General features: G+C 75.0%; 108 protein-coding genes. 47 read left to right on the forward strand and 61 right to left on the reverse strand.

Annotation, left to right across the window (positions count from 1 at the left end; translation table 11 throughout):
• Positions 1 to 360 precede the first annotated feature (360 nt).
• Complete coding sequence (locus ACH436_RS18390) at positions 361 to 1,023, reverse strand: MOSC domain-containing protein (RefSeq protein ID WP_430561647.1); 663 nt, start codon at positions 1,021 to 1,023, stop codon at positions 361 to 363.
• 87 nt (positions 1,024 to 1,110) lie between these two features.
• On the opposite strand from ACH436_RS18390, the gene ACH436_RS18395 reads away from it, so the two are divergent.
• A complete protein-coding gene (locus tag ACH436_RS18395) occupies positions 1,111 to 2,409 on the forward strand; it encodes an NAD(P)/FAD-dependent oxidoreductase (protein ID WP_430561648.1) in 1,299 nt (432 codons plus the stop codon).
• Between the two features lie 16 nt (positions 2,410 to 2,425).
• Here ACH436_RS18395 and ACH436_RS18400 read toward each other — a convergent pair whose 3' ends face one another.
• From ACH436_RS18400 to ACH436_RS18415, 4 genes are all read right to left on the reverse strand, one after another.
• Positions 2,426 to 3,841 carry an amino acid permease gene (locus ACH436_RS18400; RefSeq protein WP_430561649.1) on the reverse strand — a complete coding sequence of 472 codons (1,416 nt, stop codon included), beginning with the start codon at positions 3,839 to 3,841 and terminating at the stop codon, positions 2,426 to 2,428.
• 86 nt (positions 3,842 to 3,927) lie between these two features.
• Positions 3,928 to 5,580, reverse strand: a complete 1,653-nt coding sequence (locus tag ACH436_RS18405) for an ABC transporter permease (protein WP_430561650.1) — start codon at positions 5,578 to 5,580, stop codon at positions 3,928 to 3,930.
• Positions 5,577 to 6,584 carry an ATP-binding cassette domain-containing protein gene (locus ACH436_RS18410; protein ID WP_430561651.1) on the reverse strand — a complete coding sequence of 336 codons (1,008 nt, stop codon included), beginning with the start codon at positions 6,582 to 6,584 and terminating at the stop codon, positions 5,577 to 5,579. The genes ACH436_RS18405 and ACH436_RS18410 overlap by 4 nt, the downstream gene beginning before the upstream one ends.
• Entirely contained in the window at positions 6,581 to 7,333 is a 753-nt protein-coding gene (locus ACH436_RS18415; RefSeq protein ID WP_430561652.1) for a TetR family transcriptional regulator, read from the reverse strand. The genes ACH436_RS18410 and ACH436_RS18415 overlap by 4 nt, the downstream gene beginning before the upstream one ends.
• Before the next feature lie 71 nt (positions 7,334 to 7,404).
• Here ACH436_RS18415 and ACH436_RS18420 point away from each other — a divergent pair, with 71 nt between their 5' ends.
• Positions 7,405 to 8,670, forward strand: coding sequence for an APC family permease (locus ACH436_RS18420; protein WP_430561653.1), 1,266 nt, complete (start codon positions 7,405 to 7,407; stop codon positions 8,668 to 8,670).
• 37 nt (positions 8,671 to 8,707) lie between these two features.
• On the opposite strand, the gene ACH436_RS18425 is transcribed toward ACH436_RS18420, so the two are convergent.
• From ACH436_RS18425 to ACH436_RS18450, 6 genes are read right to left on the reverse strand one after another with little or no spacing between them, the layout of a single operon-like run.
• Positions 8,708 to 9,622, reverse strand: a complete 915-nt coding sequence (locus ACH436_RS18425) for a prenyltransferase (protein ID WP_430561654.1) — start codon at positions 9,620 to 9,622, stop codon at positions 8,708 to 8,710.
• Positions 9,619 to 9,948 (reverse strand): lycopene cyclase domain-containing protein, encoded by a 330-nt coding sequence (locus ACH436_RS18430; RefSeq protein ID WP_430561655.1) that lies wholly within the window; start codon positions 9,946 to 9,948, stop codon positions 9,619 to 9,621. Before ACH436_RS18430 ends, ACH436_RS18425 begins: the two co-directional genes overlap by 4 nt.
• On the reverse strand, positions 9,945 to 10,349 hold the full coding sequence (locus ACH436_RS18435; protein WP_430561656.1) for a lycopene cyclase domain-containing protein: 405 nt from the start codon (positions 10,347 to 10,349) through the stop codon (positions 9,945 to 9,947). Before ACH436_RS18435 ends, ACH436_RS18430 begins: the two co-directional genes overlap by 4 nt.
• Complete coding sequence (gene crtI / locus ACH436_RS18440) at positions 10,346 to 11,983, reverse strand: phytoene desaturase family protein (protein ID WP_430561657.1); 1,638 nt, start codon at positions 11,981 to 11,983, stop codon at positions 10,346 to 10,348. The genes ACH436_RS18435 and crtI overlap by 4 nt, the downstream gene beginning before the upstream one ends.
• Positions 11,980 to 12,957: a squalene/phytoene synthase family protein gene (locus ACH436_RS18445; RefSeq protein WP_430561658.1), complete on the reverse strand. Its 978-nt coding sequence runs from the start codon at positions 12,955 to 12,957 to the stop codon at positions 11,980 to 11,982. Before ACH436_RS18445 ends, crtI begins: the two co-directional genes overlap by 4 nt.
• On the reverse strand, positions 12,954 to 14,003 hold the full coding sequence (locus ACH436_RS18450) for a polyprenyl synthetase family protein (RefSeq protein WP_430561659.1): 1,050 nt from the start codon (positions 14,001 to 14,003) through the stop codon (positions 12,954 to 12,956). Before ACH436_RS18450 ends, ACH436_RS18445 begins: the two co-directional genes overlap by 4 nt.
• A gap of 76 nt (positions 14,004 to 14,079) precedes the next feature.
• Here ACH436_RS18450 and ACH436_RS18455 point away from each other — a divergent pair, with 76 nt between their 5' ends.
• Positions 14,080 to 14,613 carry a MarR family winged helix-turn-helix transcriptional regulator gene (locus ACH436_RS18455; RefSeq protein WP_430561660.1) on the forward strand — a complete coding sequence of 178 codons (534 nt, stop codon included), beginning with the start codon at positions 14,080 to 14,082 and terminating at the stop codon, positions 14,611 to 14,613.
• An 8-nt stretch (positions 14,614 to 14,621) separates the two neighbouring features.
• Here the strand turns inward: ACH436_RS18455 and idi are convergent, their stop codons facing one another.
• Positions 14,622 to 15,191 carry an isopentenyl-diphosphate Delta-isomerase gene (idi, locus tag ACH436_RS18460; protein WP_430561661.1) on the reverse strand — a complete coding sequence of 190 codons (570 nt, stop codon included), beginning with the start codon at positions 15,189 to 15,191 and terminating at the stop codon, positions 14,622 to 14,624.
• The gene (locus tag ACH436_RS18465) at positions 15,188 to 15,997 is read right to left on the reverse strand and encodes a tryptophan-rich sensory protein (protein ID WP_430561662.1); all 810 of its coding nucleotides are present in this window, start codon (positions 15,995 to 15,997) and stop codon (positions 15,188 to 15,190) included. The genes idi and ACH436_RS18465 overlap by 4 nt, the downstream gene beginning before the upstream one ends.
• A gap of 146 nt (positions 15,998 to 16,143) precedes the next feature.
• Here ACH436_RS18465 and ACH436_RS18470 point away from each other — a divergent pair, with 146 nt between their 5' ends.
• On the forward strand, positions 16,144 to 17,631 hold the full coding sequence (locus tag ACH436_RS18470) for an SDR family oxidoreductase (protein ID WP_430561663.1): 1,488 nt from the start codon (positions 16,144 to 16,146) through the stop codon (positions 17,629 to 17,631).
• Positions 17,632 to 17,686: 55 nt separating this feature from the next.
• Here ACH436_RS18470 and ACH436_RS18475 read toward each other — a convergent pair whose 3' ends face one another.
• Both ACH436_RS18475 and ACH436_RS18480 read right to left on the reverse strand, forming a co-directional pair.
• Positions 17,687 to 18,040, reverse strand: a complete 354-nt coding sequence (locus tag ACH436_RS18475) for a hypothetical protein (RefSeq protein WP_430561664.1) — start codon at positions 18,038 to 18,040, stop codon at positions 17,687 to 17,689.
• A gap of 62 nt (positions 18,041 to 18,102) precedes the next feature.
• Complete coding sequence (locus ACH436_RS18480) at positions 18,103 to 19,521, reverse strand: adenylosuccinate lyase family protein (protein WP_430561665.1); 1,419 nt, start codon at positions 19,519 to 19,521, stop codon at positions 18,103 to 18,105.
• 117 nt (positions 19,522 to 19,638) lie between these two features.
• Here ACH436_RS18480 and ACH436_RS18485 point away from each other — a divergent pair, with 117 nt between their 5' ends.
• Positions 19,639 to 20,376, forward strand: a complete 738-nt coding sequence (locus ACH436_RS18485) for a VOC family protein (protein WP_430561666.1) — start codon at positions 19,639 to 19,641, stop codon at positions 20,374 to 20,376.
• A gap of 13 nt (positions 20,377 to 20,389) precedes the next feature.
• On the opposite strand, the gene ACH436_RS18490 is transcribed toward ACH436_RS18485, so the two are convergent.
• Positions 20,390 to 21,037 carry a uridine kinase gene (locus tag ACH436_RS18490; RefSeq protein WP_430561667.1) on the reverse strand — a complete coding sequence of 216 codons (648 nt, stop codon included), beginning with the start codon at positions 21,035 to 21,037 and terminating at the stop codon, positions 20,390 to 20,392.
• Positions 21,038 to 21,230: 193 nt separating this feature from the next.
• Here ACH436_RS18490 and phnD point away from each other — a divergent pair, with 193 nt between their 5' ends.
• From phnD to ACH436_RS18515, 5 genes are read left to right on the forward strand one after another with little or no spacing between them, the layout of a single operon-like run.
• Positions 21,231 to 22,172, forward strand: coding sequence for a phosphate/phosphite/phosphonate ABC transporter substrate-binding protein (gene phnD, locus ACH436_RS18495; RefSeq protein WP_430561668.1), 942 nt, complete (start codon positions 21,231 to 21,233; stop codon positions 22,170 to 22,172).
• 5 nt (positions 22,173 to 22,177) lie between these two features.
• The gene (locus ACH436_RS18500) at positions 22,178 to 23,026 is read left to right on the forward strand and encodes a phosphonate ABC transporter ATP-binding protein (RefSeq protein WP_430561669.1); all 849 of its coding nucleotides are present in this window, start codon (positions 22,178 to 22,180) and stop codon (positions 23,024 to 23,026) included.
• Positions 23,023 to 23,895, forward strand: coding sequence for a phosphonate ABC transporter, permease protein PhnE (phnE, locus tag ACH436_RS18505; RefSeq protein WP_430561670.1), 873 nt, complete (start codon positions 23,023 to 23,025; stop codon positions 23,893 to 23,895). The genes ACH436_RS18500 and phnE overlap by 4 nt, the downstream gene beginning before the upstream one ends.
• The gene (locus tag ACH436_RS18510; RefSeq protein ID WP_430561671.1) at positions 23,892 to 24,710 is read left to right on the forward strand and encodes a tyrosine-protein phosphatase; all 819 of its coding nucleotides are present in this window, start codon (positions 23,892 to 23,894) and stop codon (positions 24,708 to 24,710) included. Before phnE ends, ACH436_RS18510 begins: the two co-directional genes overlap by 4 nt.
• A complete protein-coding gene (locus ACH436_RS18515) occupies positions 24,707 to 25,348 on the forward strand; it encodes a TetR/AcrR family transcriptional regulator (RefSeq protein WP_430561672.1) in 642 nt (213 codons plus the stop codon). Before ACH436_RS18510 ends, ACH436_RS18515 begins: the two co-directional genes overlap by 4 nt.
• A gap of 92 nt (positions 25,349 to 25,440) precedes the next feature.
• Here the strand turns inward: ACH436_RS18515 and ACH436_RS18520 are convergent, their stop codons facing one another.
• Positions 25,441 to 25,785 carry a TraR/DksA family transcriptional regulator gene (locus ACH436_RS18520; RefSeq protein ID WP_430561673.1) on the reverse strand — a complete coding sequence of 115 codons (345 nt, stop codon included), beginning with the start codon at positions 25,783 to 25,785 and terminating at the stop codon, positions 25,441 to 25,443.
• Positions 25,786 to 25,916: 131 nt separating this feature from the next.
• Here ACH436_RS18520 and ACH436_RS18525 point away from each other — a divergent pair, with 131 nt between their 5' ends.
• Positions 25,917 to 27,596, forward strand: coding sequence for a glycerophosphodiester phosphodiesterase family protein (locus ACH436_RS18525; RefSeq protein WP_430561674.1), 1,680 nt, complete (start codon positions 25,917 to 25,919; stop codon positions 27,594 to 27,596).
• Positions 27,597 to 27,698: 102 nt separating this feature from the next.
• Here ACH436_RS18525 and ACH436_RS18530 read toward each other — a convergent pair whose 3' ends face one another.
• A complete protein-coding gene (locus tag ACH436_RS18530; RefSeq protein WP_430561675.1) occupies positions 27,699 to 29,261 on the reverse strand; it encodes an amidohydrolase in 1,563 nt (520 codons plus the stop codon).
• A 55-nt stretch (positions 29,262 to 29,316) separates the two neighbouring features.
• A complete protein-coding gene (locus tag ACH436_RS18535; protein WP_430561676.1) occupies positions 29,317 to 29,802 on the reverse strand; it encodes a heme-degrading domain-containing protein in 486 nt (161 codons plus the stop codon).
• Between the two features lie 49 nt (positions 29,803 to 29,851).
• Here ACH436_RS18535 and ACH436_RS18540 point away from each other — a divergent pair, with 49 nt between their 5' ends.
• Positions 29,852 to 30,802 carry a hypothetical protein gene (locus ACH436_RS18540; protein ID WP_430561677.1) on the forward strand — a complete coding sequence of 317 codons (951 nt, stop codon included), beginning with the start codon at positions 29,852 to 29,854 and terminating at the stop codon, positions 30,800 to 30,802.
• Positions 30,803 to 30,841: 39 nt separating this feature from the next.
• Here ACH436_RS18540 and ACH436_RS18545 read toward each other — a convergent pair whose 3' ends face one another.
• Both ACH436_RS18545 and ACH436_RS18550 read right to left on the reverse strand, forming a co-directional pair.
• Positions 30,842 to 31,267 (reverse strand): hypothetical protein, encoded by a 426-nt coding sequence (locus ACH436_RS18545; RefSeq protein WP_430561678.1) that lies wholly within the window; start codon positions 31,265 to 31,267, stop codon positions 30,842 to 30,844.
• A gap of 81 nt (positions 31,268 to 31,348) precedes the next feature.
• On the reverse strand, positions 31,349 to 32,107 hold the full coding sequence (locus ACH436_RS18550; RefSeq protein ID WP_430561679.1) for a TipAS antibiotic-recognition domain-containing protein: 759 nt from the start codon (positions 32,105 to 32,107) through the stop codon (positions 31,349 to 31,351).
• A gap of 141 nt (positions 32,108 to 32,248) precedes the next feature.
• On the opposite strand from ACH436_RS18550, the gene ACH436_RS18555 reads away from it, so the two are divergent.
• Both ACH436_RS18555 and ACH436_RS18560 read left to right on the forward strand, forming a co-directional pair.
• Positions 32,249 to 32,887: a PepSY domain-containing protein gene (locus ACH436_RS18555; RefSeq protein ID WP_430561680.1), complete on the forward strand. Its 639-nt coding sequence runs from the start codon at positions 32,249 to 32,251 to the stop codon at positions 32,885 to 32,887.
• Positions 32,888 to 32,986: 99 nt separating this feature from the next.
• On the forward strand, positions 32,987 to 34,378 hold the full coding sequence (locus ACH436_RS18560) for a pyridine nucleotide-disulfide oxidoreductase (RefSeq protein ID WP_430561681.1): 1,392 nt from the start codon (positions 32,987 to 32,989) through the stop codon (positions 34,376 to 34,378).
• Positions 34,379 to 34,386: 8 nt separating this feature from the next.
• Here the strand turns inward: ACH436_RS18560 and ACH436_RS18565 are convergent, their stop codons facing one another.
• Entirely contained in the window at positions 34,387 to 35,265 is an 879-nt protein-coding gene (locus ACH436_RS18565; protein WP_430561682.1) for an alpha/beta fold hydrolase, read from the reverse strand.
• Positions 35,266 to 35,525: 260 nt separating this feature from the next.
• Between ACH436_RS18565 and ACH436_RS18570 the strand changes: the two genes are divergently transcribed.
• From ACH436_RS18570 to ACH436_RS18585, 4 genes are all read left to right on the forward strand, one after another.
• On the forward strand, positions 35,526 to 36,194 hold the full coding sequence (locus ACH436_RS18570; RefSeq protein ID WP_430561683.1) for a hypothetical protein: 669 nt from the start codon (positions 35,526 to 35,528) through the stop codon (positions 36,192 to 36,194).
• Between the two features lie 147 nt (positions 36,195 to 36,341).
• Positions 36,342 to 36,665, forward strand: a complete 324-nt coding sequence (locus ACH436_RS18575) for a hypothetical protein (RefSeq protein ID WP_430561684.1) — start codon at positions 36,342 to 36,344, stop codon at positions 36,663 to 36,665.
• On the forward strand, positions 36,662 to 39,010 hold the full coding sequence (locus ACH436_RS18580) for a hypothetical protein (RefSeq protein ID WP_430561685.1): 2,349 nt from the start codon (positions 36,662 to 36,664) through the stop codon (positions 39,008 to 39,010). The genes ACH436_RS18575 and ACH436_RS18580 overlap by 4 nt, the downstream gene beginning before the upstream one ends.
• On the forward strand, positions 39,011 to 39,940 hold the full coding sequence (locus ACH436_RS18585; protein ID WP_430561686.1) for a hypothetical protein: 930 nt from the start codon (positions 39,011 to 39,013) through the stop codon (positions 39,938 to 39,940).
• A 52-nt stretch (positions 39,941 to 39,992) separates the two neighbouring features.
• Here ACH436_RS18585 and ACH436_RS18590 read toward each other — a convergent pair whose 3' ends face one another.
• On the reverse strand, positions 39,993 to 41,315 hold the full coding sequence (locus tag ACH436_RS18590; RefSeq protein WP_430561687.1) for a serine hydrolase domain-containing protein: 1,323 nt from the start codon (positions 41,313 to 41,315) through the stop codon (positions 39,993 to 39,995).
• Between the two features lie 133 nt (positions 41,316 to 41,448).
• The gene (locus ACH436_RS18595) at positions 41,449 to 42,426 is read right to left on the reverse strand and encodes a hypothetical protein (RefSeq protein ID WP_430561688.1); all 978 of its coding nucleotides are present in this window, start codon (positions 42,424 to 42,426) and stop codon (positions 41,449 to 41,451) included.
• Positions 42,427 to 42,585: 159 nt separating this feature from the next.
• On the opposite strand from ACH436_RS18595, the gene ACH436_RS18600 reads away from it, so the two are divergent.
• On the forward strand, positions 42,586 to 43,797 hold the full coding sequence (locus tag ACH436_RS18600) for an MFS transporter (protein WP_430561689.1): 1,212 nt from the start codon (positions 42,586 to 42,588) through the stop codon (positions 43,795 to 43,797).
• A 12-nt stretch (positions 43,798 to 43,809) separates the two neighbouring features.
• The gene (locus ACH436_RS18605; RefSeq protein WP_430561690.1) at positions 43,810 to 44,205 is read left to right on the forward strand and encodes a YchJ family protein; all 396 of its coding nucleotides are present in this window, start codon (positions 43,810 to 43,812) and stop codon (positions 44,203 to 44,205) included.
• Here ACH436_RS18605 and ACH436_RS18610 read toward each other — a convergent pair.
• The gene (locus ACH436_RS18610) at positions 44,178 to 44,705 is read right to left on the reverse strand and encodes a hypothetical protein (protein ID WP_430561691.1); all 528 of its coding nucleotides are present in this window, start codon (positions 44,703 to 44,705) and stop codon (positions 44,178 to 44,180) included. The genes ACH436_RS18605 and ACH436_RS18610 overlap by 28 nt on opposite strands.
• The gene (locus tag ACH436_RS18615; RefSeq protein WP_430561692.1) at positions 44,696 to 45,274 is read right to left on the reverse strand and encodes an RNA polymerase sigma factor; all 579 of its coding nucleotides are present in this window, start codon (positions 45,272 to 45,274) and stop codon (positions 44,696 to 44,698) included. The genes ACH436_RS18610 and ACH436_RS18615 overlap by 10 nt, the downstream gene beginning before the upstream one ends.
• A 134-nt stretch (positions 45,275 to 45,408) precedes the next feature.
• Between ACH436_RS18615 and ACH436_RS18620 the strand changes: the two genes are divergently transcribed.
• The 7 genes from ACH436_RS18620 (at position 45,409) to ACH436_RS18650 (ending at position 48,338) form a co-directional block, all read left to right on the forward strand.
• Entirely contained in the window at positions 45,409 to 45,930 is a 522-nt protein-coding gene (locus ACH436_RS18620) for an Asp23/Gls24 family envelope stress response protein (protein ID WP_430561693.1), read from the forward strand.
• Positions 45,927 to 46,337, forward strand: a complete 411-nt coding sequence (locus ACH436_RS18625; RefSeq protein ID WP_430561694.1) for a hypothetical protein — start codon at positions 45,927 to 45,929, stop codon at positions 46,335 to 46,337. Before ACH436_RS18620 ends, ACH436_RS18625 begins: the two co-directional genes overlap by 4 nt.
• Positions 46,334 to 46,516, forward strand: a complete 183-nt coding sequence (locus ACH436_RS18630; protein ID WP_430561695.1) for a DUF2273 domain-containing protein — start codon at positions 46,334 to 46,336, stop codon at positions 46,514 to 46,516. The genes ACH436_RS18625 and ACH436_RS18630 overlap by 4 nt, the downstream gene beginning before the upstream one ends.
• The gene (locus ACH436_RS18635) at positions 46,509 to 46,892 is read left to right on the forward strand and encodes a hypothetical protein (protein ID WP_430561696.1); all 384 of its coding nucleotides are present in this window, start codon (positions 46,509 to 46,511) and stop codon (positions 46,890 to 46,892) included. Before ACH436_RS18630 ends, ACH436_RS18635 begins: the two co-directional genes overlap by 8 nt.
• Positions 46,889 to 47,473, forward strand: coding sequence for a DUF6286 domain-containing protein (locus ACH436_RS18640; RefSeq protein ID WP_430561697.1), 585 nt, complete (start codon positions 46,889 to 46,891; stop codon positions 47,471 to 47,473). The genes ACH436_RS18635 and ACH436_RS18640 overlap by 4 nt, the downstream gene beginning before the upstream one ends.
• Positions 47,470 to 48,060 (forward strand): hypothetical protein, encoded by a 591-nt coding sequence (locus ACH436_RS18645; RefSeq protein WP_430561698.1) that lies wholly within the window; start codon positions 47,470 to 47,472, stop codon positions 48,058 to 48,060. Before ACH436_RS18640 ends, ACH436_RS18645 begins: the two co-directional genes overlap by 4 nt.
• 104 nt (positions 48,061 to 48,164) lie before the next feature.
• Entirely contained in the window at positions 48,165 to 48,338 is a 174-nt protein-coding gene (locus ACH436_RS18650; RefSeq protein WP_430561699.1) for a CsbD family protein, read from the forward strand.
• Between the two features lie 74 nt (positions 48,339 to 48,412).
• On the opposite strand, the gene ACH436_RS18655 is transcribed toward ACH436_RS18650, so the two are convergent.
• From ACH436_RS18655 to ACH436_RS18715, 13 genes are all read right to left on the reverse strand, one after another.
• Entirely contained in the window at positions 48,413 to 49,786 is a 1,374-nt protein-coding gene (locus ACH436_RS18655) for a nucleobase:cation symporter-2 family protein (RefSeq protein ID WP_430561700.1), read from the reverse strand.
• 127 nt (positions 49,787 to 49,913) lie between these two features.
• Entirely contained in the window at positions 49,914 to 50,783 is an 870-nt protein-coding gene (locus tag ACH436_RS18660; protein ID WP_430561701.1) for a carbohydrate ABC transporter permease, read from the reverse strand.
• Complete coding sequence (locus ACH436_RS18665) at positions 50,780 to 51,754, reverse strand: carbohydrate ABC transporter permease (protein WP_430561702.1); 975 nt, start codon at positions 51,752 to 51,754, stop codon at positions 50,780 to 50,782. The genes ACH436_RS18660 and ACH436_RS18665 overlap by 4 nt, the downstream gene beginning before the upstream one ends.
• 46 nt (positions 51,755 to 51,800) lie before the next feature.
• A complete protein-coding gene (locus tag ACH436_RS18670; RefSeq protein WP_430561703.1) occupies positions 51,801 to 53,132 on the reverse strand; it encodes an ABC transporter substrate-binding protein in 1,332 nt (443 codons plus the stop codon).
• Between the two features lie 13 nt (positions 53,133 to 53,145).
• A complete protein-coding gene (locus tag ACH436_RS18675; RefSeq protein ID WP_430561704.1) occupies positions 53,146 to 54,954 on the reverse strand; it encodes a glycoside hydrolase family 3 protein in 1,809 nt (602 codons plus the stop codon).
• Positions 54,951 to 57,047, reverse strand: a complete 2,097-nt coding sequence (locus tag ACH436_RS18680) for a beta-galactosidase (protein ID WP_430561705.1) — start codon at positions 57,045 to 57,047, stop codon at positions 54,951 to 54,953. The genes ACH436_RS18675 and ACH436_RS18680 overlap by 4 nt, the downstream gene beginning before the upstream one ends.
• Positions 57,048 to 57,259: 212 nt before the next feature.
• Positions 57,260 to 58,063, reverse strand: coding sequence for a glycerophosphodiester phosphodiesterase (locus tag ACH436_RS18685; RefSeq protein WP_430561706.1), 804 nt, complete (start codon positions 58,061 to 58,063; stop codon positions 57,260 to 57,262).
• 11 nt (positions 58,064 to 58,074) lie between these two features.
• Positions 58,075 to 59,427 (reverse strand): ABC transporter substrate-binding protein, encoded by a 1,353-nt coding sequence (locus ACH436_RS18690; RefSeq protein WP_430561707.1) that lies wholly within the window; start codon positions 59,425 to 59,427, stop codon positions 58,075 to 58,077.
• 65 nt (positions 59,428 to 59,492) lie between these two features.
• Positions 59,493 to 60,383, reverse strand: coding sequence for a carbohydrate ABC transporter permease (locus tag ACH436_RS18695; protein WP_430561708.1), 891 nt, complete (start codon positions 60,381 to 60,383; stop codon positions 59,493 to 59,495).
• Entirely contained in the window at positions 60,380 to 61,372 is a 993-nt protein-coding gene (locus ACH436_RS18700; RefSeq protein WP_430561709.1) for a carbohydrate ABC transporter permease, read from the reverse strand. Before ACH436_RS18700 ends, ACH436_RS18695 begins: the two co-directional genes overlap by 4 nt.
• A gap of 161 nt (positions 61,373 to 61,533) precedes the next feature.
• Positions 61,534 to 62,436, reverse strand: a complete 903-nt coding sequence (locus ACH436_RS18705; RefSeq protein ID WP_430561710.1) for an oxygenase MpaB family protein — start codon at positions 62,434 to 62,436, stop codon at positions 61,534 to 61,536.
• A gap of 15 nt (positions 62,437 to 62,451) precedes the next feature.
• On the reverse strand, positions 62,452 to 62,835 hold the full coding sequence (locus ACH436_RS18710) for a nuclear transport factor 2 family protein (RefSeq protein WP_430561711.1): 384 nt from the start codon (positions 62,833 to 62,835) through the stop codon (positions 62,452 to 62,454).
• A 129-nt stretch (positions 62,836 to 62,964) separates the two neighbouring features.
• Positions 62,965 to 63,798 (reverse strand): DUF4352 domain-containing protein, encoded by an 834-nt coding sequence (locus ACH436_RS18715; RefSeq protein ID WP_430561712.1) that lies wholly within the window; start codon positions 63,796 to 63,798, stop codon positions 62,965 to 62,967.
• Positions 63,799 to 64,305: 507 nt separating this feature from the next.
• Between ACH436_RS18715 and ACH436_RS18720 the strand changes: the two genes are divergently transcribed.
• The 3 genes from ACH436_RS18720 (at position 64,306) to ACH436_RS18730 (ending at position 67,226) form a co-directional block, all read left to right on the forward strand.
• Positions 64,306 to 65,550, forward strand: a complete 1,245-nt coding sequence (locus ACH436_RS18720; RefSeq protein WP_430561713.1) for a sensor histidine kinase — start codon at positions 64,306 to 64,308, stop codon at positions 65,548 to 65,550.
• Positions 65,551 to 65,606: 56 nt separating this feature from the next.
• Positions 65,607 to 66,245, forward strand: a complete 639-nt coding sequence (locus ACH436_RS18725; RefSeq protein WP_430561714.1) for a response regulator — start codon at positions 65,607 to 65,609, stop codon at positions 66,243 to 66,245.
• Between the two features lie 72 nt (positions 66,246 to 66,317).
• Entirely contained in the window at positions 66,318 to 67,226 is a 909-nt protein-coding gene (locus tag ACH436_RS18730) for an HNH endonuclease (RefSeq protein WP_430561715.1), read from the forward strand.
• On the opposite strand, the gene ACH436_RS18735 is transcribed toward ACH436_RS18730, so the two are convergent.
• Complete coding sequence (locus ACH436_RS18735) at positions 67,181 to 68,293, reverse strand: FAD-dependent oxidoreductase (protein ID WP_430561843.1); 1,113 nt, start codon at positions 68,291 to 68,293, stop codon at positions 67,181 to 67,183. The two genes, ACH436_RS18730 and ACH436_RS18735, sit on opposite strands and share 46 nt — an antisense overlap.
• Positions 68,294 to 68,432: 139 nt before the next feature.
• Here ACH436_RS18735 and ACH436_RS18740 point away from each other — a divergent pair, with 139 nt between their 5' ends.
• Both ACH436_RS18740 and ACH436_RS18745 read left to right on the forward strand, forming a co-directional pair.
• Entirely contained in the window at positions 68,433 to 69,248 is an 816-nt protein-coding gene (locus ACH436_RS18740) for a hypothetical protein (protein ID WP_430561716.1), read from the forward strand.
• 55 nt (positions 69,249 to 69,303) lie between these two features.
• Positions 69,304 to 70,488 carry an FAD-dependent monooxygenase gene (locus tag ACH436_RS18745; RefSeq protein WP_430561717.1) on the forward strand — a complete coding sequence of 395 codons (1,185 nt, stop codon included), beginning with the start codon at positions 69,304 to 69,306 and terminating at the stop codon, positions 70,486 to 70,488.
• A gap of 44 nt (positions 70,489 to 70,532) precedes the next feature.
• Here the strand turns inward: ACH436_RS18745 and ACH436_RS18750 are convergent, their stop codons facing one another.
• The 5 genes from ACH436_RS18750 to ACH436_RS18770 form a co-directional block, all read right to left on the reverse strand.
• Positions 70,533 to 71,663 carry an IS30 family transposase gene (locus tag ACH436_RS18750; protein WP_430561718.1) on the reverse strand — a complete coding sequence of 377 codons (1,131 nt, stop codon included), beginning with the start codon at positions 71,661 to 71,663 and terminating at the stop codon, positions 70,533 to 70,535.
• Positions 71,664 to 71,932: 269 nt separating this feature from the next.
• Positions 71,933 to 72,523, reverse strand: coding sequence for a hypothetical protein (locus tag ACH436_RS18755; RefSeq protein WP_430561719.1), 591 nt, complete (start codon positions 72,521 to 72,523; stop codon positions 71,933 to 71,935).
• Positions 72,520 to 73,956 carry a signal peptidase I gene (locus tag ACH436_RS18760; protein WP_430561720.1) on the reverse strand — a complete coding sequence of 479 codons (1,437 nt, stop codon included), beginning with the start codon at positions 73,954 to 73,956 and terminating at the stop codon, positions 72,520 to 72,522. Before ACH436_RS18760 ends, ACH436_RS18755 begins: the two co-directional genes overlap by 4 nt.
• Before the next feature lie 19 nt (positions 73,957 to 73,975).
• A complete protein-coding gene (locus ACH436_RS18765; protein ID WP_430561721.1) occupies positions 73,976 to 74,677 on the reverse strand; it encodes a SipW-dependent-type signal peptide-containing protein in 702 nt (233 codons plus the stop codon).
• Between the two features lie 4 nt (positions 74,678 to 74,681).
• Positions 74,682 to 75,296, reverse strand: coding sequence for a SipW-dependent-type signal peptide-containing protein (locus ACH436_RS18770; protein ID WP_430561722.1), 615 nt, complete (start codon positions 75,294 to 75,296; stop codon positions 74,682 to 74,684).
• A 175-nt stretch (positions 75,297 to 75,471) separates the two neighbouring features.
• Between ACH436_RS18770 and ACH436_RS18775 the strand changes: the two genes are divergently transcribed.
• Genes ACH436_RS18775 through ACH436_RS18785 form a run of 3 tightly spaced genes read left to right on the forward strand, consistent with a single transcriptional unit; the run spans position 75,472 to position 78,792 of the window.
• A complete protein-coding gene (locus tag ACH436_RS18775; RefSeq protein WP_430561723.1) occupies positions 75,472 to 76,140 on the forward strand; it encodes a response regulator transcription factor in 669 nt (222 codons plus the stop codon).
• A complete protein-coding gene (locus tag ACH436_RS18780; protein ID WP_430561724.1) occupies positions 76,128 to 77,324 on the forward strand; it encodes a sensor histidine kinase in 1,197 nt (398 codons plus the stop codon). Before ACH436_RS18775 ends, ACH436_RS18780 begins: the two co-directional genes overlap by 13 nt.
• Positions 77,325 to 77,352: 28 nt before the next feature.
• Entirely contained in the window at positions 77,353 to 78,792 is a 1,440-nt protein-coding gene (locus ACH436_RS18785) for an APC family permease (RefSeq protein WP_430561725.1), read from the forward strand.
• A gap of 39 nt (positions 78,793 to 78,831) precedes the next feature.
• On the opposite strand, the gene ACH436_RS18790 is transcribed toward ACH436_RS18785, so the two are convergent.
• Positions 78,832 to 80,499, reverse strand: a complete 1,668-nt coding sequence (locus ACH436_RS18790) for an amidase (protein ID WP_430561726.1) — start codon at positions 80,497 to 80,499, stop codon at positions 78,832 to 78,834.
• Between the two features lie 230 nt (positions 80,500 to 80,729).
• Between ACH436_RS18790 and ACH436_RS18795 the strand changes: the two genes are divergently transcribed.
• A complete protein-coding gene (locus ACH436_RS18795; protein ID WP_430561727.1) occupies positions 80,730 to 81,152 on the forward strand; it encodes an Hsp20/alpha crystallin family protein in 423 nt (140 codons plus the stop codon).
• Positions 81,153 to 81,293: 141 nt separating this feature from the next.
• Entirely contained in the window at positions 81,294 to 82,514 is a 1,221-nt protein-coding gene (locus ACH436_RS18800) for an NAD(P)/FAD-dependent oxidoreductase (RefSeq protein ID WP_430561728.1), read from the forward strand.
• A gap of 73 nt (positions 82,515 to 82,587) precedes the next feature.
• Here the strand turns inward: ACH436_RS18800 and ACH436_RS18805 are convergent, their stop codons facing one another.
• The 4 genes from ACH436_RS18805 to ACH436_RS18820 all read right to left on the reverse strand — a co-directional run bounded on the left by ACH436_RS18805 (position 82,588) and on the right by ACH436_RS18820 (position 85,623).
• Positions 82,588 to 83,352, reverse strand: a complete 765-nt coding sequence (locus ACH436_RS18805; RefSeq protein WP_430561729.1) for an ABC transporter permease — start codon at positions 83,350 to 83,352, stop codon at positions 82,588 to 82,590.
• Positions 83,352 to 84,149 (reverse strand): ABC transporter ATP-binding protein, encoded by a 798-nt coding sequence (locus ACH436_RS18810; protein WP_430561730.1) that lies wholly within the window; start codon positions 84,147 to 84,149, stop codon positions 83,352 to 83,354. The genes ACH436_RS18805 and ACH436_RS18810 overlap by 1 nt, the downstream gene beginning before the upstream one ends.
• Positions 84,150 to 84,179: 30 nt before the next feature.
• Positions 84,180 to 85,019 (reverse strand): DUF4097 family beta strand repeat-containing protein, encoded by an 840-nt coding sequence (locus tag ACH436_RS18815; protein ID WP_430561731.1) that lies wholly within the window; start codon positions 85,017 to 85,019, stop codon positions 84,180 to 84,182.
• A gap of 76 nt (positions 85,020 to 85,095) precedes the next feature.
• Entirely contained in the window at positions 85,096 to 85,623 is a 528-nt protein-coding gene (locus ACH436_RS18820; protein WP_430561732.1) for a histidine kinase, read from the reverse strand.
• Between the two features lie 122 nt (positions 85,624 to 85,745).
• On the opposite strand from ACH436_RS18820, the gene ACH436_RS18825 reads away from it, so the two are divergent.
• On the forward strand, positions 85,746 to 86,552 hold the full coding sequence (locus tag ACH436_RS18825; protein ID WP_430561733.1) for a class I SAM-dependent methyltransferase: 807 nt from the start codon (positions 85,746 to 85,748) through the stop codon (positions 86,550 to 86,552).
• 19 nt (positions 86,553 to 86,571) lie between these two features.
• Here ACH436_RS18825 and ACH436_RS18830 read toward each other — a convergent pair whose 3' ends face one another.
• Complete coding sequence (locus ACH436_RS18830; RefSeq protein ID WP_430561734.1) at positions 86,572 to 87,450, reverse strand: VOC family protein; 879 nt, start codon at positions 87,448 to 87,450, stop codon at positions 86,572 to 86,574.
• Between the two features lie 111 nt (positions 87,451 to 87,561).
• Between ACH436_RS18830 and ACH436_RS18835 the strand changes: the two genes are divergently transcribed.
• Entirely contained in the window at positions 87,562 to 88,848 is a 1,287-nt protein-coding gene (locus tag ACH436_RS18835; protein WP_430561735.1) for an endonuclease/exonuclease/phosphatase family protein, read from the forward strand.
• Positions 88,849 to 89,082: 234 nt separating this feature from the next.
• A complete protein-coding gene (locus ACH436_RS18840) occupies positions 89,083 to 90,246 on the forward strand; it encodes a ScyD/ScyE family protein (RefSeq protein WP_430561736.1) in 1,164 nt (387 codons plus the stop codon).
• A gap of 91 nt (positions 90,247 to 90,337) precedes the next feature.
• Here ACH436_RS18840 and ACH436_RS18845 read toward each other — a convergent pair whose 3' ends face one another.
• Both ACH436_RS18845 and ACH436_RS18850 read right to left on the reverse strand, forming a co-directional pair.
• Positions 90,338 to 91,420, reverse strand: a complete 1,083-nt coding sequence (locus ACH436_RS18845) for a Gfo/Idh/MocA family protein (protein ID WP_430561737.1) — start codon at positions 91,418 to 91,420, stop codon at positions 90,338 to 90,340.
• Positions 91,417 to 92,583: a Gfo/Idh/MocA family protein gene (locus ACH436_RS18850; RefSeq protein ID WP_430561738.1), complete on the reverse strand. Its 1,167-nt coding sequence runs from the start codon at positions 92,581 to 92,583 to the stop codon at positions 91,417 to 91,419. The genes ACH436_RS18845 and ACH436_RS18850 overlap by 4 nt, the downstream gene beginning before the upstream one ends.
• 59 nt (positions 92,584 to 92,642) lie before the next feature.
• Here ACH436_RS18850 and ACH436_RS18855 point away from each other — a divergent pair, with 59 nt between their 5' ends.
• Both ACH436_RS18855 and ACH436_RS18860 read left to right on the forward strand, forming a co-directional pair.
• The gene (locus ACH436_RS18855) at positions 92,643 to 93,695 is read left to right on the forward strand and encodes a LacI family DNA-binding transcriptional regulator (protein WP_430561739.1); all 1,053 of its coding nucleotides are present in this window, start codon (positions 92,643 to 92,645) and stop codon (positions 93,693 to 93,695) included.
• A gap of 77 nt (positions 93,696 to 93,772) precedes the next feature.
• Positions 93,773 to 94,903 (forward strand): threonine aldolase family protein, encoded by a 1,131-nt coding sequence (locus ACH436_RS18860; protein ID WP_430561740.1) that lies wholly within the window; start codon positions 93,773 to 93,775, stop codon positions 94,901 to 94,903.
• A 78-nt stretch (positions 94,904 to 94,981) separates the two neighbouring features.
• Here ACH436_RS18860 and ACH436_RS18865 read toward each other — a convergent pair whose 3' ends face one another.
• Positions 94,982 to 96,253, reverse strand: coding sequence for an MFS transporter (locus tag ACH436_RS18865; RefSeq protein WP_430561741.1), 1,272 nt, complete (start codon positions 96,251 to 96,253; stop codon positions 94,982 to 94,984).
• A 128-nt stretch (positions 96,254 to 96,381) separates the two neighbouring features.
• Between ACH436_RS18865 and ACH436_RS18870 the strand changes: the two genes are divergently transcribed.
• From ACH436_RS18870 to ACH436_RS18880, 3 genes are read left to right on the forward strand one after another with little or no spacing between them, the layout of a single operon-like run.
• Positions 96,382 to 97,293, forward strand: coding sequence for a winged helix-turn-helix transcriptional regulator (locus tag ACH436_RS18870; protein ID WP_430561742.1), 912 nt, complete (start codon positions 96,382 to 96,384; stop codon positions 97,291 to 97,293).
• A gap of 39 nt (positions 97,294 to 97,332) precedes the next feature.
• Positions 97,333 to 97,797 (forward strand): SRPBCC family protein, encoded by a 465-nt coding sequence (locus ACH436_RS18875; protein WP_430561743.1) that lies wholly within the window; start codon positions 97,333 to 97,335, stop codon positions 97,795 to 97,797.
• On the forward strand, positions 97,794 to 99,056 hold the full coding sequence (locus ACH436_RS18880; protein ID WP_430561744.1) for a glycoside hydrolase family 3 N-terminal domain-containing protein: 1,263 nt from the start codon (positions 97,794 to 97,796) through the stop codon (positions 99,054 to 99,056). The genes ACH436_RS18875 and ACH436_RS18880 overlap by 4 nt, the downstream gene beginning before the upstream one ends.
• 51 nt (positions 99,057 to 99,107) lie before the next feature.
• Here ACH436_RS18880 and ACH436_RS18885 read toward each other — a convergent pair whose 3' ends face one another.
• From ACH436_RS18885 to ACH436_RS18895, 3 genes are all read right to left on the reverse strand, one after another.
• Positions 99,108 to 99,410 carry a hypothetical protein gene (locus ACH436_RS18885; RefSeq protein ID WP_430561745.1) on the reverse strand — a complete coding sequence of 101 codons (303 nt, stop codon included), beginning with the start codon at positions 99,408 to 99,410 and terminating at the stop codon, positions 99,108 to 99,110.
• Positions 99,407 to 100,678 carry an anion permease gene (locus ACH436_RS18890; RefSeq protein ID WP_430561746.1) on the reverse strand — a complete coding sequence of 424 codons (1,272 nt, stop codon included), beginning with the start codon at positions 100,676 to 100,678 and terminating at the stop codon, positions 99,407 to 99,409. The genes ACH436_RS18885 and ACH436_RS18890 overlap by 4 nt, the downstream gene beginning before the upstream one ends.
• A 138-nt stretch (positions 100,679 to 100,816) precedes the next feature.
• A complete protein-coding gene (locus ACH436_RS18895) occupies positions 100,817 to 101,713 on the reverse strand; it encodes an NUDIX hydrolase (protein ID WP_430561747.1) in 897 nt (298 codons plus the stop codon).
• A 49-nt stretch (positions 101,714 to 101,762) separates the two neighbouring features.
• Here ACH436_RS18895 and ACH436_RS18900 point away from each other — a divergent pair, with 49 nt between their 5' ends.
• Both ACH436_RS18900 and ACH436_RS18905 read left to right on the forward strand, forming a co-directional pair.
• Positions 101,763 to 102,854: an SPFH domain-containing protein gene (locus tag ACH436_RS18900; protein WP_430561748.1), complete on the forward strand. Its 1,092-nt coding sequence runs from the start codon at positions 101,763 to 101,765 to the stop codon at positions 102,852 to 102,854.
• Position 102,855: 1 nt separating this feature from the next.
• Positions 102,856 to 103,773, forward strand: coding sequence for a hypothetical protein (locus ACH436_RS18905; RefSeq protein ID WP_430561749.1), 918 nt, complete (start codon positions 102,856 to 102,858; stop codon positions 103,771 to 103,773).
• Here ACH436_RS18905 and ACH436_RS18910 read toward each other — a convergent pair.
• From ACH436_RS18910 to ACH436_RS18925, 4 genes are all read right to left on the reverse strand, one after another.
• On the reverse strand, positions 103,753 to 104,835 hold the full coding sequence (locus tag ACH436_RS18910) for an NAD-dependent epimerase/dehydratase family protein (RefSeq protein WP_430561750.1): 1,083 nt from the start codon (positions 104,833 to 104,835) through the stop codon (positions 103,753 to 103,755). The genes ACH436_RS18905 and ACH436_RS18910 overlap by 21 nt on opposite strands.
• Positions 104,832 to 107,594, reverse strand: coding sequence for an alpha/beta fold hydrolase (locus ACH436_RS18915; RefSeq protein WP_430561844.1), 2,763 nt, complete (start codon positions 107,592 to 107,594; stop codon positions 104,832 to 104,834). The genes ACH436_RS18910 and ACH436_RS18915 overlap by 4 nt, the downstream gene beginning before the upstream one ends.
• Positions 107,595 to 107,635: 41 nt before the next feature.
• Complete coding sequence (locus ACH436_RS18920) at positions 107,636 to 108,658, reverse strand: 3-oxoacyl-ACP synthase III (RefSeq protein WP_430561751.1); 1,023 nt, start codon at positions 108,656 to 108,658, stop codon at positions 107,636 to 107,638.
• Between the two features lie 185 nt (positions 108,659 to 108,843).
• On the reverse strand, positions 108,844 to 111,033 hold the full coding sequence (locus ACH436_RS18925) for a S9 family peptidase (RefSeq protein WP_430561845.1): 2,190 nt from the start codon (positions 111,031 to 111,033) through the stop codon (positions 108,844 to 108,846).
• Positions 111,034 to 111,176: the final 143 nt, after the last annotated feature.

The following is a 111,176-nucleotide window of genomic DNA, read 5'->3' on the forward strand; positions in this document are numbered from 1 at the left end:
GGGCGGCGCCCGGGGGGGGGGGGGCGGGGCCCCCCCCCGGGGGGGGGCCGGGGGGGGGGGGGGGCGCCCGCGACGTGTGTCGCTCCGGTGCGGCCTGGGCACAGGCCGCACCGGAGCCAGGCGTCCGAGAACCACGGGGGCCGGCCGCGGGCGGGGCGGCGTGAGCTCCGTCGTCTTCGAACATGTGTTCGAGCGTAGCGACCCTCGGCGCGGTCCACAAGAGGAGCGGGCGCACCCGTCGTCGAGGTGCCGCGGCGCCCGTCCACGACCCGGCCGCCGACACCACGCGCCCGGGCGTCGCGCGTCGAGACTCCACCCGCGGATACCCGCGGGCACCGCGGGTCAGCAGAGTCAGCAGAGTCAGCCGGCCAGGGCCTTCTCGGCCCGCTCCCGCATCTCGTCGCTGAGCCGCAGGTCGCCGTCGTCGTGGGCGACCATCAGCGCCTTCGCCACGTCCGCGAGCTCGGGCGCGCCGTCGAGCCGGTTGTACGCGCCGAACCAGTCGGCGGCGGTGACGCCGTGCGCCGGCCGGTGCACCACCTCGACGGCGTCACCCGCGCCCAGGTCGCCGTTCTCGACGACGCGCAGGTAGGCACCGGTCCGGTTCGCCTGCGTGAACCGGCGCACCCAGCGCGGGGGCGAGTCGAGGCGGCGCGCGAACGTCTGGCACGGCACCCGGGGCTGCGTCACCTCCAGGAGGGTCGTGCCGATCCGCCACTGCTCCCCGACGACGGCACGGCTCACCTCGAGGCCGCGCGTGCGCAGGTTCTCGCCGAACAGCCCGGGCGTGACCTCGTAACCCAGCTCGGCGCCCCACACCTCCGCGTCCTCCTGGGAGTACGCGTACACCGCCTGGTCGAGGCCGCCGTGGTTGGCGCGGTCCGCCTGCACGTCCGCGTACAACCCGTACGGGCGGGCCTTGACGCGCCCCTCGACGGGGCGCTTGTCGATGGCCGTGACGCCCACCGTCCCGGCGTCGGGCAGGAGGGCGAACACGCGGCAGACGGCGAGGAGCTCGGGCACGGCAGCATTCAACCAGGCCGAGATCGGTCCGTACCTCACACCGCCGGCGACGGGCCGCCGTGCCACCGGTCACCTACCGTGGTCCTCGTGAGCGAACGCACCGAGAACCTCCCCCATGTCGTGGTCGTCGGCGGAGGGTTCGGCGGCCTCGCGGTCGTGAAGGCGCTCGCGAAGGCGCCCGTCCGCGTCACGCTCGTCGAGCGCCGCGTGTACAACACGTTCCAGCCGCTGCTCTACCAGGTGGCCACCGGCGGGCTGAACCCCGGCGACGTCACCTACTGGCTGCGAGGGCTGCGCCTCAAGCAGAAGAACCTGCGGGTGCAGCACGAGCACCTGGTCGGCGTGGACCACGACGCCCGGACGATCCGCCTCGCCAACGACGAGACGATCTCGTTCGACTACCTCGTGCTGGCCAACGGCGTCACCGTGAACTTCTTCGACACGCCCGGCGCCAAGGAGAACGCGTTCGGGATGTACTCGCGGTCGCAGGCGCTGCGGATCCGCGACCAGCTGTTCATCAGGCTGGAGCGGTCGGCGTTCACCCCCGGGTCCGACGACGGCCTGCGCGTCGTCGTCGTGGGCGGCGGTGCCACCGGGGTCGAGGTGGCGGGGGCGCTCGCGGAGCTGCGCACCGCCGGGCTCGCGCCCGCCTACCCCGAGATCCACGGCGACGCCTTCGAGATCACCGTGGTGCAGCGCGGCGCCGAGCTGCTCAAGGCGTTCCACCCGAGCCTGCGCGAGTACGCCGCGAAGGAGCTGGAGCACCGCGGGGTGAGGCTGCACCTGGGCGCGGGCGTCGCGGAGGTGCAGCCCGACGCGGTCGTGCTCACCGACGGCACCCGCCTCCGGACCGACCTCACCGTGTGGTCCGCGGGCGTGGGGCCGCACCCCGAGGTGGACGACTGGGACCTGCCGCGCCGCAAGGGCGGGCGCATCGCCGTCGGCCCGGACCTGCAGGTCGAGGACCGGCCGGGAGTCTTCGCGATCGGCGACATCGCCGAGACGCCCGACTGGCTCCCGCAGCTCGCCCAGCCGGCCATCCAGGGCGGGCAGCTGGCGGCGCGCAACATCCTCGCCCTGCTCGAGGGCCGCGCCACCGAGCCGCTGCGCTACCGCGACAAGGGCACGATGGCGGTCATCGGACGCCGCGCCGCGATCGCCGAGATCACGCTGCCCGTGACCGCCAAGAAGCTGCGCCTCACGGCCGGCCTCGCCTGGCTGGTGTGGCTGTTCGTGCACATCATGTCGCTCGTCGGGCCGCGCAACCGCGTCACGACGCTCGCCGGGCTGGTCACCCGGTACGGCTTCCCCTTCCACCGCCGCCCGATCCCGATCGTCGGCGACGTGCCCACCATCCGGCCGGCCAAGCCGGACCGGCCGGCCTGAGGGCCCGGGGCACCGGTCAGTCGCGCACCCTCCGTGCGCGGCGGGTGAGGGCGTAGACGGCGAGGATCACGACGACCAGTCCGCCCGTGGCGGCGAGCTGGGCGCGCGCCGCGGGGTCGGACAGCATGAGCCCGGCCAGCGCGACCAGCGCCGCCAGGGTGATCCAGGTGAGGTACGGGTAGCCCCACATCCGCAGCCGCAGCGGCTCGCCGGAGCGCGCGGCCTCGGCCTCCAGGCGGGGACGCAGGCGCAGCTGCGAGATCGTGATGAGCAGCCAGACGACGAACAGCGCGGAGCCGACGGCGTTGAGCAGGATCGTGAGGATCTGCGCGGGCAGCAGCCAGTTGAGCAGCACGGCGACGACCCCGAAGAACACCGACACCAGGACGGCCACCCACGGCACGTCGCGACGCGACACCCGGGTCGTGGCGGCGGGCGCGTCGTGGCGCTGCCCCAGGGAGAAGAGCATGCGCGACGTGCCGTAGACGTTCGCGTTGAAGGCGCTGAGCAGCGCCAGCACCACGACGACCTCCATGAGCCGCGCCCCGCCGTCGAACCCGGCGAGCTGGAGCACGGAGACGAACGGCGACTCCAGGGCGGCGGCGTCGTCCCAGGGGATCAGCGCGACGATGATCGCGACCGAGCCGACGTAGAACAGCAGGATCCGCCACACGATGGTGCGGGTGGCGCGGGCGACGGCGGTGCGCGGGTCGCGCGCCTCGGCGGCGGCGATCGCGACGATCTCGATGCCACCGAACGCGAACACGACCGTGAGCAGGCCGGCCGCGACGCCCGCCCAGCCCGCGGGGGCGAAGCCGCCGTGCGCGGCCCAGTCGCCCAGCACGCTGCCGGACACCGGGATCACGCCCACCACGATGAGGGCGCCGACCACGAGGAAGGCGAGGATGGCGGCCACCTTGATCGCCGCGAACCAGAACTCCGACTCGCCGAACTGCCGCACGCCCACGAGGTTGATACCCCCGAGCACCAGCACGACGGCCGCCGCGACCACCCACTGCGGCACGTCCGGCCACCAGCCGCTCACGATGCCGGCGACACCCGTCACCTCGACGCCCAGCACCATGATCAGCGTGAACCAGTACAGCCAGCCCAGCAGGAACCCGGCCCAGCGGCCCAGCGCTGCCTCCGCGTAGACGGAGAACGAGCCGGACGCGGGGAGCGCGGACGCCATCTCGGCGAGCATGCGCATGACCAGGACGACGAGCGCGCCCGCGATGGCGTAGCTGACCAGGACGGCGGGGCCGGCCGTCGCGACGCCGACGCCCGCGCCCAGGAACAGGCCCGCCCCGATCGCGGAGCCGAGGCCCATCATCGTCAGGTGGCGGGTGCGAAGTCCGTGCGCGAGCTGACCGTCGTGGCCCGTGCCGGGTCGCTCGCTCGCCGTCGTGCCGGGATCCGTGGGGGTGCTCACGGCCGACCACGCTAACCCGCCCCGCGAGTTGTCAGGGCCGGCGCCCGGTATACGGCGCGCTGGTCCTGACAGCTCGCGGGTGGGCGCTACCTCGTCGCGACGTCGCGCCGGCGGAAGCCGACGAACGCCAGCACGACCAGCACCAGCGCGACGGCGCACAGCCCGGCGACGGGGCCCAGGTCGACGGCGCCGGTGAGCGGGTCGGGCACCCACCAGAACGGCGAGATCCTCCGCGCCCAGTCCGGCAGGTGGAAGAGGTCGGCGAACAGCGAGACGAGGATCGTGTACTCGAGCAGGAGCCACACGAGCGAGGTCGCCCGGGGCGCCCACGCGAACAGCGCCGCCGCGAGTCCGACGAAGACGGCGAGCGCCGGCAGGTAGAGCAGCCCGGCCTCCGTGACCTGGCCGAAGGTCACCTCGTCGGTGCCCGCCGCCACCGCGCCGGCGGCCAGCCCGAGCACCCCGGTCACCAGCACCACGAGGGTGCCCGCGGACGTCACGCCGAGGTGCGCCCCGAGCCAGCGGCCGCGGGAGACGGGCGTCGCGAGGGCGTACTCCACGCGCCCGGCATCCTCCTCCGACTTGGCCCGCAGGGCGGCGACGATGCCGTAGGCGGCCGCCCCGAGCGCCGCGTATAGCACGATGATGCCGACGAACGCCTGGGTCACCTCGCCGCTGCCCAGCAGGCTCGCGTACACGGGGTTGTCGGCGAGCGACTCGGTCATCGACCCGACCTGGTCGACGATCGTGCCGGTGGCGAACCACATCAGCGCCAGCCCGAGCGCCGTCCACAGCAGGGCCATCCGCTGCTGCACCCACACGAGGGCCGACGGCCCGCGCAGGCTCGGCAGGGCGTCGGCCCGGCCGGGGCGGTCGGGCACCAGCCCGGCGCCGAAGTCACGGCGCGAGGCCAGCGCCGACGCGAGGACCAGCAGTACCGCGATGGCCACGACGGCGAGGGCTGCGGGCCACCAGCGCAGGTCGACGTAGGCGCGCATCTGCTGCGCCCACGCGATCGGGGACAGCCACGAGACCCAGCTGCCGTGCTGCTCCTGCATGTCCCCGATCGTGCGCAGCGTGAACGCCGCGCCGAGCGCCGCCATCGACAGCCCGGTGGCGCCGCGGGAGTGCTCGGTCACCTGGGCCGCGACGAGCGCGATCGCGCCGAAGGTCATCGCGCTCAGGGCGACGCCCAGGGACATCGCCACGGAGTCGACCGGCTTGAGCCCGTTCCCGACGAGGACCGCCGTGGACAGGGCCGCGACCACGAGGTTCACCAGGAGCACGACGACCAGCGCGGACACCACCGGGGCGTGCCGGCCGACCGCGGCCGCGCGCACCAGCTCCGCCCGGCTCGACTCCTCCTCGGCGCGGGTGTGCCGCACCACCTGGAGGATGCTCATGACGGCGAGCGTGAGCACCATCCACAGCACCAGCTCGTTGGAGACGGCGGCACCCACGGTGTAGTGGTCGGTGCCGTAGCCGGGGCCGGTCATGGACACCATGGCAGGCGTCTGCACCAGGGCGGCGCGGGCCTGCATGCCCTCCGGGTCGTCCGCCATCGTCGTGTACTCGGCCAGGGAGGCGAGGTAGAGCAGGGGGACGGCCAGCGACCACACGAGGAGGCGCACCCGGTCGCGGCGCAGGATGAACCGCACCAGGCTCCACGTGCCGCTGAGGGTGGTGCCGCCGCGGGCGCGGGGGGCCGCCAGCGGCGGCGCCGCGGTGACGGCGCTCATCGTGCGCCCGCCTTGCTGCGCCCACCGCTCTTGCCGGGGTCGCCGACCGGCACGCCGTCGGCCGCGAGCTCGTCGCCGTAGTGCCGCATGAAAAGCTCCTCCAGCGACGGCGGCTGCGCGGCGAAGGAGTGCACGCCGAGCGCGCTGACGGCGGGCAGCACCCGGCCCATCTCGGCGTCGTCGACGTCGAACGTCACGCGGGTGCCGGTGCCGTCCGGCGTCGCCGTCAGGTCGTGGACGCCGGGCATCGCGGCGATCGCCGACGGGTCGCCGTCGACGACGGCGGTGACGGCCGAGCGCGTGAGGTGCCGCAGGTCGTCGAGGGTGCCCGACTCCACGGCGCGGCCGTTGCGGATGATCGTCACGGTGTCGCAGACCTTCTCGACCTCGGACAGGATGTGGCTCGACAGCAGCACGGAGGTGCCCGCCGCCTTGGCCTCGCGCACGTGCTCGGTGAACACGGCCTCCATGAGGGGGTCGAGGCCCGACGTCGGCTCGTCGAGCACGAGCAGGTCGACCTGGGAGACCAGGGCCGCGACGAGCGCGACCTTCTGGCGGTTGCCCTTGGAGTAGGTGCGTGCCTTCTTCGTGGGGTCGAGCTCGAACCGCTCCAGCAGCTCGGCCTTGCGCCTCTTGTCGGGCCTGCCGCGCAGGCGGGCGAGGTAGTCGATCGCCTCGCCGCCGGTGAGGTTCGGCCACAGGGACACGTCGCCGGGCACGTACGCCAGCCGGCGGTGCAGCGCGACGGCGTCGCGCCAGGGGTCGCCCCCGAGCAGCCGGGCGCTGCCCGAGTCGGCGCGCAGCAGGCCGAGCAGCACGCGGATGGCGGTGGACTTCCCGGCGCCGTTGGGGCCGAGGAAGCCGGCGACCTGGCCGGCCTCGACGGTCAGGTCCAGCCCGTCCAGCGCCTGGACGGAGCCGAAGGACTTGTGCAGGTCGTGGATCTCGACCGCGGGTGCGGACGCGGCCCGGGGCCCGGGGGTGGGTGCAGCCGTGGTGGTCATGGTTCCTCTTCGTCGTGGTGGGGGGTTCCGTCGGTGGGGGCGGGCGCCCCGGCCGGCGGGTCCGGCACGTACAGGAGGTAGTCGTCGAGCATGCGACGGGTGGTGAGGAAGCCCTCGGTGTAGAGCTCGAGCATCGGGAGGTAGAGGTCGTCCATGAAGGTGCGGACGGCGGCGTTGACGTCCTCCGGGTCCTCAGGCGGGTTCATGGTGAGCGACAGCAACATCGCGCCGAGCGACGAGTACACGAGGTAGCGCACGCGGGCCCGCTCGTCCCGGCTCGGCTTCACGATGCCGTCGGCGACCGCCTCCGCCGTGTACGTCTCCGCGTCCTCGATCATGTGCTCGAGGAACGCCCTGCCCACCGCGCCGCCCGACTGCAGGGACCGCAGCACGTAGCCCACGAGGGGGGCGAAGCCCTCGGCGTTCGCGAGCACCTCGAAGAGGCGGCCCGACGTCGCCTTGGTCATGTTCTGCCGCTTGGCCTCCACGATCCAGGCGAGCACGTGCGCGTCGCACGCCTCGCGGAGCCGGTCCTTGGAGCCGAAGTGGTGGATGACGAGCGCGGGGCTCACCGCCGAGTCCGCCGCGATGCTGCGGACGGACGCGTCGAAGCCGGACCGGGCGAACCGCAGCACGGCCGCGTCGAGGATCCGGCCGCGCGTGCTGCCGTCGGGAGCCGGCGCGACGGCCCCGCGAGCCTCGGTGGGGCCGGCAGGCGTCCCCTGGGGTGCGGCATCGACTGAACGCATGTTCAACACTAAACACGTGTTCAGTCGCTCGGCAAGACCTCCCCCGGAACGGGGTGCGGCAGGATCGGTCCGTGACCCAGCTCGCCCGCCGCCTCGGCACGTCCGACGCCGTCGTCATCGGCCTCTCGTCGATGATCGGCGCCGGCGTCTTCGCCGCCTTCTCCCCTGCCGCCGCGGCCGTGCTGCCCACCGGCACGGGGGCCGCGCTGCTGGTCGCCCTCGGCGTGGCGGCCGTCGTCGCGTACGGCAACGCGACGTCGTCCGCGCAGCTCGCGGCGCAGTACCCGGCCTCGGGCGGCACGTACGTGTACGGCCGCGAGCGCCTGGGCCCCTGGTGGGGGTTCCTGGCCGGGTGGGGGTTCGTCATCGGCAAGACGGCGAGCTGTGCGGCGATGGCGCTCACCTTCGCCGCCTACGCCGCCCCGCCCGGGTGGGAACGGCCCGTGGCGGCGCTCGCCGTCGTCGCGCTGACGGCCGTCAACTACCGCGGCGTGACCCGCACCGCGCGGCTCGCCCGGTGGATCGTCGTCGTGGTGCTGCTCTCGCTGGCGGTGACCGTCGCCGTGGCCCTCGCCGGCGGGCCGGCGGACGCCCTCGGCCCGACGGCGACCCTGGTCGCGACGACCCCGGCGGGCACCGGGGCGGGGCTCTACGGCGTGCTCCAGGCCGCCGGGCTGCTGTTCTTCGCGTTCGCCGGGTACGCGCGCGTCGCGACGCTCGGCGAGGAGGTGCGCGACCCGGCCCGCACCATCCCCCGCGCGATCGTCGGCGCGCTGGGCGGCGCCGTCGTGGTCTACGCGGTCGTGGCCGTCACGCTGCTCGCCGCGCTGGGCCTCGCCGGGACGGCCGCGGCCCCCGCGCCGCTGGCCGCCGCGGTCGCCGGCACCCCGTGGGCGGGCGTCGTCGTGCGGGTCGGGGCCGCGGCCGCGTCCCTCGGAGCGCTGCTCGCCCTGGTCGCGGGCGTGGGCCGGACGACGCTCGCCATGGCGCGCGAGGGAGACCTGCCGCGACCCCTCGCCGCCGTCCACCCGCGGTATCGGGTGCCGCACCGCGCCGAGGTGGCGGTCGCCGCCGTCGTCGTCGCCCTGGTGCTCACGGTGGACCTGCGGGGCGCGATCGGGTTCTCCTCGTTCGGCGTGCTCGCCTACTACGCGGTGGCGAACGCCGCCGCGTGGACGCAGGACGGCGAGCACCGCCGCTACCCGCGGGCGCTCCAGGCCGTGGGGCTGGTCGGCTGCGTGGCGCTGTGCGCCACGCTGCCGCCGGCCGCGGTGCTCACGGGCGCCGGGGTGCTCGCCGTCGGGCTGCTCGTGCGGTGGGTGCGCGTGTCGCGGTGATCCGGCGCGCCGCCGGCCCGCCGCCCTCGGCCGCCGCTCAGAGCCACCCCAGGCTCACGGCGATGAGCAGCTGGGTCACCAGGAAGCCGGTGACGAGGTTGAGCCACAGGAAGCGCCGCCAGCCGGCGTGCGCCTCCTCGCAGCGGTCGTCGGTCAGGTTCCGGAACCCCGCGATGCTCGCGACGTACGGGACGACGAGGACGGCCGCGAGCGCGGCGGGCCAGCCCGCCAGGAGCAGGACGGCGCCGGCCGCGACGTAGGCCGCCATCGCCCCGCGCACGGTGCGGGCCGCGCCCAGCCAGGTGGCCACGGAGCCGATCCCGGCCGCGCGGTCCGCCTCGACGTCCTGCACCGCGCCGAACGCCTGCGACGCCATGCCCCACAGGAAGAACGCCGCGAGCACCGCGACCACGGGGCCGGTGAGGGCGCCGCCCGCCAGCGCGAGGCCGAACGCCGCCGGGCTGACGAAGTGGGTGGCCGACGTGGCCGAGTCGAGCACCGGGCGCTCCTTGAACCGCAACCCCGGCGCGGAGTAGGCGACGACGGCGAACACGCTCACCGCGAGCACCGCGGTCGAGGCCGCGGACCCCACCACGACGAGGTACACGAGGAACGGGACGTTCGTGAGCACGGCGGCGCGCACGGTGAGGCGGTGCCACCGCCGCGACAGCACCACGCCCTCGATGCCGCCCTTGCGCGGGTTGCGCAGGTCGGACTCGTAGTCCCAGACGTCGTTGAGCCCGTACATCAGGAGGTTGTACGGGACAAGGAAGTAGAGCGTGCCGACCACCAGCTCCGCGACGCCCATGCGCCCGGCGCCGCCCGCCAGCAGGTAGGCCGCCGCGAACGGGTACGCCGTGTTGATCCAGCTCACCGGCCGCGACGACCCCACCACCTGCCGCAGCGCGGCCGCCGGCCCCGCCGTCTGCCCGCCGGCCACCGGCGCCGTCACGCGTCGGCCCCCTGCCGGGCGTCGTGCTCGTCGTCGCCGGCCAGCGCCCACAGCGCGGGCAGCAGGAGCGCCGCCACGACCGGCCAGGCGAGGTCCTCGACCGGCGCGAGCCACAGCCGCACGCCCAGGAGGGCCGCGTCGTCGTACCGGAACAGGTCGGCGGAGATCATGAGGCTGTCGAACACGACGGTCAGCCCCGCGAGCACGACGGCGGCGACCGCCGTCGCCGTCCACCAGCGGGTGCCGAGCCCCCGCACCCGCGTGGCGACCAGCGCGACGACGAGCGCCACGGCGACCGCGACCACGGCAAGCCCCGCGTACGTCATCGGCCCTCCCCGGGCAGGTCGGGCACGGCGTGGAGCGCCGCGCGGTCGGCCGACGGGCCGCGACCCACGGCACGGCGCGCCAGCAGCCGTCGCAGGAGCCCGTGCAGCACGAGGGTGAGGTAGCAGAGGAACAGGATGAAGAAGAGCTCCTCGAGCGGCAGGTGGGGGGCCAGCTCGACACCGGTCATGGCCGCACCGCCGCGGGAGTAGAAGCCCGCCGCGATCGCGGCGAGGTCCCACCCGAGGAACGCGAGGGCGCCGACGGCGAGGACGACGGCCCCGCGGGCCGGGCGCCCGGACCACAGGACGAGGCGCGCGCGCCGGTCCACGAGGGCCATGCACGCGAGCGCGCCGAGCAGCAGCGCGAGGTAGAGGAACGAGGTCCAGTGCAGGGCGATCACTTCCGGGGGGTGAGGGCCGGGCGGGTCTCGGGGAGCGGGTCGGCGGTCGTGTCGCCGCGCACCCGCTTCACCGCGAGCTCGGCGCTGATGAGGCACATGGGCAGGCCGACGCCGGGGATGGTCGACCCTCCGGCGTGGAGCAGCCCGGCGACCCTCCGCGACCGGTTGCCGGCGCGGAACATCGCGCTCTGGCGCAGCGTGTGCGCCGGACCGAGCATCCCACCCGACCACGACGACAGGTCGGCGGCGAAGTCGCCCGGGCCGACGGTGCGCCGCACCACGACCCGCTCGCGCAGGTCGGGCACGCCCGCCCACGCGGCGACGCGGTCGATCGCGTCGTCGGCGATGCGCTCGACGGCGGGGTCCCCCGCGCCGTCCTCGCCGCCCCGGCCCAGGCCGGGGTCGGCCGGCACGGGCACCAGCAGGAACAGGTTCTCGTGCCCCGGCGGCGCCACGGTCGGGTCGGTGCGGGACGGCGCGCACACGTACACGGACGCCGGGTCGGGCACGCGCCCCTCGGCGATGGCGCCGAAGTTCGCGTCCCAGTCGTCGGTGAAGAACAGCGAGTGGTGGGCGAGCTGCGGCACGCGGCCGCGCACGCCCAGCATCACCAGCACGCCCCCCGGGCCCGGGTCGCGCCGCGCCCACCACCCCGGCGACCGGTCCCGCAGGCCGGGCGGCAGCAGATCCTGCTCGACGTGGTGCAGGTCGGCCGCGGTGACGACGACGTCGGCGGGCGCGTGACGATCGTGCCCGGCCTCGTCCACCCAGCTCACCCCGGTGACCACGGCCCGAGGACGGCGGGGCCCGGGGATGGGGAGCCCGGTCCGTACCGCCCCCGGGCCGGTCCCGACGGCCGTGGTCGTGATCGCGGTCGCCCGGGCGCGGGTGCGCAGGGTGACGCCTGCGCCGACCGCGAGCCCGGCGACCGCGTCGACCACGCGTGCGAACCCCCCCTGCGGGTATCGCACGCCGCCGTCGAGATCGAGGGCGCTCATCAGGTGGTAGAGGCTCGGCGCCCGGTCGGGGGACGAGCCCAGGAACACCGCCGGGTAGCCGAGCACCTGGCGCAGCCGCACGTCCTGGAAGTCCGCGGCGACGCGCGAGCCGAGCGACCGGCCCAGCAGCGGCCCCAACCGGTGCAGCCGCGACACGACGTCCCGGTGCGCGAACGGCCGCCACGACGCGAACGTCGTGTACAGGAAGCGCCGCAGGGCCAGCGCGTAGGTGTCGTGCGCCGAGTCGAGGTACCGGTCCAGCCGCGCGCCCGCGCCCGGCTCGACCGCCTCGAAGGCCGCGACGTTCGCCGCCCGGTCGGGCGAGACGTCCAGCGGCTCCGGGCGCTCCGCGCCACCGTGCCCCTCGAAGAAGACCCGGTAGGCGGGGTCGAGGCCGACGAGGTCGAGCTCGCGGTCCGCGCTGGACCCCATGAGGCGGAACCAGTGGTCGAAGACCTCGGGCATGAGGTACCAGGACGGGCCGGTGTCGAAGCGGAAGCCGGACCGCTCCCACGAGCCCGCGCGCCCGCCGGGGGCGTCGTGCCGCTCGAGCAGCTCGACGTCGTGCCCCTCGCGCGCGAGCAGCCCGGCCGTCGCGAGCCCCGCGATCCCCGCGCCCACGACGACGACCCTCATCGGACCGCGTCCCAGGCGAGGGCCCTGGCCACCAGCCGCGCCTTGACCGGGCCGGGGACCCGGACGCGCTCGCGCCGGATCGTGGCGGCGGGAGTCGCCGCCAGCCGGCGGGAGAGCTCCGCGAACAGGTCGTGCGCCACGCGCACGGCCCGCCGCGAGCTGCGCGGCAGCTCGTCGATCGCGACGCGCGCGACGGCCAGGTCGGCGTCGATGTCGGCGAGCAGCCGGTCCCGGTCGGCGTCGCCGAACGCGTCGACGTCGACCCCCGGGAAGTAGGACCGGCCCCGCAGGTCCGCGTCCTCGGCGAGGTCGCGCAGGAAGTTGACCTTCTGGAACGCCGCGCCGAGGCGGGCCGCGCCCGGCGCCAGTCGGTCGTACGCGGCGTCGTCGCCCGCGACGAACACCCGCAGGCACATCAGCCCGACCACCTCCGCCGAGCCGTGCACGTACGCCGCGAAGCTGGCCTCGTCGTGCGCGGACACCGTGAGGTCGGCCCGCATGGACGCGAAGAACGGCGCCACGAGGTCGTCGCCGATCCCGAACCGCCGCGCGGTGCCGGCGAACGCGTGCACCACGAGGTTGCTGCTGCGTCCCCGCTCCCGCGCCCGCCCGACCTCGTGCTCGAGCTCGGTCAGCAGGGCCCCGCGCTCGGTGGCGGACAGCCCGGGTCGCGGGTCGTCGACGATCTCGTCGGCCACCCGGACCAGCGCGTAGACGCCGCGCACGTGGTCGCGCACGTCGTCGCCGAGCAGCCGGCAGGCCCAGCCGAACGAGGTCGAGTAGGCGCGCACCACCACCGCGGCGCTGCGCACGGCGACCGCGTCGTAGGTCGGGTCGACCAGCCCCGTGGCCGGGGCGGCGGGGGCGGCGGACCTGGTCAGTGCGGTCCCGGCGGGCGCGGACCCGGCGGGCGCGGACCCGGCAGGTGCGGTCCCGGCGGGCGCGGACCCGGTGGGGGCCGTCGCGGCGCTCATGCGGCTCTCGTCACGTGCGAGGCGGTGCCGGCGAGGCGCTCCACCAGGACGCCCAGGCCGAGGTCGCGCCCGAGGGCGAGCGCCTCGGCCTCGAGGTCCGCCGCGAGGGTCTCGACGGCGGCGCGGGCCCCGCACGCCGCGAGCAGCTCGCGGGCGCGCCGCAGCTCCGGCTCGCGGGCGTCGCGGTCGCCGAGGACGGCGTCGAGCTCGCCCCACGCCCACGTGCCGCGGGCGAGCGCGACGAGCGCGGTGCACTTGCCCTCGCGCAGGTCCGAGGCGTTGCTCTTGCCCGTCACCTCGGGGTCGCCGAAGACGCCGTCGAGGTCGTCGCGGAGCTGGAAGGCGAGGCCCAGGGCGCGGCCCAGGCGCAGGACGCCGGGCTCCAGGTCGTCACGGCCGGCGAGCACCACGGCGGCCCGCAGCGGGAGCTGGAACGAGTACGCCGCCGTCTTGCGCTCGGCCGTGCGCAGCACCTCGTCGAGGTCGGCGCACGGCCCGAGGCTGAGCCGGACGTCGGCGAGCTCGCCGTCGGCGGTGAGGTGCAGGGTCTCGTCGACGGCGTCGAGCAGCCGCTCGGCGGTCGCCGGGGCCGCCCCGCACAGCGCGACGGCCCGCACGGCGGCGACGAGAGCGAGGTCGCCGGCCAGGATGCCGGCCGCGGCGCCGTAGCCCCGCGCCCGGTCCGCGCCGGCGCCGCGTTCGCGGGCTCGCGCGGCGTGCAGGCCGACGACGTTGGGGCGCCCGCGCCGGGTCTCGTCGCCGTCGATCACGTCGTCGTGCGCGAGGAACGCCTGGTGGAGCAGCTCGAGGGCGGCCGCGACGCGCACGGCGACGTCCCGCGGCTCGGGCGGCGCCGCGCCGGCCAGCGCGTCGTAGGCGTCGATCAGGATCCGCGGCCGCAGCAGCTTGCCGCCGCCGCTCGTCGCGCGCACGGACTCCCACAGCCGGGTGTCGTCCGGACGGTCGCCGGCGGCGAGCAGCCGACCGACGGCATCCTCGACGACCCGGCCCACCGGGTCACCGGTGTCGTGCGACGGGTGCTGCACGGCCCCACCTCCTTGCTCGGCGTTTAGTTAGCCTAGCAAGATACTAGCCGGACGTCTTGTCGCTAGGATGGGGCGCGTGACCCAGGAACCCACGGAGGGCTCCTCCTACTGGTTCGGGGAGTCGGACACGGAGGCGCGCAGCATCCTCGAGGCGCTGCGGACGTTCCGCCGCGCGGACGAGGCCATGCGCCGGCGCGCCGGCCGCGACATGAAGATGAACCTCACCGACCTGCGCGCCCTCCAGCTCGTCATCGCCCGCGAGCAGCACGGAGACGCGGTGACGCCGCGCGAGCTCGCGGAGTACCTGTCGATCTCGACCGCCTCCACCACGAAGCTGCTCGACCGCCTCGTGGACTCGGGCCACCTGGAGCGCCGCCCGCACCCGTCGGACCGCCGCTCGGTGGTCGTCGTCGCCTCCGACGCCGCCCACGCCGAGGTGCGCGAGCGCCTCGCCCCCGTCCACGCCCGCATGCTCGAGATCGCACGGGCGGTCCCGGCGCGCTCCCGCCCGGCGTTGCGCACCTTCCTCCTCGCCATGGCGGCCGAGGCCGAGCGGGAGCCCGACGACGTCGCGGGCACCGTGGTGGGCGACACGCCCGCGTCCGCCTGACCCCCCGGCTATCGCCCGGGCGGCGCGGCCCAGCCCGCCGCGGTCAGCTCGGGCACCTGCGCCACCATCCACGGGCTCACCGCCCAGGGCGCGACGCCGACCAGCGCCTCGACCTCGTCCGGGCGCACCCACCGCCAGTCCGCCACCTCGTCGGGGTTCGGCTCGGGGTCGCGGTCGACCGTCGCGACCAGCACGGGGCAGATCTCGTTCTCGACGACGCCGCCCGCGTCCACGGCGCGGTAGCGGAACGTCGGCAGCACAGGCACGCCGTCGGTCACGACGTCCAGGCCGAGCTCGTGCCGGCCGTGCCGCAGGACGGCCTGCCCCAGCGACTCGCCCCGCCGGGGGTGCCCGCAGAACGAGTTCGTCCAGACGCCCGGCCACGTCCGCTTCGACAACGCGCGGCGCGTGACCAGGAGCCGCCCGTCCGGGCGGAACAGGTAGCAGGAGAAGCCCAGGTGCAGCGGGGTGTCCCGGGTGTGCACGGTCGCGCGCGGAGCGACCCCGCGCGGCGACCCGTCGTCGTCGAGCAGGATCACGTGGTCGGCGACCTCGGCCGCCGTGTCGGGCCCGGTCATGCCGCCGACCCCGCGGCGTCCCGCCCGCGGAGGGCCCGCAGCCGCAGCACCACCGCCGCGCCGAGCACGACGACGGCCGCGGCCACGGCGCTGGCGGCGGCCGGCGCCGAGGCGGGGTCGCCCTGTGCACGGGCGACGGCCACCCAGGCCAGCCCCCACGCGATCGCCGCCGCGACGGCGAGCCGGCCCCGGCCGCGCACGGCGAGGGCGACACCGATCCCGGCGACCACCGCGAGGACCCCCACGGCCCACCAGTCCGCCACCGCGCCGCCGTCGAACCCGGAGGCCGCGAGCGCCGCCGCCACGTTCGCGACGGTGGCCACGCAGACCCAGCCGAGGTAGAGGCCGAGGGTGCCGTCCACGAGCACGCGTTCCGCGAGCCCGCTCGGCGGCGTCCGGACCAGGAGCAGGAACGTGCGGGCCAGCAGGGCGAGGAGCACCGCGATGACCAGCACGCTCCCCCACAGCACCCCCGCCTGGACGACGAGGATCCAGGCCGCGTTGAGCAGCATGGTCGCCGCGACCGGGAGGCGCAGCCGACGCTGCCGCTCGTCGGCGGCGTGGGCGGGCAGCCACTGGAACACCGTGTACCCCGCCAGCCCCAGGTAGATGACGGTCCAGATCGAGAAGGCCGGGGACGCCGGGGCGACGAGCGTCGCGTCGGCGGCGAGGGCACCGCCCGCGGCTTCCTCGACCCGGGTACCGCCGAAGACGCCGACGCCGATCATCGACCCCACCACGCACACCACCAGGCTCACCGTCACCACGACCTGCTGCAGCCGCGGGGCGGCCGTCGCGTCACCCATCCGGTCCTCCTCCCGCGTCCGGCACGTCCACGGACGATCGACCGCGGCACCCTTCCACCCTGCCATCGCCCGGCAGATATTGCTAGCCTGGCTAGTGATCTTACCGCGAGGGGACGACGCGCGACCGACGACGCGAGGGGCTGCTCATGACGACCGAAGGTCCGCTCGTGCTGGTCACCGGGGCCACCGGCTACATCGGCGGACGGCTCGTGCCCGAGCTGCTCGCCGCGGGCTACCGGGTGCGCGTGCTCGCCCGCCACCCCGAGCGCCTCGCCGCACGCTCCTGGGCCGACGACGTCGACGTGGTGGCCGGCGACGCCGGGGAGCGCGACGACCTCCGGCGCGCCCTCGACGGCGTCACGGTGGCGTACTACCTCATCCACGCCCTCGGCGCCGGGGCGGGCTTCGCCGACACCGACCGCCGCACGGCCCGAGGCTTCGCGGACGCGGCCGCCGAGGCCGGCCTGCACCGCGTCGTCTACCTGGGCGGCCTCTACCCCGACACGCCCGACCTGTCGCCGCACCTGCGCTCCCGCCGCGAGGTGGAGGAGATCCTGCTCGACGGCGACGTCCCGACCGTCGTGCTGCGCGCCGCGGTGATCCTCGGCTCCGGGAGCGCGTCGTTCGAGATGATGCGCTACCTCACCGAGCGGCTGCCCGTGATGGTGGCCCCGCGCTGGATCGACAACCGCATCCAGCCGATCGCCGTGCGCGACGTGCTGCGCTACCTCGTCGGGGCGGCGGCGATCCCCGCCGACGTCAGCCGCGGCTTCGACATCGGCGGGCCGGACGTGCTGACCTACCGCCGGATGATGCAGCGCTACGCCGCCGTCGCCGGGCTGCGGCCCCGGGTGATCGGTGCCGTCCCCGTGCTGACCCCGCGGCTCGCGAGCCTGTGGGTCGGCCTCGTCACCCCGGTGCCGCCGGCGATCGCGCGCCCGCTCGTCGGCTCGCTGGTGCACGAGGTGGTCGCGCGCGACCACGACATCGCGGCCCACGTGCCCGACCCGCCCGAGGGGCTCGTCGGGTTCGACGACGCGGTGGCCCTGGCCCTGGCCCGGATCCGCGACCTCGACGTCCGGACCAGCTGGACCTCGGCGTCGACGCGCGGCGCGCCGTCCGACCCGCTGCCCGACGACCCGGACTGGGCCGGCGGCAGCCTGCTCGTCGACGACCGGTCGCGCGAGGTGGACACGACGCCGGAGTCGCTGTGGTCCGTGATCGAGGGCATCGGCGGCGCCCACGGCTGGTACTCGTGGCGCCTCGGCTGGGTGGCCCGCGGCCTGCTCGACCGCCTCTTCGGCGGGCCCGGGCTGCGCCGCGGGCGCCGGCACCCGCAGCGCCTGGAGCCCGGCGACGCGCTCGACTGGTGGCGGGTGGAGAAGGTCGTCCCCGGCCGGCTCCTGCGGCTGCGGGCCGAGATGCGCCTGCCGGGCCTGGCCTGGCTGGAGCTGTCCGTCGAGGACGGGCCGGGCGCGCGGCCCGTGTTCCGGCAGCGCGCGATCTTCTCCCCGCGCGGGCTGCCCGGGCAGCTGTACTGGTGGGCGATCAGCCCGTTCCACGGGATCGTGTTCGGTGGGATGCAGCGCAACATCGCCCGCGCCGCGCACGAGTACGCCCTGGCAGAGGGCTGACCCGGGCCTCGGCCCGGCCCGCTCAGTGCCGTTTCGGTGACGTTTCGGTGCCGCCTCAGTGCCGGGCGCGGCGCGCGCCGAGCGGCCCGCCGAAGACGAGCGAGATCCCGAGGACGTACCCGACGTCGTACCAGTTGCCGTTGTTGTGCACCTCGTACACCGACACGGAGTCCGTGAACAGTGAGACGACGAACGTGACCGGCAGGATCATCCCCTGCCACAGGCCCCACCAGAACCCGTAGGGTCCGGCGCCGCCGATCGTCGACGTGTCGACGCCCGGGTTGGGCCCCGCCGCGCACGCCGCCAGCAGCGCGAGGGCGACGACGGCGAGCGCCGCCGTCGTCGTGCGGCGAGCGACACGACGCCGATGCGCGAGCGCCTGCCCAGGTTCCGTCTGCCCAGGTTCCATCCGTCCACGATGGCACCGGCGGGCCGCGGGCGCCGCGCGGGCGCCACCCCCGGGCCCGGGTTTCACCCCTCCCCGGGCCGCTGGCTCCCGACGGAGACGGGGATCCGCGCGGGCAGCGCCTCGAGCCGGTCGGCGGTCTCGTCCGCGCAGGCGGCGAGCTCGCGCGCGATCTCGGCGCTCAGGCCCAGGTAGCCCGCCGGGTCGAGGAGGGCGCGCAGCTCGTCGTCGTCGAAGGCCTCGCTGACCACGGGGTCGCCGTGCAGCAGCTCGAGGAACGGGCGCCCGTCTGCCGCGGTCGCCTGCGCGACGGCGAACACGACGTCGTGCGCCTTCTGCCGCCCGATCTTCTCCCCGAGGGCGAGCATGAGGGACTCCGAGCCGATCATCCCCTCGGACAGGCGGATGTTCGCCCGCATCCGGCCCGGGTCGAGCTCCAGGCCGTCCATCACCACCTCGAGCCGCGCGAGCATGTCGCCGGCCAGCACCGCGGCCGACGCCGAGACGTCCTCCAGCAGGGCCGTCATGGCGCCGTTCGCCTCCTGGTCGTGCAGCATCGACTCCAGCGCCGGACCGGCGAGCGCCCGCAGCTCCGCCGACATCGTCTGCATGTCCAGGGCGAGCTGGGGGTTGCGCTTGTGCGGCATCGTCGAGCTGCCGACCGTGCCCTCCGGCACCGGCTCGAACGCCTCCGCGAACTCCGGCTGCATCAGCGTGTAGACGTCCCGGCCGATCTTCCCGATCGTGCCCGCGAGCTGCGCCAGCACCAGCACGAGCTCCACGATGCCGTCGTTGACCGACCGGGACGGCACCCGCATCGGGTGCAGCCCGAGCCGCCGCGCCACGCCCGACTCGATCGCCCGCCCCGAGCCCCCGAACGACGCGAACGTGCCCGCCGCGCCGCCCATGAGCACGCAGAACAGCCGCTCGTCGAGCCGCTCCAGCCGGTCCGCGTGCGCGGCGAGCTGGTCGATCCACACCGCGACCTTGAAGCCGAACGTCACCGGCACCGCGTGCTGGGAGTGCGTGCGGCCCGCCATCGGCAGCGCCGCCGACGACTCCGCGAGCTTGCCCGCCGAGCGCAGCACGCGGCCGAGCTGGCGCAGCACGGCACGGTGCGCGTCGCGCAGCACCAGCACGTCGGCCGTCTGCGTGATGTTCTGCGTCGTCGCGCCCCAGTGCACCCAGCCGCCGTGCTTGGAGCCGACGGCGCGCGCGAACTCCTCGATGAGCGGCACCAGGGGGTGGCTCGCCTCGGCCGTCGCCGCGAGGACCCGCCTGACGTCGAGCTTTTCGATCCGCGCGGTGAGCGCGATGGCGCGGGCCGACTCCGCCGGGATGAGCCCCGCGTCGGCCTCGGCCAGGGCGAGGGCCGCCTCGACGTCGAGCCGCGCCTGCCACCGGTTCTCCCGCGTGAACAGGCGCGCGATGCCCGGGTCGGGCACCCGGCCCTCGGTGAAGCGTCCGAACGGTGCGACGATCATGCGGCCCCCAGGCGTCCGACAGCGGTGAGCAGCATGATCGTCCCGCCCGGGCGACGTGTACAGCCCCCGCCGGCCGGCGCGCTGCGGGTGTCGGGGGTCCGCGGCACGCTGGACGGCATGAGCGACGAGACGACGACGCGGGTCGCAGCCCTGGACGCGGTGGTGTTCGACGCCCCGGACCCCCGGGTGGCGGCCGACTTCTGGCAGGGGCTGACCGGCGCGGAGGTCGACCAGCAGGGCTACGGAGAGAACTGGATCACGCTGCGCACCCCCGACGGCTGGTCGCTCGCCTTCCAGCCGGCGCCCGACCTGGTGCCCCCGCGGTGGCCCGGGCAGGAGCATCCGCAGCAGGCGCACCTCGACCTGCGCGTGCCGGACGTCGCGGCCGCCGTGCAGCGCGCCGTCGGACTCGGCGCCACGGTGCTCCGCGAGAACCCGGAGTGGACCACCCTGGCCGACCCCGCCGGGCACCCGTTCGACCTGTGCCACGCCGCGGACGACGACGGCCTGACGATCATGGGCCTCACGTTCGACGTGCCGGACGCCTCGGCCGCCGCCGCGTTCTGGTCCGGCGTCCTCGGCGAGCCGGTGGTCTACGACGACGAGGGGATGGCGATGCTCGGCGGTGAGCGCGCGCTGCTGTTCCAGCAGGTGGAGGGCTACACCGCCCCGCGCTGGCCCGACCCGGCCTACCCGCAGCAGCTGCACCTCGACCTGCAGGTGGGCCCGCAGACCCTCGACGAGGCCGAGCAGGCGGCGCTCGCCGTCGGCGCGCAGCGCCTGCCCGGCGGCGAGGACACCTTCCGCGTCTTCGCCGACCCTGCCGGCCACCCGTTCTGCCTCTGCAGGGGCTGACCCGTCCGGCCCCTCAGTCGGGCAGCAGCAGCGCGGGCCGGGCGGGGTGGTCCACCCGGACGACGACGTCCGCGCGCCTCTCGGGCTGGGCCTCGCGGCCGTAGCGCCCGTAGGCCGCGAGGGTCCACGCGTCCTCGAGCGGGGTGTTCCGCGTCTCCGTCGCGGTCCGCAGCGCGAGGTGGACGGACAGGTCGACGTCGAGCCCGCGGCCCAGCGCGAGCGACCCGTCGAGCACGACGACGGTGCCCGGCGGCGCGTCCTCGTACGCGGCCCGCGTGGAGCGCCCGGTGTCCGGGTCGCGCAGGCTCGGCAGCCAGCGGCCCCGCGTGACGACCGAGAGCAGCACCTCGCGGTTGAGGCCGTCGACGTCGATCCACTCGTCCAGCAGCGCGTCGGCGTCCCGGCGGCCGCGCTCGAGACGCAGCGACCGGGCGCGCAGGAAGTCCCGGACGCGCACCCGCGCGACCGGTCGGCCCGCCGCGCGCAGCGGCTCGACCAGCGCGTCGGCAAGGTCCTCCGGGCGGGTGGACGGGTGCCCGTCGACGAGCACCCGCACCGGCCGCACGGCGTCGTCCCGCCGTCCGGCACCCTCGCCATGGTCCAGCACCCGCCCCACGACGTGCGCGACCGCACCCTCGAACGTCGCCGGCTCCACGCGCACCCGGACATGCTCGCACCCGACGCGCTGTGAGCGGGCGTGCGGCGGCGGCCACGCACTGTTCACCGAGTCTTCCTTTCCAGGTCCGGCGGTCTCGTAATTCACGGCCATGTTCGCCGGATGGAGTTCCGGTATCGCCAGTCGCGATATCCGCCGGGCCCTCCTGGGCCCCCGCGTGCTCCCGAAAGGAACGCCCATGCGCGCCCGCGCTCTGCCTGCCCTGGCCCTGCCCGCCCTCGGGCTGCTCGGTGCCGCCGTCGTCCTCGCCGGCTGCTCCCCCTCCGGCGCCGACGCCTCCGCGGCGGAGGCCGACCCGAACGCCCCCATCACGTTCGCGACCACCCCGCTCGGCGACGACCCCGCCGCCGAGAACCCCATCGAGGCGTTCGCCGCCCTCGTCGAGTCCGAGACGGGCCGCGAGGTCGAGATCGTCGACGTGCCCGACTACACGGCCGTCGTCGAGGCCCTGCGCAACCACCACACCGACATCGGCTTCATGAGCGGGTTCCCGTCCGCGCTGGCCGTCAACACCGGCGAGGTCGACTCGCTGGTGGCGTGGCCCGGCGACGACTCCCCCGTGTCGACCTGCCTCGTGCTCGACGACTCCCCGCTGCGGTCGTTCGACGACATCACCCCCGACACCGTGGTCGCGTTCGCCGACCCGGCGTCGTCGTCCGGGTACTTCATGCCCGTCGCCGCGCTGCACGACGCCGGCCTCGAGAAGGACACCGACTACGAGGCCCTGTTCTCCGGCGGCCACGACATGAGCTTCACCGCCCTCAAGGAGGGCCAGGCGGACGTCGCGTGCACGTCGACGATGTTCCCCACGATGGCCGGCCAGGGGAACGCGATGTTCCCGTTCGAGGAGGGCGAGACGCGCTCCATCGGCGAGAGCGCCTCCATGCCCGTCGCCGTGACCGTGCTCGCCGACCAGCAGCTCGCGGACGACAAGCGCGAGATCCTGCTCGACGCGCTGCCCGAGATCTTCACCGAGGAGAACGCCGACGAGCTCGGCGCCATGATGGAGGCGATGCAGGGCACCGAGCCGATCCTCGAGCCCGACGCCGAGATCTTCCAGCCGTTCGTCGACGTCGCCGCCATCGCCGACGTGGACATCCCCGACCTCAGCGGGTCGTGAGCGCGATGACCACGACCACCTCCCCGGCGCCCACCGCGCGCCCGGCACCCTCCGGCGACGCCACGCTCCCGCTCGTCACGGTGCGCGGGCTCCAGGTCGCGTACGGCGACGGACCGCTCGTGCTCGACGGCGTCGACCTCGACCTGTTCCCCGGTGAGACGGTCGCGCTGCTCGGCGCCTCCGGCTCCGGCAAGTCCACCCTGATGCGCAGCCTCACCGGGTTCGCGCCGGTGAACGCCGGCACCGTGCGCGTCGCGGGTCACGACCTGACGAACCTGCGACGCGGCGACCTGCGGCGGCTGCGCGCGTCGGTCGGGCAGGTGTTCCAGCAGTTCAACCTCGTCGGGCGGCTCAGCGTGCTCACGAACGTGCTGACCGGCGCCCTCCACCAGGCCGGCCCGGTGAACCTCGGCGGCGGGTTCTCCGCCGCGCACCGCCGGCGGGCCCTGGAGCTGCTCGACCGCGTCGGCATCGCGCACAAGGCGACCGAGCAGGCCCGGTCGCTGTCCGGCGGGCAGCAGCAGCGCGTCGCCATCGCGCGGGCGCTGATGCAGCAGCCGCGGCTCGTCCTCGCCGACGAGCCGGTCGCCTCGCTCGACCCGAAGATGTCGCACTCCGTGCTGGAGCTCCTGCAGCAGATCGCGCGCGAGGACGGCATCCCGGTGCTGGTGAGCCTGCACGTGCTGCCGCTGGCCCTCGAGCACTCCGACCGCGTCGTCGGGCTCCGGCACGGCCGCGTGCTCGTCAGCGACCGCACCGACCGGCTCGACGCCGCCTCCCTCGACGCGGTCTACGCGGACCTCGGCGACGGGGACGACGAGGGCCGCGCGGCCGACGGGGAGGCGGGACGATGACGCTCACCGCACCGCGACAGCAACCCCCCGGGCAGCGCGGACGCTCAGGGCAGCGCGCGACGGGGCAGCCGCGGCTCGACCCGCACGAGCGCGAGCGGCTGGAGCGCGCGTTCACCGTGCCCCGCGCCCGCTTCCTCGTCGGGGTGCCGATCGCGCTCGCCCTGCTGGTCTGGTCGTCCGTCGGCGCGGAGTTCAACGTCGCGAAGCTCGGCGAGGGCGCCGCCAACATGGGCGAGTTCCTCTCGCGCATGTTCCCGCCCACCTGGGACGAGCTCGACGTCATCGTCGACCTGCTGATCGAGACGCTGCAGATGGCGATCGTCGGCACCGTGCTCGGTGCCGGGCTGTCGCTGGTCGTCGCGTTCGGGGCGGCGTCGAACATCGCCCCGCGCTGGCTGTACTACCCGACCCGCTGGGTCATGAACGTCATCCGCTCCCTGCCCGACCTCGTGTTCGCCCTGATGTTCGTCTCCGCCGTCGGGCTGGGGCCGTTCGCCGGCATCCTCGCCATGACTGTCGGCTCCGTCGGCTCCATCGGCAAGGTCTTCGCCGAGGCCATGGAGGCCGTCGACCGCGGGCCCGTCACCGCCATGCAGGCCGTCGGGGCGTCGCGGCGGCAGGTCGTCCAGTACGGCGTCCTGCCGCAGGCCGGGCCGATGCTCGTCTCCTACACGCTCCTGCTGTTCGAGGGGAACGTGCGCGGCGCGACCATCCTCGGCATGGTCGGCGCCGGCGGCATCGGCCTGGAGCTCACCACCGCCATGAAGATGTACGACTACGGGCACCTGTCCGCGATCGTCATCTGCATCATCGTGCTGGTCACGGTCATCGACCAGGCCAGCGCCGTCATCCGAAGGAAGATCACGTGACCCTCACCGACAGCCCCGCCGACGCCACCACCCTCGCCCTCAGCGCCCCCGTCAACCTGCGCGACCTCGGCGGCATCGCCGTCGACGGCGGCGCCGTACGTCCCGGGTTCGCGCTCCGCGCCGACGACCTCGCGATCGTCACGCCCGACGCCGCCGACGCGCTCGTCGACGGCGGCCTGCGCGCCGTCATCGACCTGCGTTCGGCCGACGAGGTGGCCCTCACGGGCCGCGGCCCCCTCGGCGCGCAGCGTTCCGTGACCTACCACCACGTACCGCTGATGGCGGACATCGGGCGGGCGACGGACGACGCCGCGACCCTCCCCGACGGCACCTCCGCCACCGACCTGATCGACCAGCGCCGGTTCGGCCGCATGTACGTGCGCATGTACGAGGACGCGGCCCCGCAGATCGTCACGGCGCTCGCGATCATCGCCCACGCCCCCGGGGCGGTCGCGTTCCACTGCGCCGCCGGCCAGGACCGCACGGGCGTGCTCGCCGCGTCGCTGCTCCTCGCGCTCGGCGCGGAGCAGGACGACATCGTCACGGACTACGCGCGGACCGGCGAGAACTCGGCCGCGATCATGGAGCGCATCGCGCCCCTGATGCAGCCGCTGATGCGCCGGTACGGCCTCGACCTCGACGAGGCGGCACGCGCCGCCGTCCGCGCCGAGTTCTCCCCCGAGCCGATGCGCGAGCTGTTCGCGGCGCTGGCCGAGCGGCACGGCGACCCGCTGGCCCCGCTGCGTGCGGCGGGCCTGACCGACGGGCTGATCGCCCGGCTGCGCGAGCGTGCCGTCGCCCCGGAGGCCGCGTGACCGTCGTCCCGACCGGGCGCCCCGGGGTCGCGGCCGAGCGCCGCGACCCCGGTCGTCGACCCGGACGGCCGCGCGCCGAGGGTCACGACGAGCGGATCCTCGACGCCGCCGTCGCCCTCCTGGAGCGGGGCGAGGACGTGACCGTCAGCCGGGTGGTCGCGGCGAGCGGCGTCAGCCGGGCCGCCATCTACCGGCGGTGGCCGAGCATGACCGACCTCGTCGCTGCCGCCCTCGACGTCGGTCGCGAGCCGTACGCCATCCCGCTCGAGGGCGACCTGCTGGAGAACCTGCTGAGCGCGCTCACCCCCGGCGCGCAGCCCGCGGGCCGGGACTACCCCGAGGAGCGGTTCCGGCTGCGCGTCCGCCTCGCCATGACGGACCGCAAGCTCGCGCAGGCGTACTGGCGCTCGCACGTCGCCCGGCGCCGGGGAGCCATGGTCGCGCTGCTGCGGGCCGGCGTCGCACGCGGCGAGCTGCGTCCCGACCTCGACGTCGACGCCTGCATCGACCTGATCAACGGCGTCTTCTACTACCAGCCGGTGGTGCGCGGGGCCGCGCTCGACGACCCCGAGGTGCTCGCCCGCTGCCGCGAGGCCGTGCGCGTCGCCTGGCGGGGCATGAGCGTCGACGCCCGCTGACTCACGCTCGGCGCGGCAGTTCACGCCCGGCGCGGCAGTTCGAACTGCCGACGTGAGGCGAAAGTGCCGCGCCGAGCGTCGTCCGGAGCCGCTCAGCGCGCATGCTCGACGCAGCGGGTGGCGGCGGGCCTCGCCTCCAGGCGCGCGGCGGGGATGGGCCGGCCGCAGACCTCGCACACGCCGTACGTCCCCGCCGCCACGCGGTCGAGCGCGGCCAGCAGCTCGCGCCGCTCCGTCTCCGCGCCGGCGGCGAGCGCCGACGCCTGCTGGCGCTCCCAGGCGAGCGTGGCGCCCTCGGGGTCGTGCTCGTCGTCGGCGTTGGAGTCGCGCGCCGACTCGACGATGCCGTCGACGGCGCGACGCTGCGCCACGACGCGCTCCTCCACCTCCGCGAGCCGCGCCCGCAGGCGGGTCTCGGCGTCCGTGGGGTCGGTCATCCCCGCAGTCTCGCACCGGCACCGGAAGTTCTCCCGACCGTCATCGACGGGCCACGCGTCCGACCCCGGGCCGGACACCCCGGCTTCCTAGCGTCCCCGGCGACCCGCCAGGAACCGCCAGGAGGACCACCATGACCGCCCGCCGCCGCATCCTGCTCGCCCCGCCCGGGACGCGCACCGTCCCCGCCTCGCTCGCGTTCGCCGTCGCCGCCGGGGTGTCCGTCGCCTCGTTCGGCGCGACCCTCGTCGCACCCCCCGTGGCGACCGCCGCGGTGCCCGCCGCGCCGCTCGCGGCGGAGCCCGGCGACGTCGCCTACGCCCAGGACTTCGACGACGTCGCGGACGGCTCCCTGCCGGACGGCTGGCGCGTCGGGGCGGGCGACTGGTCGGTCCAGGACGGCCGGCTCGTGGGCGAGGCGTCGAGCATCGGGCGCGTCACGTTCGGCCCGCACCTGGAGAACTACCGCCTCGAGGCCACCGTGCGCTTCGACGCCGTCAACAACGCGACCCGCTGGCTCGCGCCGATCCTCGACATCGACCCCGCCGGCGGCGTGCCGTGGTGGCAGGCGGCCATGCGCTCCACCACGACGGCGAGCAACGGCATCGAGCTGGCCGAGCGCACCTCGGGGAACGCGTGGAACGTGCCCGCGACGGCGTCCGCACCGTCGGACGCCGGCGTCGGCAAGGACGTGCGCATCGCGATCGAGGTGCAGGGGAACCACGCCACCTGGGTGTACGACGGCCAGGAGGTGCTCGAGGGACGCATCGGCCGCACCGACGACGGCGTGCTCGGCTTCTCCGCCGACGGCGCGCGCGTCAGCATCGACGACGTCGTCGTCACCGAGATCGAGGCGAAGCCGGTGGTGAACGAGCCCGGCGACCTGCCCGTCACGGCCGCGCACCGCGGCTACTCGGCCGTCACCCCGGAGAACACGCTCGCCGCGTACGCCGCGGCGATGAAGACCGGCGCCGAGTACGTCGAGATCGACGTGCACACCACCGCCGACGGCGTGCCCGTCGTCATCCACGACCAGACGGTGGACCGCACGACCGACGGGACGGGCGACGTCGCGGTCCTGCGGTCGCCGTACGTCGGCTCCCTCGACGCCGGCTCGTGGTTCAGCCCGGCGTTCGCCGGTGAGCCGGTGCCCACGTTCGCGCAAGTGCTCGACCTCATGGACACCGGCAGCTCCGACCTGCTGCTCGAGATCAAGGGCCCCGAGACCCGGGAGGAGGTCAACCGGACCGTCGACATGATCCTCGACGCCGGCCTGGAGGACCGGGTGGTGCTGCAGTCGTTCGACGAGAAGGCGCTGGAGTACGCGTACGACCGAGCCCCGCAGATCCCGCTCGGCCTGCTGCGCGGCACCCTCGACGCCGACCCGGTCGCCACCGCGGAGCGCCTGCACGCGACGTACTACAACCCGTCCGGCGCGGCGCTGGCGACGCGTCCCTCCGTCGTCGAGGACCTCAACGCCGCGGGCGTCGGCGTGTTCGTCTGGACGGTCGACTCCGCCGCCGACTGGACCCGGTTCACCGACCTCGGCGTCGAGGGAATGATCACCAACCGGCCCGGCGCGTTCGTCGGCTGGAAGGCCGCGCAGGAGCAGGCGGCCCCGCAGCCGGAGCCCGGCCCCGGCCTGCTCGCCCGCCTGGCCGAGCTCGACCTGTCCACCGGCCAGGCGCAGCAGCTGTTCTCCGCCCTCGCCCGCGAGGACTGGGACCGGCTGGAGCGCGTCGTGACGAAGCACGTCGACGACGCCGAGCAGCGCGACGCCCTGCTCGCGGAGATCGCCGAGCTCCGCGCCTGACAGTCCCCTTCGAGCACGGGATCCGTACCGCCACCCCTGGCCTTGGCGGTACGGATCCCGTGCTCGAAGGGTGCGGGGTGCGGTCGTCAGAGGGCGTCGTCGTCAGAGCGCGTGATGGGTCCAGCGGCCCGCCACGAGCGTCGCGGCGACGGCGGTGCCGCGCAGCGCGTCGGCGAGCGCCACCGGGTCGTCGTGCACCGCGGGTCCGTCGAGCCCGGCGGGGAGCGCGAGCGGGTCGACGTCGAGCACGGCCAGGTCGGCGGGGCCGCCGGCGGCGAGGTCGAGGGGCCGGCCGTCGACGGACGCCTCGAGCGCGGCGCGGACGTCGATCCGCTGCTCGGGGTGCCAGGGCTCGCGCCCGTCACGCGACCGGGTGACGGCGGAGGCGATGGCGACCCACGGGTCGAGCGGGGCGACGGGCGCGTCCGAGCCCAGGGTCAGCGTCACGCCCGCCGCGCGCAGCTCGGCCAGCGGGAACGCCCGGCCGGCCCGCCCCGGCCACAGCCGCTCGGTGACGTCGCGGTCGTCCATCGCGTGCTCGGGCTGCACGCTCGCGGTGACGCCCAGCGCGGCGAACCGCGCGACGTCGTCGGGGCGCAGCAGCTGCGCGTGCTCCACCGAGCCGCGCGCACCCGAGGCCTCGAACGCGTCGAGGGCGAGCGCGTTGGCGCGGTCGCCGATGGCGTGGATCGCGCAGCTCAGGCCGGCCGCGTGGGCGCGCACCATGAGGGGGACGAGGTGGTCGGTCGCGATGTTGAGGATGCCGTGCGCGTCGGGCCCGGCCATCCCGGCGTACTCCTCGAAGCAGAACGCGGTGAGCGTGTTGAGCGAGCCGTCGCTGATCACCTTGAGCGGGCCCTGCGTCACCAGGTCGGACCCGTCCGGGTCGCCGAGCGGGTCACCGTGCCGCAGCCCGGCGTCGAGCACCGCGTCCAGGTGCTGCTCCCACACCCCGGTGCGCACGCGCAGCCCGTCCCAGCCGCCGGCCACGCGCCGGCGCCAGGAGTCGAGGTTGTCGGCGACCTCGAAGTCGACGACGCCGACGACGCCGCGCGCGGCCGCAGCGCGGGCCGCGTCCGCGACCAGGGCATCCGCCACGGCGTCGTCCACCGTGACGATGCGCGGGCTGGCGGGCATCCATTCCTCCTCGCGCAGCAGCCCGGTGGGGTGCTCCGCGATGCCGAGGAAGCGCAGGCCCGCGGTCGAGGCCCACGCGCTGTGCAGGTCCCCGGACAGCAGGACGACCGGCACGTCCGCCGTCCCCGCCTCGGCCACCGCGGCGTCGAGCACCGCGGCCGTCGGGTCGTCCGGCCAGGTGGCCCACCGGAAGCCGTAGCCGACCAGCGGCGCGCCGCCGGCAGGCGGGGCGGCCCGGTCCAGACGGTCGCGCACGAGGGCGGCGGCGTGCGCGGCGCTCGTCGCGGCCGACACGTCGAGGCGCTGGCGCACCATCGCCCACTGCGTGAGGTGGGTGTGCGCGTCCCACAGGCCGGGCACCACCGTGCGCCCGTCGACGTCGACCTGCTCGGGCAGCGTCGAGACGGGCACCGGGGCGGGAGCGCCCGCAGGGACCACCGCGGCGATCCGCCCGTCGTCGAGCAGCAGGTCGACGGGCCGGTCGGGGCGGCCCGCGAGGCGGGCGTTCGTCAGGAGCAGCGCGGGCACGGGGCCACCGTAGACGGCGGAGGGCCGTGCGGTGCCCCGGGCCGGGCCGCGGCGGTCAGGCGCCGCCGGCGGCGTGCACGCGCAGGGCCTCGACGACCAGGGCGTGGTCGTCGGCCTGCGGCAGCCCGGACACCGTGACGACGCCGACGGCCCCGACGCCCTCGACCCGCACGGGGAACGCCCCGCCGTGCGCGGCGTACTCCTGCAACGGCAGCTGGTGCTTGGCGTTGAAGTCCTCGCCCCGGGCCCGGGCGCGCAGGCCGGTGAGGTACGACGACGCACCGAACCGCTCCACGACGCGCACCTTGCGCTGCACCCACGTGTCGTTGTCCGGCGTGGTGCCCTCGCGCGCCGCGTGGAACACCTGCTGCGGCCCCTTGCGGACGTCCACCGTGACGGCCAGGCCGCGCTCGGCGGCGAGCTCGACGAGCAGGCAGCCGAGCTGCCACGCGTCGTCGTGCGTGAACCGGGTGAGCACGAGCTCGCGCTCCTGCTGCTCCACCTCGGCGACCAGGGCTGCGACGTCCTGAGTGTTCCCCATGGGCCCAGCGTCCCACGTCGGTCCTCCGTGGGTCGGTACCGTCGCCCGCGTGACCCGACTGGTGCTCGTCCACGGCCGTGACCTCGACGGACGCGACCCGGAGGTGCTCGAGGCGCAGTGGCTCGGCGCGCTGGGCGCGGGGCTGGCCGCCGCGGGCCACGGGCTGCGACCGACGGACGACGACACGTCGTTCGTCTACTACGGCGACACGCTCGAGCGGCTGGTCGACGGCGGCACCGCGCCCCCGGTGACGGTGCACGCGCTCGCCGCGGACCCGGCGGCGCTCCCCCGGCTCGTGGGCGCCCTGCCGGACGGCGAGGCGCGGTTCGTGCTCGACGTCGCGCGCGAGGTGCTCGCCGCCGCCCGGCCCGACGTGGCGGCGTCGTCCCCGGTGGTCGCGGAGGGCGCGGTCGGTGACGCGCTGGTGGCCGCGCTCGTCGCGGCGCTGGGCCTGGTGGACCGGTACGTGCCGGGAGTGAGCGCCGCGGTCCTGCTCACCCTGACGCGGGACGTGTACGCCTACCTGCACGACGACGCCGTCCAGCGGGTGATCGACGCGGGCCTCGCCGGCGCGCTGGCCGACGCGGCGTCCGGCGACGGGCGGGCCGTCGTCGTCGCGCACTCGCTCGGCAGCGTGGTGGCGTACTCGGTGCTGTCGGCACGCACGGGCGGGCCGGAGGTGCCGCTGCTGCTCACGCCCGGGTCGCCGCTCGGCATCCGCGCGGTCCGGGACGCGGTGCAGGCGCGGGCGCCGCTGACGTTCCCCGCCGGCGTCGCGCGCTGGGTGAGCCCGCGCGACCCGCGCGACCTGCTCGCGCTGCACGACCTCACGCCCGACGCCTTCGGTCTGCCCGCCGGGTCGCCGCGGATCGAGGCGCTGCGCGTGACCAACCGCGCTCCGGGGTCCCACGCCGCGGCGTACCCGCTCGACGACGGCGGGTGGGCCGGCTACCTCGCGCTGCCGGAGGTCGCCGGGCCGGTCGGTGTCGCGCTGACGTAGCGGTTCGTCGCCGTCGTGCGCCGGTACGGCGACGGACCGCTACGTCGCGGCGTCCCGCCAGCCGGGGAACAGCCGTTCCAGCGCGTCGACGAGGTCGATCGAGCTGCCGTCCTTGCCCCCCGCGCCGAGGACCATCGGCGGCCGCTGCGGCTCCACGCGCGCGCCGCGCACCCGGTCGAGCAACGTCAGCGGGGCGGTGAGGACGTAGAACGTGCCGTCGGTCGTGACGGCGGCGGTGCGGTCGTGGCGCAGGTACCAGCCGCGCAGCGACGTGCGCGCCGTCCCGCGCCCGCCGTAGCCCTTGACCTGCAGCGGCTCGGGCTCCGGCCCGGCGTCCGCCGCGACCCGGACGAAGTCGCGCAGCAGCGCCTCCGCCTCCGCGTGCTCGGCGTCCTGCCGCGCCCGCAGGCGCTCCGCCTGCACGCGGGCCGCCTCCGTGCGCTGCGCCGCCCAGTCCTCGCTCACCCGGGCATCCTCCCACCCCACGACTTGTCAGGATGCGCGCCGGGTATGCCGGGCGCGCATCCTGACAACTCGGCGGGCGGGTCAGAGCTCGCGCTCGGCGTAGGCAACGAGGGCGTCGCGCACGAACGTCGCACCCTCGGTGCCGCCGTAGTTCTTCGCGAACCGCGGGTCGGCCACGTACATCTCGGCCAGGCCGACGACGTACTCCTTCGTCGGCCGCCCCTGCTCGGACCCCGGGGTGCCGGGGATGCCGCCGAGCCAGGCAGCGTGCCGGGCGGCGAGCGCCTGCGCCTCGTCCGACGCCGGGTCGACACCGCGGGCGGCGGCGTCGCCCCAGGCCTCGCTCAGCTCCTTCGTGCGCACCTGCCACTCCTTCTGCCGCTCGTGGCCGAGCCCCCGCCACCACGCGTCGCTCCTGGCGTACGCGTCGGCGCCCCAGCGCTCGGTCACCTCCTGTTCGTGCTGCGTGTGGTCGAAGCCGTCGAGCATGTCTTCTGCCATGAGCTGTTCTCCCTTCTCGATCGCGGTCACCGTCCGTTCCACCGAGGCGATCCGCCTCGCGAGCCGCTGCTGCTCGGCGCGCAGCTGGCCGAGGTGGTGGCGCAGCGCGCCGACCTCGTCCGCCTGCTCGTCGAGCACCCGGCCGACGTCCGTCAGCGGGAGCCCCAGGTCGCGCAGCAGCAGGATGCGCTGCAGGCGCCGGACCGCCGCGTCGTCGTAGTGCCGCAGCCCGCCGGGCCCGGTGCCCGACGGCGGCAGCAGCCCGATCTGGTCGTAGTGCCGCAACGTGCGGCTGCTGATGCCTGCGAGCCGCGCGACGTCCTGGATGGAACGGGTCATGACAGCGACGGTAGAGGTTGACGTTGCGTCAACCGCAAGCGGGCGGGCGCGGGGCCCGGTCGCGGCCCTCAGGACGGCGGATGAGGATCTTCACATCCACACCTCATGCAGGGGTCACGGACCTCCCGGAGGATCGTCGTCATGAGCAACCGCACCGCACGCCGTCTGACCGTCCCCGCCGCCCTCGCCCTGACCCTGGGCCTCACCCTCACCGCCTGCGCCGACGGCTCCGACGCCGGCGACGCCCCCGTCGACGCCACCACGACGTCGGCCGACGAGAGCGCCCCGGACGACGCGGCGACCGACGACAGCACGGAGGACAACACGGACGACAGCACCGGCGCCGGTGACGACGACACCGCGCCGCAGGACCGGACCACCGCCGGGCTGAAGGCGATCGCCACCGCCGAGAAGGAGGCCGGCGGCACCGCGTACGCCGTCGACGACCCCGACCGCGACAACACCTGGGAGGTCGACGTCGCGACGGGCACGACCAGCGTCGAGGTCGAGGTCAGCGCCGACGGCACCGAGGTGGTCCGCACGCAGGACGACGACCTCGACGCCGACGACCGGCGCGCGCTGGACGCCGCGACGGTGTCGATCACCCAGGCGATCGAGCGGACGGTCGCGGAGTCCGGCGGAGACCTGGAGGACGCCGAGCTCGACGAGGACGACGGCCGCGACCACTGGTCGGTCACCGTGCTGACGGACGGCACCGAGACGGACTACCGCGTGGGCACCCAGGACGGGAAGGTCGTCCAGGACCGCGACGAGGACTGACGTGAGGTTCCGCAGGCCCGGGCGGACGTCGCCCGGGGCACCCCGAATCACCCCCGGCGCCCGTTGACCCACGCGTGACGCCGGTGGGTCACTGGAGTCATGGCCCGCTCGGTCGACACCGACTACCTGGTCGTCGGCGCCGGGGCGGCCGGGATGGCGTTCGTCGACGCGCTCGTCGACCACGACCCGACCGCGCACGCGACGCTCGTCGACCGGCGCACGGCGCCGGGCGGGCACTGGCTGGACGCGTACCCCTTCGTGCGGCTCCACCAGGCGTCGCAGTTCTACGGGGTCGCCTCCACCCGGCTCGGCACCGGTCGCGTCCAGGGGTCGGGCCCCGAGCAGGGGCTGCACGAGCGCGCCACGGGCCCGGAGATCACCGCCTACTACGCGGGCGTGCTCGCCGACCGGCTGCTGCCGACCGGGCGCGTCGAGCTGCTCGGCGGTGTCGAGTACCGCGACGGCCTGCTGGTCGACCTCGCGTCGGGGGACGTCGTCGAGCCCCGTGTCCGGCGGCGGGTGGTCGACGCCCGCTACCTCGCCCCGTCCATCCCGGCCGTGGGCCCGCCGCCGTTCGACGTCGACGACGATGCCCGCGTGGTCCCCGCAGGGGCGCTGCCCGACGCCGGGGACGCGGCCGCGTACGTCGTCGTCGGCTCCGGCAAGACGGCGACCGACGCCGTCGTGTGGCTGCTCGGCCAGGGCGTCGACCCGGACGCGATCCAGTGGGTGCGGCCGCGGGACCCGTGGATGCTCGACCGCGCCACCGTGCAACCGGACCCGGCGGTCTTCCTGGGCATGGCGGGCACCCTGATGGCGGCGGCCTGCGACGCGTCGTCCGCGGACGACCTCTTCCTGCGCCTCGAGGATGCCGGTGTCATGACGCGCATCGACCCGACGGTGATGCCGACCATGGCGCGCACGCCCACGCTCGGCCGGTGGGAGCTCGAGCTGCTGCGGACCGTGGCACGCGTGGTGCGCGGCGGCCACCTGCGCCGGGTCGAGCCGGGGCGGCTCGTGCTCGACGAGGGCGAGGTCGCCGTGCCGTACGGCGCCGTCGTCGTGCACTGCGCGGCGTACGGCCTGCACGTCCGCCCCGCCCTGCCGATCTGGGGCGAGCGGATCACCCTCCAGTCGGTGCGGGCAGGCTTCCCACCCTTCTGCGCCGCCCTCGTCGGGTACGTCGAGGGAAGCCGCCACGACCGCCCCGACGCCGAGAAGAACGCCCTCTGCCCGCCGACGCCCTACTGGAGCACCCCCGCCGACTGGTCGACCATGCAGGGCCGCGGTGCCCGGGCGGCCGCGACGTTCATGGCCGACCCGGACGTCGCCGCCTGGGCACACTCCGTGCTGCTCAACCCTGCCCGCGTGCCGCCCGAGGAGACGGCACGACCCGAGGTGCGCGCGGCCGTGGAGCGGTACCTCGAGTACGCCCCGGCGGGCATCGCCGGCCTGGAACGGATCGGCCGGGACGCCGGGGTCCTCGCCTGAGCGGCGGCTCAGCCGCCGAGCACCGCGCGCAGGCGCGCGGCGAACGCTGCCGGGTCGTTGTCCGGCGACCAGTCGCTGGAGGCGAAGCCGCCGTGGTCGCCGGGGAAGACGACGGGCTCGACGCCGAGCGCCGCCGCCAACGCCTCTCCCCCGCGGCGCGGCATCGTGCCCGGCCCCTTCTCGCCGACGGCCGGCACGAGGCGCACGGTGGTGCGCCGCAGCGCGTCCAGGTCGGGCTCGAACCAGGGCATCGTGGCCATGTTGCCGTCGAGCAGCAGGTCGCCCCGCGAGCCGTCGTCCTCGGTCGGCAGGCCGAACGCCGCCGGGTCGGGGGCGGGCTGCGCCAGGTACCCCGCGGTGAGCGGCGCGTCCTGCATGGAGACCTGGATGAACTTGGCCATCGCCGGGCCGAACCCGTCGCGCCGGTACGTCTCGACGATGTCCTGGGTGACCTGGCGCTGCACGTCGCGGTCCTCCAGCAGCGCCCACAGCGGCGGCTCGTGCGCCACGACGGTCCCCAGCTCGTCGGGGTGCGCCACGACCCACGGGAGCACGTTGACCGCACCGCCGGAGGAGGCGAACACGTCGACCGGGCCGTCGCCGACCTCGGCCCGCGCCGCCTGCACCACGCGGTGGAAGTCGTCGGCGTGCAGCTCCACCGACACCTCGCCGTCGGCGGCGAGCGTGCTCCGCTCCGTGCCGCGCGGGTCGTAGGTGACCACGGCACGGTCGTCCAGGAGCCCGACCAGCTGCGTGAAGCCGGACGCTGCCATCGGCGACCCGAGCACGAACAGCGGGCGTGCATCGCTCGCGCGGGACGGCCGCCGGACGTCGTAGGTGAGGACGGCGCCGGGCACGTCCAGGGTGTGGGTGGTGAGCTCGCTCATCGGGGCCTCCGTGGCCGTCAGGGTGGATCCATCGTGTGCTGAGACAGGGACGGCGCGCCAGCCCAGAACTCATCGGTCGTCGTCCACGCTGACCAGGCACGACGGCGCCCCGTAGGGCAGGGGCCCGAGGCTGCCCCCAGGGAACGGTCGTCCACAGACCGCCGCCGCGCCGTCCGCCGGGGACGGCACGGCGCCAGGCTCGGCCACGGACGCCCGACCGAGGCGTCCGCCCGACCGACGCCCGACCGAAGGAGCCCGCCATGCCCGTCGCGACGCTGCCCCCGACCTCGCCGCCGGCACCACCCGACCCGCCCTCGCCCGCCGCCCGGTTCGCCCCTCCCGACCTCGTCGACCTGCGGACCGCGTGGACCCGTGAGCGCGAGCTGGCCGCCCGTCCGGACCACGCGCACCACGGCGCCCCCGGTGGGCGGTGCCAGGGCCGTCACGGCTGGCTGCTCGACGCCGGGATCGACGTGCTCCTCGAGCCGGTGCTCACCGGCTCGAGGACCCCGGGGTTCTACCCGTTCGTCGCCCTCGACGAGCGGACCGCCGCCGGCCTGCTCGAACGGCTCGGCGAGAGCGAGCTCGCGACGCAGCGGCAGCATCTCGGGCCCACGCTCGGCAGGGTGCTGCGAGCCGTCGTGCGGCACCCGGACCGCGTCCGGGCGCAGGGGTACGTCGTCGGGCCGCTGCGCTGCGACGAACGGATCACCGTGACCGGGGTGCTGGTCCGACCAGACCGGGACCTGCGCGCGCCGTCCGGGGCCCCGCCGGCCGGCGCGTCCGTCGACGTCGCGCGTGCCCTCGCCGAGCTCGGCGTCGACGACATGCACGCACCGCCCGACGAGGTGGCGCCGTGGCGGGGCGCGAGGCCCGACGGCGCGCCCGTGGGGAGGGCGGGTCCGTGGTGGCGCGCCTGGTGGGACTGAACGACCTGACGGACGCACGGCCGGGCCGCCGACCCCGCGCCGGGCCTGTGGATAACCTCGGCCCTCCTGGTCCCGTCGTCGTTAGCGTCGCCCCCGCGCCCCGGCGCAGGCACGGACGACCCGACGACCGACCAGGACAGGGACGGGATGACCCAGCTCGACCTCGACACCACGGCCCTCGCCACGGCGGCCGTCGACCTGCGCAGCGCGGCGTCGTCGCTCGGCGACCTGTCCGGCGGCGTCCTGGCCGCGGCGGCGACGCCCGACGCGAGCGGCGACACCCGCCTGTCGGCCGCCCTGCAGGACGTCGCCGCGGCGTGGCGCACCGCCCACGAGGCCCTCGAGAGCGAGCTCGGCTCGCTGGGAGCCGGGCTCGCCCACGCCGCCGAGGTCTTCGAGGGCGCGGAGCGGTCCACCGCGCAGGAGCTGGCGGCGCTGCTCGGCGGCCCGCGCCCCGAGGGCGTGGCGTGACGACCGCGGGGCGGCCCGGCACGTCTGCTGGGGAGCTGCGCCCGCTTCCCGGCAGGCCGTCGGCCCTGGTCGACGCCGCGGACACCGCGACGCGCACCGCGGCACGGCTCACCGACTCGCGCACGCGGTTGCTGCGGGTGCACGCAGCGCTCGACGCCCACCGCAGCACGGCGCTCGACCGGGCACGGGAGCGGGTCACGGCGTCGGCCGACGACGCCAGGGCGAGCTGCGGGATGCTCGAGGCGGCGGCCGCCACCCTGCGCCGGCACGCCGCCGGGCTCGCCGACGCCCAGGCGACGGCACACCGGGCGCTCGCCGACCGCGCGGACGCGCTGGCCCGGGAGGCGCGCTGGCAGGCGGAGGCGGACGAGGCGCGTCGTTCCACGTGGAACATCGCGGCGGGCGTCGCGGCGCCGGTCGTCGGCGGGTCGGTCACGGCGGGCTCGGGTACTGCGGGCTCGGTCACGGCGGGCTCGGGTCTTGCATGGCCAGGGGCGGCATGGTCGGGCGCGCAGGCGCTGCCGGGCGATCCGGCGCACGCGCACCTGCGGCTCTCCGCCGCCGAGCGGGAGCTGGCGGCGGCGCGGGGTGATGTCGCGGCGGCGGAGGCTCGCTGGCGCGCGGCCCGGGACGCCAAGGACGAGTCGTCGCGGCGCGCAGCGGCCGAGCTGTCCTCGCTCAGGGACGTCCGGGCGGTGCGGGCGGTGGCCGCCGCCGGCGCGGATCCGGCGGGGTTCCAGGCCTCCACCGCGGCCGCCCGCACGGCCGCAGCCCTGCTGCCACGCGCCACGTCGGGCGGGAGCGCGTCGGCACGGCTCACCGTGCGTGACGACCTTCGGCACCTCCTCACCGCGCACGCGGACGACCTCGCCTTCTGGGCGACGTTCTGGGACACCGCCACCCCCGCGCAGCTCTACGGCGCGCTCGCCGTCGGGGTCCCCGGCCAGGTCGGCCCGGTCACCGGGGTGCTCGGCGGCGCGCTCGAGCCGGGGATCGACGACGAGCTGGCGCGGGTGCTCGGGGACGGGGTCCGCCAGTGGGCGCTCACGGCGACGCCCGCGGAGCAGCAGGAGCTCGGCCACCGGGTCGCGGCGGACGCCGCGGCCCGGGCGGGCTCGCCGTACGCGCCGCGCACCGAGGCGGACGTCGCCGCCGCCCTGCTCCCTGCGTCGCTGCCGGCGGCCGTGCACGCGGGGGCCGACGACGCGCTCGACGACTGGTGGGCCGACCGTATGCCCCTCGACGGATCGTTCACGGTCCTCGCGCCGGTGGTCGTCGCGGTCGCCGCAGGCCTCGCAGCGCACCCGAGGCTGGCGTTCGACCGGCTCGCGCCGGCCGAGCAGCACCGCACCGGGCCTGCGGTGTCCCGGTGGCTCGGCAGCACCCCCCGCGAGGGTTGGCCCGACGGCGGCCGCGCCGTCGCGGGGGCGTTCGCCGCCGCGGTCGCCACCGGGGCCTCCTCCGACGACCGCGGCGAGCAGACGCGGGCAGCGCTCCTCGTCTCGCACGCGACGGAGTCGTTGCCGGCCGGGCTGCTGCGCACGCCCGTGCTCGCCGACGACGCCGCCCGGTCGATCGCCCTCGCCTACGAGCCGTACGTACCGGTCATGGGCGACGCCGCCACGGCGCAGAGCCGCACGTCCGACGCCGCCGACGTCGAGCCGCCTCCCCCGCCCGGCGTCGACCTCGACGCCGAGGCGGCACCGGAGTTCGGCGACCGGGTCCCGCTCGTCGTCCAGCCCGAGCTCGACGCGTTCGCCCTGCGGGACGTGATCGGCGCGACCTCGCGCACCCCGGGCGCGGCGGCAGCCTGGCTCGGGGTGGCGGACCGGTACGCGGAGACGGTCGTCGGGCACGCCACCTCGTCGGAGTACGACGTGGACACGGGGCCACGCGTACCGCTCGTCCAGTCGGGGCTGGTCGACCTCGGCGCGATGACGGGCGCGATGCACGCCGAGACGATCGACGCCGCACGGGCCCGCGTGGCCACCCGGGAGACCGTGTCCGCCCTCGTCGGCACCGGGGTCGGATACCTCCGTCTCGGGAACCAGGCGCTGACGGAGGCCGTGTCCCTGGGGAGCAGGCCGGCGCTCTCGCTCTTCGACACCGAGGCCCCGCTCGACGACGCGCGGGACCACGTCCGGTCCACGGAGGCCGAGCTCGCCGAGAAGTACACCGGCCGGATGCACGAGGCCGTCGTCGAGCACGACCGGGGGCTCGGGTTCGACCCCGGCGAGGCCGCCGTGCGCAGCTCAGGGCTCCTCCATGACAGGAACGGCTCCGGGCCCGCCACCCTCTTCACCTCGGCGTTCGACCAGATGTCCGACCCCGAACGGGAGAAGTGAATGAGCACACCGATGCGCCGCGTCCTCGCCAACCCGAGCGTGACCCCGCTCCTGGTGTTCGCCCTCGTGGTGACAGGACTGTTCCTCTGGTTCCACCTCGGCAAGGACGCGTGGGAGAGCTGGCGCCACGACCGGGAGATCGCGCGGGCCGCCCACTGGAGCCCCGAGCCGTGGGGGCTGACCGCGGACGAGTTCCTCGGCCACGACGCCACCGCGCTGCCCGTGGACACGGCGCTGATGACGACGACGCGGCAGCCGGGTTGGAGCGTCTCCGCGGTCATGCACGACCCGCTCGGGCCGCTGTTCGCCAGCGGCCTCGCCGGCGAGCGGTTCGCGACCTCGAACGACAGCCTGGATCCCTGGACGTACCGTCACGACGGCCCGTACCCGACGGACGCCACCTCCGGCGTCGACGTGGACGGCGTCCAGGTGATCACGTTCGTCACCGTCTCCCCGGACGGCCCGTACACGCTCGCGGACGAGGGCAGCACGGTACGGCAGCTGCAGTACGAGGCGGAGACCGCCGCCGAGCACGGGCTCCGCGACGACTCGCTGGTCTGGAACCCGGACGGCACGGTGCGGTCCGTCGAGTACGTCGGCCGGCGGCCTGATCCCGCCGAGCGGTACAGCATCGCGCTCGACGAGCTCGGGCCCTTCGGCGTCACCACCCATCAGCGCGGCGCCGACGGCCGGGAGTTCCGCACCACGTCGCTCGCCACGGTTGCCGGTGGCGCCTTCGTCGCGGTCGGCGTCCTCGTCCCCGACGGCGTGGACCTCCCCGCCGACCTGGAGCCCGCAGAGCTGCTGGAGCGCCTGGCGGACGAGGTGCGCGCCGACCCGCCGTCGTTCCCCGCCACCGACGGGGCGACGTCGGTCGCTCAGGCCGAGCCGCGCACGACGAGGGAGGTGGGCAGCGTGCGGTTCGGTTGAGACCGGCGCCGCGCCCGCCGGTCGAGCCCGTCGGGCCCGACCGGCGGCATGGTCAGCAGGTCGCGAGCAGCGCCGGGACCAGAGCGGTGTTGAGGTCGGACTCCAGCGTCGTGAGGTCACGACCGGTGAGGGCCACGGTCACCTGGCGCTCGGCGTCGGGCGAGGTCAGCGTGATGCTGAGGGTGCCGAACGACGCGCCGTCGTGCCCGTACAGCCACGCGCCCGGCTCGCACGGGTCGGGCAGGCGGTACACGCCGAGACCGTAGTCCGGCAGCGTCGGGCTGCCGACGGTGCGTGGCGTGAGGACGTCCGTCACGGTCTCCGGGTCGAGGAGATCGCCCGTCACCAGCGCCTCGGTGAACCGCTGCAGGTCCTCCGTCGTGCTGGTGACGGCGCCGGCCGAGCCGAACAGGCTCGGGTCGAAGCCGTCCAGCCCGTACCAGCCCGCGCCGAGGTCGCCCGTGTAGGCGGACTCGCGCAGGAACGGGCCGCGGTATCCCGGGTCGTCGGGATACGCGGAGTGCCGCATCCCGGCGGGGCGGAACACACGCTGCTCGAGCAGCCGCTGGAGGTCCTGCCCGGTGGCGCGCTCCAGCGCGAGGCCCAGGAGGACATAGCCCGCGTTGGAGTACGAGGCGTCGGAGCCGGGCTCGAACAACCACGGCTGGTCGTCCATCGCAGCGAGGTGGTCCGCCGTCGTGTACTCCTCGCCGAGGACGTCGAAGAACTCGTCGAAGTCCTCCGGGTCGTCGGCCATGCGGTTCGCGGTGAGCGGTCCGAGGTGGTCGGGCAGGCCCGAGCGGTGGGTGAGCAGCAGCTCGAGGGTGACGTCGTCCTCGTAGGCGTCGGGGATGGCTGCTGCCGACTCGGGCGCGACGTCGACCACGGGCGTGTCGAGCGACCACGTGCCCTTCTCGACCTCCTGCAGCACGAGCGTCGAGACCATCATCTTGGTGTTGCTCGCCGCCCGGAAGCGGTCCTGCGGCTGCGCGGGGCCGCGCCCTTCCAGGCGCCGCGTGCCGTCCGCCCCGCTCCAGCGCAGGCCGGGCGCGTCCACCCGGGCCACCACGCCGACCGGCACGCCGGCCGCCGTGTCCGCGAGCGCCTGGTCGAGCGCGTCCGTCACCCTGTCCGTCACAGTGTGGTCGCCCGTCGTCGACTCGCTCGGGGCGCGGAACGTCCGGGCGCTCGCCTGCCGCTCCGCCTCCGCGACGGCGTCGGCCACGGCGCGGGCGACGGACGAGCGGTCGGTCGCCGACGCGGCGGCCGGCGACGGCGGTGCGGACGGCTGCGGCACCTCGTCGGCCCCCGCGGGCAGCGTGCCGAGGCCCAGCGCGAGCGCGGCAGCGGTCGTGACGGTCAGGGGCGTGCGCATGCGACGGCGCATGGTGTCTCCTTCGTCCTCGATGTCGGTGCGTCCACCCTCGCAGAGCGCCCGCCGGCACGGATCCGTCGGGCGACGGAGATCCACCGGCGCACCTCCGCCGGAGGCCGGACGTCACGTCGAACTACCTCGGCGGGGCGGGGGCTACCTCGGCGAGGCGGGCGGCGGCCTCGTCGCGGCGACGGGTGGCGTCGGCGAGGGTGCGCTCGGCACGCTGCCGGGCGACGACGGCGCCGCGCAGCTCCGCCTCGACGGCGGCGGCCTCCTCCTCCAGCTCGGTCAGGCGGCGGCGCACGGCGTCGCGCTCGGCGTCGGTGCGGCGGGCCACCCCCTCGATGCGGCCGACCTCCGCGGCGGCGGTGCTGCCCGCCTCGCGTGCCGCGGCGACGTCGTCCTCCGCGTCGGCGAGCGCCTGCTCCGCCTCCCGCCGGGCCGCCTGGCGCGCCTCCTCCTCGGCCGCGGCGTCGTCGCCCTTCCGCGACGAGGCCCGACGGCGACCGCCGCGCCCCCCGGGCAGGTCGGGCACCGCGTGCAGGTGCCGTGACGGCGCGTCGTCGTCGTCGACGGGCGCGATGCCGAGCGCGTCGGGGACGGCGACGGCGGACGCGACGTCGGCCCTCCCGATGCCGGTGGCCTGCAGCGGGCCGACCAGCAGCCCGCTGCGGACGGCCCGGCCGGCGTCGGGGTCGATCATCGCGGCCGTGAGGGTGGACTCCACCTGTGTCAGGACGGCGTCCGACACGGTCGCGCCGGCCTCGACGGCGAGCGAGCGGGCCCGCGCGGCGACGGCCGCGACGAGCTGTCGGCGCTGCCGGGTGAGCTCGCGCAGGCGCTTGCCGTCGAGGTCGTCCTGCGCCTCGCGGAACGCGGCGCCGAGCTCGACCACCTGCTCCACCTGTTCCGCCTCCGCGCGGGCCAGGTGGTTGACCACCCACGCCGCGGTCGACGGCTTGCGCAGCCGCTTCACCCGGTCGGCCGCCGCGTCCTCGCCGTCGTCGCGCAGCGCGGCGGCGCGGGCGTCGCGCGCGGGGACGAACGCCGCCGGCTCGAGGCCGTAGAGGTCCCCGGCGACGTCGGTCAGCAGCTCCGCCAGGGTGGGCACCCTCCGAGAATCGCACCTGTCAGGGCCAGCGCGCGGCATACCGCGCGCGCATCCTGACAGCTCCCCGACGCGCGCGACCTGTCAGGCCGAGCGCCAGGCATACCCTGCGCACCTCCTGACAGGTACGGGGCGCGGGCGCCTAGGATCGTTTCGATCCCCATGACCGAGAACCTTCCTCCCGCGCCGGCGTCCGCCATCACGCCACCCGTCGACGAGCGTCGCGCCACGATCATCCTGGTCGCGATGGCGCTGTCGACGTTCCTGTTCGTCACCGTCGAGTCGCTGCCGTCCGGCTTGCTCACCCTCATGGCCCCGGACCTGGGCCGGACCACCTCCGAGATCGGCCTGCTCGTCACCGGGTACGCGCTGGTGGTGCTCGTCACGACGGTGCCGCTGGCGCACTGGGCGCGGCGCGTGCCGCGTCGGTGGGTGCTGTCCGCGTGCGCGGGCGTGGCCGCCGTCGCGACGACGTGGGCCGCTCTCGCGCCGAGCTACGAGCAGCTGTTCGCCGCCCGCCTCGTGACCGCGACCGCGCAGGCGCTGTTCTGGGCCGCCGTCGTGCCCGCGACCACCGGCCTGTTCCGGCCCGTGGTGCGCGGCAGGGTGATGACCCGCCTCGCGCTGGGCAACTCGCTGGCGCCGGTGCTCGGCGTCCCCGCGGGCACGTGGCTCGGGGAGCACACGTCGTGGCGGTGGACGTTCGCCGCCGTCGCGGCGCTGTCGCTGGTCGTCACGTTCGTCGTCCTCGCCCTGTTCCCCACGCTGGCGCCGTCGGAGGGCGGGGCCAGCCGGGCGCCGCACCCGAACCGCCGCCGGTTCCTCTTCCAGATGGTCGTGACCGGCCTCGTGCTGACCGGCGCGTTCGGGGTCATCACGTTCGTCACGCAGTACTTCATCGACGTCACGGGGTTCGCCCAGTCCGACATGGCCCGGCTCCTGCTCCTGCAGGGGGCCGCGGGGGTGGTCGCCACGATCGTCGTGGGCCGATTCATCGACTCCCGCCCCGTGCCCGTGCTGCTGGTGGCGCTCGGCGTGCTCACGGTGGCCCTCGTGACGCTGTGGGCGTTCGGGGAGCAGCCGGTCGTCGCGGTCGCGGCGCTCGCGCTGTTCGGCTTCTCGTTCTCGAGCGTGCCGCCTGCCCTGTCGCACCGGGTGATGCTCGTCGCCCCCGCCTCGACGAACATGGGGGTGGCGATCTCGTCGTCCATGTTCAACGTGGGCATCGCCGCCGGCTCCGGGCTGGGGGCGGCGCTGGTCGCCGCCGTCGACGTGCGCGTCGTGCCGCTCGCGAGCGCCGTCGTCGTGCTGCTGGCGCTGCTCGTCGCCCTCGGCGAGGAGCGGTTCAACCCGCGCCTGCCGGGCGCGCACTGACAGGAGGTTCCCGTGCTCGACGACGACCGCTGCCCCTGCGGTTCCGGTGACACCTTCGGCGCGTGCTGCGGCCCGCTGCTGCGTGGTGACCGCCCCGCGCCCACCGCGGAGGCGCTGATGCGCTCGCGCTACACCGCCTTCGCCGTCGGCGACGCGGCCTACCTGCGCGCCACGTGGCACCCGCGCACCCGGCCGTCGTCGCTGGAGCTCGACGACGACCAGGTGTGGCGGCGGCTCGTCGTGCTCGCCACGCACGCGGGCGGGCCGTTCGACGACGGCGGCGAGGTGGAGTTCGTCGCGCAGTACCGGTCCGCCGCCACGGGCGAGCGGGGCCGCCTGCACGAGGTGAGCCGGTTCGTGCGCGAGCGCGGGCGCTGGTCCTACGTTGACGGGGACGTGTCGGGCTGACGCGCGCCCTCCCCCGGGCGGCCCGCGCCTTCCCGGGGGTGCACGTCGGCGATGTGCAGGTCCACGGTGACGCGGCGGGCGTCGAAGTCGGCGCCGAGCGCGGCGGACACGGCGTCCGCGGCCGCGGCGCGCACCCGCGCCGCCGTGTCGGCGAGGCGGGACCCGAACCGCACGCTCAGCACCACGAGGACGGCGTCCAGCTCGCCGGCGACGGCGCCGGGGCCGGGGGTACCGACGGTGCACCGCACGTCGTCGACGCGGACCTCGCCCTCGGGGTCGTCGAGCGCGGCCCGCACCCGGTCGGCCAGCAGCGCCGTCGCGAGGGCGAACGTCCCCCCGGCGTGCCGGCCGGCCACGTGCGCGGACGGCCGCACCGCGCGCAGCACACGGTCCAGGACCGACGCGCGGGCCCGCACCCATCCCTCGTCGGTCAGCTCCCGCAGCCCCGCGGCGGCGCGGGCGAGCACGTGGTCGTGCTCACCGTCGGGGGTCACCGCCATGGCTCCAGCCTCCTTTCGAGGTTCACGCGGGCGCGGTGCACGGCCCCGCGCACGGCCCCGACCGTCGTCGACTGGACCCGCGCGACGTCCGCGTAGGACATTCTCTCCACCTCCGCCAGGATCCAGCAGGCCCGCTGCAGCTCCGGCAGGTCGGCCAGCGCGAGCTCCAGCGCGGCCAGCAGGTCGTGCGCCTGCACGGTGGCGACGGGGTCGCCGGCGCGGTCGGCCGCCCCGCCGGCGACGAGGTCCGGGGGCAGCCCCTGCACCGGGTGCCGCACGGCGTCCCGCATCCGGCGGCGCACGACGTGCGCGAGGATGCCGAAGAGCCAGGTGCGCACGGCCGACTCGCCGCGGAACCGGCCGATCGACGTCAGCGCTCCCACGAGGGCGTCCTGCATGCAGTCCTCCGCCGCGCCGTCGTCGCGCAGCATGCGGCGGGCGTACCTGTACATCGCGGTGCCGTGGCGCGCGGCGAGCTCGCCGAACGCGTCCTTGTCCCCCGTCCGTGCCCGGCGGACCAGCTCGAGGTCGTCCACGGGCCGCACGTCGGCCACCGGTTGCGGGGACACCTCCGGCGCAGTGTGATCCAGATCACAGCGTCCCCGGCGTGACGATCCCTGGACGGCGGGCACTCACCCAGTGTCGGAACAAACTGACGACGGTGCGCGACGAACGCACCGCGGGCCGAGCACGGAGGCTAACGATGGCCGAGAGCACCCACCAGAGCAGCCAGCAGCCGGGCGCGCCGCAGACCCGCACCGGCGGTGTCGACGACGCGAACCCAAGTCCCCGCGCCTCCGACCGCGCCGGCCGCGCCGGGCGCAGCCCGCTGAGCACGGAGCACGGCACCACGACCATCGCCGACGGTGTCGTCAGCAAGATCGCCGGCATCGCCGCACGCGACGTGGCCGGCGTGCACGCCGTGGGCGGCGGTGCGGCCCGCGCCTTCGGCGCCATCCGGGAGCGGATCCCCGGGGGCACCACCAACTACGCGCAGGGCGTGAACGTGGAGGTCGGCGCGTCGGAGGCCGCCGTCGACGTCGAGATCGTCGCCGAGTACGGCGTCGCGATCGCGGACGTCGCCGAGGCCGTCCGGCGCAACGTCATCAGCTCGATCGAGCAGATGACCGCGCTCAAGGTGATCGAGGTCAACGTCAGCGTCGACGACGTGTGGTTGCCGGAGGACGACGACGAGTCGGACGACCAGCCGTCGAGGGTGCAGTGAGCGTCCCGGACGACGACGCACCCGTCCCGTCGACGGCCGCGCGCGTGCGCGCCGCCGCGCTGGCGGTGCCGGGCGTCGCCACCCTCACCGCAGGCCGGTTCGGGGAGATCGCCACCTACCTGCCCGGCGGGCGGGTGCCGGGGGTGCGGATCGACGACGACGGCGTGCACGTGCACGTCGTCGTCACGGCGACCGGCGTGCGGGACCTGCCCGGCGTGGCGGGGGCGGTGCACGAGGCCGTCCGCTCCGTCCTGCGCACCGTCCCGGACGAGGCGCAGGACGACGCGCCCCCGGCACCCACGACACCGACGACACCCGTGGTCGTGCACGTGGACGACGTCGAGGCCCCGGGACGGCCCGGCGGCGCGGAGGTCCCGCACGACGGGACGAGGAAGGACGAGTCATGAACAACCTCACCACGGTCGGCCTGCTCGCGGGCCTGCTGCTCGCTCTCGCCGTCACCACCGGCGGGTTCCTGGGCTTCCTGCTCGCGATCGTGCTCGGGGGCGTCGGGCTGCTGGTCGGCGCGCACCTCGACGGACGGATGGACCTCGGCGCGCTGCTGGGGGGTCGCCGCCGTGGCTGACCCCGGCACCGCACCCGACGTGCAGGCCGACCCGGACGCCGATCCCGCGGCCGACGTCGCCGGCCGGGTCACCATGGCCGACCGCGTGGTGGTCAAGGTGGCCCAGCAGGCCGCGGCCGGCGCGTCCACGCCGGTGCGCGGAGGCCTGGCGGGCACCGACCTCCCCCACGTGGACGTCGAGCTCGCGGGGGCCCGCGCGCGGGTCCGCGCCCGCGTCGCGTCCACCTGGCCCGAGCCGGCCGCCGACGTGGCGGCCCGGGTGCGGGACACCCTGCGGGAGGAGCTGGAACGGCTGGTGGGCGTGCACGTCGACGACCTCGTGGTCACCGTGGCCGACGTCCGACCCCCGGCGGCCGAGGGCAGGAGGGTGCGATGACGACGATCACCGGGACGGACGGGACGCGCGGCACGCGCGTGCCGGTGCCCGCCGCGCCCGGGTACCGCTCGGGGACGTCGGCGCGTGCCGCGGGCGTCGTGGTGGCGCTGGTGCTGATCGCGTGCGGCGTGGCGGCCGCGCAGGAGGCGCTCGCCGCCCGGTCGCTCGCGGGGCTGACCCCCGAGGACGGGTGGGTGCGTCAGGCCGTCCTCGCGGTCGAGGGCTCGACCCTCGGCCCGGCGGCGGTGCTCGCCGGGGTCGTGGCCGCCCTGGTCGGGATCGTGGTGCTCGTCGCGGCCTGGCGCGGGAACCCCCGGGCGGCGCGGCTCCGCGACGCACCCGCCGTCGAGCTGCGACCGCGGGACGTCGCGCGGCTGTCGTCGGCGACGGCGCAGGACGTGGACGGCGTGCTGGCTGCCACGTCGACGGCGTCGCGGCGCACGGTGGTGGTCCGGGTGACCAGCACCGGCGACGCGACCGTGCCGGGCGAGGTGGCGCACGCGGTGCAGGCGCGCGTCGCGGCCCTGGACCCCACCCCGCAGGTCCGGGTGCGGGTGACGAGCACCGGAGGTGCGGCATGAGAGGACGACGTCGCGTGGTGGGCGCGGACCGGGCGCTGCTGACGCTGCTCGGGCTGGTGCTCCTGGTCGCCGGCGCGGGCCTGGTGGCGCTCGCGTCCGGCTGGCTGCCCGCGGGTGCGGGGCTGCCCGGTCCGGGCGAGGCGGTCGACGTGCCGGCGGTGGCGGACGCGCCCGACGCCACCTGGTGGCCGGTCGCGTGCGCGGTGGCGGCCGTGGTGCTGGTGCTGGTGGGCCTGTGGTGGCTCCTCGCGCACCGCCCCGGGCCGCGCACCGCCGCGACGTCGCTGCCGGGGTCCCGCACGCGGGACCGGCTGCGGGTCGTGCCGGACGCGGTGACGCGCGCCGCGAGCGCGGAGCTCGACGCCGACCCGCGGGTGCGGTCCGCGGCGCTCGGGCTCGCGGAGGAGCACGGCGGTCTCGTGCTCGTAGGGCGGGTCCGCGTCGCGTCGCGCACCGACGTCGCGGCCCTCGGGGCGCTCGTGGACGGCGTGGCCCACGACACCGCGCGGGTGCTGGGTCGCGACCTGTCCGGGCGGGTGCATCTCGCCGTCGCCCGCCGGGGCGCCGCGGAGCGGCTCGTGGAATGACGCCGCGGCAGCGCGTCGACGCGTGCGCGCGGCGGGACCGCTTGCGAGCAGGGCGACTCCCGGGGACGTTCCTCGGGTCACCACCGCATCGGGAGGAGAGAGTGATGGGTACCGGAGACAAGGCCAGGCACGCAGCCGAGGACGCCGCCGGCAAGGCCAAGGAGGCCGCCGGTCGCGCCACGGACGACGAGAAGCTGGAGCGGGAGGGGCGGACCGACCAGAAGAAGGCCTCGCTCAAGAAGGCCGGCGAGAACGTCAAGGACGCTTTCAGGGGCTGACGCCCGCCGGCAGCGGCGACGGCCGGTGACCCGGGAGCCCGGGCACCGGCCGTCGTCGTCCCGCAGGTCGGGGGTCACGCCTCCTGACGTGACGGCTCAGGGCGGGCCGGCGTCGACGCCGCGCGCAGCTGGTCGCCGTTGAGCAGCAGGTTGAGCAGGATCGCGCTGATCGCGCCGGCGCTGATGCCGGAGTCGAAGATCAGCTGGAACCACGTCGGGAACTCGGCGTAGATCTCCGGGCGCACGGTCGGGAGCATCGCGATACCGAGGGACACGGCCACCACGAGGATGTTCTTGCTGGTGAACGTGACCTTGGTGAGCGAGCGGATGCCGGACGCCGCGACCATGCCGAACAGAGCGATCCCCGCGCCGCCCAGCACGGCGCTGGGCACGCCCTCGACGACCGCACCGACCTTCGGCACCAGGCCGAGGACGACGAGGATGCCGCCGGCCATCGTCGCGACGAACCGCGAGCCCACGCCCGTGAGGCTGACGAGCCCCACGTTCTGCGCGAACGCCGTGTACGGGAAGGTGTTGAAGACCCCGCCGAGCACGGTGGACAGGCCGTCAGCGCGCAGGCCGTCGCCGAGCCGCTGCTTGGTCACGGGGCGACCGGTGATCTCGCCGACGGCGATCATGTCGCCCGTCGTCTCGGTCATGATCACGAGGCCCACGATCAGCATGGACGCCACGGCCGCGACGGGGAACGTCGGGAGGCCGAAGTGGAACGGCGTCACGACGGCGAACCAGCCGGCCTCGCCCACGCCCGACCAGTCGACCTTGCCCAGCGGCAGCGCGACGAGCGTGCCGAGGGCCAGGCCGAGCAGCACGGACAGGCGGGCCAGCGCGGGCGGCGCGAACCGCTCGACCAGCACGATGAACAGCAGCGTGCCGGCCGCGAGCCCCAGGTCGGCCGGCGCGGCCGCCTCGCCGTTGTTCGTGATCCAGCCGGCGGCGACGTCCATGAGCGAGACGCCGATGATGAGGATCACCGTGCCGGTGACGAGCGGCGGGAAGAACCGCAGCAGCGCCGAGAAGAACGGCGCCACCACGATCATGAACAGGCCGCACGCGATGGTCGCGCCGAAGACGGCGGTGATGTCGTACGTCGTGCCGATGGTGATCATCGGCCCCACCGCGGCGAACGTCACGCCCTGCATGAGCGGCAGCCGTACCCCGAACCGCCAGAACCCGAGGGACTGGATGATCGACGCGATGCCCGCGACGAACAGGTCGGCGCTGATGAGGAACGCCAGGTCCTGCGCGGAGTAGCCCAGGGCGCCGCCCACGATGAGCGGCACCGCCACCGCCCCGGCGTACATGGCGAGCACGTGCTGCAGCCCGAGCGGGAACAGCCGCGCGAACCGTGGCACCTGGTCGACCGGGTGCCGCTCGGCGGTGCTGGGTGAGGTGCTGGGTGGTGTCGTGCTGGGTGGTGCCTCGGACATCGGTCGTCCCCTTCCGTCACCGGGCGCCGTGGCGGCGCGTCGGGACGACGGTAGGGAGCGAGGGTTTCCGCTGGGTCAAACGGCGTTTCCGGGGTGTGAAATCCTCTCGGATGAACCGATCTGGCCGTCAGCCCTTGAGACCCCCGCTGAGCACGTCGAGCCGCCAGTACCGCTGCAGCAGCAGGAAGCAGAGGATCAGCGGGACGATCGACAGCAGCGACCCGGTGATCACCAGCGTGTACAGCGCCGCTTGCCCGGCCCCGCGGTTGAGCAGCGTGAACAGCCCCACCGTGAGGGGGAACATCCGCTCGTTGCTGAGCATGATGTAGGGCAGCATGAAGTTCGTCCAGATCGCGACGAACTGCAGCAGGAACACCGTGACCAGGCCTGGCGTCATGAGCCGCAGGCCCACGCTCCAGAACAGGCGCAGGTCGCCGGCGCCGTCGATCCGGCCCGCCTCGAGGATCTCCGGCGGCACGGTGGCGGCCGCGAACACGCGGCACAGGTAGATGGAGAAGGGGCTGACGAGCAGCGGCAGCAGCACCGACCAGTAGCTGCCCACCAGGTCGAGCGCCGACAGCAGCTGGTACTGCGGGATGGCGAGCGCGATCTGCGGGATGAGCACCCCGGCGAGGATCGTCGTGAAGATCGCCTCCCGGCCGGGGAACCGGTAGACGGCCAGCGCGTACCCGGCGGCCGCCGAGAAGAACACGGACAGCACCGTGCCGATCCCCGCGAACAGCAGCGAGTTGAGCACCCAGCTGAGGAAGACGCCGTCGTTGTACTCGAGCAGCGCGGTGACGTTCGCGGCGAGGCCGCCGTTGAAGGACGGCGCGAACGTGTCGGTGCTGAACAGCTCCTGCGGGTTCTTCGTCGCGGCGACGAGCACCCACAGGGCTGGCAGGACGCAGTACAGCGCGCCGACGGCGAGCACCAGCGTCGGCAGGACGCCGCCGCGGCGGGCCCGCGCGCGGGCAGGGGCGATCGCGACGCTCATGCGTCGTCACCTCCGGTGAATCGGCGCGAGACGCGCATGACACCCATGGACACGGCGAACGTGAGCGCCGCCAGGAGCACCGACTCGGCCGCGGCCAGGTAGGTGTTCCCCTGGACGAAGGCGTCGTTGTAGACCTTCATCATCGGCATCCACGAGCTGGTGATCGCGTGCGACAACGGCTCCAGGGCGGTCGGCTCGTTGTAGACCTGGATCATCGCGATGAGCGCGAAGACCATCGTCATGACCAGGGCGGGGGCGATGAGCGGCAGCTTGATCCGCAGCGCGATCCCCACCTCGGAGGCGCCGTCCAGCCGGGCCGCCTCGTACAGCTCGACCGGCACCCCGCGCAGCGCGGTGTACAGGATGATCATGTTGAAGCCGAGGCCGCCCCAGACGGCGATGTTCGCCGTCGAGAACAGGACCGTGCCGCTGCCGAGGAAGTCCGGCGCCGTGAGCCCGACCTTCTCGAAGAGCTGGTGGATGGGGCTCACCGCGGGCAGGTAGAGGAAGCCCCACATGAGCGACGCGATGACGCCGGGGACGGCGTACGGGATGAAGATCAGCGTGCGCCACACGCCCGTCAGGCGGGTACGGCCGTAGTCGAGCAGCAGGGCGAAGACCACCGCCAGCCCGAACATCACGACGACGACGACCGCGCCGTACAGGACCATCCGGCCCAGCGCCTCCCAGAACACCGGGTCGCTGAGGGCGTTGGCGTAGTTCTGCAGGCCGACGAACTGCTCCTCGCGGGCGCCCAGCAGGCTGCCGTCGGCGACGCGCTTGGCCCGCAGGCTCAGCCACAGGGAGTAGCCGATGGGCACGAGCATGAACCCGAGCAGCAGGAGCAGCGCGGGGGCGAGCAGCAGGTACGGCACGCCGCGTCCGCGGCGGCGCCCGCGCCTCGGCGGGGCCGCCGCCGGGGCGTCGAGGCCGCGCGGCGCGCGCGCGACGTCGGGGTCAAGCGTGGTCATGACGTCTCGATTCGTCCGGCCGGCGGTCGTCCGCCGGCGCTGGAGCTCAGTCCTCGGCGACCGGGTAGCCCTGGTCGTGGAGGTCCTTCGTGATGGCGGTGTCGATGTCGCGGAGCGAGTCCTGGAGCGGACGGCCCTGCTCGATCGAGGTGGAGAAGTCGTCCTGCATGCGCGTGAACGCGTAGTTCACGTTGGGCGACCAGGGGAACTCGGTGGTGTGGGCGGCGGCGTCGGCCGCGAGGTCCCAGAAGTCCGTCTGGTCGCCGAGGATCTCCGGGACGGCCGACCCCTTGGCGTACTCCTGGCCGGCGACGGCCGCCGGGTACAGGCCGGCGGTGTCGACGAGCTGCGCCAGTCCCTCCGGGTCGGTGTAGAGCCAGGTGAGGAACGCGGCGGCCTCGTCGGGGTGCGGCGTCGTCGTCGAGATGGCGGCCGACGACCCGCCCCAGTTGCCGGCGTCCTCGGCGCCGGGCTCCCACTGCGGCAGCGGCACGGCCGTCCACCCGGAGCCCTCCTCGGCGATGCCGGCGATGACGCCCGCGCCCCAGGCGGGGGCGATCCAGGCGAGCTGGTCCCCCGTCGACATGGCAGCGTTCCACTCGGCCGAGTACGTGGGCGTGGTGCTCACCAGCCCGCGGTCCACGAGGTCGCTCCAGTAGGACGCGACCCGGGTGGTCGCGGCGTCGTCGATGTCGACGCCCCAGGCGTTCCCGTCGGCCGACCACCACTGGGCGCCCGCCTGCTGGGAGAGCCCCGCGAACCAGCCCGGGTACGTGGCGTCGAACGACGTGAGGTGCGCGTCCGGGTCGGCCTCGTGCACCTGCTCGGCGACGTCGGCGAACTCGTCCCACGTGGTCGGCACGTCGAGGCCGAGGTCCTCCAGCCGGTCCTCGCGGACGTACATCATCAGCGGGCCGATGTCGCCGGGGACGGCGTAGCTCTGCCCGTCCCACGTGACCTGCGCCAGCGCCGCGGGCGAGAACTCGTCCGCGAGCGGGGCCACGGTGTCCGTGACGTCGGCGACGGCCCCGTTGGACACGAGGATCGGCAGCGCCTGGTACTCGACCTGCATGAGGTCGGGCAGGTTGCCGGCCTCCGCGGCCGTCGTGATGCGGGTGACGAGGTCGTCGCCCTCCGCGAGCCGCGCGACCTTCACCTGCACGTCCGGGTGCTCCTCGTTCCAGACCCCGACGACGTCCTCGATGTTCGTCATCCAGGTCCAGTAGGTGAGCTGCACCGGGCCGTCGCCGTCGCCCCCGCCGCCGGGAGCGCCGTCGTCGCCGCTGCACGCGACCAGCGCGGTGGCGGCCGCCAGACCCGCGGCCGCGGCGACGGCGCCGCGGCCGAGCCGCGTCCTCATCGTCGACCTCGTGCTCATGACTCCCCCTCGCTCATGCCCGCGCGTACCGCAGGCCGTGGCCGTGCACGAACTGCGGGTCGGCGGTGTCGAACGGCACGTCGCTGCGGCTGGCGACGACGGCGGCCATCGAGCTCGGCAGGTCGAACGGCAGGCGCCCCTCGGGCCCGGCCTCGCCGAACAGCACCTGGGCCAGGGCCTCGTCGGAGGTGCCGAAGTCGGCGACGACGGCGGCGGCGGTCTGCTCGAGGCCGCCGATCACCGCAGGGCGGTCCATGTAGACGACGAGCACGACGGGCACGTGCGCCGCGAGCTCCTCGACCCGCGCCACGGTCGCGGCGTCGAACTCCAGCGAGCCGGTGTGGAAGCCGGCGGCCAGGCCGTCCTTCGCGTCGAACGGCGCGGGCACCCGCAGCACGGCGACGTCGGCGTCCTCGACCGCGGTGACGGCCTCGCCGAACGCGGCGACGGCGTCGGCCGCCAGGCCCTCGGCGAGCACCCGCGCGCCGCGGGCGAGCGGCAGCGCCGGGGCGCCGCCGTCCTCCCGGTTGGTCAGGAGGGTCAGCGAGCGGCGCTGCGCGTCGAGGCCCGCCTCGACGAACTCGCGGCTGCCGACCACGCGCTCGGCGTGGTCGCCGTCCAGGAACGGCTCGTCGAACAGGCCGAGCACGAACTTCTCGCGCAGGATCCGGCGCACCGAGACGTCGACGCGCGACTCCTCCAGGCGGCCCGCCCGCACGAGGTCGAGGATCAGGTCGGTGCGGTACTCGCCGCCGAACTGATCGGCGCCGGCGTGCAGCACCTTGAGCACCCGCTCCTCCTCGGTCAGGTGCTCGACGCCCCACGCGCGGGCCGAGGTCTCGTCACCCACCGCGATGTGGTCCGTGATGAGGCTCCAGTCCGTGCAGACGATGCCGTCGAAGCCGAGGCGCTCGCGCAGGATGCCCGTGACGACCGAGCGGTTGAAGCCGAAGCCGACCTCCTCGTACTCGGTGTCCACCGGCATGCCGTAGTACGGCATGACCTGCGTGGCGCCGGCCTCCAGCGCGGCCGTGAACGGGCGCAGGTGGGTCTCGAACGCGCCGCCCGGGTAGACCTGCTCGCGCCCGTACGGGAAGTGCGGGTCCTCGCCGTCGCGCTGCGGCCCGCCGCCCGGGAAGTGCTTGATCATGCCCGCCACGGAGCGCGGGCCGAGCCGGTCGCCGCCGTGCAGCCCACGCACGTACGCCCGCGCGATGCGCTCGACCAGCTCGACGTCCTCGCCGAACGTGGTGAAGATGCGCGGCCAGCGCGCCTCCGTCGCGAGGTCGAGCTGCGGGTGCAGCGCCACGGTGAGCCCCACGGCGCGGTACTCCTCGCGCACGATCGCGGCGAACCGCTCGATCAGTGCGTCGTCCCCGATCGCGGCGAGGCCGAGCGTGTCGGGCCAGGCGGAGAAGAACCCGGCCGGCGACTCGCTCTCCGGGTTGCCGGTCAGCGCGTTGCGCGGGTCGGTCGTCACCGGGTGGCGGGTGTCGGTGGAGAACGTCACGGGGATCCCGTGCGGGCGGTCGAGAGCGATGCGCTGGACGGCGTTGTGCCACTCGACGAACTCGCGCGGGGTGCGGGTGGTGCCCAGCAGGCCGTAGTGGGTGATGTGCTGGTCGACGATCGTGCGGCGCAGCGGCGGCAGGTCGAACTCGGCGTTGCCGGTGTCGACGTCCTCCAGGGTGCCCATCGGGTGGAAGAGCTGGCCCGCCTTCTCCTCGAGCGTGAGGCGGGCGAGCAGGTCCTCGACCCGCTGCTCCACCGCGAGGGTGCGGTCCTGGTACGGGTGGGCGGTCTGGGGCGAGGTGGCGGTCATGCGTCGTCTTCCGGTGTCGAGGAGGTGGTGAGGACGAGGACGTCGTGCGGGGCGAGCGGGAGCGTCGCACGCGCTCCCGGCACGGCGTCGCCGGGCAGGGCGTGCCGGGTGCCGCCGAGCACGTCGGTGAGGGCGGCGGCGGCGCGGACCTCCGCGGGGCCCGCGGCGAGGGCGGCGGCCAGGTCGAGCGTGGCCGACCGGTCGCCGTGGTTGATCGCGACCAGCGTGCTGCCGCGCCAGACCGTCTCGACGCCGGGCTCCTGCCCGCCCGTCGGGACGCCGGCGCCGTCGAGGGCGGCGCGCAGCACGGTGTCGAGCCCGTGCCGGGGTTCGGCGGCGAGGTCGGCACCCACGTACCAGGCGCGACCGGCGCCGTGGTCGTGACGGGCGACGGCCACGCACCCGGCCAGCGGCCCGTCGTCGTAGGTGGCGAGCACCTCCGCGCCGTCGCTCCGGGTGCGCTCGCCGAGGGTGGTCGCCGCGCCGCGGCGGCCGTCGACCCACGAGACGACGCTGCCGCCGTCGGGCAGGGGGGCCCATTCCTCGGCCGAGACGCCGAGCACGTGCCGCAGCAGGGCGGGCGACCGCCCCAGGTGCAGGTGCGCCAGGCCGTCGGCGACCCCGCCGAACGGCCCCCACACGAGGTGGCCGCCGCCGGCGACGTAGGCGTCGAGGCGGTCGGCGGTGCCCTGGTCGAGGACCGTGAGGGCGGGCGCGAGCACGACGTCGTAGTCCGCGAGGGCGACGTCCTCCCGCCCGGGGGCGACGACGTCCGCCACGACCCCGAGCCGCCACAGGACACGGTGCCAGGCCTGCAGGGTGGCGAGCGGGTCGAGGCGCGACGTCGGCAGCGCGACCTGGGTGCCGGCCCACCACGACGGCCAGTCCCACAGGAGGGCGACGCGGCGGTGGACGGGCTGCCCGACCAGGCCGCGCAGCGCGCGCAGGTCGGCGCCCAGGCGCCGGACGCCCGCGTGCAGGGCGGTGTCCGGGCCGGCCACGGGCAGCATGGCCGAGTGGAACCGTTCGGGGCCGGAACGCGCCTGCCGCCACTGGAAGAACAGCGCGCCGTCGCAGCCGTGCGCCGCGGCCTGCAGCACCTCGGCACGCAGGCGCCCGGGAGACTTCGTGAGGTTGTGCTCGCGCCAGCTCACGGCGCTCGCCGCCTGCTCCATGCGCAGCCAGGACGCGCCTCCCGCCAGGCCCCGGGCCAGGTGGTTGACGAGGGCCGAGTCCGCGGGCGCGTCGGGGGACGCGGGGTCGGGGTAGGCGTCGTCGGCGATCACGTCGAGGTCCGCGGCCCAGTCGTGCGGGTCGATGCCGCCGAAGAAGCCCATGAGGTTGGTCGTGACGGGGCGCTCCGGGTCGTGCCGGCGGACGATCGCCTTCTGCTCCCGGTACAGGTCGAGCAGCAGGTCGGAGCCGAAGCGGCGGAAGTCGAGCTCCTGCGACGGGTTGCGGTGGTACGGCGCGACGCGCGGCGGCAGGATCTCGGCCCAGTCGCCGTACTCCTGCGACCAGACGGTCGTGGCCCAGCCCGCGTTGAGCGCCTCGAGCGTGCCGTACCGCGCGCGCAGCCAGTCGCGGAACCGCTCGGCGCAGCGGTCGCACCAGCAGAACTGCCCGTACTCGTTGCCCGCGTGCCACATCCGCACGGCGGGGTGCGCGGCGTAGCGCGCCACGACCTGCTCGGCGATGCCCGCGGCGGCCGCCCGGTAGGCGTCGGACGACGGGCAGAACTGGTTCCGCGACCCGTAGCTCAGCACCGTGCCGTCGGCCGTCGTGGGCAGCGACTCCGGGTGCCGGTGCCCCAGCCAGGGCGGCGGCGAGGCGACGGGGGTGGCGAGGTCGACGGCGATGCCCGCGCCGTGCAGCAGGTCGAGCACCTCGTCCAACCAGGCGAACCGGTACTCTCCCGGCCGTGGCTCGAGGTGCGACCAGCTGAAGACGCCGACGGTGACGAGGTTGACCCCCGCCTCCCGCATCAGCGCGACGTCCTCCTGCCAGACGGCCCGGTCCCACTGCTCGGGGTTGTAGTCCCCGCCGTACAGGACGCCCAGCTCGTCCGTGAGCCGCGCAAGGCCGTGCCTCATGACCACACTCCCTCGGATTGTCGAAGCGCTTCGACGCGCAGGAGCGAGACTATCCCCTCGGGACGAGAACGGTCCAGGGGGTCATTCCGTGAGAGCGCGACCACCACGGGACGAGACGTTGTTCAAGCGCTTCGACACTCGTGAGGAGGGCGCAGGTTCGACGACGGGCCGGCCGTCACGGGGACGACCGGCCCGTCGGGACGCGGAGGGGCTCAGGCTCCGGCGCCCCCGGACGCGTCCTGGTGCACCCCGTCCAGCCAGCCCGCCAGCCGGTCGGGGCGGTCGGTGATGATCTCGTCCACCCCGAGGGCGACGGCGGCGGCCCAGTGCGCGGGCTCGTTCAGCGTCCAGACCGCGGTGGCGAGGCCGGCGTCGTGCAGCCGGGCGACGACGTCGGGGTCGTCACGGAGCACCGTGCCCTGGGGGTTGCACATGACGACGTCGAGGTCACGGCAGCGCGCGACGAGGTCGTCCCGGGCGCCCGTGACGAGCAGACCGCGGCGCAGCCCCGGGTCGGCGGAGCGCAGGGCGGCCACCGTCTCGGGCCAGAAGCTCTGAGCCACCGTGCGGTCGGCGAGCCCTGCCGCCCGCAGCGGCTCGGTGACCCGGCGCGCCTCCCGCGCCGACCACACGCCCTTGACCTCCAGCAGCAGGTCCAGGCCCGGGTGGCGCCGCAGCAGGTCGACGACCTCCGCGAACGTCGGCACGCGCTGCCCGGCGTAGGCGGAGGAGAACCACGACCCGGCGTCGAGCAGCCGCACCTCGCGCAGCTCGAGGTCGGCCAGCTTGCCGCTGCCGCTCGTCGTCGCGTCCACCGTCTCGTCGTGGATCACCACGACCTCGCCGTCCGCGGTGAGCCGCACGTCGATCTCCAGCGCGTCGGCCCCCGCGCGGGCCGCGCTCTCGAACGCCGCACGCGTGTTCTGCGGCGCGACGGCGCTGTTGCCGCGGTGCGCGACGACGCGCGGCCGGGACGCGCCGCCGGCCCGCCCGCCGGGCACGGTCCCGGCGGGCACGGTCCCGCCCGTCACAGGTACGGCTCCACGTTCTCGGTGTACGCCGTCTCGATGCGCGGCACGATCGCGTCGAAGGCCGTCCTGGGGTCGGCGTCCTCGATGACGATCTGCTCGAGCGCCTCGTTGAGCAGGGCGTCCGCACCGGGCACGAAGACCCGCACGTCGTCCTGCACGCGGGCCTTGTCGGCGAGCTGGTCCACGGCCGTGCGGAACTGCGGCGTCTCGGCGTACGTCGCCTTCATCGCGTCGCTCTCGACGGCGGAGGTGCGCACCGGCATGTAGCCGGTGGCCTGCGAGAACGTCGCCGTGTTCTCGGTGTTCGTGAGGAACTCCAGGAACATCGCCGCCGCGAGCTGCTCCTCCGGCGTCTTCGACGACGGGATCGCCAGCCCGGTGCCGCCGGTCGGGGTGCCGCCGCCCTGGGGGCCGTCGGGCAGGTACGCCGTCCCGACCTCGAACGACGCGGCGTCGAGCGCGCCCTTGAGGGAGCCGGTGGAGCCGATCGTCGAGGCGACGAGGCCGGACGAGAAGTCCGCCATCGCGTCGTCCGCCGAGAGGGTCGCGACGCCCGAGCCGTGGAACAGGTCGCGCACGAACTCGCCGCCCGCGACCGCCTCCGGCGTGTCGAGGGTGAGGTCGAAGCCATCCGAGTAGGCGCCGCCGGTGCCCCAGATCATGTTCTCGAACCACCAGGCGCCCCACGACGGCCCCGTGGACAGGCCGAGCGTCGAGCCGCCGTCCGGCACCTCGCCCTTGAGCTTCGCGTCCCAGTCGATCAGCTCGTCCCAGGTCTCCGGGCCGCGGTCGGGCAGGCCGGCCTTCTCCCACAGGTCCTTGTTGTAGTAGAAGAGCGGCGTCGAGCGGGCGTACGGCACCGCCCAGTGCTGGTCCTCGTACTCGTAGTCGGCGTACAGGGCGGGCTGGAAGTCGTCCGCGTCGGCGTCGAGGTACTCCATGACGTCGTCCACAGGCATGATCTGGTCGTTGAGGTGGTACCGGAACCACCACACGTCGGAGGCGATGACGAGATCGGGGAGCTCGTCGGTCTGCGAGGCGGCCTGGAAGCGCTGCGCGACCTCGTCGTAGTCGGCGCCGGCGGTCACGAGGTCGACCTCGATGCCCGACTCGGCGGTGAAGTCGTCGATGAGCTGCTGCTCGATCTCCTGCGACTGGCCCGGGTGGTTGCTCCACCAGGTGATCTCCTTCGCAGGCTCCACCTGCGACCAGTCGACGTCGGCCGACGCGTCGTCGGACGACCCGGTGGCGCCGACGCTCGGGCCGGCACAGGCGGTGAGGGTGAGTGCCGAGACCGCGGCGAGCGCCGCGACGGCGTTCCGGGTGCGGCGGGCAGGACGGTGGGACACACATGCTCCTTGGTTCGGGACGGTTCGAGGTGCTTCGGGGTGCGGGCGGGCCGGACGGGTCGTGCTCAACCCGTCACGGCGCCCGCGGTCAGTCCGGCGACGAGCCGTCGCTGGAGGATCAGGAAGACGAGCAGGATCGGCAGCGTCACGACGACCGTCGCGGCCAGCAGCACGCCCCAGTTCGACATGCCGTCGGTGTTCTGCAGCAGGGTGAGGCCGACGGGGAGCGTCATCTTCTCGGCGTGGTCGACGACGAGGAACGGCCACAGGTAGTCGTTCCACTCGGTCACGACGGACACCAGCGCGACCGCCGCCAGCGTGGGCGTGCTCATCGGCACGACGAACCGCCACAGCTTGCGCCAGTGGCCGGCGCCGTCGAGCTCCGCCGCCTCGAGGATCGAGGCCGGCAGGGTGAGGAAGTGCTGACGGAACAGGAAGGTCCCGAAGGCGCTGGCCAGGCCGGGCACGAGGATCCCCTGGTAGGTGTTGAGCCAGCCGAGGTCCGCGACCAGCGTGTAGTTGGGGATGATCGTGATCTGCGGCGGGATCATCAGCGTGGCGATGACCAGGCCGAACACGACCCGCTTGAACGGGAAGTCGAGGAAGACGAGCGCGTACGCGCAGGTGAGGCCGAGCGCCACCTTGAGGCCCGCGCCCACCACCGTCAGGCCGATGCTGTTGGCGAGCAGCCGCCCGAGCGGGATCGCGCCCGCCGCCTGGGCGTAGTTGTCGAGGCTCGGGGCCCCGGGCAGCCACTGAAGGGGCACCTGGTACAGCTCCTCGGGCGTCTTGAGGCTCGCGAGGAACAGCCACACGAGCGGCAGGCCGAGGACGACGGTCGCGAACGCCATCGTGAGGTAGCCGCCGACGAGCGGCGAACGCCGCCGGGGCGTCCTGCCGGGGAGCCCGGACGGAGTGGGCGCCGCCGTCGTGCGGACGGTCGTGGTGGCGCTCATGCGTAGTGCACCTTCCGCTGGACGTACCGCATCTGCACCGCGGTGACGGCCAGCAGCACGAGGAACAGGACGGTGGCGACGGCAGAGGCGTACCCGGCACGCCCGTTGACGAAGCTCTCCTCGTAGATCGAGTACATGAGCGTCGTCGTGGAGCCCAGGGGGCCGCCCTGGGTCATCGCCTTGATGATGTCGAACGACTGGAGCGAGCTGAGCATCATCGTGACCAGCAGGAAGAACGTGGTCGGGGTGAGCAGCGGCAGCACGATCGAGCGCAGCGTGCGGGCCGACGACGCGCCGTCGAGGGCGGCGGCGTCGCGCAGGTCCTGCGGCACGGCCTGCAGGCCTGCCAGGTAGATGAGGGCGACGTACCCGAGGTTCTTCCACAGGTAGACGACGATCACCATGACCAGCGGCCACGGCCGGTCGGTGTACCAGGCGGGCGAGGCGACGCCCACCCAGCCGAGCAGCTCCTGGACCAGCCCGTAGCGGGGGTCGAACATGAACAGCCACAGGATGCCGACGGCGAAGCCGCTCAGCACGTACGGCGCGAACGCGACGGTGCGGGCGACGCCGCGGAACCGCAGCCGACGGTTCAGCAGCAGCGCGAGGCCCAGGCCCAGCACCATCGCGCCGCCGACGGTCGCGACCGTGAACACCAGCGTCGTGGTGACGATGCGGCCCGTGGTCGGCGCGGTGAACCACTCGACGTAGTTGCCGAGCCCGACGAAGCGGGCCGACGGGGAGCCGAGGTTCCACTGCAGCGTCGAGAGGTAGAGGCTCTCCAGCAGCGGGCGGTAGACGAAGACGAGGATCAGCAGCACGTTCGGGCCGGCCAGCAGCAGCGCCCACAGCAGGGCGTTCCGGCGGCGGCGCGCGCCGAGGCGCGTGCGGGGTCGGGTGGCGGGTGGTCGGCGGTCGGGCGGGGTGCCCGCCCGGGCCGACGGGGCGTCCGGGAGACCGGACGGCCGTGGGGTCACGACGGTGGTCACGGCCGTGACTCTAGGAACCGCTCCGTCCGAAATGTCCGGGTGGACCGGGGTGCCGGCGAAGCGTTCGGGCAACGTTCATCGGCCCGGTTCCCGCAGGTCATCGGCGCCTCGCGGCCGTCACGCGGACGTCGTCGGCACGCCTCCCGGACGTCAGGCGGCCGTCAGCCCGTCGTCGCCGTGGGGACACCCGCCCGGGGATAGACCCGGGTGCGCTCGGACGTGCTCATCCCCCACCGCACTGCGCGGGTGGCGAGGGCCCCCGCCGGCCCTCCGAGGGTGCGGCGGAACCAGGTGTCGAGGTCGAGCGCGTCGCGCGCCCAGGCCGGGAGGGTCGAGACGGCGCCCGCGGCGAGCAGCGCGTACGGGGGCCGGGCCGCACGGGGCAGCGGGGGCTCGAGCAGCAGGTACCGCACCGTGTCCAGCGCGGCCTCCGACGCCGCCAGCTCGGGCCGGTACGCCTCGATCGTCTCGTGCAGGGCCGCCACCGTCTCCGGCACGACGACGGCGCCCAGGGCCCGCGCCACCCGCGCGGCCTGCGCCACGTACTCGTCGGCCTCGTTCCTGCTGAGCGGCCGCTCCCCGAACCGCTGGTGCGCGGTGAGGAACGAGTCCGCCTCCGCCGCGTGCACCCAGGTCAGCAGGTGCGGGTCGCCCGCGCGGTACGGACGACCGTCCGGCGCCTTGCCGCGCACCCGCTCGTGCACCGACCGGACCCGGTCCACGGCCGCCTGCGCGTCGTCGGCCGTGCCGAACGTCGTCGTGGCGATGAACGTCGCCGTGCGCTCCAGGCGGCCCCACGGGTCACCGCGGTACCCCGAGTGGCCGGCCACCCCCGCCATCGCGAGCGGGTGCAGCGACTGCAGCAGCAGCGCCCGCAGGCCGCCCACGAACATCGACGCGTCGGCGTGCACCCGCCCGATCGGGCTGTCGGGCGCGAACCACCGCGGCCCGGGCGTCAGGTGGATGCGGTCCCGGGACGCCTCCGCCTCCGGGCCCGCGACCTTCTCGAACAGCGCGTCGCCCAGCCGCGCCCGCAGCCGCTCGACAGGGTTCGTCACCGTCATCCCGCCAGTATCCGCTCACACGTCCATCGGCGTGAGCACGGCGATACGCCAGCCGTCGTCCGTGCGCACCAGCTGGTACACGAACCGTTCGGTGCCCTCGCCCGGCCCGTCATGGCGCCAGGCCACGTCGGCCCAGACGCTGTGCGCCGTCGCCGCCACGACCCGCAGGTCCGCGGTCATGTCGGCGACGCCGTCGTACTGGCTCCACGACGCGGCGAAGAACCGCTCCGTCTGTGCCCGGCTGGTCACCGGCAGGGACTGCCCGGGAAACAGGATCAGCGCGGGTACCGCGTACAGGTCCGCGACGGCAGCCTCGTCCCGGTCGAGCAGCGCCCGCCGGTAGCGGTCGAAGAACTCGGTGGCCACGTCGTCCGGCGCGTCCGTGCGGTCGGTGGTCATGGCGTCCGCCTCCTTGCGGGTCGTGGGTCGACAGGTCGACCGTACGCGCGGCCGCGGACACGTGTCCCTGCCCGCCGGCCGTCGGGGAGTGACGGTCGACGGGCAGGGACGGTCATGGCGTCGCGGGCGTCACTTCACCGCGACCTCGACACCGCCGGAGAACATCGAGTCGTGCAGCTCGAGGGTCTCCGGGGTGGCCTTCTCGGGGATGTCGAAGACGACGACCCCGTCGACCGTGTTCCCGGGGTTGATCTCGTTGAGGAACGAGTTGGACTCGTCGAGGTAGATGGCGGCCTCGGAGTCCGCCGAGTGCGTGCGCCCCTCCGTGTCGACGAGGCTCTGGCTGCTGCCGTCGAAGTACTGCGCCTCGTCGCCGATGTTCTCCACCGTCATGTGGACGAGCACGAACTGGCCCTGGGCCTTCTCGCTCAGGAACTCGTCGCCGACCTCCTGCACGCCGTCCTCGAGCTTCGTCACGGTGAACTCGAACTTGCCGTCGCGGACCTTGTCGCCGACGGCGGGCAGCGTGTCGGCCTTCTCCTCCTTCGCGGGCTTCTCGGTGTTCTCGGTCTTCGTGCCCTCGGCGGGCTTGTCCGCGGCCTCGTCCGTCGCCGCCTCCGCCTGCTGCGCCGTGGTGGCGTCGACATCGGCGGTGCCGTCGCCGCCGCCCCCGCCGCTCGTGCTCGCGATGATGACGACGAGGGCCACGGCCGCGCCGAGCCCGGTGAGCACCTTGTGACGGGCGAACCAGTTCTTGCGCTTCTCCGGCGCCGGCGGCATCTGCGGCTGCTGCGACCAGCCCTGCGGCGCGCCATAGGGCGCCTGCTGGCCGGGCTGCGGCTGCCCGTACGGCTGCTGCGGGTACTGCTCCTGGGAGTACTGCTGCTGGGGGTACTGCTGCGGCTGCTGGCCGGGCTGCGGCGGCACGGGCTGCTGGGACGGGTCGGGGTGAGGCGTGGACATGGGGACTCCTGAGGGGTGCGGTGCCACGAGGGCCGGGGCGTCGATCGGAACGGCACGATCGTCCGGCGCGGCACACCCCCGGCGGATCCCCTTCGCGGCTCGGGAGGCCCAGCCGAAAGGTGGACGTCGTTCACCCGCCGTCGAGCCGATCGGGGGACGGCGGCCGGCCGACGACCGCCGTACGCTGCCCGCATGAATCCGCCGCCGAACCCCGCCGACCCGTACGGCCGCCCGCCGTCGGGCGGCCCCGGCGGCCAGGTGCCAGGCGCCCCCACCCCGCCGGCGCCGCCCTACGCCCAGCCCTCGCCCGGGGCGACGCCCTACGGGACGCCACCGCCGGGAGGTTCTCCGGCATCGCCCTACGGGCCCCCGGTATCGCCCTACGGTCCTCCGGCACCGCCCTACGGGCCTCCGGCGCCGACCGGGGTCGCGCAGCCCTACCGGCCGTCCGGCCCCGCCCCGGCCGCGGCGACGGGACGCCCCTCGCCCGGCCGACGGTTCTGGCGCGTGGCGGGCACGATCGGCGCCATGGCCGTGGCGTGGTTCTGCGCGCTGGTCGGCATCGCCTTCGCCGCGCCGGTGGACCAGTTCGGTGGCGACGACCTCGCCCTGTCGATGCTGTGGTTCGTCGTCTCGCTCGGGGTCGGTGCCGCGATGTGGTGGCGGATGTCGCACCCGGTGCTCGTCTGCCTCGCGACCGCCGCGGTCGGCGTCGTCGGGCCGCTCGGCGCCGTCGCGCCGCTCATCGCGCTCCCGTGGGTGATCGCGCGGACCGACCTGCGACGCAGCCTGTGGTGCGGCGGCGCGACGGCCCTCGCTCTCGTCGTCACCTTCTGGCGCGACGCCACCGTCACGCCGCAGGCGGTCTTCTCGGTGGCGCTCGAGAACGGCATCGTCTCGTACATGTCCCCCGTGGGGTACACGGTCCTGGGGGTGCTCGGCCTCGCCGTCTCCGTCGGCGCCGGGCTCCTGCGACGGCTCGTGAGCGCCAACGCCGACGCGGACGCCGCACGCCAGGTCGCGCAGCGGGCCGACGTCGCCGCCCAGGAGGCACGCCGGCAGGCCACCGCCGAGGCGCGGCGCGCCGCGGACCTCCGGGCCGAGTCCGAGGCGTTGCGCACCGAGCTCACCCGGCAGGAGGAGCGCGACCTCATCGCCCGCGAGATGCACGACACCGTGGCGCACCAGCTTTCCCTGGTCTCCCTGGAGGCCGCGTCGCTCGAGGTGTCGTCCGAGGACCCGGGCGTCGGCGACGCGGCACGGTCCATGCGCTCGTCGGCACATCGCGCCCTGGAGGAGATGCGCACCCTCATCAAGTCGCTGCGCGACGGCGCGGAGGAGTACTCCGGCGCCGCGCCCTCCCTCGCCGACCTGGCCGACCTGCTCGACGGCGCGCGGGAGCGCGGCGTCGACGTCACCGCCACCGTGTTCGTCACCGACGCCGACGCCGCACCTCCCGGCCTCACCCGCGCCGTCTACCGCGTGGTGCAGGAGTCGTTGACGAACGCCGCGAAGCACGCGCCCGGCACGCGCGTGGACGTCAGCGTGCGTGCCCGCCCCGGCGCCGGGATGGACGTCGTCGTGCGCAACGACGCCGCTGCCGCGGGCGTCGGCGTCCCCGGCGGGGGCGTCGGCATCCCCGGGATGCGGGAACGGTGCGAGGCCCTCGGGGGCTCGTTCGACGCCGGCCCGACCGACGACGGCGGGTTCCGGGTGCGGGCACACCTGCCGTGGGTCGCCGCCGAGGACTGACCCGGTCTCCCCTCGCGGGCTGCCCGGGCGTCCCCGGCAGTGGCTAGGGTCGGCGTGTGGTCAGGGTGATGGTCGTCGACGACGACGCGATGGTGCGCGGGTTCCTGCGGACCATCCTCACGAAGAGCGGCCTCGACGTCGTCGCCGAGGCCGCCGACGGCGACGAGGTCGTCACCGCCGTGCAGGCCCACCACCCGGACGTCGTCCTCATGGACCTCCGGATGGGCCGGATGGACGGGATCCGCGCCACCGCGGCCGTCGTCGCGCTACCGTCCGCGCCCGGCGTGATCGCCATGACGTCGTTCGACACCGAGTCGGCGATCCTGGACGCCGTCCACGCCGGAGCCGCGGGCTTCCTCGCGAAGGACTCCGGCCCGGACGAGCTGGTCGCCGCGGTCCGCTCCGTCGCCGCGGGCGAGGGCGCACTGTCCCCGCGGGCCGCGCGCGTCGTCATGGAGCAGGTGGGCTCCAGACCGGCCGCCCGAGGCCAGCGCGAGGCGCGCGAGCTGCTCGCGCAGCTCACCGAGCGGGAGATGGAGATCGCGGGCGCCGTCGCCGAAGGACTGACGAACGCCCAGATCGCGGAGCGGCTCTTCCTGGGCGAGGCGACCGTCAAGACCCACCTGGCCCGCGCCACCACCCGGCTCGGCGTGAACCGCGTGCAGCTCGCGCTGCTCGTGGACCGGGCGGGGTGAATTCCTCCGCCACCAGGAGAGTTGCTCCCACGAACCCTTGCGGCGGAGGCGGCGCGATGGTGAGCTCCTCAGGTGGAGTCGGCGGTCGAGGCGGAGCTGCGCAGGCAGATCATGGCGTGGGTCGGCGAGCGGGCGGAGGCCAACGGCGGCTTCCTGCGGCGCGACGAGCTGCTCAGCTTCCGCCTCGGCGGCGAGAAGCTGCCCGTCATCGACTACTCGCGCGGCATCCGTAACCCGGCGTCCTTCGACTCGACGCTCTCGATCGTCAGCGCCGCCGACGGCCCCTACGACGACACCGAGTCCGAGGACGGGCTGCTGCACTACGCGTACCGCAAGGGCGACCCGTGGTCCGGCGACAACCGCAAGCTCCGGCACGCGATGGAGACGGGGATGCCGCTCATCCTGTTCCGCAAGGAGATCGCGAACGTCTACACGCCCGTGTTCCCCGTGTACGTCGTGGACGACGAGCCGCAGAACCGGCAGTTCCTCATCGCCTTGGACGAGGCGTTCCGGTTCATCCACGACCCCGCGCACCTGAGCGAGCCACAGCGGGAGTACGCACGCCGTCTCGCGAAGCAGCGGCTGCACCAGCCGGCATTCCGCACCCGCGTGCTCGTCGCGTACGAGACCCGGTGCGCGATCTGCGAGCTCAAGCACGGGTCCCTGCTCGACGCCGCCCACATCGTGCCGGACGGGCACGAGCTCGGCGCCCCGACGGTCAACAACGGCCTTGCCCTGTGCAAGATCCACCACGCCGCCTACGACCAGAACATGCTCGGTGTGACGCCCGACCACGAGGTCCGCATCGCGCTACGCCTGCTCGAGGAGATCGACGGGCCGATGCTCAAGCACGGCCTGCAGGAGATGCACGGGCGGCAGCTGACCCTGCCGAAACGGCGAGCGGACCGTCCTGACCGCGACCACCTGGCGTGGCGCTACGAGCTCTTCCGTGCCGTGGCGCCGGCGGAGGCGTCGAGGTAGCGCACGATCCGGTGCACGGCGTCGCGACCGGCGCGGTTGGCGCCGATGGTGGAGGCGGACGGCCCGTAACCGATGAGGTGCACCCGCGGCTCGCCGTCCACCTGCGTGCCGTCCATGCGGATGCCGCCGCCGGCGGTGCGCAGGTGCAGCGGCCGCAGGTGGTCGAGCGCGGCGCGGAAGCCGGTGTTCCAGAAGATGACGTCGACGGGGAGGGTCTCACCGTCGGGCGTGACGACGCCGTCAGGGACGATGCGGGTGAACATGGGTCGGCGGTCGAGCACCCCGCGCGCCTCTGCGGCCAGCAGCGTCGGGGTACGGATCAGGCCGGTCACCGACACGACGCTCAACGGCGGCAGCCCGTCGCGCACCCGGTCGGCGACCCTCGCGACGGCGCGCGACCCGTCCTCGGGCTCGAAGGTGTCGCGCCACTCCGGCTCGCGCCGCGTGAACCAGAAGGTCTGCGCCACGTGCGAGACCTCCTCCAGCAGCTGCACGGCCGAGATCCCGCCGCCGACGACGGCGACACGCTGGCCCGCGAAGTCCTCCGCCCGCACGTAGTCGGCCGTGTGCAGCTGACGTCCGCGGAACGTCTCCTGCCCCGGGTACGCCGGCCAGAACGGCTTCGACCACGTACCCGTCGCGTTGACGAGAGCCCGCGCGACGACGGTGCCCGTCCGGCCGCCGCCCTCCCACCGGACGAGGAGCCCGCCGTCGTCCGCCGGCTCGACGCGACGCACCCGCACGGGGCGCACGACGGCAAGGCCGAGCTCGCGCTCGTAGTCGCCGAAGTACGCGGGCAGCACGTCGACGCTCGCCGCCTCCGGCTCCACGTCGGGCTGCTCGATACCGGGCAGGTCGTGGATGCCGTTCACGGTGCTCATCCGCAGCGAGCGCCAGCGGTGCCGCCACGCTCCCCCGGGCCCCTCCTCGGCGTCGAGGACCACGTACGTGCGGGCGCCGGAGGACGCGTCGGCAGCGGGCACGAAGCCACGCCGTCGCAGGTGGTAGGCCGCGGACAGACCTGCCTGGCCCGCCCCGACCACGACGACGTCCGCCGCCTGCGGCATGGCCTCGATCGTCGTCACGCCTGGGGAACGTGCCGCGCGTGGACAGGATTCCGGCGCCTCGGTGTGGCCCCGAGCACCCTCGATGTCGCCGGGCAGGTCTGCTTTCCGGCGCAGCTCGACACGACCCCGGGAGCCCCCCATGCCGCGAGTGCGACGCCTCGACGTCTTCGTCCCCGACCACGACCCGGCCCGCTGCGCGTTCGCGGGTGCGGCCGCGCCGGTCGTCGGCGCCTACGAGCGCGCACTCGGGGAGCTCGGTCTCGTCGGCCCCGCGTCGTCGGTCATGCTGGTGGCGCAGAGGCCGGATCCGGGCCAGAACGGCGTCCTCGTCCTGGTCGACTGCGACCGCCCCGACTCCTCCGAGTCGGTGCGGGTCCGCGTGCCCGACGACGTCGCTGACGCGGCGCCACCGGAGGTCGCGCGCCTCGTCGCGGACGTGCTCGACGGGGCGCTCGCGCGGCTCGCGGTGGCGCGAAGGTGGGACGGCGCGACACTCTCCGCCGCGCTGACCAGCGCTCGGGCCCGGTCCGTCGAGGGGACAGCCCCGGCACCACGCTGGACGGTCCGCACCGAGGGCCGCGGGGTCACGGCGCCCGAGCAACCCCACGAGCTCACGGTTGTCGGGGGCGGTCCCGCCAACGGCGCCCCGCGGGCCTACGACCGTGAGCTGCAGCGCCTGCTCGACCGGTTCTCCGACGACGGGATGCAGGCCTGGTGGTCAGGCTCGCCGGTGCGGATCGGCGACGTCTGGTACTGGTTCGACGCCCCGCGCCCCGGCGTGCGCATCACCGTCACGAGGCGCGTCACCGCCGCCATCCACCGGCCTGTCAGGACGATCCGGGAGGCCGACCCCGTGGCGTTGGCCCGCGCCGACGTCCGCGCACTGCTCGAGCGGCTGGCGACCCGACTCGATCTGCCGCCGGCACCGCTGCTCGATGCCGAGGGCCTCCGGTGACGAGGGTCGCCGGAGCGGACGCGACGGGCGCGCCCCTGGCCTACCGTCAGGGACCATGACCCCCACGGCGGACGGGACCCCCACGGCGACGGTGATCGGCGGCGGGATCGGCGGCCTGGCGTCGGGCGTGGCGCTCGCGCGCCACGGCTGGGACGTCACGGTCATCGAGCGCGCGACGTCTCTGGACCCGGTAGGCGCAGGGATCGTCGTCGCGCCGAACGCGGTGCGGTCGCTCGACGCGCTGGGGGTCGGCGACGCGACACGCGACCTGGCCGCCCTGCAGGGCGAGTTCGGACTGCGCCGTCCCGACGGCACATGGCTGGTCCGCGGCCGCGCGGAGGGCGCCGAGTCGGTCTTCGGCGACCGCACCCTGATGCTGCACCGCGCGCAGCTGGTGGGGCTGCTCGCGGAGGCGCTGCCGGACGGTGCGCTGCGGCTCGGGGCGTCCGCCGTCGTCGTCGACCCGGGGACGACGACGCGACCGGCGCGCGTCGCCGTCACCGACGACACGGGCACGACGGTGGACGTCGACGCGGACCTCGTCGTCGCGGCCGACGGCATCGACTCCGCGACGCGGACCCGCTGGTGGCCGAGCGCCCCCGCCCCGGTGTCCGGCGGGTCGACGGCGTGGCGGTTCGTGACGCCGTCGGTGCCGGGCGTCGTCGGCTCCGAGATCTGGGGCCGCGGGATCGTCGCCGGGGTCATGCCGCTGGCCGACGGACGCGTCTACATGTACGTCTCGGTCGCCGACGGCGTCGGCGTTCCCCGCGACCTCGACGAGCTGCGCGACCGCCTCGCCGGCTGGCACGAGCCGGTCCCCGCCCTGCTCGCGTCCGTCGACGACGCCGGGGCGCTGCGGCACGAGCTGCGGCACCTGCCCGTCCCTCCCGCGTCGCTCGCGGCCGGCCGGGTGGTGCTCGTCGGCGACGCCGCGCACGCGATGCTGCCCAACCTCGGACAGGGCGGGTGCCAGGCGCTCGAGGACGCGGTGGTGCTCGGCGCACGCGTCCGCCTGGACGACGCCGTCGCCGACGCGCTGCAGCGGTGGTCCGCCGAGCGGCGGCCGCGCGTGGCGAAGGTGATGCGGATGTCGGCCCGGGTCTCCGGCCCGACGCTGTGGACGTCGCCCGCCGCCACCGCCGTGCGCGACGCCGGGATGCGCACCGTCGGCCGCTGGACGGAGGCGCTGGGTGCCCGCGCCCTCCGCCCTGTGATGTCGTGGCGCCCGCCGGAGGGGTGAGCGCCGACCGACGTAGTACCTGGTGACGGTTCTGCGTGGCGGTTTCAGAGGACTAGCGCAACACCGGTGATCAGTTCGGTGAGTTTCTCTTGCGGGGTGTAGAACCCGAGGGTCTGGCGGGGTCGGGTGTTCAGGAGTCGTTGCATCTCGGCGATCTCGTCGTCCGTGACCTGGTTGAAGTTGGTGCCCTTGGGGTGGAAGTCGCGGACCAGCCCGTTGAGGTTCTCGTTGCTGCCGCGCTGCCATGGCGAGTGCGGGTCGCAGAAGTAGACCGGGCACCCGGTCGCGATGGTGAAGGCCGTGTGGGAGGCCATCTCGGTGCCCTGGTCCCAGGTGATCGTGCGTAACAGCTCGCTGGGTAGCTGGGCGATCATGGCCTGCATCACCTCGATCACTGTCCGGCTGTCGCGCAGGCCGGGCAGTCGGCCGATCAGGGCGTAACGGGTGGAGCGTTCCACGAGGGTGACGATCCCGGAGCTGTTCGGCCCGACCACGAGGTCACCTTCCCAATGCCCCGGCACGGCCCGGTCGGTGACCTCGGCGGGACGGTCTGCCAGGCGGGCGCCGTCCAGCCACGGTCGCGAGGGCCGGCGCGGGAGCTTGGACTGCGGCCTGCGGGACTGGCGCCCCGAGCGCAGGGCCTTGGTGACGGTCAGCTCGTGCCGCAATGCGCCCCTGCCCTGCACGTACAGGGCCTGGTAGATCGTCTCGTGCGACACATGCTTCTCCGGCTCGGTGGGGAACTCCAGACGCAGCCGCCGCGCGACCTGCTGCGGCGAATGCTTGGCGTTCAACCTTTCCACGACCTGCGTCCGCAGCCACGGGTCGGCGAGCTTGCCCGGCCGCCGACGAGGCCGGGCAGCCCGCGCCCGGTAGTGCGCCACCTCAGCGTCGTACTTCGCCTGGCCCCAGTAGACGACCTGGTGGGAGGCGATCTCCCGCGAGACCGTCGACGGAGCCACCCCGATCTCGGCCGCGATCCGGCGCATCGACATCGGCTCGGGCAACGACAACGCCGCCTGGATGAACGAGCGATCCGCGAGCGTCAACCGCCGATACGACCCGCTCACCGACACGTGGTCACGATCCTCACCCACGGCGCCCATGGCCCCCACGGTGCCCTCGACCCCGACGGCTACAGCACCACCATGTTGGCCCCCCACGACGAGAGTCATGCCCGCGAGCCTCGCCCACTTCTGCACCGTTCCCATCACGACACCCAGCTCACGCACGAGCTGGATCGCAGACTCCCCACGAATCAGACCGTGCAAGGCGGTCTGACACACCGGCCACGGCAACTTCCTCGGCACAACAACCTCCAGCAGGTAAAGGTGTTGCGCTGGCTCTCTGAAGCCGCCTGCCCGGAACCGTCACCAGGCACGACGTCAGCAGCTCAGGTCGCCTGCCGTGGTGCTCGGCTGGCGGCCACCGGAGTGACCGGCGCTCAGGCGGGGGTGCACGACCCGTAGCCGATCCCGAGCCAGTCGAACCCGACGCTCCACGTGTAGACGACGGGCTCGGACGTCCACCCGCCCGGACCCAGTGCCCGCACGGTGACCGTGCCGGTGATGGTGTAGTTGAGGCCGGACGACACTCCCCACGCCACCGCCGTCGTGCCCGCGGGGACGTCCGTCGTCGCGTTCGCGGGCAGGAGCGGTGCCCCGTCCGACGTCGTCCCCGTCTGCCACGCATCCGGCACCCCGTGCGCGCTCTCGTCGACGCTCATGACGACCCGGTAGCCGGTGACCTCCAGGCCGTCGTCGCCCGGGGCGAGCTTCAGGAGGTTCGGGGAGTTGTTGTGCCCCTCGCAGGTCGTCGCCGGGACCGCGACCGTACCCGCCGTCGCACTCACCGCCCCGGCCTCCTGGCTGGCCCACGCCGCGTCGGTGGCCCGCGGCCCGGCACCGCCGACGCCGAGCGCGACGCCTCCGGCAACTCCCGCGGCGACGGACAGCGCCAGCCCGCCCGCCAGCAGCGCGCGGCCCGCGGGCCGCCGCCGGACGGCCGCCCGCACACGCTCGATCGTGCTCCTCATGACTCGCTCCCCGACTCCGGTCCGATCTTCTCCGTCGCGCGCCGGCCGGCGCGCAGCGCGGCCCCGACCAGCACCGCCATCAAGGCGAGCGCCAGCCACGGAGCCAGGTCCGCGCCGGTGCGGGGCAGCGCGCCCGGCACGCCCGCGGCCCAGCCCGGCACGTCCGCGGCCCAGCCCGGCCCACCGGTCGCGGACACCTCCCCGGCGCCGGCCCCGGCGGGGGCCGAGCCCTCGCCGCCTCCGGCTCCGACGCCCGTGCCGCCGGACCCCGTGCCACCGGACCCCGAGGCACCCGACACGTCGCCCGGCTCGTCGCCCGGTCCGCCCCCCGGCCCGCCGCCGGGCGTGACGGCGACGCTCTCGCCGCTCCCGGCCGCCCGGAGCGTCAGCGTCCCCGCCAGGGCCTGGGCGCTCTCGGGCGCGTCGGCCGGCAGGGTCACGCGCACCCGCAGCCAGCGCTCGTCGCGGGCGTCCTGCCCGCCGAGGTCGACCACGTCCCCGGGCGCGACCGCGGTGGGCGCGACGAGGGTCCGCGCCCCCGGGGCGCACCCGCTCCCGCTCCAGCGCTCCGGGCAGGACTCGACCGCGACCCGGACGTGGGCGGCCAGCGCGCCGTCGACCCGCAGGGTGCGCGCGACGGTGCCGTCGCCGGCGTCCGCTGCGACGCCCACCGCCCAGTCGGTGGAGTCCCCGGGGGACAGCCGGTCGGCGCCGTCGCCTGCGACGGACGTGAGCCGTAGGTACTGCCCCTGGACCACGTGCTCGTCGCCGGTGTTCGCCCCCGCGGGGGTGGGCGTCGCCACGACGCCCGCGAGCGCCAGCGGCACCACGAGGGCGAGGACGCCCGCGCCCTGGGCGGACGTCGCGTGGATGGTCTCCGGCCGGGTCACCGGCGAGGTGCCCGTGCCCGTGGCCGCGGCCCGGGAGGGCCGCCGCGGCCACAGGCCCCAGACGACCAGCGCGGCGGCGGCGGCGCCAACGGGCGCGAGCACCCGCGGGTCGCCGAGCCGCGCGACCAGGCCGGCGACCCCCGGGACGGAGGCCACGACGCGTCCGGCCTCGGTGACGCGGTAGGTCTCGGCGTCGACCTGGGCGTTCGCGTCGCCCTGGAGGGTCAGGGTGCGGGCGGCAGGGTCACCGTCGGCCGCGGCGACCTCGACGACGCGGTGGGTGACGGGCATGCGCCCGCCGTCGCGCTCCACGGTCACCACGTCGCCGGGGCGCAGGTCGGCCGCCGTGACGGTCCGCACCAGCGCGGCGGACCCTGCGGGGATGGTCGGCGACATCGACCCCGAGCTGAAGAGGACCACCTGGAAGCCGAGCCCGGCGCCGAGCGCGGCGAGCACCACGCACAGCAGGCCGAGGGCCGCGGCCGGCCACAGCAGGATCTCGCCGGCGACCGCCAGGGGGCGGGGGCGTCGTCTCGTCGTCATCGGGGGGTCTCCGTCCGGGTCAGCCGGTCTGGGTGACGGTGAGGGTGAGCCCGAGGCTCGTGGAGGTGCCCTGCACCTCGGTGCCGGTGTCCCCGTCGCCCGGCGCGGCGACGCGGACGTCGAGGCAGAGGCCGGCGGCATCCTGCGCGTCCGCCGCGACGGGCACGGTGGCGCCGCCGGGCGCCCCGGCGGTCACGGGCACGTAGGTCGACGGCCCCCCGGCGAGGTAGGTGGCGCCGCTGGTGAAGTCGGCGGCGCCGCAGTCCGCCGTCGACGACTCGCGGGCGACGACGCGGTACTCCAGGGCGCCCGCGAGGGCGCCGTCGGCGGCGACACCGGTCAGGGCCACGTCGCCGCCGCGGGTGCTGCCCGCGGCCGTGCGCACGTTGAGCCGGCCGAAGCGGGAGTCGCCGGGAGCCGGGGTGTCGTACGTGCCGCCAGGGGCGAGCCCGGTGAGGTCGGCGGCGAGGACCGCCGCCGACCCGGGCGCGTGGTGCGCCCACTCGCCGCCGACGCCCTGTGACTGCGTGTCGAAGGAGCCGGCGGTGAAGGTGGCGGACGCCGTCTCGGTATCCTGCCAGGCGGCGACGGTCCACACGCTGCCGACACCGAGCACGAGCCCGCCCGCCAGGATGCCGAGCACCCTGGTGGGACGGACGGGGCGCACGGCGCGACGTCGGACGGGGTCCGTCCGCGCGCCGTCGGGTCGGTGGGTCGTCATCGGGTCAGAGCGAGGTCGTCGACTCGCCGGTCAGGGTCCACAGCACGGTCGCCGTCTCGCCCTGCGCCAGGTCCTCGTCGGCTGTCACGGTGACCTTGAGGTACACGACGTCGGAGAGCGCGTCGAGCGTGAACAGGTCGTGCGACCCCGTGGCCTGCACCGACTCCGAGGACACGAGCGTGCCCTGCGCGGTGGAGCCATCGATGTCGTCGACCTGCTGGACCGTGTAGGTGAGGTTGTCCGCCGCGGCCCCCGAGGCCTCGACGACGCCGGTGACATCGGCGCCGTAGGTGGACGCCGGGTCGAGGCGCACCGCGTAGACCGCAGTCGCGGAGTCCGTCGGGGACAGGTTCTGCGCCAGGTCACCGAAGGAGATGGTCAGGGCCTCGGCGGACGTGTCGTGGTCGGCGAAGTCGGCGCCGTCGGCACTGCTCTGCAGGCCGAAGGACCCGGCGGCGAAGTCACCGGTTGCCACCTCGGTGTCGGTCCAGGCGGCCATCGTGACGACGGCGCCGATCCCGAGCACCAGGCCTCCGGCCCCGAGCGCGAGGAGCTTGCGGCGTCGGCGCGCGGGCTCTGCGGCCTGTGCGGTGGTGGGGGCGAGGTTCTGGTCGTCCATCGGTCTCTCCTGTCGCTGCCGGCAGGTGCCGGTCGGGTGGCTGACGGGACCATCCGACCGCCGGGCACGGTGTCCGACCGGCGGATCTGCGTGGAAACACGTACGGTTTTGCGTGCTGGCGCGGCGCCTGCGCCGCCCAGGGGCCAGGCACGGGGACGACGACGGCGGAGGACGCGTGGGCGCAGATCGCACGGTCCGGGTGAGCGTCGTCGAGGACGAGGCCCTGATGCGGGCGATGCTCGAGCGCACCGTCGCGGAGGCACCCGGCCTGCGCCTCGTGCACGCGCTGGACAGCGTGGCGGCGGCTCGCCTGACGATCCTGCCCGGCAGCGCGGACGTGGCGGTCCTGGACGTGAACCTGGAGGACGGTAACGGCATCGCGCTCGGCCTGCAGCTGCAGCGTGCGGACCCCGGCCTCGCGGTGATGCTGCTTTCGAGCCACGACGTCATGGGCCTGTTCACGGCGGTGCAGAAGGAGACGACCCGCCCGTGGAGCTACCTGTCCAAACGGTCGTCCTTCACGCGCGACGTGCTGGTCGGTGCCATCGCCGCGGCCGCGGCCGGCCAGGTGGTGATCGATCCGGAGCTGGTGCGGCGCTCGGAGCCCCGAGCCGGCAGCGAGGTCGCCGACCTGACCCGCGCGCAGCTCCAGGTGCTGCGCCTGGTGGCTGAGGGTCTGTCGAACGACGGGGTGTCCGAGCAGCTCTCGATCTCGCCCCGGTCGGTGGAGAGCCATCTCCTCACGATCTACCGGCGTCTCGGCCTGGAGGGCGCGGACGGCAACCGCCGGGTCAGTGCCGTGCTGGCGTTCCTGGAGCAGACGGGGCGCACGTGGCGGCGCTGACCCTCTCGCCGGCCTGGCAGACCGCACGCCGCCGGCGACGCGAGCGGACCGCCGTCGCCGTCGCCGTCCTCAACGTCGTGGTGTTCACGGTGCTCGTGACGGAGCAGGCCGTGGAGTGGGACGGCGACGCAGACGCCGCTGACCTGGCATGGTGGGTCGGCGGCGTGACCCTGGTGATCGGCCTCGTCCTCGTCGGGCTGATCGTCGCCGTGAACCGCTGGGTGCGCCCGTGGCCGGCGCGCCTCGCGGTGGCCGCGGCGCTCGCGGCGGGGCAGGCCCTGGTCCGGCTACTCATCCTCGTGCCGATCATGTCGGCGCCGGACGCGGTCAGCCCCGGCGGGTTCGCCGCCTGGGTGACGGGGATGCTGGGCTACTCGGGCGCGCTCGGCGCCGGGCTGCTCGTCGCGTGGTTCCTGCAGCGTGAGGACGACGAGCGCGAGCGACGCCTGGCGCAGGAGGCCCGGGCCGCGGCCACCGTACGGGAGCTCGAGGCGGAGGAGCTGCGCGTGCGGCGCAGCGTGGCCGACCGGTTGCACGGCACCGTCCAGCAGCGGCTGGTGGTGATCTCCGGGGGCCTGGACGCGCTGGCGGCCGAGCTGGACGAGCCCGCCCGCTCGCGCTGGCGAGAGACCCTCCGGGGGTGGGCGGAGGACCTCGACGAGCTGCGCGAGGAGGACATACGCGTGCTCAGCCACAGCCTGTTCCCGTCGGGGGCCGACCTCGGCACGTTCGACGCGGTCCGGACGCTGCTGGGCCGCCTGCCCGTGAGCGTCGCGACCTCGCTGACCCTGGGCCCGACCCTGCAGCGTCTCGTGGACGCCCACCGGGCGCCCCTTCCCGTCCCCGAGCGGCTGGTCGTCGTCTACGTGATCGAGGAGGCGGTGACCAACGCGCTCCGGCACGGCGGCGCGACGGCGGTCACGGTGCGCGCGGAGGTCCGCCCCGACGCGGCGCCCGACGGGCGCCGCGTGCTCGACGTCGTCGTGGACGACGACGGCAGCGGGCCCGATTCCGCCGACCCCGCGCTGTCCGGGCTGGCACGTCACCGCGCACGCGCCGAGTCCCGTGGCGGCGCGCTCACGCTCGGCGTCAACGACGACGGCGGCGGCCGGCTCCACCTGGTCCTCCCGTTCGAGCCCGGCACGGCTCCCGGCACCGCAGGCTCCGTCGACGACGAGCCCTAGTCGGGCACACCCGCCTTGTCGACGTTCCGTGCCGCCCCTGCCGTCCTACGCTGGCACAGCCCGCACACCGGCTGCCGAGGAGCTGAGTCCCGCGTCTACCGAACCGCGCCCTGCGACGGACGCCCTCCCGCCCGCCCCTCCGGAGGGACAGCTCCACCGGAGCCTGTCGCTGCGGCACCTCGTCGTCTACGGCCTGCTGTTCATCGGCCCGACCGCGCCGATGGGCACCTTCGGCGTGCTGGACGCGCGCAGCAACGGCGCGGTCGCCCTCGTGTTCGTCGTCGCGACCGTGGCGATGGCGTTCACGGCCTGGTCGTACGCCCGCATGTCCGTCGCGGTCCCGAAGGCGGGGTCGGTCTCGGCCTACGCGACCGCGGGGCTGGGTCGGCGGCCGGGCTTCATGGCCGGGTGGATGATCGGCCTGGACTACCTGTTCATCCCGAGCCTGGCCGCGCTGTTCTGCGGGATCGCCAGCCACGCCCTGTTCCCCACGGTGCCGGTCTGGGCGTTCACCGGCGCCGCCGTGCTCCTCATCACCGGCCTGAACCTCGGCGGGGTCAGGCTCGCCGCCACCGTGGGGTTCGTCGCCCTGGTCGTGGAGATCGTGGTGCTCGCCGCCTTCTGCGTCGGCGCGGTCGTCGTCCTGGTGCAGGAGGGGCCGGCCCGGCCGTGGTTGTCCCCGCTGACCGGGCTCGACGGGTTCACGCTCGCCGGGACGCTCGGGGCGGTCTCGGTGGCGGCTCTGGCCTTCCTGGGGTTCGACGCGATCGCCACGTTCGCCGAGGAGAGCACCGGCTCCCCGCGGCAGATCGGCCGGGCCCTGATCTTCTGCCTCGTCCTCGCCGGGGCCCTCTTCGTGCTCCAGACCTACCTGGGCGCGCTCCTCACGACGGCGACGCCCCAGGAGCTGGCCGCGAACCCCGAGGAGCAGGGCACGATCTTCTACACGACGATCAGCGAGGAGATGGGGGCGTGGCTCGGCACGACGGTCACGACGGCGCGCGCGCTCGGTCCCGTCCTCTCCGCGCTCGTCGCGCAGGCCGCGGTGAGCCGCCTCATGTACGGGATGGCACGCGACGGACAGCTGCCCGCACGACTCGGGTCCGTGAGCCGCCGGACCGGCGTGCCCCGCCTGGCGACCCTCGTCTCGGCGGTCGCGACGCTCCTCATCGCCGTGGCGGCGGCGATCCGGCCCGACGGCCTCGACCTGCTGTCCTCGATGGTCACGGTCGGCGCCCTGACCGCATTCGTCGTCCTGCACGTCGCGGTGGTCGGCTACTACGTGGTCGGCAAGCGCACCGACCGCCGCGTCCTGCACACGGTCGTCCCCGTCGTCGGCCTGGCGATCGTCGTCACCGTGCTCGTCCTGGCCAGTCATCTCGCCCTGGAGGTGGCGGCCGTGTGGCTCGTCCTGGGCCTGGTCATCATGGTGGTGCGCGGCCGGCGTCGACCGACAACCGGCGATTGAGCTCCTCCGCAGTTGAGCGACGGCCGACGCGCGACGCCCCTACTGCTCGTCCGGCTGCACCGGCCCGGGTGTGGTGGCCAGGTTCCGGTTCACGACGCGGCCGTCATAGGCCTCGTCATAGTCGTACGCGAACCCGAGCAGGTCGGCCTCGGAGTACTTCTTGCCGACGAAGATGAGGTTGAACGGCTTGCCCGAGTCGTACGCACCGTCCGGCACCACGACGCCTGGCAGCTGGGAGATGTTGATCTCCGACACGGTCGAGGCGTTGATCTCCCCGTCGTAGATGCCGGGGATCTCCTCGACCTGCTGCGGGAACACCAGCGCATCGAGGTCCTGCGTGTCCATGACCTGGTCGAACAGCTCCTGGTACTGCTCCGACACCGCCTCGAACTCGGCGTCGGTCGTGGGCTCGGTGGCCAGCGCCTCGACCATCTCGTCGATCCGCTCGTCACCGGCGAACCCGTGGGCGTCGGCCCAGTCGTCCAGCTGCTCGAGCGAGCTCACCGCGGCTCCGTCGCCAAGCCCGGCCAGGTAGTCCTCGACGGCGTGCGCGTTGCCCACGCTGCCTCGCCCGTCGTAGCCGCCCTCGCCGATCTTCGCGAGGTCGGCGAACCTGGTCCCCTCGAACGGGTCCTCGACGACGGTCGCGCCCTGCTCCTGCAGGTTGTCCACGGCCTCGGCGTACAAGGCCGCCGTCTCGTCGGAGAGCTCACCGCCCTGCCCGGAGCGCCAGCCCGGCCCGTAGAGGCCGATGCGCGTACCTTCCAGGGCTCGCTTGGACAGCTGCGACGTGTACCCGCCATCGGGCACCTCGGCACCCGCGGTCTTGGGGTCACCGGAATGGGTGCCGGCCATGACGTCCAGCATGATCGCGGCGTCCTCGGGAGTCTTGGCCAGGGGCCCCAGCACGTCACGGGTGTTCCCGGCCAGCGGCATGTTCCCGGTGTTCGGCACCAGCCCGAAAGTCGGCTTGACCGCGAACAGCGACTGCGCCGACGCCGGGTTCTGGATCGACCCGCCCGTCTCCTCCGCGATGCCGGTCACCGCGAAGTCACCAGCGACGGCGGTGGCCGACCCGCTGGACGACCCACCCGGCGCCCAGTCCTGGTCCAGCGCGTTGAACGTCGGGCCGTAGGCCGAGTTGTTCGCGTTGGAGCCGGACCCCGCCAGGACCGGCAGGTTGGTCTTGCCCACGATGACCGCCCCGGCCTCGCGCAGGCGTTCGACCACGGGGGCGTCGTCCTGGGGGACCAGGGCGACGCCGCCCGCCTCGGGGCTGGTCACCGCCCACCCGGAGGTCGTGGGCAGCCCGCGCACGTCCAGGGAGTCCTTGATGACGATCGGCACGCCCTCCAGCGGGCCCACGTCCTTCTGAGAGCCCTGGCGGGCCGCGTCTGCCGCGGCCGCCTCGACCAGGGCGTCCGGGTTCAGCCGGGTGAACGCGTTGTAGTAGGGCTCGTGCTGCGCGATGCGGTCCAGGTAGGCCCGGGTCAGCTCGACCGAGGTGACCCGGCCCGTCTTCAGCGCCTTGGTCGCCTCCGCGATGGTGAAGGTCGTCGGGTCCTGCGCGCCGGGGCGATGCCCATGCCCGAACGCCGGCCGGTCGGCGGCGACGGGGGTCGCCGCCGCACCGCCGACGGTTGCTGACGAGGCCAGGACCGCTCCGGCCGCGACCGCCGCGAGGCGGCGGATGGTGAACGTGCTCACGAGGGACTCCGATCGTCTACGTCTACCGACCTTCGTCACCCTTGCCGACCTCGCATTTCACCCGTGTTGCCGGCGGGTAAGACGCCCGGGACGACGCGCTCAAGTCGTCCTCCTACCGCGCCCATGCGCACATCTCGGAAGGCACGAGTCCGCCGTCGGCGAACCCGGAAATTGAGTCGGGGTGGCTCAAGTTGAACTCGTCAGCAGCAACTCATCTGGAGGAGGACAGCATGACCACCACCCTGAACCGCACCCCGTTCGCCGACGCCTGGCTCCGCGACCTGTGGACCCCGCGCCTCGCGGACCTGCGCAGCGAGGGCCCCGTTCCCGCCGCCGACGTGTACCGCGACGGCGAGGACCTCGTCGCACGCCTCGACCTGCCGGGCGTGAACCCGGCCGAGGACGTCACCGTCGAGGTCGAGGGCCGCAAGCTCGTCGTGCGCGGCGAGCGGAAGGACCAGCGCCCGGAGGAGTCGGAGGGCCGACGCATCTCGGAGGTCCGCTTCGGCGCCTTCCGCCGCGTCGTCACCCTGCCGAAGGCCGTGGACGGTGACGCCGTGACGGCGTCCTACGACGCGGGCGTCCTGACGGTCACCGTCGCCGGCGTCTTCGCCGGCACGACGCCGCAGCGCATCGAGGTCACCAGCGCCTGATCCCAGGCACGCCACGACGGCGCCCGGTCGCACCCCGCGACCGGGCGCCGTCGTCGTCTCCGCTGCGACGCGGTCACACCTCCAGCCCTCGTCTCGTCGTCACCGTGAGCAACCGATGACGAGACGGACCGAGGAGACGAGATGTCCGACGCAACGCAGGTCGTGGTGGTGGGCGGCGGCTACGCCGGGGTGATGGCGGCGAACCGCCTGACGGCGCGGGACGACGTGGCCGTGACGCTGGTGAACGACCGCCCGACGTTCGTGGAGCGGATCCGGCTGCACCAGCGGGTCGCCGGCTCGCACGACGCGGTCGTGGACTACCGGGAGGTGCTCGCCGAGAGGGTGCGGCTCGAGGTCGCGACGGTGGACCGGATCGACGCCCAGGGGCGCAGGCTCGTGCTCGCCGACGGCGGCAGCCTCGCGTACGACTACCTCGTGTACGCGGTGGGCAGCACCAGCGCCGCGCCGGCCGTGCCGGGCGCGGCCGAGCACGCGTTCGCCCTGGCGAGCCTCGAGGAGGCCGATCGGCTGGCTCCCGAGCTGGCCGCTGCCGGGCCGGCGGCACGCGTGACGGTGGTGGGCGCCGGGCCGTCGGGCATCGAGACGGCGTCCGAGCTGGCGGAGCAGGGCCGCGCGGTGACGCTGGTCTGCGGCGACACGCTCGGGCCGTACCTCCACCCGCACGGTCGCCGGGCCGTCGCGACGGCGCTCGCGCGCCTCGGCGTGGAGGTCGTGGCGGGACCGGGGGCCACCGTGACGGCGGTGACGGCCGAGGCGGTGCAGCTCGCGGACGGCCGCGATCTGCCGAGCGACGTCACGATCTGGACGGCCGGGTTCACCGTCCCCGACCTCGCCGCCCGCAGCGGGCTGAGCACCGACGCGGCGGGCCGCCTGCTGACCGACGAGACGCTGACCAGCGTCGACGACGAGCGGATCGTCGCCGCCGGCGACGCGGGCGCGCCGTCGGGCCTGCCGTACCGGATGAGCTGCCAGGCCGCCGGCCAGCTCGGCGGCGCCGCGGCGGACACCGTGCTCGCCCGGCTGGCGGGTGCCACGCCCGCGCCGGCCGCCGTCGGCTTCCTCGGCCAGTGCCTCAGCCTCGGCCGCGGGGCGGGCCTGTTCCAGTTCGCGAACCGCGGCGACGTCCCGGTTCGCGCCTTCCTCGGCGGCCGCCTCGGCGCCCGCACCGGGGCGTGGCTCAAGGAGCTCGTCTGCTGGAGCACCGTCAAGGGGCTCACCTGGGAGGCCCGCCGGCCCGGCATCCTCCGGTACCCGGCGTTCGTCGCCGACCCGAGCCGCCGGGCCGCGCTGCGCGACCGGCAGCAGGGGGCCGCGACGTCCGACGTCGTCCCCGTCGCCTGACGCGACGACGCCCGTCGAGCCGGCCGGGACCTGGTCCCGGCCGGCTCGACCGGCGTGCGGTGCCGCCGTCGGCTCAGCTGATGCGCCGCCGGTAGGCGACGACCGCGAAGGCGTAGGCGATCACGAAGATGCCGATGAGCCAGGCCAGGGCGATCCAGATGTCGTTGCCGACCGGCTGCTCGGCGAACAGCGCGCGGATCGAGTTGACGATGGACGTCACGGGCTGGTTCTCGGCGAACCAGGCGACCGGGCCGGGCATCGTGTCGGTGGGCACGAACGCCGAGCTGATGAAGGGCAGGAAGATCAGCGGGTAGCTGAACGCGCTCGCGCCGTCGACAGTCTTCGCCGAGAGGCCCGCGATCACGGCGAGCCAGGTCAGCGCGAGGGTGAACAGGGCCAGGATCCCCGCGACGGCGAGCCACGACCCGAAGGACGCGCCCGTGCGGAAACCCATGAGGAACGCGACCCCGATGACGATCGCGACCGAGACGAGGTTGGCGACGAGCGACGTGAGGACGTGCCCCCACAGGACGCTCGAACGCGCGATCGGCATCGACTGGAACCGTTCGAAGATGCCGCCCTGCATGTCGAGGAACAGCCGGTACGCGGTGTAGGCGATGCCGGACGCGACGGTGATCAGCAGGATGCCGGGCAGCATGTAGTTGATGTACGACTCGTCGGTCCCGGTGTTGATCGCCCCGCCGAAGACGTAGACGAAGATGAGCATCAGGGCGATCGGGGTGACGGCCGTGGTGACGATGGTGTCCGGGCTCCGCAGGATGTGGCGCAGCGAACGACCGGTCAGGGTGCGGGTGTCGGCAAGGGCGTGGGTGGTCATCAGGAGTCCTTCTCGGTACCGGTCGCGCCGACGAGCGAGAGGAAGACGTCCTCGAGGGAGGGCTGCTTCTCGACGTACTCGACCTTGGCGGGCGGGAGGAGGCGCTTGAGCTCGGCGAGGGTGCCGTTCTGGATGATCGTCCCCTCGTGCAGGATGGCGATCCGGTCGGCGAGCTGCTCGGCCTCGTCGAGGTACTGCGTGGTGAGCAGCACGGTGGTGCCGCCGTGGGCCAGCTTCTTGACGGTGTCCCACACCTCGATCCGCGCCTGCGGGTCGAGGCCGGTCGTGGGCTCGTCCAGGAAGATGATCGGCGGGTCGCCGATGAGACTCATCGCGATGTCGAGGCGACGCCGCATGCCGCCGGAGTAGGTGCCGGCGCGGCGGCCGCCGGCCTCCGTGAGCGAGAACCGGGCGAGCAGCTCGTCCGCCACGCCCCCCGGGTCCTTCAGGTGGCGCAGCCTGGCGACGAGCACGAGGTTCTCGCGGCCGGTGAGGATCTCGTCGACGGCGGCGAACTGGCCGGTGAGGCTGATCGACTCGCGCACGTCGCCGGGCTTGGTCGCGACGTCGAACCCGTGCACGACGGCCGTGCCCGCGTCGGGCTTGAGCAGCGTCGACAGGATGCGCACCAGGGTGGTCTTCCCGGCGCCGTTGGAGCCGAGGAGGGCGAAGATGCTGCCGGTGGCGACGTCGAGGTCGACCCCGCGCAGCACGTGCAGCTCGCCGAACGACTTCTCGATACCTCGGACGTGGATGGCGGCCCCGCGGGCCGCGCCGTCGGACTGGGCGGTGGTCATGTCTGTTCTCCGATTCCTGGGGCCGGTGGTTCAGGGCCGGCGGACGACGACGTCACCGAAGCCGGTGCTGGCGTGGATCTCCGCCGTGGCCTCGTCCTGCACCGGCCCCTCGGTGGGGGTCAGCTGGTTGCGGACGGAGCCGTTCTCCGACGACACGTCGAGGTAGGCGGCGGTGCCCTCGGGCACCCCGACCTCGATCGACCCGTAGGAGGTCGTGAGGGTGACGGCGCCGGACTCGAGGGTGTTCACCCGGATCCCGGCGTGCGCCGACTTGGCCGTGAGGGTGCCGCGCACCCGGCTGACCGCGATGTCGCCGTGCGCGCCCCGCACCTCGAGGGCCCCGGTCACGGAGCCGACGGTCGTGGTGCCGTTGGTCGCGCGGATCGTGCCCTCGCCGGAGATCTCGTCGACGAAGACGGACCCGGCGCTCACCTTGACGTCGAGGGTTCCGGTGACGCGGCCCGCGGTCGCGGAGCCGGCGGAGATCTTGAGGTCGAGCCGCTCGACGTCGTCCACCCGGGCGTTGCCGGCGGACAGCGTCATGTCGACGGCGGCGAGCACACCCTCGGCGTACAGCGAGCCGGCCTTTCCGGACAGGGTCGACCCCTCGGGGAGCTCGACGGTGATGTCGGCGGTGCCGGCCGCGAACGGGAGCACGAACTGCTTCCACGAGCCGGGGTACGTGATCGAGACGGCGTCGCCGTCGCGGTCGACGCGCACCTGCTCGGCGGCGCGGGCGCTACCGGACTTGGCGTTGGTCGGCAGCACGGTGACGACGACGTCGTCACGCTCCCCGGCGACGACGTGCACGTTGGCGAACGGCACGTCGATCAGGACGGGCACGGGCTGCGGGGCGGGGAAAGTAGGCATGACGGAGCTCCAGGAGTGGTGTCGGGGTGGTGTCAGGGAGGACGAGGGCGGTGCGGTGCGGGGCCGTGCGAGGGGATCAGCGCACCCAGCCGGTGACGCGACCGGAGCCGCGCTGCTGCGGACGGGCCTGGGCGGCCGGGCGTCCGGTGGACTGCTCGAGCGCCGCGGCGACCGCGCGCACGAGCCACGTGTTGACGGAGACGCCGTCGCGGGCGGCGGCCGTCTCGGCCTGCGTCTTGAGGTGGTCCGGCAGGCGCAGGGTGGTGCGGGTGGTGGCGCCGCCCTCGAGGTCGACGCTCACCGAGAAGCCGGGGCCGGTCGCCTCCAGGCTCGGGCCGGGCGCGGGCGCCGGGGAGGGCTCGGACGGCGCGGTGACGACGAACTCGGGCGAACCGCCGCGGAGCCGGATGTCGACCGAGCCGGGGGCCAGCTCGGCGGAGATCTCGCCCGCCGCGTCGGACAGCGCCTCGAGCAGCACCAGCCGGGCGGCGGCATCGAGCGGGGCGGTCAGGCGGGATGCCAGCTCCCGCGCCTCGTCCCCGCCCGCTGCGGCTGCGGTGCCGAGCTGCTGCTGCAGCTCGTCGACGTATCTCGTGAGGTCCATGGCTCCACTATGACACCACGATGGTGTCACCGCAAGACCTTTGACGTCATTCTGGTGTCGAATGTGGTGCGTCGTGGTGTCAGCGCAGGTCAGCCCCGCGGCCCCGGCGTTACCGTGGCGTCGTGAACCGACCCCCGCAGGGCCCTGACACCACCGCGGGTGGCGTGCGCCTCTTCGACGACGTCCGCCCGGACGAGGCGGACCGCGCCTACCTGCCCGGCATGAGCAGCGCGTGGAAGATGCCCTGGTACGACGTGCAGAGCTGGTGGCGCCGCGCCGGACGGCTGCACCGGCGCACCGTCGAGCTCGCCGGGATCGGCCGCGGGCAGCACGTGCTCGACGTCGGGTGCGGCACCGGGAACCTCTCGCTCGCCGTGCTGCGCGCGGTGCCGGACGCCGCGGTGACGGGCCTCGACCCGGACGGTGCCGCCCTGCGCCGGGCGGCGCGCAAGGCCCGACGGCGGCGGGTGGGGCGGCGCGGCTCGCTCACGCTGGTGCGCGGATTCGCCGACCGGCTGCCGGCCCCCGACGCGGGCGTCGACCACGTCCTGTCCTCCCTCGCGCTGCACCACGTGCCGATGGACGAGAAGCGCCGGTTCGCCGCCGAGCTCGCGCGCGTGCTGCGCCCCGGCGGCACCGTCACGATCGCGGACCTCGACGCGCCCGGCCACGACGGTGGACACGACGGCGGGCACGGTCCCCACGGCGAGCAGCACGGAGGTCACGGGACCGGCCACGGTCAGGAACGCGGCCACGGGCACGGCAACCACCGGCGCCACGAGATCGGGGTGAACCAGCACCGGGCGGACAACGCCGACGGCGGCATCCAGCGCCTGCTGACGGACGCCGGGCTGGCGGACGCGCGCGAGGTCGGGCGAGGGACCTTCATGGACACGCCCGTGATGTGGGTGCAGGCGCGCCGCCCCTGACGCTCGTCCCCGCGCCGGCTCAGGACCTCCCGGCCTCCGCCTCGGCAGCCACGAACTCCGGCGGCGGGGCGAACTGCGAGAGCACGAGGTCCGCGCCGAACGGGTCACGGATCGTCGCCTCGCGGGTCCACTCGGTGTCCTGCGTCGCGTGCACGACGGCGCCGGCCTGCTCGGCGGCCTCGGCGGCGGCGTCGCGGTCGGTCACCGCGAAGACCACCGACCAGCGTGCCGGCCCGTCCGCGGGCAGCACTCCCGCGACGACGTCCGAGAAGCCCGGCGGGACGAGCTCCTGCCGCTCGTGGATCCCGGGGTCCACGGTGCGGGCCAGGTGGTCGCCGTACCCGGGCACGCGCGCCATGCCGGCGCCCAGGTCGTCGCTGCGCTCCCAGCCGAGCAGCGGCCCGTAGAACCGGAGCGCGGCGTCGACGTCGGGGGTGAGCAGGTTGCTGAAGTTCCAGGTGCCGGGCTCGTTGACGCGCTGCGCCCCGGCGCGGGTGCCCGCGCGCCAGAGGCGGCTGGGCGCACCCTCCGGGTCGACGATGCGCGCCATCCACCCGGCGGGCTCACCGGGCGGGCCCACCTGCTGCGGCGGCGAGCTCACCACGCCGCCCAGCTCGACGACGCGGGACGCCGCGGCGTCGACGTCGTCGACCGCGAGGTACGTGTGCCACGCCGGCTCGCCGTCGTAGCCCGGGTCGGGGGTCGCGACGGCCGCGATCGCCGTCGCGTCCGTGCCGTCCCACGACGCCACGACGTACCTCCCCGGCGCACCCGGCGGCAGCTTCTCGGTGAACCGCCAGCCGAGCAGCGCGCCGTAGAACACGAGCGCGGCGTCCACGTCCGCCGTCTCCAGGTCGATCCAGCTCGGGGTCCCGTGCGGGTATGTCCGCTGCGTCATCTCCCCAGGCTGCCCCGACCCACTGACACCTCGCCCGCCGACACCGACCGTTCATCCACAGGTCGCCGCGCCCCTCTTCCGCCGCGGCGCCCGGCTCCCTACCGTGACGTCATGACCGTTCGCCGCACCCCTGCCCGACGCCGCGCCGTCCGCCGCCCGGCCGTCGCCCTCGCCGCCACGCTCGCGCTCGGCGCCGGCCTGGCCGCGGCACCGCTCGCCGCGAGCGCCCAGGGGGGCCACGGCGGTCACGGGGGCCACGGCCAGCCCCACGACCGGTCGCTGCGCGTGGCCACGTACAACCTGTCGCTCAACCGGGCGGCCGAGGGCGAGCTGCGGGCGGACCTGGCCACGGGCGACGACCCGCAGGCGCGCACGGTGGCGGAGGTGATCCAGCGCGCGGACCCGGACGTCGTCCTCCTCAACGAGTTCGACTTCGACGCGGCGCACGCGAGCGTGGAGGAGTTCCGCGAGAACTACCTCGAGGTGCCGCAGGGCGGCGCCGACCCGGTGCACTACCGCTACGCGTACACCGCGCCGTCGAACACCGGGGTGCCGAGCGGCTTCGACCTCGACAACTCCGGGGCGGTGGGCGGCGGCAACGACGCGTTCGGCTTCGGGGACTTCGAGGGCCAGTACGGGATGGTCGTGCTGTCGAAGTACCCGATCGACACGCGGAACGTGCGCACGTTCCAGCACTTCCTGTGGAAGGACATGCCGGGCGCCCTGCTGCCGGACGACCCGAGCACCCCCGCGCCGGCGGACTGGTACTCCCCCGAGGAGCTCGACGTCGTGCGGCTGTCCAGCAAGTCGCACTGGGACGTGCCGGTCCGCGTGGGCGGCCGGACCGTGCACGTGCTGGCGTCCCACCCGACCCCGCCCACGTTCGACGGCCCGGAGGACCGCAACGGTCGCCGCAACCACGACGAGATCCGGTTCTGGGCCGACTACGTCACCCCGGGCAAGGCGTCGCGCTACATCTACGACGACGCGGGTCACCGCGGCGGGCTGAAGCCCGGCGAGCGGTTCGTGATCCTCGGCGACCAGAACGCCGACCCGCTCGACGGCGACTCGGTGGACGCCGCGATCGACCAGCTCCTCGACCACCCGCGCATCACCGACCCGCTCCCGACGTCGGACGGGGCGGTCGAGGCCGCCGCGCTGCAGGGCGGGGCGAACACGACGCACCAGGGCGACCCGGCCCTCGACACGGCCGACTTCGCCGACACCGCTCCCGGCAACCTGCGCGCCGACTACGTGCTGCCGTCGAAGGGTCTGCGCGTCCGCGACGCGGGCGTGTTCTGGCCGACGCAGGCCGACCCGCTGTCGCGCCTGACCGGCACGTACCCGTTCCCGTCGAGCGACCACCGGCTCGTCCGGGTGGACCTCGCAGTCCGCTGACCTGGGCATCTATCGCTGATTTCTCACCCGGAGGAACCCTCCGGCGCTGTGGCGACCGTTCCCCGGTCGGGTGCAGTCTGGGGATTGCCGTGCTCACCGCCGAGCGTGACGTGCTCGCCGGGCGCGGCCCTTCTGGTCGGCCGCGCCGACCGCTCGGCACCGCCGCAGGGACGGCGTGCGCCACGTCGTCGCACCGACGACCCCGCCTCCCCCGCTCGGCACCTTGGAGCATCCATGAGACGCGCGACCACCGCGGTGGCTGCAGCAGCGACGGCGCTGCTGCTCGCCGCGAGCCCCGCCGCCGCCCACGGCGGCAAGCCCTCCCCGAAGCCCCCGACCATCACCGACGTGGCCACCGGCCTCGTCACCCCCCTCAGCGCCGCTGCCGGCGCCAAGGGCACCAGCTACGTCACCCAGAACTTCGCCGGACTCCTCACCGAGGTGGACAGGCACGGCGACACCACCGTCCTCTACGCGTCGGCGAACGGCGAGGAGGTCGGCGGCGTCTCCTACCGCGACCGGCGGCTCACGTTCACCGAGACGCTCATCGACGACGCGTCGGGCCCGGTGGCGTCGAGCATCAAGACCCTGCGGCTCGACAAGAAGGGCAACCCGACCGGCGAGGCGCGCACCCTCGCCGACATCCGGGCGTACGAGAACGCGAACAACCCGGACGGCGACGTCACCTACGGGTTCCGCGACGTCGACCAGGCGTGCCTCGACCAGGCGCCGCCGGACGGCATCCCCGTCCGGTACCAGGGCATCGAGGACTCCCACCCGTACGCGACGACGCAGGCCAGGGGCACCACCTACGTCGCCGACGCCGGCATGAACGCCATCCTGTCCGTCAGCGACCGCGGCCGCGTGCGGACCGTGGCCGTGCTGCCCGCACAGCCGGCCGTCGTCACGGCGCAGGCCGCGGCGATGTTCGGGCTGCCGGACTGCGTCGTCGGCGAGACGTACTGGTTCGAGGCCGTGCCCACCGACGTGGAGGTCGGCCCGTGGGGTCAGCTCTACGTCTCCACGCTGCCCGGCGGGCCGGAGGACGACAGCCTCGGCGCACGCGCCTCGGTCTACCGGGTGAGCCCCTGGTCGGGCTCCGTGCGGAAGGTCGCCGGCGGGTTCCTCAGCGCCACGAACCTTGCCGTGTCCCCGAAGGGCGACGTGTACGTCGCGGAGATGTTCGCGAACCGGATCAGCATGGTCAGGCACGGCGGCCCGCGCACGGTCGTCGCGATCGACGTGCCGGGCGCCGTCGAGTGGTCCGGCAAGGGCCTGCTCGCGACGGCGAACGCCTTCGACCCGACCGCGGGGCCGCAGGACCCGCCGCAGGGCACGCTGGTCAGCATCGACCTGCACGCGAAGCACCACGGGCACCACGGGCACCACAGGCACTGACGCCCACCGCGCACCGCGCACCGCGCACCGCGCACCGCGCACCGGTCGAGCCTGTCGGGACCCTCGGCCCCGGCAGGCTCGACCCGCGCCGTCAGGGGGTGAGCACCCGCGCGCCCTGCTGGGCGAGGACGCTGAGCTCGGCCGCCTTGAACGCGTGCTCCTGCGTCATCGCGTTCTCGGTGCGCTCGAGGCAGTCGAGGATGAGCTGCCCGAAGTAGGGGAAGCCGACCTGGCCCTCGGCGTTCAGGTGCTGCTCGCCGTCCCCGTTCACGAGGAACACGTGCCCGCCGCGCCGCTCGGTGGCGATGTTCACGTACTTGCGCAGCTCGATGTACCCCTCGGTGCCGAGGATGATCGTGCGGCCGTCGCCCCACGTGCTCAGGCCGTCCGGCGTGAACCAGTCCACGCGCACGTACCCGGTGGACCCGTTGTCCATGACGATGCCGGCCTCGCCGAAGTCGTCCAGCTCGGGGTGGTCCGGGTGGTGGTAGTTCGCGATCGCCGCGTGGCTGATCTCCGCGTCCTTCGCGCCCGCGTAGTGCAGCATCTGGTCGAAGTTGTGGCTCCCGATGTCGCACAGGATGCCGCCGTACTTCTCCTTCTCGAAGAACCAGTCCGGCCGGCCGGTGCCGAGGCGGTGCGGCCCCAGGCCGATGACCTGCAGCACGCGGCCGATCGCGCCCCGGTCGACGAGCTGCTCGGCCAGGACGGCGGCCTCGACGTGGATCCGCTCGGAGTAGTAGACGGCGTACTTCTGGCCGGTGCGGGCCGTGGCCTCGCGCGCCGCGGCGAGCTGGTCGAGCGTCGTCAGGGGCGCCTTGTCCGTGAAGTAGTCCTTGCCCGCGTCCATGACCCGCAGGCCCAGCGGCGCCCGCTCCGAGGTCACCGCGGCGCCCGCGACGAGCCGCACCTCGGCGTCGTCGAGGATCTCCGCCTCGCTGCGCGCGACGCGCACCTCCGGGAACTTGCTGCGCATCGTCTCGACCTTGGCGGGGTCGGGGTCGTACACCCACTTCAGGGTGCCGCCGGCCCCCGCGAGCCCTTCGCACATGCCGAAGGCGTGGCCGTGGTCGAGGCTGGTCGCCGCGAACACGAACTCGCCCGGCTCGACGACGGGGGCGGGCACCGGGTCCGGCGCGTAAGCGGCGCCGCTCGCGCTGCTCGCCGCGCTCATGCCTTCGCCCCCACCATGATCGCGCCGGGCAGCTCGCCCACCGAGGCCGTCTTCTCGAAGAACCGCGGCGCCCGGTCCACCAGGGTGCCGGTGCGGTAGTACGGGTCGTCGGGCGAGAGCGGCAGGTCCACGGTGCGGCGCTCGATGCCCGCCTCGTAGATGGCGGTGACCAGCTCGATGGCGCGCCGGCCGTCCTCGCCGTCCACCGCGGGTCGACGGCGCTCGCGCACGGCGTCGAGCATGTCGGCGATCTGCCCGGCGTGGCCGGTGTGCTCCAACGGCCGGTGCGCCGCTGCGACGGCCTCGATCTGCGCGACCCGCTCGGTGTCGTCCTCGGCGGCGGGGAAGCCGTTGGGGTTGGCCAGGTTCGCCTCGACCTTCCACGGCTGCGAGACGCGCGCGTCGCGGCCCTGCACCACGAAGCCCTGCTCCTCGCCGTGGCTCACCACCGAGGCGGTGACCTCGGCGAGCGCACGGTCGTACTGGAGCACGCTCACCGACAGGTCCTCGACCTCGGCGTTCTCGTGCGCGGCGTTGGTGAGCACGGACGTGACGGCCTTCGGGGAGCCGAGCATCCACAGGGTCATGTCCAGGTGGTGGATGGCGTGGTTGAGCGTGCAGCCGCCGCCCTCGCTCTCCCATGTGCCGCGCCACCACAGGTCGTAGTACTCGGTGCCGCGCCACCAGGCCGAGCTGACCTGCGCGTGCGTGACCGGGCCGGCGAGGCCCGAGTCGAGCACCTCCTTGAGCGTGGCGATGTCGTCGCGGAAGCGGTTCTGCGCGACGACGGACAGCAGCCGCCCGTTGTCGTTCGCGGCGGCGATCATCGCGTCGCACTCCTCGAGCGACGGCGCCATCGGCTTCTCGACGAGCACGTCGACGCCGGCCTCCAGGGCCTGGATCGACAGGGCGGCGTGGGTGGACGGCGGCGTCGCGACGCTGACGAGGTCGAGCCCTCCTCGGGCCTGCTCGGCGGCGAGCATCTCGGCGGCGTCGGGGTAGACGCGAGCGCCGTCGAGCCCGAGCTCCGCGCGCAGGGCCTCGGCGCGACCGGGGGCGGGGTCGCACAGCGCGACGATCTCGCACTCCTCCCGGAAGCGCTGATAGCCGTCGATGTGCGCCCGGGCGATGCCGCCCGTGCCGACGATCCCGATGGTGAGCATGGTTCCTCCGATGGAACGACAGTCGTGGGAAGCGTTTACCGCAGCGTATGATACGTATCATGCCACAGCACCCGCCCACCAGCCGCGACGTCGCGCGCCTCGCCGGGGTGTCGCAGGCGACCGTCTCGTACGCGCTCACCGGCCGAGGCACCATCGCGGCGGCCACGCGGGAGCGCGTGCTGCAGGTGGCCGAGTCCATCGGCTACCGCCCCAACCTCGCCGCGCGGTCCATGCGCACGCGCCGGTCCGGCCGCCTGGCCGTGGTGACCGGCGCGACGCTCGACCACCAGGTCCGGCTGCTCACCGGCGCCGGAGAGGTGGCCGAGGCCGCGGGCTACGTCATGGAGACGCACACCGTCGACGGCACGGTGGAGCAGCGCACGGCCCGCGTCCGCGACCTCGCCGCGAGCGGGCAGTACGAGGGCGTCCTCACCCTCGTCCCCGTGCTGCCCGAGGCCCTGTCGTCCCCGCCCGGCTCCGCGAACCCCGAGGACGGGACCTCACCTGTCGTCGCCGAGGCCACGTTCGACGAGCAGATGCGCAGCCTCGGCAACCTCGCCGACGCGAGCACCGTCGAGGTGCTGGTCGGCACGCTCGTGGCCGCCGGGTACCGCCGGTTCGTGCACGTGGCGGGTCCCGACCACTACGCCTCGGCGCGCGCCCGCCGCGACGTGTACCTGGCGTCCGTCGCCCGGGCCGCCGCCGACCCCGCCACGCCCGGCGTCGTGTCGCTCGGCGTCCTCGGCGGCTCCTGGTCGGGGGACGACGCACGCCGCGCCGTCGCCGAGCTCCCGGCCGACGCGCCACCCCTCGCCGTGATCGCGGCGAACGACTACCTCGCCGCCGGCGTGGTCCGCGGCGCCGCCGAGCGCGGCTGGTCGGTGCCGGGCGACCTCGTGGTCACCGGCTGGGACGACTTCGAGATGGGGGCGCTGATGATGCCGTCCCTCACCACCGTCGCCGTGGACTTCCCCGAGGCCGGCCGCACCGCGATGCGCCGCCTCGTCGCGGCCGTGCGGGGCGAGCCGCGGCCCGCTGCGGGCGCCCCGATCCACCGCATCGTCTGGCGCGAGTCCACCGGCGGCGACCCGACCGCCCCGGCGTCGACGTAGCGGTTCGTCGTCGTCACGCACAGGGACGACGACGAACCGCTACGTCGGCGGGCCGCGACCCCGCCTACCCTGGGCCGGTGACCGACCCCCGCACCCTCCCGCCGTTCGCCTCCGACAACTACGCGCCCGCGCACCCCGACGTCCTCGCCGCCGTCGTCGCGGCGAACGACGGGTACGCCGTCGCGTACGGCGACGACCCGTGGACGGCCCGCCTCGACGCGCGGGTGCGCGAGGTGTTTGGCGCGGGCGCGCTCACGTTCCCGGTGCTCAACGGCACGGGCGCCAACGTCGTGTCGCTCACCGCGCTCTCGCCGCGCTGGGGCGGCGTCGTCGTGTCCGACGTCGCGCACGTCAACACCGACGAGAACGGCGCGCCCGAGCGGGTGGGCGGCCTCAAGCTGCTCGCCTGCCCGTCGGTGGACGGCCGGATCACGCCCGACGACGTCGCGCGCTGGGCCGGCCAGCGGGACGACGTGCACCGCGCCCACCCGGCGGTGCTGTCGCTGACGCAGTCCACCGAGCTCGGCACGGTGTACCCGCTCGACGCCCTCCGCGCCCTGACGCACGTCGCGCACGACCTCGGGATGGCGGTACACGTCGACGGCTCGCGCCTCGCCAACGCGGCGGCGGCCCTCGGCTGCTCGCTGCGCGCGCTGACCACCGACGCCGGCGTCGACGTCGTCTCCCTCGGCGCGGCGAAGAACGGCGGCATGCTGGGCGAGGCCGTCCTCGTGCTGGGGCCCGACGACGCCCCGGACGACGCGTCCGCCCGCGCCCGGGAGTCGGCCGCGGCCGCCGTGCCGTTCCTGCGCAAGGCGTCGATGCAGCTCGCGTCCAAGACGCGGTTCGTGTCCGCGCAGCTCCTCGCCCTGCTCGGGGAGCCCGGCGAGCCGCTGTCCACGGGCGACGACGCACCGCTGTGGCACCGCAACGCCGCGCACGCGAACGCGATGGCCGCCCGGCTGCGGGCGGGGCTCGAGGCGCTCGGCGGGGACGTCGTGCGCGTCACCCGGCCCACCGAGGCGAACGCCGTCTTCGCGACGCTCCCGCGCGCCGCCGCGGACCGGCTGCGCGCCGTCGCCCGCTTCTACGACTGGGCCGACGGCGAGACCCCGGACCGCGTCGAGGCGCGGCTCATGTGCGCCTGGGACACCGCGCCGGAGACCGTCGACGCGTTCGTGGCGGCGGCCGCCGGCGTCCTCGACTGACTCACGGCGGCAGTTTCGGCTCGGCGCGGCAGCTCGAGCTGCCGCGCCGAACGCTCACTGCCGCCCCGACGGGCGCGATCAGCGCGACAGCGCGGTGGCCGACGGGGTGGCCGCGTCCTCCGCGGCGTCGAAGTCCTCGAGGTTCCGCAGCCGGCGCACGGGGCTCAGCCCCACGATGACGGGGCCCGCCAGCATGACGAACGCGGACCCGAGCAGCACGGCGCGGCTGCCCACCTGCGCGGCGAGCACGCCGGCCGCGAGCGACCCCAGGGGGATCATGCTCCAGGAGACGAACCGCACCGTGGCCATCACCCGGGACAGCAGCTCGGGCGGGCTGGCCACCTGCCGGTAGGTGCGCGTCACGACGCTGCCGGGCACCACGGCCGCCCCGAACACCATCGTGCCGACGGCGAAGCAGAGCCACCCGGCCGTGCCGGCGCCGAGGGGGATCAGCAGCGCGCCGGCGAACCCGACCAGCCCGTCGAGCAGCAGCACGCGCGCCGACCCGAACCGCCGCACCAGCCACGGCGTCACCGCCGCCGCGAGCAGCGAGCCCACGCCGTCGGCGGCGAGCAGCACGCCCACCATGGCGGGCGGCGCGTCGAGGTCGCGCACCAGGTAGAGCGCGAACAGCCCGGCCTGCACGCCGCACACGAGGTTGACGACGCAGGCCCACCAGGTGGCGGGAGCGATCACCGGGTGCCGCACGACGAACCGCCAGCCCTCGGCGATCATCTGCGCCATCCCGGGCCGGGCCTCCCCGTCGCCGAGGGCCGGCTCGCGGCGCTCGGGCAGCCGCCGCAGCAGCAGGGCGGACACGACGTACGACGCGGCGTCGACCAGCAGCGCCGGCACAGCGCCGACGGCCTGCACCAGCAGGCCCGCCGCCGACGGCCCGCCGAGCTGGGTGGCGGCCTGCGTGCCGGAGACGAGGCTGTTGCGGCTGGTCAGCTCGTGCTTCGGCACCACCGTGGGCAGGAAGGTCGTGTTGGCGGTGAAGAAGAAGACCTCGGCCACGTTGACCGCGAGCGCCGCCAGCACCAGGTGGACCAGCGAGAGCTCCCCGAGCCACCACACGAGCGGGACGGCGAGGATCACCGCGGCGCGCACCAGGTCGGCCACCACCTGCGTGGCGCGCAGCGGCAACCGGTGCACGATCGCGCCGGCGGGCAGCCCGAGCACCACCCAGGCGAGGTACGACGACGCGGCCAGCAGGCCGGTCTCGACCGGGCCGGCGTCGAGCACGGTCACCGCGGCCAGCGGCAGCGCGACGGTCGTGACGGCGGTGCCGACCCCGCTCGTGGTGCTCGCGGCCCAGTAGGTCCAGAACGGTCGTGCACTCGTGGCCACCGGCCACCTCCTCGTGATCAGGGAACCGGCAGACGCTGTGAGCCGCCGGACGGTGTAAGTTCCAGATTGGAACTTACCCTATGGTGCGGGATGGACGCGCACCCCGGCCCGGCGAGAGGATGACCCCCATGCGCCGCGAGGACCTTGCCGACAGCTCGTGCGGCATCGCGCAGTCCCTCGGCGTCGTCGGCGACTGGCAGAGCCTGCTGATCGTGCGGGAGGCCGCCGCGGGCGTCACCCGGTTCGAGGGCTTCGACCGCGCGCTCGGGCTGTCGCGCCGCGCCCTCACCGAGCGGCTCGGCGGCCTGGTCGAGCACGGCGTGCTGGAGAAGGTGCCGTACTCCGAGCGACCGCCGCGTCACGACTACCGCCTCACCGCCCGCGGCGAGGGCCTGCTGCCCGTGCTGCTCGCCCTCCAGGAATGGGGCACGCAGTTCGTCATGGGCGACGGCGAGCTCAGCGGCGCCCCCGGCGAGGGCGACCTCGCGCGGGTGCGCGCCCTCGAGGGCGCGCGGGTGCCCGACGTCGCGCTCGCGGCGCACGACGGCTCCACGGTGCGGCTCGTCGACCCCGACCGGTGGACCGTCCTGTTCTTCTTCCCCGGTGCGTACGCCCCCGGCACCCACGGCTACCCGCCGCGCTGGGGCGAGGTGCCCGGCACGGCCGGCTGCACCCTCGAGTGCGTCACCTACGGACGCCGGCACGCCGACCTCACTGCGGCCGGGGCGCGCGTGCTGGGCGTGAGCACGCAGCACCCCGAGCAGCAGGCCGCGTTCGCCGCCCACGCCGGGCTCCCCTACCTGCTCGCCTCCGACCAGGACGGGCTCGCCGCGTCCGCGCTGCGGCTGCCGGTGTTCCGCGCCGGCGGCTCCGACCGCCTCAAGCGCGTCACCCTGCTCGTGGACCCGGGCGGCGTCGTGCGGCACGTCCAGGCACCGGTGACCGACCCCGCGCAGTCGGTCGACGACGCGCTGGACCTCGTGCGCGAGCTGGCGGACGCGACACCACCGGGGACGGCGACGGCGGAGGCTCGGCGTTAGGGTCGGAACCTACCGGAGCCGGCGGAAGGAACCCCCACGATGACCAGCCCCACCAGCACGCCCGAGCACCGCTACCCGCACGTCGCCGAGGCGTCGGTCCACGTGGCTCAGCCGCCCGAGCGCGTGTGGGCCGAGCTCATGCACCCGGGCGCTCGCTGGATGCTGGGTGCGAACATCGAGACGGACTTCCGCCCCGGCAGCCCCATCACGTTCGAGGGGCACTTCTTCGGCCGCCAGTTCGCGGACAAGGGCGTGGTGATCGCCGTCGACCGCCCCCGCCTGCTGCACTTCACCCACTTCTCCCCGCTGGCGGAGCTCGCCGACGTCGAGGACAACTACCACGAGATTCGTATTGCGCTCGAACCGGACGAGACGGGTACGGTCGTGTCCGTGAGGCAGGAGAACATCGACACGGCCCAGCACGCGACGAACTCGCAGGCGCACTGGCAGGACGCGCTCGCGACCCTCGCCCATCGCGACGGTGCGCCTGCCCGACGCGCATGACCCGCCGGCGGCCCCCACGGGCCGTCGCCGCCGTGCTCACCACGGCGCTCGTCGTCACCCCGCTCGCCGCGTGCTCCGGCACGTCCGGCGAGCCGTCGCCCGCACCCTCGCCCGCCGCCGGGCAGGGCTCGCCGCCCACATCCTCGCCCGCGTCGTCGTCCACCCCGACGAGCGCCTCGCCGACACCCGCCCCGGAGGCGACGCCGGGCCCGCAGGGCACCGACGACGTGCTCGCGGGCTGGACCCTCGAGCAGAAGGTGGGCCAGCTGCTCATGGTCGGGGTGTCGGTGAGCGACCCGGCGGACGTGAGCGCCGAGTCCGTCCGTGACAAGCACGTGGGCAACGTGTTCCTGCACGGCCGCAGCACGGCGGGCGTGGACGCGACCCGCGAGCTCGTCGCCCGGTACACGGCCCTCGTCTCCCGGCGCTCGACCCACGGGACGCCGCTGCTCGTGGCCACCGACCAGGAGGGCGGACTGGTCCAGGTGCTCCGCGGACCGGGGTTCTCCGAGATCCCGAAGGCCACCGAGCAGGCCACGTGGAAGCCGGCCACGCTGCAGCAGCGCGCGCAGGGCTGGGGCGACGAGCTCGCGGCCGCGGGCGTCAACCTCAACCTGGCGCCCGTGATGGACCTGGTCGACGGCGACGACCCCGCCGACAACCCGCCCATCGGCTACTTCGGCCGCAGCTACGGCTTCACCCCGACGACGGTGGTCCGCTCGGCGAACGCGTTCGGCGCGGGCCAGCGGGCGGCCGGCGTCGAGCCCGTCATCAAGCACTTCCCCGGCCTCGGCCGCGTCACGGAGAACACCGACACCGAGGCCGAGGTGACCGACGACGTCACGACCCGCGACGACGACGCCGTGCGCGTCTTCGCGCGCGGGATCGAGGCCGGTGCCCGCTACGTGATGATGTCGAGCGCCGTCTACGAGAAGATCGACCCCGACGCCCCCGCCGCGTTCTCCTCCGTGGTCGTCGAGGACGTCCTGCGCGGAGACCTGGGCTTCGACGGCGTCGTCATGACGGACGACGTGTCCGCCGCCGCCCAGGTGCAGGACCGGTCGCCCGGCGAGCGTGCCGTGGACGCCGTGGACGCCGGCGTCGACCTCGTGCTCGTCTCCGCCGACCCGTCCGTCGCCCCCGCGATGGCCGACGCCCTGGTGGCGAAGGCCCGCAAGGACCCGGCGTTCGCGGCGAGGGTCGACGAGTCGGCTCGCCGGGTGCTGGCCGCCAAGTCCGACACGCTCACGCCGAGGTAGTCCCCGAGCCCGCGAGGTAGTTCCCGGACCCGAGAAGAGCAGGACGACGGGTCAGTGCCCGCCGGAGACCAGGAAGACCAGCCCGAAGGCGATGGCCCCGACCACGACGCCCATGCAGGCGATCGCGCCCACGAGACGGGCGGTCGAGGGTCGCGGGATGGCGACGACGCGCGACGCCGGGGCGCCGCTCTCGTCGGCCCCGCGCTGCGCGGCGGACGAGGCCGCCGCCGGGTCGGCCGACGTCGTGCCGGCCAGCAGGCGCAGGCCGAGCGCGAAGAGGGCGGGGATGCCGGCGCCCACGATCAGCCCGGCCACGAGGACCTGGCCGAGGGCGCCCCACTCGATGAAGTTCATGCGTCCACCTTCGGGTTCGACGGGGCGTCGACGGTGCCCACGGCACCGACGGCCGGCGCGACGGACGAGGCGGTGGCCACGGCGGGCACGGGCCCGACCCGCTCGCCGCCGGCCTCGCCGGTGGTGGCGGCCACGGACTGGAGGGACGCGCCCTTCTCCTCGTCCCACTCCTCGTTGACGTTGGTGTGGTCGACCGGCTTGCGGCGCGACGCGATCCAGATGGCCGCGGAGGACACGACCAGCAGGAGGAAGACGGCGATGGTGCCGGCGGAGCCGCCGATGGCCGACTCGAGCCAGTGGCACAGCGCGCCGACCAGGCCGGCCGCGGGGAGCGTGACCATCCAGGCCACGAACATGCGCCCTGCGACGCTCCACCGGACCTTGGCCCCCGGCATGCCCACGCCGGAGCCGAGGACGGAGCCGGTGGCGACGTGCGTCGTCGAGAGCGAGAAGCCGAAGTGGCTGGACAGCAGGATCACGGCGGCGGACGACGTCTCGGCGGCCATGCCCTGGCGGGTGTCGATCTCGACGAGCCCCTTGCCGAGGGTGCGGATGACGCGCCAGCCGCCCAGGTAGGTGCCGATCGCCATCGCGAGGGCGCAGGACAGGATGACCCAGAACGGGACGCCGGAGTCGGCCGGCACCGCACCGCCCGCGATGAGCGCGAGCAGGATGATGCCCATCGACTTCTGCGCGTCGTTGGTGCCGTGCGCCAGGGAGACGAGCGACGCGGAGCCGATCTGGCCCCAGCGGAAGCCGCGGTTCGTCACGTCCTGCGGCACGCCGCGGGTCAGGCGGGCCACCAGCCACGTGCCCAGGCCGGCCACGGCGATGGCGACCACGGGGGCGATCAGGGCCGGCACGAGCACCTTGGCGATCACGCCCTCCCACAGCACGCCCGACGTGCCGACGGCGGCGAGCACGGCGCCCACCATGCCGCCCACGAGGGCGTGCGAGGAGCTGGACGGGATGCCGAACAACCAGGTGATGAGGTTCCAGACGATGCCGCCGACCAGGCCGGCGAGCACGACGGGCAGGGTGATCACCCCGGCGTCGACGATGCCCTTGGCGATCGTTGCGGCGACGGCGAGGGAGAGGAAGGCGCCGACGAGGTTGAGGACGGCGGACAGCGCGACGGCCGTCCGGGGCTTGAGGGCTCGGGTGGCGATGGAGGTGGCCATCGCGTTGCCCGTGTCGTGGAACCCGTTCGTGAAGTCGAACGCGAGGGCCGTCACGACGACGAGCGCGAGCAGAAGCGTCTCGGTCACGACACCATCGTGGGGGGCGCCGGAGGGCTTGATCGACCGTCAGGGGGTCGTTCGGTGAACTGTTCCGGGACTGTTCACCTGGTGTTCATCTGAATCGCGCGTGTCGGACTCGCGCGTCGCGAGCCGGGCCGCCCGGCGTCACGGGGCGGGGCGCAGCAGGGGCGGGTTGAGGACGGCCGGGACGCTCGCCGGCCCGTCGGCAGGGCCGTCGACAGGGCCGTCGACAGGGCCGTCGACAGGGCCGTCGACAGGGCCGTCGACAGGGCCGTCGAGGGGGCCGCCGTCACCCCGGTCCGGCCCGGGGCGTACGCCCGCGCGCGTGCCGGGTCGCGCCGCCCGGTAGAGGGCGGCCGGGCGGCCGGCGCCGCCGGAGGTGAACCGGCCGGTCTCCTCCAGGAGGCCGGGCGTGCCGGTGGCCTTGCGCGAGAAGTTGCGAGGGTCGAGGCGCACTCCCCAGACCGCCTCGTAGACGCGGCGGAGCTCGGCGACGGTGAACTCGGCCCCGCAGAACGCCGTGGCGAGCGGGGAGTACTCGAGCTTGGAGCGTGCCCGCTCGACCCCCTCGGCCAGGATGCGCGCGTGGTCGAACGCGAGCGTCGGCCCGCCCGGGGCGTCCAGCACGTCGGCGACGGGCCACCAGGCCACGGACCCCGCGTCGGACCCGGGGCGCACGACGCCGAAGTCGGGCGCCAGCAGCAGGTACGCCACGGACAGCACGGGCCCGCGCGGGTCGCGGCCGAGCGGCCCGTAGGTGCCGAGCTGCTCCAGGTGGCCGGGCGGGGCGACGCCGGTCTCCTCCGCGAGCTCGCGCGTCGCGGCGGCGGCGAGCCGCTCCCCTGCCTGCACGAAACCGCCGGGCAGGGCGAGGGCCCCGCGGAAGGGCGGGACCCCGCGCTCGACGAGCAGCACCTGCAGGACGTCGTCCCGCACGGTGAGCGCGACGACGTCGACCGTCACGGGCAGCAGCGCCGCGTCCGGGGGCACCGCCCCGCTCGTTCCCGTCGGCGCCTCACGCCCCCCGGTCCTCTGGTCCACCCGGCCACCCTAACCCCGTTTGATGTCAGCTTGACGAGAAATCGGGACGGTGGTTATCGTCATCCTGACATCAATTAATCGTCAGCATGACGAGAACTCGGAGGGCATCATGGCCACCGTCCGCACGTACCCCTGGATCCGGCACTTCCTCGGCAGCCCCACCGGGCACGTCGTGCACCTGCGCCGCGGCCGCGTGGCCCACCAGGGCGTCGGCCAGGCGTTCTGGTTCCGGCCCACCACCTCGGTGCTCAGCGAGGTCCCCGTGGACGACCAGGAGCTGCCCGTCTTCTTCCACGCCGTCACGACCGACCACCAGGACGTCACCGTGCAGGCCAACGTCACCTACCGGTTCGCCGACCCGGTGACCGCGTCGCAGCGCCTCGACTTCGCGGTCGACCCGCACGACGGCACCACCAGCACCGACGGCCGGGACCAGGTCACGACCATCGTCGGCCAGCTCGCGCAGAGCCATGCCGCCGACGTGCTCGCGGGCATGACGCTCGCCGAGGCCATGACCGCGGGCGTCCCCCGCGTCCGGGCGCTGCTCACCGAGGCGCTGCCCGCCGACCCGCGGCTGGTCGCCACGGGGATCGCCGTCGTCGGCGTGCAGGTGCTCGCCGTCCGGCCCGAGAAGGACGTCGAGCGGGCGCTGCAGACCCCGGCCCGGGAGCAGATCCAGGCCGAGGCCGACCGCGCCACGTACGAGCGCCGGGCGCTCGCCGTCGAGCGGGAGCGGGCCATCGCGGAGAACGAGCTGGCGAGCAAGATCGAGCTGGCCACCCGCCGCGAGCGCCTCGTCGCCCAGGACGGCGCCAACGCGCGCCGCGAGGCCGAGGAGCAGGCGGCCGCCGCGATGGTCGAGGCCCGGGCGAGGGCCGAGCGCTCGACCCTGGAGACCGAGGCGCGGGCCGAGCAGGTGCGCGCCGTCGGCGAGGCGGAGGCCGCGGCCGAGCGGGAGCGGATGGCGGTGTACGCGGAGGCGGGCCAGGGCACGCTGGTCGCCCTCGCCCTGCGCGACGCCGCCCGGTCGCTGCCCGACGTACAGCACCTCACCATCACGCCCGACCTGCTGACCGGGGCGCTGGGCGGTCTGGTGCAGGGCGCGCTGGGCGGCGGCGCCCCGGCCGCGAAGGAGGCCTGACGTGCTGCGCCGGCGGGCGGTCGTGGTGCACCGGCGCACGGAGCTCGACGAGCTCCTGGACCGGCACGGCACGCGCGGGCAGGCCGAGTTCTTCCTCCGCACCCGGGGCCGCACGCTCGCGGAGGTGCAGCAGCGGCACGACACGCTGACCGCCGCCCGCGACGCCGTCGTGGCCGCGCTGCCGGCGGGCTGGGCGCGGGCGGACGTCGAGCGCGCGGACCTGTCGCGGTTCCTCGTGGCGCCGGAGGACGTCGTCGTGGTGGTGGGCCAGGACGGGCTGGTGGCGAACGTCGCGAAGTACCTGCACGGCCAGCCGGTGCTCGGCGTCGACCCCGAGCCGGGGGCCAACCCCGGCGTGCTGGTGCGGCACTCGGTCACCGCGGCGGCGCGGCTGCTGTCGGGCCTGGACGCCCCGGCACCGGGCGGCGCTCCCGACCAGGTCGCCGTCCTGCCGGTCGACGCCCTCACGACCGTGCGCGCCGACCTCGACGACGGGCAGCGCCTCACCGCGCTCAACGAGGTCTTCGTCGGGCACCCCTCGCACCAGAGCGCGCGCTACGCGCTGCGGTGCGCGGCCGGCGAGGAGCGGCAGTCGTCGTCCGGGCTGCTGGTGGCCACCGGCACGGGGGCCACCGGCTGGTGGGCGTCGCTCGCGCACGACCGCGGCGGGCGGCCCGCGCCCGGCCGGTCGGAGGACCGGCTCGGATGGTTCGTCCGCGAGGCGTGGCCCTCGCCCGGCACGGGCACGTCGCTCACGGAGGGAGTCGTCGAGCCCGGGGGCGAGGTGGCGCTGACGGTCGCCTCCGACCGGCTCGTCGTCTTCGGCGACGGCATGGAGGACGACCGCCTGGTCGCGACCTGGGGCCAGACCGTCACCGTCCGGGCCGGCGAGGAGCCGCTACGCCTCGTGCGCCCCTGAGCCCTCCGCCGCCGGGGCCGGGCCGCTGCCGCCGTAGTGCGCGGCGAGGCGGCGCAGGCCCTCGTCGACGCTCACGGCCGGGACCCAGCGCAGGTCGCGGTGCGTGGCGCGCTGGTCGAACCAGTGCGCGGTGGACAGCTGCTCGGCGAGGAAGCGCGTCATCGGCGGCTCGTCGGCGCCGGGCCGCACCCGCCACAGCGCCTCGACGAGCCCCCCGGCCGCCCGTGCCAGGCCGGCGGGGACGCGCCATGCCGGGGGACGGACGCCGGCCGCCCGGCAGATCCCCGACAGCAGGTCCGCCACGGTGCGCGGCTCGCCGTTGGTGAGCACGTACGCGCGGCCGCCGACGACGCCGGGCGTGTCGGCCAGACGGTCGAGGGCCGCGAGGATCCCCTCGGCCGCGTTGTCCACGTAGAGCGTGTCGATGAGCGCCGCGCCGTGGCCCAGCAGCGGCAGGCGGCCGCGGGCGGCCCGGTCGACGACGCGCTCCACGAGCTGAGTGTCCCCCGGGCCCCAGACGAGGTGCGGCCGGACGGCGACGACGCGCGGCCCGCTCTCCGCGCCCGTCCCGGTGTCCCGGCCCAGCGCGAGCACCTCCGCGGCGGCCTTGGTCCGCGCGTACTCGCCGTGCGCGCCCTCCGGGTCGGCCGGGCCGGCCGGGGCCCCGACCAGCGACGTCCCCAGGTGCGCGACCGACGGCGACGACACCTGCACGAACCGGCGCACGCCCGCCCGCGCGGCGGCGTCCAGCAGGGTCCGCGTGCCACCCACGTTCACCTCGTGGAACTCCGCCGGCGCGCCCGCGAGGGACACCTTGGCGGCCAGGTGCACGACGGCGTCGGCCCCGTCGACCGCCCGCGCGACGACGTCGGGATCGGTGACGGAGCCGAGCACGTCGGACGCCCCCGCGACGCCGGACGGCCGCCGCTGCAGCGTGCGCACGTCGTCCCCGCGGGCCACGAGCGCCCGCGCCACGGCGCCGCCGAGCAGCCCGGAGGCCCCGGTCACCAGCACCGTCGCCGGTCGGGTCGCGGCGGTCGCGGGCGCGTCGGTCGCGGTCACGGGCGACCCACCCGCCCGCCGGTGAGCACCCGGTCGGCCCAGCCGGCCAGGCGGGTGCGGTCGATCTTGGAGTTGTGCCGGACGTCGGTGGGCATGCGCGGCACGACCAGCACGGCGGCCAGGGGCACCGGCGACGCGGCACGCACGGCGGCGGCGAGGTCGTCGGGCGCGAGGCCGGGGCGGAGAGGCCTTCGCGCCGTGCCGGACGCCGGGTCGACGGTCTCGACGACGGCCACCGCCTGCTGCACGCCCGCGGGCCCGACGCCGACCACGGCGGCCCGCCGCACCTCCGGGACGCGCTCGACGTGCTGCTCGGGGCCCACGGGCGCCAGCGGACCGTCGGCCGTGCGCAGCACGTGCGCCAGGCGCCCCTCGATCCACAGCCGGCCCTGGTCGTCCAGGTGCCCGACGTCGCCCGTGCGGTGCCAGCGACCCGGCGGGGTGTCGCGCTCGGCGGCGAGGTCCGTGAGCCACAGGCGGTCGTAGCGCTCCTTGAGGTGCCCGGCGCGCACCAGCACCTCGCCGAGCACGCCCGGGGCCGGGGACGGCGCCCCGGTCGCGGCGCCGTCGTCGTCGAGCGCGCTGACCAGCACCTCGCCGTCGGCGACGGGCCGGCCCACGCAGACGCCGGCGTCCGGCGCCGACGCCGCGTCCCGGATGCCGTCGAGCGTGATGTCGGTGACGAGCAGGCACTCCGTCATCCCGTAGGGGGTGTGCGGGGTCGCGGCCGGCATGAGCGCCGCCGCCGAGGCGAGCAGCTCGGCGGAGATCGGCGCACCCGTCGAGAGGAAGGTGCGCACCCGGGCGAGGGCCGCCCGGTCCGCGTCGTCGAGGTCCGCGGCCGTGTCGACGACGTTGAGGATCGCCGCCGGGGACAGGAAGACGATGCGCGCGTCGGACGCCGTGACCGCGTCCGCGACGGCACGGGCGGTGAGCGTGGCCGGCGAGGACACGTCCATCACGGGCGTCACGGAGCGCGTGCCGAGAGCGGGGCCCAGCAGCGCGAAGGGCGCGAACCCGGTGACCAGCCCGGTCTCCGGCCCCACGTCGAAGTGCGCGGCGAGGGCGTCGCGCAGCGCGGACAGCTCGGCGTGCCGGTAGACGACGCCCTTGGCCGGGCCGGTCGAGCCGGACGTGAACAGCACGGCCGCCTCGTCCTCGGGGCCCGGCTCGGGCGGCAGCGGGCGCCCCTCGCCCGCCCGGGCGACGTCGACCAGCTCGTGCGCCACCCCGAGCGCGCGGCGCACGGCGGGGGCGAGCGGCTCGGCCGAGACGCGCACCCCGGGCCAGCCGAGCGCCCGCGCCGCGGCCAGCCCCTTGCGCTGGGCGACGACGAACCGCGGCCACGCGCCCCGCTGCGCGCGCGTCAGCCCGCGCACGCCGAGCCCGGCGTCGGCCACCACGACGACGGCACCGATCCGCAGGCACGCGTACACCAGCGCGGTCAGCGTCGGCCCGGGCTCCACCAGCAGCGACACGCGGTCGCCCCGGCGCACGCCGATACCGTGCAGCCCCGCCGCGACGCGTCGCACCTGCCGGTCCAGCGCCCGCCAGCTCGCCGTGAACGGCCGCCCGTCCGCGCCCTTCTTCGACGTGGCGGTCGTCATGTCCAGCACGGCCGCCGCGTCGTCGTCGGCCCGCGCGTCCAGCGCCGCCCACAGCGGCACGAACGGCGCCTCCGACTCGTCCGCCGCAGCGGAAGGCGAGGGATCGGACGAGGCGGAGGGGTCGGGAACCTCGGGCGCGGATGTACGACGTCCCGAAGTGGAGGGCCCCCTGGGGCCCGTGAACGCATCCGCGCCCGAGGTTCCCGACCCCTCCGCCGACAGCACCCCAGCCAGAAACCGGAGCACAGCAGGCGTCCAGTCCGCGTCCTCGGCGATCAGGTGCCCGGCGTCGGAGAACCGGTGCACGTGCGCGTGCGGCAGCCGCCGCACGAGGTCGTCGAGGTACCGGTCGGAGAAGATCGGGTCGTGCGGCCCCCACAGCAGGACGGCGGGCACGGTCAGCGCGGCGACGCCGGCGGCGATGCGGTGCAGCTCGGGCGCGCTGGGGTGGGTGCCGTCGACGGGGATGTCGGCGACGAAGCCCTCGATGCCGCCGCGCTCGTCGGCCGCGAGGTACGGCAGCCGGTACGCCTGCGCGACGTCGGCGGGCAGCTGCGGGCGGGCCAGCGCGAGCGTGGTCTCCAGGAAGGCGCGGGTGGTGCGCGTCCCGAGGCGGTGCACGGGCCCGGCGAGGGCGAGGCGCAGCGGCGCGGGGACCGGCGCGTCGTCGGGCTGGTGCACGGCGGTGTTGAGCAGCGCGACGCCGGCGAGCTGGTCGGGGTGGTCGACGGCCCAGCCGAGCGAGACGACGCCGCCCCAGTCGTGGCCGAGCGTCACGACCGGCCCCGTCAGGCCGAGCGCGTCGGTGAACGCGCCGAGGTCCGCGACGCGGCGGGCGAGCGGGCGGTGCTCGCCGGTGCGCTGCGACAGGCCCATCTCGAGCTGGTCGACGGCGACGACGCGCCACGCGGGTGCGCCGTCGGCCGCCGCGCCCACGGCGTCGGCGACGAGCCGCCGCCACAGGTACGACCAGGTCGGGTTGCCGTGCACGGCGAGCACCGTGCCGACGGGGACGACGCCGCGCGCGGCGAGCTCGGGCCCGTTGTCGAGGTAGTGCCACGACGCGCCGCGCGCGTCGGTGAGCACGTGGCTGAACCGCGGGTCGAGGCCGGGCAGGCCCGGGGGCGCGGTGTCGGCGGGCCGGGGTGTCACGGGCGTGTCGGTCGGGGAGGGCACGGTGCGGGTCGTGCCCGTCACCACGCGAGCTCCAGCATCGCCGTGTTGATGCCCGAGCCGACGCCCATGAGCAGCACGCGGTCGCCGGCGCTCAGGGAGTCCTGCTGCTCCACGAGGGTGATCGGCACGGACGCCGGCCCGACGTTCCCGTACCGCTCGTACGTGGTGGGCACCCTGGAGCGGTCCAGGCCGACGGCCTCGACGATGGCCTCGGTGTGCACGCGCGACACCTGGTGGGTGACGTACCGGTCCATGCGCGCCCAGTCCCAGTCGGCGACGGCGTCCTTCCAGGCGTCGACGACGAGCTCGAGGCCGCCGTCGAGCAGGGCCTTCGCGTCGGTGAACATGCCCTCGGTGCTGCCGACGCACAGGTCGTGGAACTGCGTCGCGGCGCGCGTGACGCCGCCGAGCACGCGGTGGCCCTCGGGGTGCTCGTCCGTGCGGCCCAGGACGGCGGCGGCGGAGCCGGAGCCGAGGGTGAGCGACGCAAACTCCTGCATGAAGTCGTCGCGGCTGCGGTCCTCCCGCAGGAGCCGCTCGATGGTGCGGTCGTGGATGATGTCGGCGTCCTCGCCGTCCACCACGACGGCGTACCGGACCTGCCCGGACTCGATCATCCCGGCGGCGAGGCTGATGCCGTTGATGAAGCCCAGGCAGGCGTTGGCGACGTCGAAGTTGACGGCCGACGACGGCAGCCCCAGCCCGTGGTGCAGCCGCACCGCGACGGACGGCTCGAGGTGCCGCCGCGTCACGGAGGTATTGATGAGGAGCCCGACGTCGGCGGGCTCGACGCCCGCGACGGCGAGCGCCTCGCGCCCGGCGGCGACGGTCGCGTCGTCCACGTCCTCGCCGGCCTCCCAGGCACGCCGCTCCTGCACGCCGGCGACGCGTTGCAGCAGCGTGGTCGGCAGCCGGAGGCGCCGCAGCGCGGGGGCGAGCCGGTCCTGCACCTCGGCGGAGGTCCGCACCCCCGACGGGATCCTGCTGGTCACGGCCAGCAGCGAGACACCTGCGAACCTGGTGGTGGCGTTTCCTGACACACGAGCTCCAGACGACCGGTCGTGCGCGGGAGCACGGAGCCGGCTCAGCGACGAGACGACGGGGCCGCACGACCCCGGCCCCGCGACGTTACGACGTCCGGGGCGCGCCCGCCGTTCCAGTCGCGGGATGTGGGATCGGCCACGCAGGGTTCACCCGGGTCGGTCACCGGTCCCCCGGGAGCCCGTCACACCGCCCCGAGGACGTCGAGCGTCCAGGCGTGCTCGAACGCGATCTCCTCCCAGCGTGCGTACCGCCCGGAGACCCCGCCGTGCCCGGCGGACATCTCGATCTTCAGCAGCGCGGGGGCTCCGGCGGCCCGCAGGCGGGCGACCCACTTGGCGGGCTCCACGTAGAGCACGCGCGTGTCGTGCAGCGACGTCGTCGCCAGGACGCGCGGGTACGCGGACGCGTCGTCGGGCACGTTCTCGTACGGCGTGTACCCCTTCATGCGGGCGTACACCTCGGGGTCGTGCAGGGGGTCGCCCCACTCGTCCCACTCGACGACCGTGAGCGGCAGCGTGGGGTCGAGCATCGAGGTGAGCGCGTCGACGAACGGCACGCCCGCGAGCACGCCGGCGAACAGGTCGGGGGCCAGGTTGAGGGCCGCGCCGACGGTGAGCCCGCCCGCGCTGGCGCCGTCGGCCACCATCCGCCGCGGCGACGTCCAGCCGGTCTCGACGAGGTGCCGCCCGCAGGCGACGAGGTCGGTGAAGGTGTGCTCCTTGGCGGCGAGCTTGCCGTCGTCGTACCAGCGCCGCCCCAGCTCGCCGCCGCCGCGCACGTGCGCGACGGCGAACACGACGCCGCGGTCCAGCAGGCTGAGGCGCGGGACGGAGAAGTACGGGTCGATGCTCGTCTCGTACGCGCCGTACGAGTAGAGCAGCAGGGGCGCGGGCTCGGCGCGCGTGCCGGACCCGTCGAGCGTCACCGCGTCGCGCCGCCACACCAGGCTGATCGGCACCCGGGTGCCGTCCGGGGCCGTCGCCCACTCGCGGTGCTGCACGTAGTCGGCCGGGTCGTAGCCGCCCAGCACCGGCTGCCGCTTGCGCACGTGCCGCTCGCCTGTCGCGAGGTCCACGTCCACCACCGTGGCGGGCGTGACGAACGACGTGTGCTGCACGCGCAGCAGCGGCTGCTCCCACGTGGGGTTCGCGTCGAGGGCCACGGAGAACAGCGGCTCGTCGACGTCGATCTCCCGCGCCGTCCACGGCTGGCCCGCCGTCGTGCGCGTCAGGTCCACCACGGCGACGCGCGGGAGCGCCTCGCGCCGCAGGCTGACCACCACGTGGTGGGCGAAGGCGTCCACCCCCTCGAGGCGCACGTCGGGGTCGTGCGGCACGACGACGGCCGCCGCCGCGGGGTCGAGCGCGGCCGCGCCGTCCTCCCCCGCCCGCGCGGGGACGTCCGTGACGACGAGCTCGAAGTTCTCCGCCCCGTCGTTGTGCAGCACGAGCAGCGCGTCCCGCGCCGTCCCGTGCCCGCCGTCGTCGAGGACCGCGTGCTCCACCGTGTACTCGACGTCGTCCCGCCGCTCCCACACGACGCGGAACTCGCCCGTCGGGTCGTCCGCCTCCAGGACGCGCGCCTCGCTCGTCGTCTTGGACCCGGCCTCGATCACCAGGTAGCGGCGCGAGCGGGTGAGCCCGACGCCGATCCAGAACCGCTCGTCGGGCTCCTCCAGCACCAGCACGTCGTCCGACGCCGGGGTGCCGACCTCGTGCCGCCAGATCCGGTAGGGCCGCCACGCGTCGTCGACCGTGGGGTAGAAGACGTACCGGCCGTCGGGCGTCAGGACGGCGCCCGGGAACGTGCCCTCGACGACGTCGGGCAGGTCCGCGCCGGTCGTCAGGTCGCGCACCCGCAGGGTGAAGCGCTCGTCGCCCTGGGTGTCGACGGCGTAGGCCAGCCGTCCGCCGTCCTCGGAGACGTCGAACGAGCCGAGGGAGAAGAAGTCGTGGCCGTCCGCCGCGACGTTCTGGTCGAGCAGCACCTGCTCGCCGGGGGGCACGGTGCCCGCCTCGATCCGCGGCGGCGCCCACTCCCCCGCGGCGGGCACGCGCGCGTGGATCGGGTACTGCCGGCCCTCCTCGGTGCGCGTGTAGTACCAGGACCCGCCCATCCGCACCGGCACCGACAGGTCGGACTCCAGGGTGCGCGCCTTGATCTCGTCGAAGACCGCCTGCCGCAGCGGGGCCAGGTGCGCCAGCTGCGCCTGCGTCCACGCGTTCTCCGCCTCCAGGTGGGCCAGCACCTCGGGCGACTCCTTGTCGCGCAGCCACTCGTAGTCGTCCGCGAACTCGTCGCCGTGGTGCCGGCGGACGGTGGGGCGACGCTCCGCGACGGGCGCGCGCTCCGGGACGGCGGGCGCCGGCACGGGGGTGGCGGGGGTGGCGGGTGTGGCGGGGGTGGTGGGGGTGGTGGCTCGGTCTGCGGGAGCGGTCAGGTCGTCGGGCACCCGGCCAGCCTAGGTCCGCCCGGCCGGGGGCCGGATTCCGCCCGCGCGATGCAGGACTGTGA

It is taken from the genome of Isoptericola sp. NPDC019693, from assembly GCF_044389085.1.
In the GTDB taxonomy this organism is placed as follows: domain Bacteria; phylum Actinomycetota; class Actinomycetes; order Actinomycetales; family Cellulomonadaceae; genus Isoptericola.

Excerpts from the sequence above, each read along its gene's own strand:
- ACH436_RS18405 (WP_430561650.1), bottom strand. The coding sequence starts at position 5,580 with ATGAGCGCCGTCACCGCGGCGCCGCCGCTGGCGGCCCCCCGCGCCCGC.
- ACH436_RS18410 (WP_430561651.1), bottom strand. The coding sequence starts at position 6,584 with ATGACCACCACGGCTGCACCCACCCCCGGGCCCCGGGCCGCGTCCGCA.
- ACH436_RS18415 (WP_430561652.1), bottom strand. The coding sequence starts at position 7,333 with ATGCGTTCAGTCGATGCCGCACCCCAGGGGACGCCTGCCGGCCCCACC.
- ACH436_RS18430 (WP_430561655.1), bottom strand. The coding sequence starts at position 9,948 with ATGACGTACGCGGGGCTTGCCGTGGTCGCGGTCGCCGTGGCGCTCGTC.
- crtI (WP_430561657.1), bottom strand. The coding sequence starts at position 11,983 with ATGAGGGTCGTCGTCGTGGGCGCGGGGATCGCGGGGCTCGCGACGGCC.
- ACH436_RS18445 (WP_430561658.1), bottom strand. The coding sequence starts at position 12,957 with ATGAGCGCCGCGACGGCCCCCACCGGGTCCGCGCCCGCCGGGACCGCA.
- idi (WP_430561661.1), bottom strand. The coding sequence starts at position 15,191 with ATGACCGGGCCCGACACGGCGGCCGAGGTCGCCGACCACGTGATCCTG.
- ACH436_RS18465 (WP_430561662.1), bottom strand. The coding sequence starts at position 15,997 with ATGGGTGACGCGACGGCCGCCCCGCGGCTGCAGCAGGTCGTGGTGACG.
- ACH436_RS18470 (WP_430561663.1), top strand. The coding sequence starts at position 16,144 with ATGACGACCGAAGGTCCGCTCGTGCTGGTCACCGGGGCCACCGGCTAC.
- ACH436_RS18475 (WP_430561664.1), bottom strand. The coding sequence starts at position 18,040 with ATGGAACCTGGGCAGACGGAACCTGGGCAGGCGCTCGCGCATCGGCGT.
- ACH436_RS18480 (WP_430561665.1), bottom strand. The coding sequence starts at position 19,521 with ATGATCGTCGCACCGTTCGGACGCTTCACCGAGGGCCGGGTGCCCGAC.
- ACH436_RS18485 (WP_430561666.1), top strand. The coding sequence starts at position 19,639 with ATGAGCGACGAGACGACGACGCGGGTCGCAGCCCTGGACGCGGTGGTG.
- phnD (WP_430561668.1), top strand. The coding sequence starts at position 21,231 with ATGCGCGCCCGCGCTCTGCCTGCCCTGGCCCTGCCCGCCCTCGGGCTG.
- ACH436_RS18500 (WP_430561669.1), top strand. The coding sequence starts at position 22,178 with ATGACCACGACCACCTCCCCGGCGCCCACCGCGCGCCCGGCACCCTCC.
- phnE (WP_430561670.1), top strand. The coding sequence starts at position 23,023 with ATGACGCTCACCGCACCGCGACAGCAACCCCCCGGGCAGCGCGGACGC.
- ACH436_RS18520 (WP_430561673.1), bottom strand. The coding sequence starts at position 25,785 with ATGACCGACCCCACGGACGCCGAGACCCGCCTGCGGGCGCGGCTCGCG.
- ACH436_RS18525 (WP_430561674.1), top strand. The coding sequence starts at position 25,917 with ATGACCGCCCGCCGCCGCATCCTGCTCGCCCCGCCCGGGACGCGCACC.
- ACH436_RS18535 (WP_430561676.1), bottom strand. The coding sequence starts at position 29,802 with ATGGGGAACACTCAGGACGTCGCAGCCCTGGTCGCCGAGGTGGAGCAG.
- ACH436_RS18550 (WP_430561679.1), bottom strand. The coding sequence starts at position 32,107 with ATGACCCGTTCCATCCAGGACGTCGCGCGGCTCGCAGGCATCAGCAGC.
- ACH436_RS18555 (WP_430561680.1), top strand. The coding sequence starts at position 32,249 with ATGAGCAACCGCACCGCACGCCGTCTGACCGTCCCCGCCGCCCTCGCC.
- ACH436_RS18560 (WP_430561681.1), top strand. The coding sequence starts at position 32,987 with ATGGCCCGCTCGGTCGACACCGACTACCTGGTCGTCGGCGCCGGGGCG.
- ACH436_RS18565 (WP_430561682.1), bottom strand. The coding sequence starts at position 35,265 with ATGAGCGAGCTCACCACCCACACCCTGGACGTGCCCGGCGCCGTCCTC.
- ACH436_RS18570 (WP_430561683.1), top strand. The coding sequence starts at position 35,526 with ATGCCCGTCGCGACGCTGCCCCCGACCTCGCCGCCGGCACCACCCGAC.
- ACH436_RS18575 (WP_430561684.1), top strand. The coding sequence starts at position 36,342 with ATGACCCAGCTCGACCTCGACACCACGGCCCTCGCCACGGCGGCCGTC.
- ACH436_RS18585 (WP_430561686.1), top strand. The coding sequence starts at position 39,011 with ATGAGCACACCGATGCGCCGCGTCCTCGCCAACCCGAGCGTGACCCCG.
- ACH436_RS18590 (WP_430561687.1), bottom strand. The coding sequence starts at position 41,315 with ATGCGCACGCCCCTGACCGTCACGACCGCTGCCGCGCTCGCGCTGGGC.
- ACH436_RS18600 (WP_430561689.1), top strand. The coding sequence starts at position 42,586 with ATGACCGAGAACCTTCCTCCCGCGCCGGCGTCCGCCATCACGCCACCC.
- ACH436_RS18610 (WP_430561691.1), bottom strand. The coding sequence starts at position 44,705 with ATGGCGGTGACCCCCGACGGTGAGCACGACCACGTGCTCGCCCGCGCC.
- ACH436_RS18620 (WP_430561693.1), top strand. The coding sequence starts at position 45,409 with ATGGCCGAGAGCACCCACCAGAGCAGCCAGCAGCCGGGCGCGCCGCAG.
- ACH436_RS18630 (WP_430561695.1), top strand. The coding sequence starts at position 46,334 with ATGAACAACCTCACCACGGTCGGCCTGCTCGCGGGCCTGCTGCTCGCT.
- ACH436_RS18640 (WP_430561697.1), top strand. The coding sequence starts at position 46,889 with ATGACGACGATCACCGGGACGGACGGGACGCGCGGCACGCGCGTGCCG.
- ACH436_RS18645 (WP_430561698.1), top strand. The coding sequence starts at position 47,470 with ATGAGAGGACGACGTCGCGTGGTGGGCGCGGACCGGGCGCTGCTGACG.
- ACH436_RS18650 (WP_430561699.1), top strand. The coding sequence starts at position 48,165 with ATGGGTACCGGAGACAAGGCCAGGCACGCAGCCGAGGACGCCGCCGGC.
- ACH436_RS18655 (WP_430561700.1), bottom strand. The coding sequence starts at position 49,786 with ATGTCCGAGGCACCACCCAGCACGACACCACCCAGCACCTCACCCAGC.
- ACH436_RS18660 (WP_430561701.1), bottom strand. The coding sequence starts at position 50,783 with ATGAGCGTCGCGATCGCCCCTGCCCGCGCGCGGGCCCGCCGCGGCGGC.
- ACH436_RS18665 (WP_430561702.1), bottom strand. The coding sequence starts at position 51,754 with ATGACCACGCTTGACCCCGACGTCGCGCGCGCGCCGCGCGGCCTCGAC.
- ACH436_RS18670 (WP_430561703.1), bottom strand. The coding sequence starts at position 53,132 with ATGAGCACGAGGTCGACGATGAGGACGCGGCTCGGCCGCGGCGCCGTC.
- ACH436_RS18675 (WP_430561704.1), bottom strand. The coding sequence starts at position 54,954 with ATGACCGCCACCTCGCCCCAGACCGCCCACCCGTACCAGGACCGCACC.
- ACH436_RS18680 (WP_430561705.1), bottom strand. The coding sequence starts at position 57,047 with ATGAGGCACGGCCTTGCGCGGCTCACGGACGAGCTGGGCGTCCTGTAC.
- ACH436_RS18695 (WP_430561708.1), bottom strand. The coding sequence starts at position 60,383 with ATGAGCGCCACCACGACCGTCCGCACGACGGCGGCGCCCACTCCGTCC.
- ACH436_RS18705 (WP_430561710.1), bottom strand. The coding sequence starts at position 62,436 with ATGACGGTGACGAACCCTGTCGAGCGGCTGCGGGCGCGGCTGGGCGAC.
- ACH436_RS18710 (WP_430561711.1), bottom strand. The coding sequence starts at position 62,835 with ATGACCACCGACCGCACGGACGCGCCGGACGACGTGGCCACCGAGTTC.
- ACH436_RS18715 (WP_430561712.1), bottom strand. The coding sequence starts at position 63,798 with ATGTCCACGCCTCACCCCGACCCGTCCCAGCAGCCCGTGCCGCCGCAG.
- ACH436_RS18735 (WP_430561843.1), bottom strand. The coding sequence starts at position 68,293 with ATGCCGCAGGCGGCGGACGTCGTCGTGGTCGGGGCGGGCCAGGCAGGT.
- ACH436_RS18740 (WP_430561716.1), top strand. The coding sequence starts at position 68,433 with ATGCCGCGAGTGCGACGCCTCGACGTCTTCGTCCCCGACCACGACCCG.
- ACH436_RS18745 (WP_430561717.1), top strand. The coding sequence starts at position 69,304 with ATGACCCCCACGGCGGACGGGACCCCCACGGCGACGGTGATCGGCGGC.
- ACH436_RS18750 (WP_430561718.1), bottom strand. The coding sequence starts at position 71,663 with ATGACTCTCGTCGTGGGGGGCCAACATGGTGGTGCTGTAGCCGTCGGG.
- ACH436_RS18755 (WP_430561719.1), bottom strand. The coding sequence starts at position 72,523 with ATGAGGAGCACGATCGAGCGTGTGCGGGCGGCCGTCCGGCGGCGGCCC.
- ACH436_RS18760 (WP_430561720.1), bottom strand. The coding sequence starts at position 73,956 with ATGACGACGAGACGACGCCCCCGCCCCCTGGCGGTCGCCGGCGAGATC.
- ACH436_RS18765 (WP_430561721.1), bottom strand. The coding sequence starts at position 74,677 with ATGACGACCCACCGACCCGACGGCGCGCGGACGGACCCCGTCCGACGT.
- ACH436_RS18770 (WP_430561722.1), bottom strand. The coding sequence starts at position 75,296 with ATGGACGACCAGAACCTCGCCCCCACCACCGCACAGGCCGCAGAGCCC.
- ACH436_RS18795 (WP_430561727.1), top strand. The coding sequence starts at position 80,730 with ATGACCACCACCCTGAACCGCACCCCGTTCGCCGACGCCTGGCTCCGC.
- ACH436_RS18800 (WP_430561728.1), top strand. The coding sequence starts at position 81,294 with ATGTCCGACGCAACGCAGGTCGTGGTGGTGGGCGGCGGCTACGCCGGG.
- ACH436_RS18805 (WP_430561729.1), bottom strand. The coding sequence starts at position 83,352 with ATGACCACCCACGCCCTTGCCGACACCCGCACCCTGACCGGTCGTTCG.
- ACH436_RS18810 (WP_430561730.1), bottom strand. The coding sequence starts at position 84,149 with ATGACCACCGCCCAGTCCGACGGCGCGGCCCGCGGGGCCGCCATCCAC.
- ACH436_RS18815 (WP_430561731.1), bottom strand. The coding sequence starts at position 85,019 with ATGCCTACTTTCCCCGCCCCGCAGCCCGTGCCCGTCCTGATCGACGTG.
- ACH436_RS18820 (WP_430561732.1), bottom strand. The coding sequence starts at position 85,623 with ATGGACCTCACGAGATACGTCGACGAGCTGCAGCAGCAGCTCGGCACC.
- ACH436_RS18830 (WP_430561734.1), bottom strand. The coding sequence starts at position 87,450 with ATGACGCAGCGGACATACCCGCACGGGACCCCGAGCTGGATCGACCTG.
- ACH436_RS18835 (WP_430561735.1), top strand. The coding sequence starts at position 87,562 with ATGACCGTTCGCCGCACCCCTGCCCGACGCCGCGCCGTCCGCCGCCCG.
- ACH436_RS18840 (WP_430561736.1), top strand. The coding sequence starts at position 89,083 with ATGAGACGCGCGACCACCGCGGTGGCTGCAGCAGCGACGGCGCTGCTG.
- ACH436_RS18845 (WP_430561737.1), bottom strand. The coding sequence starts at position 91,420 with ATGAGCGCGGCGAGCAGCGCGAGCGGCGCCGCTTACGCGCCGGACCCG.
- ACH436_RS18850 (WP_430561738.1), bottom strand. The coding sequence starts at position 92,583 with ATGCTCACCATCGGGATCGTCGGCACGGGCGGCATCGCCCGGGCGCAC.
- ACH436_RS18855 (WP_430561739.1), top strand. The coding sequence starts at position 92,643 with ATGCCACAGCACCCGCCCACCAGCCGCGACGTCGCGCGCCTCGCCGGG.
- ACH436_RS18870 (WP_430561742.1), top strand. The coding sequence starts at position 96,382 with ATGCGCCGCGAGGACCTTGCCGACAGCTCGTGCGGCATCGCGCAGTCC.
- ACH436_RS18875 (WP_430561743.1), top strand. The coding sequence starts at position 97,333 with ATGACCAGCCCCACCAGCACGCCCGAGCACCGCTACCCGCACGTCGCC.
- ACH436_RS18880 (WP_430561744.1), top strand. The coding sequence starts at position 97,794 with ATGACCCGCCGGCGGCCCCCACGGGCCGTCGCCGCCGTGCTCACCACG.
- ACH436_RS18885 (WP_430561745.1), bottom strand. The coding sequence starts at position 99,410 with ATGAACTTCATCGAGTGGGGCGCCCTCGGCCAGGTCCTCGTGGCCGGG.